This is a genomic window from Vreelandella olivaria (assembly GCF_023507745.1).
Lineage (GTDB): Bacteria > Pseudomonadota > Gammaproteobacteria > Pseudomonadales > Halomonadaceae > Vreelandella > Vreelandella olivaria_A.
The window spans coordinates 1-115,343 of the sequence record NZ_JALPZO010000014.1 but is presented as its reverse complement, the minus strand read 5'-3'; the positions used below and the strand labels follow the sequence as shown (position 1 = coordinate 115,343).

General features: G+C 53.4%; 106 protein-coding genes (1 of these 106 running past the window's edge). 66 read left to right on the top strand and 40 right to left on the bottom strand.

Features of this window, described 5'->3' with window-relative positions:
* Positions 1-801, top strand: the 3' end of a protein-coding gene (gene dinG, locus HP566_RS01375; RefSeq protein WP_249975463.1) for an ATP-dependent DNA helicase DinG. 1,326 nt of this gene lie to the left of the window's left edge; only the last 801 of its 2,127 coding nucleotides appear in the window; its start codon lies beyond the left edge, outside the window; it ends in the stop codon at positions 799-801.
* A gap of 62 nt (positions 802-863) precedes the next feature.
* Here dinG and HP566_RS01370 read toward each other — a convergent pair whose 3' ends face one another.
* Positions 864-1,940 carry a 3-deoxy-7-phosphoheptulonate synthase gene (locus HP566_RS01370; protein WP_249975462.1) on the bottom strand — a complete coding sequence of 359 codons (1,077 nt, stop codon included), beginning with the start codon at positions 1,938-1,940 and terminating at the stop codon, positions 864-866.
* 343 nt (positions 1,941-2,283) lie between these two features.
* Here HP566_RS01370 and rpoE point away from each other — a divergent pair, with 343 nt between their 5' ends.
* From rpoE to acpS, 12 genes are all read left to right on the top strand, one after another.
* Entirely contained in the window at positions 2,284-2,883 is a 600-nt protein-coding gene (gene rpoE, locus HP566_RS01365) for an RNA polymerase sigma factor RpoE (protein WP_249975461.1), read from the top strand.
* A gap of 301 nt (positions 2,884-3,184) precedes the next feature.
* The gene (locus HP566_RS01360; RefSeq protein WP_249975460.1) at positions 3,185-3,913 is read left to right on the top strand and encodes a sigma-E factor negative regulatory protein; all 729 of its coding nucleotides are present in this window, start codon (positions 3,185-3,187) and stop codon (positions 3,911-3,913) included.
* Between the two features lie 60 nt (positions 3,914-3,973).
* Positions 3,974-4,933, top strand: a complete 960-nt coding sequence (locus tag HP566_RS01355; RefSeq protein WP_249975481.1) for a MucB/RseB C-terminal domain-containing protein — start codon at positions 3,974-3,976, stop codon at positions 4,931-4,933.
* A gap of 21 nt (positions 4,934-4,954) precedes the next feature.
* Positions 4,955-5,404, top strand: coding sequence for a SoxR reducing system RseC family protein (locus HP566_RS01350; protein WP_249975459.1), 450 nt, complete (start codon positions 4,955-4,957; stop codon positions 5,402-5,404).
* A gap of 66 nt (positions 5,405-5,470) precedes the next feature.
* Entirely contained in the window at positions 5,471-6,877 is a 1,407-nt protein-coding gene (locus HP566_RS01345; RefSeq protein WP_249975458.1) for a DegQ family serine endoprotease, read from the top strand.
* 193 nt (positions 6,878-7,070) lie between these two features.
* Positions 7,071-8,888: a translation elongation factor 4 gene (gene lepA, locus HP566_RS01340; protein WP_249975457.1), complete on the top strand. Its 1,818-nt coding sequence runs from the start codon at positions 7,071-7,073 to the stop codon at positions 8,886-8,888.
* Between the two features lie 15 nt (positions 8,889-8,903).
* On the top strand, positions 8,904-9,707 hold the full coding sequence (gene lepB / locus HP566_RS01335; RefSeq protein WP_249975456.1) for a signal peptidase I: 804 nt from the start codon (positions 8,904-8,906) through the stop codon (positions 9,705-9,707).
* A 64-nt stretch (positions 9,708-9,771) separates the two neighbouring features.
* A complete protein-coding gene (gene rnc, locus HP566_RS01330; RefSeq protein WP_249975455.1) occupies positions 9,772-10,464 on the top strand; it encodes a ribonuclease III in 693 nt (230 codons plus the stop codon).
* Positions 10,461-11,360 (top strand): GTPase Era, encoded by a 900-nt coding sequence (gene era, locus HP566_RS01325; RefSeq protein WP_249975454.1) that lies wholly within the window; start codon positions 10,461-10,463, stop codon positions 11,358-11,360. Before rnc ends, era begins: the two co-directional genes overlap by 4 nt.
* An 8-nt stretch (positions 11,361-11,368) precedes the next feature.
* Positions 11,369-12,061, top strand: coding sequence for a DNA repair protein RecO (gene recO, locus HP566_RS01320; protein WP_249975453.1), 693 nt, complete (start codon positions 11,369-11,371; stop codon positions 12,059-12,061).
* A 35-nt stretch (positions 12,062-12,096) separates the two neighbouring features.
* Positions 12,097-12,924, top strand: a complete 828-nt coding sequence (gene pdxJ / locus HP566_RS01315) for a pyridoxine 5'-phosphate synthase (RefSeq protein ID WP_249975452.1) — start codon at positions 12,097-12,099, stop codon at positions 12,922-12,924.
* A gap of 3 nt (positions 12,925-12,927) precedes the next feature.
* The gene (gene acpS, locus HP566_RS01310; protein ID WP_249975451.1) at positions 12,928-13,311 is read left to right on the top strand and encodes a holo-ACP synthase; all 384 of its coding nucleotides are present in this window, start codon (positions 12,928-12,930) and stop codon (positions 13,309-13,311) included.
* Here the strand turns inward: acpS and HP566_RS01305 are convergent.
* On the bottom strand, positions 13,308-16,007 hold the full coding sequence (locus HP566_RS01305; protein WP_249975450.1) for an ATP-binding protein: 2,700 nt from the start codon (positions 16,005-16,007) through the stop codon (positions 13,308-13,310). The two genes, acpS and HP566_RS01305, sit on opposite strands and share 4 nt — an antisense overlap.
* Before the next feature lie 93 nt (positions 16,008-16,100).
* Here HP566_RS01305 and cysM point away from each other — a divergent pair, with 93 nt between their 5' ends.
* The 8 genes from cysM (at position 16,101) to HP566_RS01265 (ending at position 26,340) form a co-directional block, all read left to right on the top strand.
* Positions 16,101-16,997: a cysteine synthase CysM gene (cysM, locus tag HP566_RS01300; protein WP_249975449.1), complete on the top strand. Its 897-nt coding sequence runs from the start codon at positions 16,101-16,103 to the stop codon at positions 16,995-16,997.
* Positions 16,998-18,434, top strand: coding sequence for a 23S rRNA (uracil(1939)-C(5))-methyltransferase RlmD (gene rlmD, locus HP566_RS01295; protein ID WP_249975448.1), 1,437 nt, complete (start codon positions 16,998-17,000; stop codon positions 18,432-18,434).
* 70 nt (positions 18,435-18,504) lie between these two features.
* Positions 18,505-20,781 (top strand): GTP diphosphokinase, encoded by a 2,277-nt coding sequence (relA, locus tag HP566_RS01290; protein WP_249975447.1) that lies wholly within the window; start codon positions 18,505-18,507, stop codon positions 20,779-20,781.
* Positions 20,781-21,617, top strand: a complete 837-nt coding sequence (gene mazG, locus HP566_RS01285; protein ID WP_249975446.1) for a nucleoside triphosphate pyrophosphohydrolase — start codon at positions 20,781-20,783, stop codon at positions 21,615-21,617. The genes relA and mazG overlap by 1 nt, the downstream gene beginning before the upstream one ends.
* Before the next feature lie 33 nt (positions 21,618-21,650).
* Complete coding sequence (ppc, locus tag HP566_RS01280) at positions 21,651-24,299, top strand: phosphoenolpyruvate carboxylase (RefSeq protein ID WP_249975445.1); 2,649 nt, start codon at positions 21,651-21,653, stop codon at positions 24,297-24,299.
* Between the two features lie 85 nt (positions 24,300-24,384).
* Positions 24,385-24,930: a DUF924 family protein gene (locus tag HP566_RS01275; protein ID WP_249975444.1), complete on the top strand. Its 546-nt coding sequence runs from the start codon at positions 24,385-24,387 to the stop codon at positions 24,928-24,930.
* A gap of 39 nt (positions 24,931-24,969) precedes the next feature.
* Positions 24,970-26,040 carry a 23S rRNA pseudouridine(2604) synthase RluF gene (rluF, locus tag HP566_RS01270; RefSeq protein WP_249975443.1) on the top strand — a complete coding sequence of 357 codons (1,071 nt, stop codon included), beginning with the start codon at positions 24,970-24,972 and terminating at the stop codon, positions 26,038-26,040.
* Between the two features lie 21 nt (positions 26,041-26,061).
* Positions 26,062-26,340: a DUF1294 domain-containing protein gene (locus HP566_RS01265; RefSeq protein ID WP_284041252.1), complete on the top strand. Its 279-nt coding sequence runs from the start codon at positions 26,062-26,064 to the stop codon at positions 26,338-26,340.
* A gap of 33 nt (positions 26,341-26,373) precedes the next feature.
* Here HP566_RS01265 and HP566_RS01260 read toward each other — a convergent pair whose 3' ends face one another.
* From HP566_RS01260 to HP566_RS01205, 12 genes are all read right to left on the bottom strand, one after another.
* Positions 26,374-27,042 carry an anthranilate synthase component II gene (locus tag HP566_RS01260; RefSeq protein ID WP_249975442.1) on the bottom strand — a complete coding sequence of 223 codons (669 nt, stop codon included), beginning with the start codon at positions 27,040-27,042 and terminating at the stop codon, positions 26,374-26,376.
* Positions 27,039-28,457, bottom strand: a complete 1,419-nt coding sequence (locus HP566_RS01255) for an anthranilate synthase component I family protein (RefSeq protein WP_249975441.1) — start codon at positions 28,455-28,457, stop codon at positions 27,039-27,041. Before HP566_RS01255 ends, HP566_RS01260 begins: the two co-directional genes overlap by 4 nt.
* Positions 28,454-28,720, bottom strand: coding sequence for a Trp family transcriptional regulator (locus HP566_RS01250; RefSeq protein WP_249975440.1), 267 nt, complete (start codon positions 28,718-28,720; stop codon positions 28,454-28,456). Before HP566_RS01250 ends, HP566_RS01255 begins: the two co-directional genes overlap by 4 nt.
* 148 nt (positions 28,721-28,868) lie before the next feature.
* Positions 28,869-29,444: a hypothetical protein gene (locus tag HP566_RS01245; RefSeq protein ID WP_249975439.1), complete on the bottom strand. Its 576-nt coding sequence runs from the start codon at positions 29,442-29,444 to the stop codon at positions 28,869-28,871.
* Between the two features lie 38 nt (positions 29,445-29,482).
* Entirely contained in the window at positions 29,483-30,307 is an 825-nt protein-coding gene (locus HP566_RS01240) for a class I SAM-dependent methyltransferase (protein ID WP_249975438.1), read from the bottom strand.
* Between the two features lie 6 nt (positions 30,308-30,313).
* Positions 30,314-32,017, bottom strand: coding sequence for an AMP-binding protein (locus tag HP566_RS01235; protein ID WP_249975437.1), 1,704 nt, complete (start codon positions 32,015-32,017; stop codon positions 30,314-30,316).
* A gap of 53 nt (positions 32,018-32,070) precedes the next feature.
* Positions 32,071-32,985, bottom strand: coding sequence for a hydroxymethylglutaryl-CoA lyase (locus tag HP566_RS01230; protein WP_249975436.1), 915 nt, complete (start codon positions 32,983-32,985; stop codon positions 32,071-32,073).
* A gap of 15 nt (positions 32,986-33,000) precedes the next feature.
* Positions 33,001-35,040, bottom strand: coding sequence for an acetyl/propionyl/methylcrotonyl-CoA carboxylase subunit alpha (locus HP566_RS01225; protein WP_249975435.1), 2,040 nt, complete (start codon positions 35,038-35,040; stop codon positions 33,001-33,003).
* Positions 35,037-35,870, bottom strand: a complete 834-nt coding sequence (locus HP566_RS01220) for an enoyl-CoA hydratase-related protein (protein ID WP_249975434.1) — start codon at positions 35,868-35,870, stop codon at positions 35,037-35,039. Before HP566_RS01220 ends, HP566_RS01225 begins: the two co-directional genes overlap by 4 nt.
* 44 nt (positions 35,871-35,914) lie before the next feature.
* On the bottom strand, positions 35,915-37,522 hold the full coding sequence (locus tag HP566_RS01215; RefSeq protein WP_249975433.1) for a carboxyl transferase domain-containing protein: 1,608 nt from the start codon (positions 37,520-37,522) through the stop codon (positions 35,915-35,917).
* 10 nt (positions 37,523-37,532) lie between these two features.
* Entirely contained in the window at positions 37,533-38,702 is a 1,170-nt protein-coding gene (locus tag HP566_RS01210; RefSeq protein WP_249975432.1) for an isovaleryl-CoA dehydrogenase, read from the bottom strand.
* Between the two features lie 6 nt (positions 38,703-38,708).
* Complete coding sequence (locus HP566_RS01205; RefSeq protein ID WP_249975431.1) at positions 38,709-39,116, bottom strand: MerR family transcriptional regulator; 408 nt, start codon at positions 39,114-39,116, stop codon at positions 38,709-38,711.
* 335 nt (positions 39,117-39,451) lie between these two features.
* On the opposite strand from HP566_RS01205, the gene HP566_RS01200 reads away from it, so the two are divergent.
* The 13 genes from HP566_RS01200 (at position 39,452) to HP566_RS01140 (ending at position 51,324) form a co-directional block, all read left to right on the top strand.
* On the top strand, positions 39,452-40,240 hold the full coding sequence (locus HP566_RS01200; RefSeq protein ID WP_249975430.1) for an ABC transporter ATP-binding protein: 789 nt from the start codon (positions 39,452-39,454) through the stop codon (positions 40,238-40,240).
* A complete protein-coding gene (locus HP566_RS01195) occupies positions 40,237-40,986 on the top strand; it encodes an ABC transporter ATP-binding protein (RefSeq protein ID WP_249975429.1) in 750 nt (249 codons plus the stop codon). Before HP566_RS01200 ends, HP566_RS01195 begins: the two co-directional genes overlap by 4 nt.
* A 160-nt stretch (positions 40,987-41,146) precedes the next feature.
* Entirely contained in the window at positions 41,147-42,364 is a 1,218-nt protein-coding gene (locus HP566_RS01190) for an ABC transporter substrate-binding protein (protein ID WP_249975428.1), read from the top strand.
* 200 nt (positions 42,365-42,564) lie between these two features.
* Positions 42,565-43,452, top strand: coding sequence for a branched-chain amino acid ABC transporter permease (locus HP566_RS01185; RefSeq protein WP_249975427.1), 888 nt, complete (start codon positions 42,565-42,567; stop codon positions 43,450-43,452).
* Positions 43,453-43,455: 3 nt separating this feature from the next.
* Positions 43,456-44,448, top strand: a complete 993-nt coding sequence (locus HP566_RS01180; RefSeq protein WP_249975426.1) for a branched-chain amino acid ABC transporter permease — start codon at positions 43,456-43,458, stop codon at positions 44,446-44,448.
* A gap of 235 nt (positions 44,449-44,683) precedes the next feature.
* Positions 44,684-45,838, top strand: a complete 1,155-nt coding sequence (locus HP566_RS01175) for an acyl-CoA dehydrogenase family protein (protein WP_249975425.1) — start codon at positions 44,684-44,686, stop codon at positions 45,836-45,838.
* Between the two features lie 27 nt (positions 45,839-45,865).
* Positions 45,866-46,981 (top strand): enoyl-CoA hydratase/isomerase family protein, encoded by a 1,116-nt coding sequence (locus tag HP566_RS01170; protein ID WP_249975424.1) that lies wholly within the window; start codon positions 45,866-45,868, stop codon positions 46,979-46,981.
* A gap of 42 nt (positions 46,982-47,023) precedes the next feature.
* Positions 47,024-47,923, top strand: a complete 900-nt coding sequence (gene mmsB, locus HP566_RS01165) for a 3-hydroxyisobutyrate dehydrogenase (RefSeq protein ID WP_249975423.1) — start codon at positions 47,024-47,026, stop codon at positions 47,921-47,923.
* Positions 47,924-47,999: 76 nt separating this feature from the next.
* The gene (locus tag HP566_RS01160) at positions 48,000-48,626 is read left to right on the top strand and encodes a glutathione S-transferase family protein (RefSeq protein WP_249975422.1); all 627 of its coding nucleotides are present in this window, start codon (positions 48,000-48,002) and stop codon (positions 48,624-48,626) included.
* A gap of 530 nt (positions 48,627-49,156) precedes the next feature.
* Positions 49,157-49,585: an SRPBCC family protein gene (locus HP566_RS01155; protein WP_249975421.1), complete on the top strand. Its 429-nt coding sequence runs from the start codon at positions 49,157-49,159 to the stop codon at positions 49,583-49,585.
* Between the two features lie 2 nt (positions 49,586-49,587).
* On the top strand, positions 49,588-50,181 hold the full coding sequence (locus tag HP566_RS01150; protein WP_340163059.1) for a class I SAM-dependent methyltransferase: 594 nt from the start codon (positions 49,588-49,590) through the stop codon (positions 50,179-50,181).
* Between the two features lie 239 nt (positions 50,182-50,420).
* The gene (locus tag HP566_RS01145) at positions 50,421-50,843 is read left to right on the top strand and encodes a tetratricopeptide repeat protein (protein ID WP_249975419.1); all 423 of its coding nucleotides are present in this window, start codon (positions 50,421-50,423) and stop codon (positions 50,841-50,843) included.
* Positions 50,844-50,853: 10 nt separating this feature from the next.
* On the top strand, positions 50,854-51,324 hold the full coding sequence (locus HP566_RS01140) for a DUF1456 family protein (RefSeq protein WP_249975418.1): 471 nt from the start codon (positions 50,854-50,856) through the stop codon (positions 51,322-51,324).
* Between the two features lie 18 nt (positions 51,325-51,342).
* Here HP566_RS01140 and HP566_RS01135 read toward each other — a convergent pair whose 3' ends face one another.
* The gene (locus tag HP566_RS01135) at positions 51,343-52,086 is read right to left on the bottom strand and encodes a class I SAM-dependent DNA methyltransferase (protein WP_249975417.1); all 744 of its coding nucleotides are present in this window, start codon (positions 52,084-52,086) and stop codon (positions 51,343-51,345) included.
* Positions 52,087-52,258: 172 nt separating this feature from the next.
* Here HP566_RS01135 and HP566_RS01130 point away from each other — a divergent pair, with 172 nt between their 5' ends.
* The 4 genes from HP566_RS01130 (at position 52,259) to HP566_RS01115 (ending at position 55,946) form a co-directional block, all read left to right on the top strand.
* Complete coding sequence (locus HP566_RS01130; protein ID WP_249975416.1) at positions 52,259-52,666, top strand: DUF4019 domain-containing protein; 408 nt, start codon at positions 52,259-52,261, stop codon at positions 52,664-52,666.
* A 218-nt stretch (positions 52,667-52,884) separates the two neighbouring features.
* Entirely contained in the window at positions 52,885-54,246 is a 1,362-nt protein-coding gene (locus HP566_RS01125) for an NfeD family protein (RefSeq protein WP_249975415.1), read from the top strand.
* 27 nt (positions 54,247-54,273) lie between these two features.
* Complete coding sequence (locus HP566_RS01120) at positions 54,274-55,062, top strand: slipin family protein (RefSeq protein WP_249975414.1); 789 nt, start codon at positions 54,274-54,276, stop codon at positions 55,060-55,062.
* 53 nt (positions 55,063-55,115) lie between these two features.
* Complete coding sequence (locus HP566_RS01115; RefSeq protein ID WP_249975413.1) at positions 55,116-55,946, top strand: AraC family transcriptional regulator; 831 nt, start codon at positions 55,116-55,118, stop codon at positions 55,944-55,946.
* Here HP566_RS01115 and HP566_RS01110 read toward each other — a convergent pair.
* Positions 55,935-56,528 carry a LysE family translocator gene (locus HP566_RS01110; protein ID WP_249975412.1) on the bottom strand — a complete coding sequence of 198 codons (594 nt, stop codon included), beginning with the start codon at positions 56,526-56,528 and terminating at the stop codon, positions 55,935-55,937. The genes HP566_RS01115 and HP566_RS01110 overlap by 12 nt on opposite strands.
* 163 nt (positions 56,529-56,691) lie before the next feature.
* Here HP566_RS01110 and HP566_RS01105 point away from each other — a divergent pair, with 163 nt between their 5' ends.
* Positions 56,692-57,546 (top strand): bifunctional transcriptional activator/DNA repair enzyme AdaA, encoded by an 855-nt coding sequence (locus tag HP566_RS01105; protein ID WP_249975411.1) that lies wholly within the window; start codon positions 56,692-56,694, stop codon positions 57,544-57,546.
* A 15-nt stretch (positions 57,547-57,561) separates the two neighbouring features.
* Here the strand turns inward: HP566_RS01105 and HP566_RS01100 are convergent, their stop codons facing one another.
* The 6 genes from HP566_RS01100 to HP566_RS01075 all read right to left on the bottom strand — a co-directional run bounded on the left by HP566_RS01100 (position 57,562) and on the right by HP566_RS01075 (position 63,264).
* Positions 57,562-58,392 (bottom strand): phosphodiesterase, encoded by an 831-nt coding sequence (locus HP566_RS01100; protein ID WP_249975410.1) that lies wholly within the window; start codon positions 58,390-58,392, stop codon positions 57,562-57,564.
* Entirely contained in the window at positions 58,385-59,461 is a 1,077-nt protein-coding gene (locus HP566_RS01095) for an ABC transporter ATP-binding protein (RefSeq protein WP_249975409.1), read from the bottom strand. Before HP566_RS01095 ends, HP566_RS01100 begins: the two co-directional genes overlap by 8 nt.
* A gap of 65 nt (positions 59,462-59,526) precedes the next feature.
* Positions 59,527-60,315: an ABC transporter permease gene (locus tag HP566_RS01090; RefSeq protein ID WP_249975408.1), complete on the bottom strand. Its 789-nt coding sequence runs from the start codon at positions 60,313-60,315 to the stop codon at positions 59,527-59,529.
* On the bottom strand, positions 60,312-61,211 hold the full coding sequence (locus HP566_RS01085) for an ABC transporter permease (protein ID WP_249975407.1): 900 nt from the start codon (positions 61,209-61,211) through the stop codon (positions 60,312-60,314). Before HP566_RS01085 ends, HP566_RS01090 begins: the two co-directional genes overlap by 4 nt.
* Positions 61,212-61,213: 2 nt before the next feature.
* Positions 61,214-62,230, bottom strand: a complete 1,017-nt coding sequence (locus HP566_RS01080) for an ABC transporter substrate-binding protein (protein WP_249975406.1) — start codon at positions 62,228-62,230, stop codon at positions 61,214-61,216.
* An 11-nt stretch (positions 62,231-62,241) separates the two neighbouring features.
* The gene (locus HP566_RS01075; RefSeq protein WP_249975405.1) at positions 62,242-63,264 is read right to left on the bottom strand and encodes a LacI family DNA-binding transcriptional regulator; all 1,023 of its coding nucleotides are present in this window, start codon (positions 63,262-63,264) and stop codon (positions 62,242-62,244) included.
* Positions 63,265-63,554: 290 nt separating this feature from the next.
* On the opposite strand from HP566_RS01075, the gene HP566_RS01070 reads away from it, so the two are divergent.
* Positions 63,555-64,997, top strand: coding sequence for a cobyric acid synthase (locus HP566_RS01070; protein ID WP_249975404.1), 1,443 nt, complete (start codon positions 63,555-63,557; stop codon positions 64,995-64,997).
* A gap of 111 nt (positions 64,998-65,108) precedes the next feature.
* Here HP566_RS01070 and HP566_RS01065 read toward each other — a convergent pair whose 3' ends face one another.
* The gene (locus tag HP566_RS01065; protein ID WP_249975403.1) at positions 65,109-65,498 is read right to left on the bottom strand and encodes a RidA family protein; all 390 of its coding nucleotides are present in this window, start codon (positions 65,496-65,498) and stop codon (positions 65,109-65,111) included.
* A 300-nt stretch (positions 65,499-65,798) separates the two neighbouring features.
* On the opposite strand from HP566_RS01065, the gene HP566_RS01060 reads away from it, so the two are divergent.
* Entirely contained in the window at positions 65,799-66,359 is a 561-nt protein-coding gene (locus HP566_RS01060) for a hypothetical protein (protein WP_249975402.1), read from the top strand.
* 120 nt (positions 66,360-66,479) lie between these two features.
* Positions 66,480-67,007: a cytochrome b gene (locus tag HP566_RS01055; RefSeq protein WP_249975401.1), complete on the top strand. Its 528-nt coding sequence runs from the start codon at positions 66,480-66,482 to the stop codon at positions 67,005-67,007.
* 111 nt (positions 67,008-67,118) lie between these two features.
* Here the strand turns inward: HP566_RS01055 and HP566_RS01050 are convergent, their stop codons facing one another.
* A complete protein-coding gene (locus HP566_RS01050) occupies positions 67,119-68,297 on the bottom strand; it encodes a vWA domain-containing protein (RefSeq protein WP_249975400.1) in 1,179 nt (392 codons plus the stop codon).
* 3 nt (positions 68,298-68,300) lie between these two features.
* Entirely contained in the window at positions 68,301-69,155 is an 855-nt protein-coding gene (locus tag HP566_RS01045) for an AAA family ATPase (protein ID WP_249975399.1), read from the bottom strand.
* Between the two features lie 366 nt (positions 69,156-69,521).
* On the opposite strand from HP566_RS01045, the gene HP566_RS01040 reads away from it, so the two are divergent.
* Positions 69,522-71,150, top strand: a complete 1,629-nt coding sequence (locus HP566_RS01040; RefSeq protein WP_249975398.1) for a diguanylate cyclase — start codon at positions 69,522-69,524, stop codon at positions 71,148-71,150.
* A 480-nt stretch (positions 71,151-71,630) separates the two neighbouring features.
* Entirely contained in the window at positions 71,631-72,251 is a 621-nt protein-coding gene (locus tag HP566_RS01035; protein ID WP_249975397.1) for an OmpW/AlkL family protein, read from the top strand.
* A 75-nt stretch (positions 72,252-72,326) separates the two neighbouring features.
* Here the strand turns inward: HP566_RS01035 and pepQ are convergent, their stop codons facing one another.
* The 7 genes from pepQ to HP566_RS01000 all read right to left on the bottom strand — a co-directional run bounded on the left by pepQ (position 72,327) and on the right by HP566_RS01000 (position 80,386).
* Positions 72,327-73,625: a Xaa-Pro dipeptidase gene (pepQ, locus tag HP566_RS01030; protein WP_249975396.1), complete on the bottom strand. Its 1,299-nt coding sequence runs from the start codon at positions 73,623-73,625 to the stop codon at positions 72,327-72,329.
* A gap of 14 nt (positions 73,626-73,639) precedes the next feature.
* Positions 73,640-74,551, bottom strand: coding sequence for a LysR family transcriptional regulator (locus HP566_RS01025; protein ID WP_249975395.1), 912 nt, complete (start codon positions 74,549-74,551; stop codon positions 73,640-73,642).
* 49 nt (positions 74,552-74,600) lie between these two features.
* Positions 74,601-75,668: an ABC transporter ATP-binding protein gene (locus tag HP566_RS01020; RefSeq protein WP_249975394.1), complete on the bottom strand. Its 1,068-nt coding sequence runs from the start codon at positions 75,666-75,668 to the stop codon at positions 74,601-74,603.
* Entirely contained in the window at positions 75,665-76,681 is a 1,017-nt protein-coding gene (locus tag HP566_RS01015) for an ABC transporter ATP-binding protein (protein ID WP_249975393.1), read from the bottom strand. Before HP566_RS01015 ends, HP566_RS01020 begins: the two co-directional genes overlap by 4 nt.
* 7 nt (positions 76,682-76,688) lie before the next feature.
* Positions 76,689-77,627 carry an ABC transporter permease gene (locus tag HP566_RS01010; RefSeq protein ID WP_249975392.1) on the bottom strand — a complete coding sequence of 313 codons (939 nt, stop codon included), beginning with the start codon at positions 77,625-77,627 and terminating at the stop codon, positions 76,689-76,691.
* Positions 77,624-78,673, bottom strand: coding sequence for an ABC transporter permease (locus HP566_RS01005; protein WP_249975391.1), 1,050 nt, complete (start codon positions 78,671-78,673; stop codon positions 77,624-77,626). Before HP566_RS01005 ends, HP566_RS01010 begins: the two co-directional genes overlap by 4 nt.
* A 141-nt stretch (positions 78,674-78,814) precedes the next feature.
* Entirely contained in the window at positions 78,815-80,386 is a 1,572-nt protein-coding gene (locus HP566_RS01000) for an ABC transporter substrate-binding protein (RefSeq protein WP_249975390.1), read from the bottom strand.
* 300 nt (positions 80,387-80,686) lie between these two features.
* On the opposite strand from HP566_RS01000, the gene HP566_RS00995 reads away from it, so the two are divergent.
* Positions 80,687-81,199, top strand: coding sequence for a hypothetical protein (locus tag HP566_RS00995; protein ID WP_249975389.1), 513 nt, complete (start codon positions 80,687-80,689; stop codon positions 81,197-81,199).
* 48 nt (positions 81,200-81,247) lie between these two features.
* Here the strand turns inward: HP566_RS00995 and HP566_RS00990 are convergent, their stop codons facing one another.
* Positions 81,248-81,634, bottom strand: coding sequence for a glutaredoxin family protein (locus HP566_RS00990; protein ID WP_249975388.1), 387 nt, complete (start codon positions 81,632-81,634; stop codon positions 81,248-81,250).
* Positions 81,635-81,857: 223 nt separating this feature from the next.
* Between HP566_RS00990 and mpl the strand changes: the two genes are divergently transcribed.
* From mpl to HP566_RS00975, 3 genes are read left to right on the top strand one after another with little or no spacing between them, the layout of a single operon-like run.
* Positions 81,858-83,234, top strand: a complete 1,377-nt coding sequence (mpl, locus tag HP566_RS00985) for a UDP-N-acetylmuramate:L-alanyl-gamma-D-glutamyl-meso-diaminopimelate ligase (RefSeq protein ID WP_249975387.1) — start codon at positions 81,858-81,860, stop codon at positions 83,232-83,234.
* A 14-nt stretch (positions 83,235-83,248) separates the two neighbouring features.
* Positions 83,249-83,944 carry a flavin prenyltransferase UbiX gene (locus HP566_RS00980; RefSeq protein ID WP_249975479.1) on the top strand — a complete coding sequence of 232 codons (696 nt, stop codon included), beginning with the start codon at positions 83,249-83,251 and terminating at the stop codon, positions 83,942-83,944.
* A complete protein-coding gene (locus tag HP566_RS00975; protein ID WP_249975386.1) occupies positions 83,941-84,564 on the top strand; it encodes a LysE family translocator in 624 nt (207 codons plus the stop codon). Before HP566_RS00980 ends, HP566_RS00975 begins: the two co-directional genes overlap by 4 nt.
* A gap of 20 nt (positions 84,565-84,584) precedes the next feature.
* Here the strand turns inward: HP566_RS00975 and HP566_RS00970 are convergent, their stop codons facing one another.
* Genes HP566_RS00970 through HP566_RS00960 form a run of 3 tightly spaced genes read right to left on the bottom strand, consistent with a single transcriptional unit; the run spans position 84,585 to position 87,789 of the window.
* Positions 84,585-85,982 carry a bifunctional DedA family/phosphatase PAP2 family protein gene (locus HP566_RS00970; protein ID WP_249975385.1) on the bottom strand — a complete coding sequence of 466 codons (1,398 nt, stop codon included), beginning with the start codon at positions 85,980-85,982 and terminating at the stop codon, positions 84,585-84,587.
* Between the two features lie 23 nt (positions 85,983-86,005).
* Complete coding sequence (locus HP566_RS00965; RefSeq protein WP_249975384.1) at positions 86,006-86,938, bottom strand: diguanylate cyclase domain-containing protein; 933 nt, start codon at positions 86,936-86,938, stop codon at positions 86,006-86,008.
* Positions 86,935-87,789 carry a hypothetical protein gene (locus HP566_RS00960; protein ID WP_249975383.1) on the bottom strand — a complete coding sequence of 285 codons (855 nt, stop codon included), beginning with the start codon at positions 87,787-87,789 and terminating at the stop codon, positions 86,935-86,937. The genes HP566_RS00965 and HP566_RS00960 overlap by 4 nt, the downstream gene beginning before the upstream one ends.
* A gap of 185 nt (positions 87,790-87,974) precedes the next feature.
* Here HP566_RS00960 and HP566_RS00955 point away from each other — a divergent pair, with 185 nt between their 5' ends.
* The 11 genes from HP566_RS00955 to lipB all read left to right on the top strand — a co-directional run bounded on the left by HP566_RS00955 (position 87,975) and on the right by lipB (position 98,441).
* Positions 87,975-89,282: a glutamate-5-semialdehyde dehydrogenase gene (locus HP566_RS00955; RefSeq protein WP_249975382.1), complete on the top strand. Its 1,308-nt coding sequence runs from the start codon at positions 87,975-87,977 to the stop codon at positions 89,280-89,282.
* Positions 89,279-89,938, top strand: a complete 660-nt coding sequence (gene nadD / locus HP566_RS00950; RefSeq protein WP_249975381.1) for a nicotinate-nucleotide adenylyltransferase — start codon at positions 89,279-89,281, stop codon at positions 89,936-89,938. The genes HP566_RS00955 and nadD overlap by 4 nt, the downstream gene beginning before the upstream one ends.
* Before the next feature lie 104 nt (positions 89,939-90,042).
* The gene (gene rsfS, locus HP566_RS00945; protein WP_249975478.1) at positions 90,043-90,429 is read left to right on the top strand and encodes a ribosome silencing factor; all 387 of its coding nucleotides are present in this window, start codon (positions 90,043-90,045) and stop codon (positions 90,427-90,429) included.
* Positions 90,426-90,893 (top strand): 23S rRNA (pseudouridine(1915)-N(3))-methyltransferase RlmH, encoded by a 468-nt coding sequence (rlmH, locus tag HP566_RS00940; protein WP_249975380.1) that lies wholly within the window; start codon positions 90,426-90,428, stop codon positions 90,891-90,893. Before rsfS ends, rlmH begins: the two co-directional genes overlap by 4 nt.
* A gap of 130 nt (positions 90,894-91,023) precedes the next feature.
* Positions 91,024-92,931, top strand: a complete 1,908-nt coding sequence (gene mrdA / locus HP566_RS00935; RefSeq protein ID WP_249975379.1) for a penicillin-binding protein 2 — start codon at positions 91,024-91,026, stop codon at positions 92,929-92,931.
* On the top strand, positions 92,931-94,094 hold the full coding sequence (gene rodA, locus HP566_RS00930; protein WP_249975378.1) for a rod shape-determining protein RodA: 1,164 nt from the start codon (positions 92,931-92,933) through the stop codon (positions 94,092-94,094). The genes mrdA and rodA overlap by 1 nt, the downstream gene beginning before the upstream one ends.
* A 37-nt stretch (positions 94,095-94,131) precedes the next feature.
* A complete protein-coding gene (gene mltB, locus HP566_RS00925) occupies positions 94,132-95,154 on the top strand; it encodes a lytic murein transglycosylase B (RefSeq protein ID WP_249975377.1) in 1,023 nt (340 codons plus the stop codon).
* A complete protein-coding gene (locus tag HP566_RS00920; RefSeq protein ID WP_249975376.1) occupies positions 95,151-96,119 on the top strand; it encodes a septal ring lytic transglycosylase RlpA family protein in 969 nt (322 codons plus the stop codon). The genes mltB and HP566_RS00920 overlap by 4 nt, the downstream gene beginning before the upstream one ends.
* 65 nt (positions 96,120-96,184) lie before the next feature.
* A complete protein-coding gene (locus tag HP566_RS00915) occupies positions 96,185-97,390 on the top strand; it encodes a D-alanyl-D-alanine carboxypeptidase family protein (RefSeq protein ID WP_249975375.1) in 1,206 nt (401 codons plus the stop codon).
* An 86-nt stretch (positions 97,391-97,476) separates the two neighbouring features.
* Positions 97,477-97,788, top strand: a complete 312-nt coding sequence (locus HP566_RS00910; protein WP_249975374.1) for an HP0495 family protein — start codon at positions 97,477-97,479, stop codon at positions 97,786-97,788.
* 2 nt (positions 97,789-97,790) lie between these two features.
* Complete coding sequence (lipB, locus tag HP566_RS00905) at positions 97,791-98,441, top strand: lipoyl(octanoyl) transferase LipB (protein WP_249975373.1); 651 nt, start codon at positions 97,791-97,793, stop codon at positions 98,439-98,441.
* Between the two features lie 84 nt (positions 98,442-98,525).
* Here lipB and lipA read toward each other — a convergent pair whose 3' ends face one another.
* Together lipA and HP566_RS00895 are read right to left on the bottom strand one after the other, a co-directional pair.
* The gene (lipA, locus tag HP566_RS00900) at positions 98,526-99,578 is read right to left on the bottom strand and encodes a lipoyl synthase (RefSeq protein WP_249975372.1); all 1,053 of its coding nucleotides are present in this window, start codon (positions 99,576-99,578) and stop codon (positions 98,526-98,528) included.
* Positions 99,579-99,856: 278 nt separating this feature from the next.
* Positions 99,857-100,843 (bottom strand): LysR family transcriptional regulator, encoded by a 987-nt coding sequence (locus tag HP566_RS00895; RefSeq protein WP_249975371.1) that lies wholly within the window; start codon positions 100,841-100,843, stop codon positions 99,857-99,859.
* Between the two features lie 230 nt (positions 100,844-101,073).
* On the opposite strand from HP566_RS00895, the gene HP566_RS00890 reads away from it, so the two are divergent.
* The 6 genes from HP566_RS00890 (at position 101,074) to HP566_RS00865 (ending at position 108,800) form a co-directional block, all read left to right on the top strand.
* Entirely contained in the window at positions 101,074-103,521 is a 2,448-nt protein-coding gene (locus tag HP566_RS00890) for a DUF3141 domain-containing protein (RefSeq protein ID WP_249975370.1), read from the top strand.
* A gap of 304 nt (positions 103,522-103,825) precedes the next feature.
* Positions 103,826-106,453, top strand: coding sequence for a type I DNA topoisomerase (topA, locus tag HP566_RS00885; protein ID WP_249975369.1), 2,628 nt, complete (start codon positions 103,826-103,828; stop codon positions 106,451-106,453).
* Complete coding sequence (locus HP566_RS00880) at positions 106,450-106,911, top strand: DUF6586 family protein (protein ID WP_249975368.1); 462 nt, start codon at positions 106,450-106,452, stop codon at positions 106,909-106,911. Before topA ends, HP566_RS00880 begins: the two co-directional genes overlap by 4 nt.
* A gap of 152 nt (positions 106,912-107,063) precedes the next feature.
* A complete protein-coding gene (locus HP566_RS00875; RefSeq protein WP_249975367.1) occupies positions 107,064-107,528 on the top strand; it encodes a 2-hydroxyacyl-CoA dehydratase in 465 nt (154 codons plus the stop codon).
* Positions 107,529-107,681: 153 nt separating this feature from the next.
* Positions 107,682-108,311: a L,D-transpeptidase family protein gene (locus tag HP566_RS00870; protein ID WP_249975366.1), complete on the top strand. Its 630-nt coding sequence runs from the start codon at positions 107,682-107,684 to the stop codon at positions 108,309-108,311.
* Positions 108,312-108,536: 225 nt separating this feature from the next.
* Positions 108,537-108,800, top strand: a complete 264-nt coding sequence (locus tag HP566_RS00865) for an Lpp/OprI family alanine-zipper lipoprotein (RefSeq protein ID WP_249975365.1) — start codon at positions 108,537-108,539, stop codon at positions 108,798-108,800.
* A gap of 102 nt (positions 108,801-108,902) precedes the next feature.
* Here HP566_RS00865 and HP566_RS00860 read toward each other — a convergent pair whose 3' ends face one another.
* Both HP566_RS00860 and mfd read right to left on the bottom strand, forming a co-directional pair.
* Positions 108,903-110,030, bottom strand: coding sequence for a L,D-transpeptidase family protein (locus HP566_RS00860; protein ID WP_249975364.1), 1,128 nt, complete (start codon positions 110,028-110,030; stop codon positions 108,903-108,905).
* 105 nt (positions 110,031-110,135) lie between these two features.
* Entirely contained in the window at positions 110,136-113,585 is a 3,450-nt protein-coding gene (gene mfd, locus HP566_RS00855) for a transcription-repair coupling factor (RefSeq protein WP_249975363.1), read from the bottom strand.
* A gap of 266 nt (positions 113,586-113,851) precedes the next feature.
* Between mfd and HP566_RS00850 the strand changes: the two genes are divergently transcribed.
* Positions 113,852-115,315 carry a glyceraldehyde-3-phosphate dehydrogenase gene (locus HP566_RS00850; protein ID WP_249975362.1) on the top strand — a complete coding sequence of 488 codons (1,464 nt, stop codon included), beginning with the start codon at positions 113,852-113,854 and terminating at the stop codon, positions 115,313-115,315.
* Positions 115,316-115,343: the final 28 nt, after the last annotated feature.

Below are 115,343 nucleotides of genomic sequence, written 5' to 3'. Positions count from 1 at the left end.
AGCCGAGTGGCGGGTGAACCTGAGATTGAGTTTTCGGCCAGCCCGGTATCCGCCGCCCATACCCTTGCCAAACACCTATGGGGACGCTGTCACGGCGCTGTTGTCACCTCAGCAACGCTGACGGCACTGGGGCGCTTTGAGCGGATTCAGGAGCGTGCCGGGTTGGCTAATCGTTACCGCTATCAAGCGCTGCCCAGCCCGTTCGACTACACCAACGCTATCCTGAGGGTGCCCAGCGACGCGGCGGATCCCAGTGACCGGGATGCCCATGAAAGTGCCATTGTACGTTTTGTATCGCAACTGGGTGATGAGGAAGCCGTGTTGGTGCTTTTCTCCTCCCGGGCCCAGCTACGTGTTGTAGAGAAAGCCTTACCATCGTCGGTTAAAACAAGGGTGCTTGCTCAGGATGCGCTTCCAAAGCGCGAGCTGATTGAACAGCATCGTGCTGCAGTGGATAGCGGTAAGGGCAGTATTATCTTTGGCTTGGCGAGTTTTGCGGAGGGAATTGACCTGCCCGGTAATTATCTCACCCATGTGGTGATTACCCGGCTTCCCTTCGCCGTACCCGATGACCCGGTGGGGGCAACGTTGGCCGAGTGGATTGAGAGCCAGGGGGGAAATCCATTTATGCGTATCAGCGTGCCGGATGCCTCAATCAAACTGGTGCAGGCGTGTGGAAGATTAATCCGCAAGGAGAGCGACCGGGGAGTGATTACCCTGCTGGATCGCCGTGTTGTTACCCGCCGTTATGGTCAGGCACTGCTGGATGCATTGCCACCGTTCAAGCGTGAAATCTCATAATTAAAAAATCCCCACTATGGTAATGCCATAGTGGGGTGGTTGCACGTGAGTGGCGTAATGCTTTATTGCTCGATGCGCTTGGCAAGTACCGGCGCTAACTTGTCGTTCATACGGGTAAAGGTTTCCACCGTTGTGTCCCAATCGATGCAGGCATCGGTAATTGAGACGCCGTACTGCAACTGGCTTAGGTCGGCAGGTACTTTCTGGTTGCCCCAGCCAATATTGGATTCCACCATAAGGCCGATAATGGATTTGTTGCCTTCCAGTATCTGATTGGTCACATTTTCGAGCACCAGCGGTTGCAACGCGGCATCTTTATTTGAGTTGGCGTGAGAACAGTCGATCATAATATTGGCAGACAGTTCGGCTTTACTGAGTTCTTTTTCGGCCAGAGCGACGCTGACGCTATCATAGTTGGGTTTGCCATTTCCGCCACGCAGCACAACATGCCCGTAGGCGTTACCCCGAGTGCGGATAATCGCCACCTGTCCTGATTGGTTGATGCCCAGGAAGTTGTGTGGATTAGCGACTGATTGCAGGGCGTTGATGGCGACATCCAGGCTGCCATCAGTGCCATTTTTGAATCCGACCGGGCAAGAGAGACCTGAGGCCATCTCACGGTGTGTTTGCGACTCAGTGGTGCGCGCGCCAATCGCTGACCAGCTGATGCAGTCCTGCAGGTACTGCGGTGAAATGGGGTCAAGCGCCTCAGTGGCCAGGGGTAAGCCCAGCTCTGCCAGGTCAACAAGCAGTTTACGGGCAATATGTAACCCCTCGTCAATTTCAAAAGAATCATTAAGATAAGGGTCATTAATCAGGCCTTTCCAGCCCACGGTGGTACGTGGCTTTTCAAAATAAACACGCATCACAATATAGAGGCTATCGCTCACCTGGTCGGCCAGTTGGCGCAGGCGGTGCGCGTAATCCAGCGCTGCCTCAACATCGTGAATAGAGCACGGGCCTACCACCACCAGAAGACGGGGGTCCTTGCCGTCAAGGATGTTCTGGATCGTTTGACGGCCCTCAATAACCGTACGTTCAGCGGCTTCCGTTAATGGAATGGTGTCCTTGAGTGCTTTTGGAGTGGTAAGAACATCCTGGGCAAGGACGTTAAGATTACTAACCTGCTGATCTGACATCTTGCTACCTGTGCGTGCGCGGTGGGCTAAAAGTGGCCCCTACTATGGCGTGTCAGGGGAGTAAAAATCAATTGTTGCGGAACTTGAAAGGAGTATGCAATGTCAGCCTCAGGGTTTTGTGAATGGGGGTAAGCGCTTGATGCGCTGAACAGAACGCGCAACACTACGTACCAGTGAACAGTTACTATCATGGAGAGCAGGTGGCGGGGGTTTGCCATCTGATGTCATCACTATTATTAACCAATGCCCAAGGGACGCTATGCTGCTTGCTGTGAAGGCCCAGATAAAAGGGCGAAAAGACACAAGGCTCTACGTACGCCGTATGAGCTGGAGGAGCGTGTGAATGGGCACTCGTGAAACAGACCAACAGCTTGTTGAACGTGCCCAGAAAGGCGACACACGCGCTTTTGATCTGCTGGTAAAAAAATACCAACACAAAATTATTGGTTTGATTGGGCGTTATGTACATGATCACTCAGAGGTGCAGGATGTAGCGCAGGAAGCATTTATTAAAGCGTATCGGGCGCTGGGTAAATTCCGTGCCGAAAGTGCGTTTTACACCTGGATGTACCGTATTGCGATTAACACCGCTAAAAACCACCTTGTCTCCAGGGGGCGTCGTCCTCCAGGCAGTGATTTGGATATTGTCGATGCAGAAATTCTCGATCAGAGTGGACGCTTGGCGGATGCAGAGTCGCCGGAAGCGGCTATCGCACGGGATCAATTGGAAGCGGCGGTCTTTGAGGCAATTGAAAAGTTACCTGATGATCTACGTACCGCTATTACACTGAGGGAACTTGATGGGCTGGCGTATGAGGATATTGCCCAGGTGATGCAGTGTCCGGTTGGTACCGTACGCTCACGGATTTTTCGCGCTCGTGAGGCCGTTGATGAACATATCCGGCCTTTGGTAACGACTGCACGGAACAGTCGAGACGCGTAGTGGTCGATAGTAAGAGTTGTTTTAATTGTCAGTCACAATAAATTACGTTTTTACTTTTTTTGTGAACTGTCTGGCAAGAGAGACGTCATACAGCCTGACTAGCTTAAATGAAATCGAGGCATTACCAAGTGCAGCAGATGCCTACGGCAAGATACTGGAAACCTAACCTGCTGTTGTCGTAGATACACTGCTGGTGATAATTCGAAAATAGAGTCTTGGCCTGTGGAACTGCTGTGGTGACACGCACTTATTCGCAGTGTTACTACAGGACTTCTTCAAACACAGTGTGAGGGTGTGAAGTATGAGTCAAAACACACGGGAATCGCTTTCGGCACTAATGGATGGCGAAAGTGATGAGCTGGAATTGCGCCGGGTGTTGAAGTCGCTGCCGGAAGATGCTGATGCGGCAGCGACATGGCGGCGCTACCACCTGGCGCGCAGCATGATGCAGCGCGAGCGTGAGGTGGACGTGAGTGTTGATCTCTCGGCAGGCATTATGGCGCGATTGCGTGATGAGCCTGTTCCATCGTTACACGTTGAGCAACCTGCTGCGTCCACTCGAACAGGCGGTATTTCCTTTGCGCGAGGTGCAGGTGTTGCCGCAGCTGTGTCACTTATGGTGATCACTGGGGTGCAGTTCTTCGGGGGCAACGGAGGTGGTGTTGGTCAGGGGCAAGGCGCAGGCGACCTGGTAGAGGCACCTTCTGGTGGTGCGCAGGTGCAGCCGGTTAATCTGGCGGCTTCCATGACGCCTTCTGATATGCCAATGTTTGAGCCCACGCCATTTCGTATCAATAGTGGTCAGGCAGGTAACCGTGGCCTGATGAATGTGAGTGAAGCAGGCTTTGTATCGCCCTCCGAACCCCCGAGTGTAATGGCTCAACAGGGAACCTCCATCGATATTGACCAGATTCGCCTGCTGCAGTCCTACCTGGAGCAGCATGCCCAGGGGGCTGCGAATGGCAATGGTGATAGTTGGATGCCACTTATGCGCTCATCCTCGGTAGTGGAACCGCTGGGGCAGCGTTAATGCTAGAGCCTGGGAACCCGCTGGTTCCCATATCGCTTAGGTGAGGGTCGTGTGACAGGTATGACAGTTCCCTGGGGAAGAGCGTTTGTGTTTGGCATTAGTCTGCTGGGGGCAAACCTGATTACCCTACCTGTAGAAGCAAGTAGTGACAGCGATGCCAGTGCCTCTGATAGCACATGTTCAGATATAGTGGCTCAAAGCGCACCTGATAATGCGCAGCAGTGGCTGGTGCGTAGCATGTATGCAAGCCACTGTTATACGTTTCAGGCAAGAGCTGTATCGATTGATGCGTTAGGGGTTCGCACTCTGGCGCTTTCCCATCGTATTCGGGACGGTATTCGCCAGCAGGTGGTTCAGCACCTGGATGGGCCCTCTATAAGCGTGGAACGGCGCTCTCCCGTAGGCCGGTTGACATGGTTTGAGTCCAGCTCGGATACATCACCCTCAGCACCAGATGCCTGGGCCAGACACATTGCTACCTATTACGATGTCAGCCTGGAACACGAAGAGCGTGTCGCTGGCCGCACAGCTGTTAAAATAAGCTTTTCTCCTAATGACCTCCAACGCTACCAGCATGCATGGTGGATTGATGAGGAGACTGGCCTGTTACTTAAGCATATGTTAAGCGATACCCAGGGGCGAGTGCTTGAAACCTTTCAAATGACGACGCTCCAATCCCCCGAGCCTTATGGCGGTGCGGTCGTTAGTGATCTGCCCATCGACATCACCGATGTTGAGTGGCAGGTGGCGTGGCTTCCGGAAGGGTTTATCGATCAACCTATTGAGCCGGTGGTGTCAGAAATCGAGCAGCGTTTTTTCAGTGACGGTCTGGCGGCAGTGAGTGTTTTTGCGACCCCTGTTGGGGATAGTGCGCTTGATGCCGGAGTTCATCAAATTGGTGTATCCACGGTTGCGGTTGAGTTTCAAACACTGGGCGAACAGCGTTGGCAAGTGGTAGGTATTGGTGAGCTTCCCCCGGCTCAACTGCTGCGCATTGTGCAATCTGTCGAGTTCGAGTAAGAGCCAACCTGGGAATAGCCCATGAAAGACTCATCCTGTCGTTCTCTTATACGCACTGGCACGGTGGCAGGTTATGTGCAGGACGGTATTAGTGTTGATGTATCCACTATGGAAACGTGCCGGCAGTGTGCAGAGGGGCGCGGGTGTGGCCTGGGGTTGGTGGCACGGCGTCAACGCCAGCACATTGTACTCAAACCGGATTGCTCATCTGATCAATATCAAATCCGTTACCCGTTAGGGGAGCCGGTTACATTTATGCTAGCAAAAAATGGCCTTACTTCTGTGGCGCTGTTGGTATATGCGCTACCGCTGATGTTTGCATTGCTTCTCTCAGGAGGGGCTGCATGGTTGGGTGTCAAGGAGTGGTTCAGTGCCGCTATTTTTTTTGGGGCATTGATCAGTAGTGTTGTTGCCCTTAGATATAGGTTGCGCGGGAGGACGGAACGTTTCCGCCCGCGCTTGGTCAGTTAGTGGTCCTGCAGCTTGCTGTGAGCTGCATTTCCTTCGTTCAGTATCTGCTTGACTAGGAGCTGTTGCATGAAGCGCTCGGTTCTCCCTTCCACGTTGTGGTTATGCATTGTTGCGCTATTGATGATGGGCCAAAGTGCCTTTGCGCAAAACCTGCCAGATTTCACTGAATTGGTAGAAGATGCCGCCCCCGGTGTGGTGAATATCTCGACCAGTCGAACGGTACAGCGTAGTAGTGGTTCTGCCGGGCAGTTCGGTGGTCAGGACATTCCTGAGATATTTCGTCATTTCTTTGGCGACAGCTTTCCTATGCCGCCCGGCGGCGGCCAGGGGCGCAGTGAAGAACGACAATCCCTTGGTTCGGGTTTTGTCATCAGCGCCGATGGCTATGTGCTGACAAATGCGCATGTTGTGCAAGACGCTGATGAGATACTGGTACGCTTGAATGATCGCCGTGAGCTGCCTGCCGAACTGATAGGCAGTGATACGCAGACGGATATAGCGCTGCTCAAAATCGATGCCAATGACCTGCCGGTGCTGAATTTAGGCAATTCAGACGAATTGAAAGTAGGCGAGTGGGTGGCTGCGATTGGTTCTCCGTTTGGTTTTGATCACTCTGTGACCGCAGGCATTGTCAGCGCGATTAACCGTACGCTTCCCCGTGATGCTTACGTACCCTTTATTCAAACCGATGTTGCCATTAACCCAGGGAATTCAGGTGGTCCACTGTTTAACCTTCAGGGTGAAGTGGTAGGCATCAACTCACAAATTTTCACCCGTAGTGGCGGCTTTATGGGGCTTTCATTTGCTATCCCTATTAATGTCGCTATGGGCGTGGCTGATCAACTGCGGGAAGAGGGGCATGTGAACCGTGGCTGGCTTGGAGTGATGATTCAGCCGGTTTCCCGGGATCTGGCCGAATCTTTCGGCATGAGTGAGGCTATTGGCGCCTTGGTTGCCGACCTGGATCCTGAGGGGCCAGCAGCCCAGGGTGGCCTTCAAGCGGGTGATGTGATTGTAGAAGTTAATGGTGAAGAAGTGGATCGCTCAAGTACGTTGCCACGCTTGATTGGTCGCGTTGCTCCGGGAAGTGAAGTGGAGCTCACGCTAATGCGTGATGGTGAGCAGGTATCAGAAACCGTCGAGCTTGGTAGCTGGCCTGATGCAGAAGGGGCCAGTGCTTCTGGAAGCAATAATCAGGTGCGCCTTGGTGTGGCAGTCGCCGAAATTGATGAGGCAACCCGTGAGCGCCTGAATATCAGCGGTGGTGTTGAAGTTCGTCAGGTGGAACCGGAGAGCGTAGCGGCTCAGGCAGGCCTACGTCCTGGTGATGTACTGGTGAGCATTGATCACCGTAGTGTTTCGTCTGCTGACGAACTGATGCGGATTGTTGAGGAACTGCCCAGTGATCGCGCTATACCACTGCGTTTATACCGTGATGGCCGTTCACTTTTTGTGGCGTTACGCCTGGAGTAATTCAATTGTCACTTCCCCAGTCCGGCGGTTCTCGCCGGACTGCTGTTCCTATCCTGCGCATATCGCTACAATAGCGGCTATCTTTTGACGAAAATTGGCAATGCGGTCCTACAACAGCGTGCTTTTTAAGCCTGATAGCTTGAAGGGACGGTTGATCAAGCCCCTTGCGTACCAATAAGGCAGAACACACTCGATGTCCCATGACGTTTCCAGCGGAAAACTCAAGCATATTCGAAATTTCTCTATCATCGCTCACATCGACCACGGAAAATCGACACTCTCTGACCGCTTGATTCAGACCTGTGGCGGTTTGACTGAGCGTGAGCTGAAGGAGCAGGTGCTCGACTCCATGGATATTGAGCGGGAGCGTGGCATTACCATTAAGGCTCAGTCGGTAACGCTGGATTATACGGCGGCGGATGGAAATCTTTATCAGCTCAATTTTATTGATACGCCGGGGCACGTGGATTTCTCTTACGAAGTATCACGCTCGCTCTATGCCTGTGAAGGCGCTCTGCTGGTCGTGGATGCCGCCCAGGGGGTAGAGGCACAGTCTGTGGCGAACTGCTATACCGCCATTGAGCAGGGACTGGAAGTGCTGCCGGTACTTAATAAAATTGATTTGCCCCAGGCAGATCCAGACCGTGTTGCCCAGGAAGTTGAGGAGATTATTGGCCTGGATGCCACGGATGCATGTCAGGTATCAGCGAAAAGCGGGATCGGTATTGATGCACTGCTTGAGCGACTGGTGCGTGATATCCCACCCCCCAAGGGTGACCCTGGTGCGCCTTTGCAGGCGCTGATTATAGACTCCTGGTTTGATAACTATTTAGGCGTTGTTTCCCTGGTGCGCTTATTTGATGGCACCTTGCGAAAAGGCGATAAAATTCGTATCAAGTCGACAGGCCGTGATTGGAATGCCACTGAAGTAGGCATTTTTACCCCACTGCGCAAAGAGACCAATATTCTACGTGCAGGTGAAGTGGGCTTTATTGTGGCGGGGATTAAAGAGATTCATGGCGCGCCGGTGGGTGATACCATCACGCATACCAAAACCCCTGATGTGCCACGTCTGCCCGGCTTCCAGAAAGTGAAACCCCAGGTATACGCCGGTATGTTCCCGGTGAGCGCCGATGATTATGAAGATTTCCGTGATGCGCTGGAGAAACTTGCCCTTAACGATGCCTCTCTAGAGTACGAACCGGAAAACTCGGATGCGCTGGGCTTTGGTTTCCGTGTTGGTTTTCTTGGCACACTGCACATGGAAATCATACAAGAGCGTCTCGAACGTGAGTATGATCTGGATCTGCTGACCACTGCACCGACGGTGGTCTACGAACTGGCCATGAAAAATGGCGATATCCAATACGTATCCAACCCATCCAAACTGCCGGATATGGCCGATGTGGAGCAAATGCGTGAACCCATTGTGCGGGCCAGTATCCTGGTGCCGCAGGAGTATGTGGGTAACGTCATTGCCGAGTGTGAGCAGCGGCGCGGAACGCAACTGGATATGCAGTTCCTGGGAAATCAAATTCAGCTAACCTATGAACTGCCGATGTCGGAAGTGGTCATGGACTTCTTCGACCGCTTAAAATCCATTTCACGTGGCTATGCCTCGCTGGAATATAATTTTGAGCGCTTTGAGGCTGCCAAGTTGGTACGTCTGGATGTATTGATTAACGGTGATAAGGTGGATGCTTTGGCGGTAATTATTCACCGTGATCATGCCCATAACCGTGGTCGCCTGTTGGTTGAGAAAATGAAAGAACTGATTCCGCGTCAGATGTTTGATGTGGCGATTCAGGCTGCGATAGGTGGACAGGTCGTAGCACGCTCAACAGTAAAAGCACTACGCAAGAACGTTACCGCAAAGTGTTATGGCGGTGATGTGAGCCGTAAAAAGAAACTGCTTGAGAAACAGAAAGCCGGTAAGAAACGGATGAAACAGGTGGGGCGTGTCGAAATTCCCCAGGATGCATTCCTTGCTGTGCTCAAGGTAAACGACTAGGGATACTAACCCCCCATGGATTTTTCATTATTACTGGTATTGGCGGTAGCCGTTTCCGGGGCTATCTATTTGGTAGATGTGCTCTGGCTGCGTGCTAAACGACGTGAGCGGGTAGCCACAGCAGAGGCAGCGACAACGGAAGGATTGGACGCACCCACGCGGGAAAAACTCCTAAAAGAGCCATGGCCGGTTGATTACTCACGCTCTTTTTTCCCGGTCCTGCTGGTCGTGTTAGTGGTGCGCAGCTTCATTATTGAGCCGTTTCAGATTCCCTCTGGCTCCATGAAGCCCACGCTTGAAGTGGGTGACTTTATTCTGGTGAATAAATTCGCCTACGGCTTGCGCCTACCTGTCGTGCATAACCGCTTTTTGGAGGTGGACGATCCAGAGCGGGGCGATGTCATGGTATTTCGCTTCCCTGAAGAGCCGTCGGTCAACTTTATCAAGCGCGTTGTTGGTCTTCCCGGTGACCGTGTACGTTATGAAGGCAAGCAGCTTTACATTAATGGTGAAGCAGTTTCCAAATCACTGATTGAAGAGGGGCCTGCACTTTCTCCCCAGCAGCTATTATTAGAAGAGCGGCTAGGTAGTGTAAGCCACTATATTTATAACAACCCCCGTGATCCTGGTCCGCAAATGCGTGAAGTTGTCGTTCCTGAAGGTCACTATTTCACCATGGGGGATAACCGTGACCACTCCAACGACAGCCGTTATTGGGGCTTTGTACCGGAGGAGAACATCGTTGGTCGAGCCTTTGCTGTATGGATGCATTGGGATGGCGGTCTACCAAGCTTTACCAGTGTGCGGCGTATTGAATGAAGCTGTTTATATTGCGAACCGTTAGTGTGGTCACCTTAGTTAACGTCAATGACGTAGGAGCATTGTGAGTAATTCCTTAACCGCTTTTTGCCGACGAATCGGCTATACCTTTGGCGACCATTCGCTTCTGGAACTGGCCATGACCCATCGTAGCTACGGTGGTCGTAACAATGAGCGCCTGGAATTTCTAGGTGACTCTATCGTCAACTTTATCATTGCAGAAGCGCTGTTCCAACGCTTTCCCCAGGCCAGAGAAGGCCAGCTATCCCGCTTGCGTGCACGTCTGGTGAAGGGGCAAACCCTGGCGGAGTTGGCTCGTGAGATGGAGTTTGGTGAGTGTCTTCGGCTTGGTTCTGGCGAGATGAAGAGTGGTGGGCATCGCCGCGAATCGATTTTGGCGGATGCTGTCGAAGCTGTGATGGGGGCCATCTATCTGGATGCAGGGATGGATGCTGTACGAGAGCGCGTATTAGCCTGGTATGCCGAACGTCTTGAGAATATTTCACTGCAAGATACCCAGAAAGATCCTAAAACACGCTTACAAGAGTTTTTGCAGTCGCGCCAAGCCGCGTTGCCGCGCTATGAAGTGGTCTCTGTAAAGGGGGAGGCGCATGCCCAGACCTTTACCGTGGAGTGCTATATTGAGCTGTTAAGTGAGCATACTACCGGTAAAGGCCCCAGTCGCCGCCATGCCGAGCAGCAGGCAGCTGAAGAAGCGCTTTCCCATCTTGAAAAACACCCTGGAGACAAATCATGAGCCAAACCTGCGGATTCGTGGCCATCGTTGGTCGGCCCAACGTAGGCAAGTCAACCCTCATGAATCGGATTCTAGGGCAAAAAATTTCCATCACTTCCCGCCGCCCGCAAACTACACGGCACCAGGTGATGGGGATAAAAACAGTTGATGAGACCCAGTTCATCTATGTTGATACGCCGGGCATGCATATCATGTCCAAAGATCGCAATAAGGCGATCAACCGCTTTATGAACCAAGCGGCAACCCAGGCGCTTCGTGATGTGGACTGTGTGGTATTCATTATTGACCGTACCCGCTGGACCGACGAAGACCAGGCGGTCTTAAAACGTCTGGAGCATGTGCAGGCACCGGTTATTCTGGCGGTGAACAAAGTAGACCGCCTAAACGACAAAAGTGACCTGCTGCCATGGCTGGCCGAAGTAGGTGCCCGTCGTGAGTTCGCCGCAGTAGTGCCCATTTCTGCCAAGCACGGTACCCAGGTAGAGACACTGGAAGCAGAAGTGGCAAAACACCTGCCTGAAAGCATTCACTTCTTCCCGGAGGATCAGGTCACCGATAAAAGCCTGCGCTTTATGGCGGCAGAGCTGGTACGTGAAAAAGTCATGCGCCAGTTGGGTGACGAATTGCCTTACCAGATGACCGTGGAAATCGAAGAGTTTCGCGAAACTGAGCGGGTTACCCATATAAGCGCACTGATTCTGGTTGAGCGCCAGGGCCAGAAAGTCATTCTGATTGGTGAAAATGGCGACCGTATCAAGAGTATTGGACGTGAAGCGCGTTTGGATATGGAGCGGGCGCTGGGCACCAAAGTGATGCTGAATCTCTGGGTTAAAGTGAAGCGCGGCTGGTCGGATGATGAGCGTGCGTTAAAAAGCCTGGGTTACGATCTCGATTGAGTGCTGTCATGTCGGCAGAGCCCGCTTTTTTACTGCACCGCAGGCCTTACCGTGAAACCAGTGCCCTGGTCGATCTACTCACGCTGAATCATGGCCGCATCAGGGCGGTTGCTCACGGGGGGCAGCGGCCCGGCTCAAAATCCCGCCAGCGACTTCAACCGTTTACTCCTCTGTTTGTTGCCTGGCGCGGCGAGCGGGAACTCAAACGATTGACGCTGATGGAATCCCGTGGGCAAACGGCACTGCTGGCGGGTGAAGGACTACTGTGTGGTCTTTATGCCAATGAAATTGCCACCCGACTCCTCCCACTGGAACTGAATGCCCAGGATGTATTTGCGTTTTATAGTGCCCTGTTGGGTGCCTTGACAACACCTGCCGAGCGGGCGCTCGCTCTGCGCAGGTTTGAGTGGGCACTGCTTGAAGTACTGGAAGCAACGCCTCTTTTTTGCACCCCCGATGGTGGTGCTCTGGACCCACAGCTGCGCTATCGTTTCGAGTCGTCAAGCCGGGCGTTTATTCCCGCTGAGCAAGGGATAGAAGGGCGCACGCTGCGCTACATTGAGCAGGGCGACTGGCAACCTGATGGATTAGCCAGTGCCTTAAAGGTGGTGATGCGGGCGGCGCTTGCCCCCCTTTTGGGGACAACCACTTTGCGCTCCCGAGAGCTTATGCTGGATTTGGCCCGTCGTCGGCAACGCTAAACTGGCAGGCTGATATTAATTAATGGAGACACGCTATGCACCCCCCGCGCATTCTGTTAGGCGTAAACATTGACCATATTGCGACGTTGCGCCAGGCGCGCGGTACCCGCTATCCAGACCCTGTTCAGGCAGCACTGCTGGCTGAAGAGGCTGGGGCTGATGGTATTACCGTACACTTACGCGAAGACCGTCGCCATATTCAACCCCGGGATGTCCTCCTGTTGGCTGAAGTGCTCAACACGCGGATGAACCTGGAAATGGCGGTAACGGAAGCGATGCTGGTGCTGGCAGAAGAAGTGCGCCCTGCGCACGTCTGCCTGGTGCCGGAAAAACGTGAGGAGCTGACCACAGAAGGTGGCCTGGACGTAGTGGGCAATTTTGATCAGATTGCCAGTGCCTGCCAGCGACTGAAGGCAGCGGGTTGTGATGTATCGCTGTTTATCGACCCGGTAGAAGCGCAAATTGATGCCGCCAGGCGGGCTGGCGCGCCTACTATTGAACTACATACCGGTGCCTACGCAGAAGTAAGGCCAGGCAGTGAGGCGGCTAACGCAGAGTATGGCCGCTTAAGTGCAGCTGCCATTCAGGCGGTTTCATTGGGGTTGGTCGTGAATGCGGGGCATGGGCTTCACTATCACAATGTGGAAGCTGTTGCGGCGCTTCCTGGCGTCAATGAGTTAAACATTGGTCACGCTATTATTGCCCGCGCGCTCTTTGTAGGTTTAAAAGAAGCGGTACAGGAAATGAAGCGCTTAATCATCGCAGGCCAGGAAGCAGGGTTAATGGCGGCATTAGATGCCCATGAGCATGACCACGATCATGAGCATGAGCATGAGCATCACAACGGGTGCTGCGGACATTAACCGATGATAGTGGGGATAGGCTCAGATATAGCGCGGGTTGAGCGGTTCTCACGGGCCGTTCTGCGTCATGGACCGCGCTTTGCCGCGCGTATTCTGGGCAGCGACGAGCAGGAAGTCTGGCGCCAGAAAGGCGAGCCGGTGGCTTATCTGGCAAAACGTTTTGCAGCAAAAGAGGCCTTCGTAAAAGCCCTTGGGCTTGGTCTGCGCAGTGGCATGCAGTGGACGGAGATCCAGGTGGTTAATGATGCACTCGGCAAGCCAAGCCTTCAATTAAGTGGTGAGGCGCTACGCTTATTTCAAGCCAGCGGCGCCACGGCGGTGCATGTAACGCTAAGTGATGAGGCTGATTATGCGCTGGCCTTTGTGGTACTTGAGCGGCAATGCTAACTCACGCTGTCGCGCTGCTCCCGTAGCCGCCTCATTGCTTCATACAGTTCATCAAGCAAGTCTTCTGCATGACGCAGTCTGCCGGTGCGTAAGCGCGTTTCCAGTGTTTCAACAATTAATGCCAGCTCAGGTGCTCCGCAGTAGCGGCTGGCACCATTAAGCCCATGGACGCAATCCAGTAGTGCGGTTAAATCCTGGTCGGCATAGGCCCGGCGCATCTGTTGTTCGCTTTCAGCCAGGCTGTCGATTAAGCGCTTTAACTGCTCTCTGGCCAGTGCTTCTTTACCGCCTGCCAGCCGTGTACCCAGCACAAGATCAATAGCCGGGAGTTTTCCAGGTGGGATACTAATGGGTGGATGTGACGGAGGAGCCTCAATTAATTTTTGCTCCATAGGTGCCATACCCAGGAAACGTTGTAACAGCTGCTGGAGCTGTGCTTCGTTGATGGGTTTGACCAACACATCGTCTAACCCCTCGGTCAGCCACTGCTGCCGCTCGTTGTTCAGAACATGAGCGGTGACAGCGACGATCGGGCAGCGTGCCCAGTTGTTATTGATACGGCGTAGTGCCTGGGTGGTTTGAATGCCATCCATGTCAGGCATGCGGATGTCCATTAACACCAGATCAGCTATCTGTTGGCGAGCATAGTCAAGCGCCTCCTGTCCGCTTGCAGCGAGGACAATATGTATCTGGTCGTTTTCAAGCATCGCCTGTAGCAGTTCGCGGTTGGATGCGTTGTCATCCACAATAAGAACAGTCAGTGCTGATGAGGAGGGAGTGCGGGCTAACTGGGTGTTGCTGCTGCTACCCGGCAGCGTGTGGCTGGGCTGTAACAATCGTTTAAGCGTAGTCACCAGCTGTGCGCGGGTAAAGGGTTTGCACAGCATCTCTCCGCCATTGGGTAAAGTCCATAACGGCAAATCAAAGCTGGTGGTATTGGCCAATATAAGGGTTGGGCAAGGCGTTTGCTCTATAACAGATTGCCAGTAGGTGCGGCGGTCGCCGGTAAAATCCTCATACTCCAGGCCAAGAATCAATAACTCTTCGTGGCCGCCTTCAATAAAGGTCACGGGGTTGGCTCCCCACCTCTCCAGCAGGTGCTCCAGGACGTTGCGCGTTGGTATGTGAGGTTCGTGGAGGCGTATCGTGGGGTTCGCCAGAGTCAGTTCTGGTGGCCGCTCATCGGCCAGATGTGCCAGTAGTGGCAGTGTGAAAGAGAAGGTGGCCCCTTGGCCCAGTTCGCTTTCTACGGAGATTTCTCCCCCCATACGTTGAATTAACTGGCGACAAATTGTCAGACCAAGACCGCTGCCTCCAAATTGGCGCGAGTGACTGGGTTCCGCTTGGGAAAAAGCGCTGAATAATTGTTGTTGATGCTCTTCACTTAGGCCGATACCCGTGTCGCTGACGCTGATATGCAGTACCACGTGTTGCCCTTCCAGGTTATCCAGCATCACGCGCACGATCACCTCGCCCTTGGTGGTAAACTTAAGGGCATTGCCGATGAGATTGTTGAGTACCTGATGGATACGGAGTGGATCACCGCATAGTGGGGTAGGAACATCATCGTAAACCATGGCGACCAGATGGAGCCGTTTGCGTTGTGCTTCGGGAGCGTTAAGCCCGACAATCTCATCTACCAGTGCCACGATATCCACTTCGACTTCTTCGAGGGTGAGCCGGTCGGCTTCAAGCTTTGAAAAATCGAGTACATCATTGACCAGCATTAACAGGTTATCGCATGCCCGGTGCACATGCTCCAGCCACTCCTGCTGGCGTGTATCCAGTGATGAGCGACCCAGCAAACGGCAAAAACCGACAATGCCGTTTAACGGCGTGCGTATTTCATGGCTCATATTGGCCAGGAACTCCGACTTCACTGCGTTGGCTCGCAGGGCACTGCGGTGGGCAAGATCCAGTTTGATATTTTGTTCTTCAATGGTCTCCATGGACTCTTGAAGCTCGCTGGTAGCCTGCTCAATTTGACTCTGCATATCCCGCTGGGCCTGCTGAAAGTGCTCTGCCAAACTATTAATATGCATGGCGAGCTGTTTCAGCTCGGTAGAGCGGTGGGCAGTTAAAAAGAGCCGGTAGTCACCCCGGGACAAGCGGTAAAGTGCTTGATTAGCCTCCTCAATGGGGCGGGTAGCGTAGCGGCTTATGGCAAACGCGACGAGAAACAGCAGAAGCCCCAGCAGCATACCACCCAGGCTTAAGCTGGCTATCAGCTTGTAACGCTCCAAAGTGAGCGCACGAATATCCATTTCAGCCTCCAGCCAGCCAGATTCAGCGCGGCTGATCCCGCTTGCGGAAACGGTACCGAGCGGTACTTGCAGGCGCCATGTGTCCTCTTCCATGGTCACTGATGTGCCATCGGGTGCGTGTAGGCGGGGAGGTGGGAGCATGGAGTGGCCTAACACCAGTAACCGGTTTCCCTGCTCATCAAAAAGTGTCACTGCCCGTAAGCTTCTGTGTTCCAGAAGCTGCCTTGCAATCGTTTCCAGGCGTGGTAAATCGCCATCAGACATCGCTTCCCCCAGGTTTGGGGCCAGCAGTTCTCCAGCGCTTACCAAGCGTTCTTTTAGTGCTTCACGTCCGGTTACGTCGCTTTGCAATACCAATAAGATGGCCATCACGGCATAGACGAGCAGTGGAAAACCAAGTAAGGCAAACAGCAGGCGAGTGTTTAAAGACATGAGAGAAGCTCGTTGATTCAATGAGGTTGCCTGTCCAGCAAAAGGCAGCACCGATATAATGCAGCATAACGGTTACGATAAGGAACGTACGAGATGAATTATCCCACGTTAGAAGATGTGGTCGGCAATACGCCACTAGTGCGCTTAAAGCGGATCACCGCAGGTCGCAACAATACACTGCTTGCCAAGCTGGAAGGTAACAATCCTGCGGGATCGGTCAAGGATCGCCCGGCTCTCTCCATGTTGAACGAGGCTGAAGCCCGTGGCGAAATTACGCCTGGAGATACACTCATCGAAGCCACATCAGGCAATACGGGGATTGCCCTGGCGATGGTTGCTGCCATTAAAGGCTACAAGATGGTACTGGTAATGCCGGAAAATGCCTCTGCCGAGCGGAAACAGGCCATGGCGGCATATGGCGCCACGCTTATTTCCGCCAGTAAAGAGGGGGGAATGGAAGAAGCCCGGGATATTGCTGATGCCATGATTGCCAGAGGCGAAGGCAAGCCATTAAACCAGTTTGCCAACCCGGATAACCCCTTGGCGCACTACCGGACAACCGGGCCTGAAATATGGCGGCAAACTGGTGGTGAAGTGACCCATTTCGTGAGTTCGATGGGCACGACAGGTACCATTATGGGCGTTTCCCGCTATCTTAAAGAGCAAAACGAGGCCATCCGGATAGTGGGTTTGCAGCCTGCTGACGGTGCCAGTATTCCCGGTATCCGCCGTTGGCCACAAGAGTACTTGCCCGCCATTTTTGAAGCGCCCAGGGTGGACGTTACCCTCGATATAGAGCAGCAGGAAGCAGAGGAACATATGCGTCGTTTAGCCAGAGAAGAGGGCATTCTGGCTGGTGTATCCTCTGGTGGTAGCCTGGCAGGTGCACTGCGCATTGCTGAGCAGACCGAGAATGCGGTCATTGTATTTATTGTGTGCGACCGCGGTGATCGCTATCTCTCCACAGGCTTATTTGCCCCGGAGGTATAGATGGCTATGTTGGGTAAGCGGCGGCCACCCCGCCCAGCATCCGGACACTCTGGACTGGCCCGTATCCCTGGTGGGAAAGCGCCTGTTCAGGGGGATGCTGCGGCGCCGCTTGTGATTGAACGCTTAGCCCATGATGGTCGGGGAGTGAGCCATGATGCGATGGGTAAAACCGTATTTGTGGATCAGGCTCTGCCCGGCGAGCGCGTTGAGGTAGGTGTGCATGTGACACGCAAGCGTTTTGATGAGGCTCATATCAAAACGCGGCTGTCTTCCTCTGCTCTACGGGTCACACCGCCCTGTGCACATTTCGCTCAGTGTGGGGGCTGTAACCTTCAGCACCTGGAAATCAATGCCCAGCGTTCCCATAAGCGTGATGTGGTGACAGCGTTAATGGCTCGGCAGGGCATTGAGCTGGGAGCCATCACCGCTCTAAATGGTAGCCAGGAAAACTATCGGCGCCGCGCACGGTTGGGTGTTAAGGTCGATGGTCAAGGTAAAGTGATGCTGGGGTTTCGCGCGCCCCACTCTCATCGTCTGGTGGATATTACCCAGTGCCATGTATTGGTGCCTGAGTTACAGGCGTTAATAATGCCGTTACGCCAGTTGTTAACCGCACTGGAAGCTCCACGCTTGGTGGGCCATATTGAACTTTTGGCCACCACTGATACAACCGTGGTGCTAGTGCGTCAGCTTAAGCATCACGCCCAGGACAGCGCTCGCTGGCAAGCCTTTGCTGAAGCGCAGCAGGTAGCACTGGGGGCGTGGTTAGGGCGTGAGACACCTGCATTGCACTGGTTCAGTGCAGCACCTCAGCTGTATGAGACGCTTGAGCTGAAGGCTTTGGGCATTGGGCAGGCTATTTTTTCAGCAGGCACTAATGCGAAAGCGACCTTAACATTACAGTTTTCACCCGGTGATTTTTTGCAGGTCAATGGTGAGGTCAATCAAAAGATGGTGGCCCAGGTGGTGGCATGGCTAACACCCGAGCCAGGACAGCAGTTACTGGATTTGTTTGCGGGTATAGGCAATTTCAGCCTACCACTGGCAGCTGCCGGTACCCATGTACATGCGGTGGAAGGAAACCCGGCAATGGTTGAGCGCATAATTGCCAATGCCAGCCACAACCATCTGGATGTAAGCGCCCAGCAGGCAGATTTGAGTAATACAGAAACCGTGTATGCATTGTTACAGGAGCGATCGCCGTTGGATGCGCTGGTACTCGACCCGCCGCGCAGCGGCGCGGAAGCCATTTGTCAGGCAATTGGCCGCTATAAAATACCCAGAGTGGTCTATATTTCCTGCGACCCGGCAACCCTTGCTCGAGATGCGGCACACCTTATGCATGCAGGTTACCGCGTCAAGCAGGTAGCAGTGGCAGATATGTTCCTGCACACTGCCCACATGGAAACGCTGATGCTGTTCGAACACGGGGGCTAGTTGGCCCATTGCATCAAGCCTCGGTGGCGACTAAGTGGAGGTTGTCACCCAGAAAGGATGAGTCATTGTCATGGTGAAAGTGCGTGAAGACCAGCCGCTAACTGAAAGCGGAAAGGTGGACATACAACAATGGTTAACGCGCCTTCAGGAAGATGTGCGCCTACGTGAACCTGAGCGTCTGCGACAGGCATGCGAGCTTGCCGAGCAGCTTGAGCGAGAAGCGCCCGGCACCCATCGCGTATGGCTTGCGCCTGGGTCGAGCTTCCGCATGGGGCTTGAAATGGCAGACATTCTTGCTGAACTCAAGCTTGATCAGGCAACGTTGGAAGCTGCTGTGCTCTACCGTGCTGTGCGCGAAGGGTTGATCAGTATAGAGGAAGTGGCCAAGCGTTTTGGTGACGAGGTTGCCAAGCTGATTGATGGCGTTTTACAGATGGCTGCCATCAGCTATCCATTGGCACCCAATCATGGCATGAGCCAGCATAACCAGCAGGAAAATCTGCGTAAGATGCTGGTCAATATGGTGGGTGATGTCCGTGTCGCGCTGATTAAAATCGCCGAACGTACCTGCGCGCTGCGTCAGGTAAAAGATGCCCCGCGGGAAAAATGTTTACAGGTTGCCCGTGAGGTTGCCGATATCTATGCACCGTTGGCACATCGCCTGGGTATTGGGCAAATCAAATGGGAGCTTGAAGATCTTTCGTTTCGCTATTTGCATGAAGACGAATATAAGGCGATTGCCAAGCTACTGGCTGAAAAGCGACTGGATCGCGATCGCTATATCCACGATGTGGTTGAAACGCTGAAAAGCCTGATGGAAGCCCAGCATATCCACCGCTATGACGTTAGTGGGCGGGCAAAGCACATTTACTCCATTTGGCGCAAAATGAAGCGCAAACGGATCGATTTTTCTCAAGTGCACGATGTGCGCGCGGTGCGTATTCTGGTACCCGCGGTGACCGATTGCTATACGGTGCTGGGGATTGTGCACTCGTGCTGGCACCATGTACCAAATGAGTTCGACGACTATATCGCCAACCCGAAGAAAAACGGTTATCAGTCTCTGCACACGGCAGTGATGGGGCCGGAAAATAAAGTGTTGGAGATACAGATCCGTACCTTCGCCATGCACGATGAAGCGGAGCTTGGGGTCTGTGCCCACTGGCGTTATAAAGGTCATGACACCAATGCCAAAAGCCGTAGTTACGAAGAGAAAATCGCCTGGTTGCGCCAAGTGTTGGAGTGGCAGGATGAAGTGGGCGGTTTTGGTGATCTTCGCGAAGGCCTTTCCAGTGATGTAGCGCCTGACCGCATCTATGTTTTCACACCCGACGGCCACGTGATTGACCTGCCGCGTATCGCCACGCCGATCGATTTTGCTTACCGGGTACACACCGAAATTGGCCACCGCTGCCGTGGGGCGAAGGTTAATGGCCGCATCGTACCGTTAACCTATAAATTGAAAACCGGGCAGCAGATCGAAATCCTAACGGCCACTAAAGGCGGGCCCAGTCGTGACTGGTTAAATCCTAGCTTGGGCTATGTGCGTACCTCCCGGGCGCGAGCCAAAATCCAGGCGTGGTTCAAACATCAGGCGAGGGACCAGAACCTTGATGAGGGGCGTGCACTGTTCGAACGGGAAATGCGTCGCCTGGATGTCGAAGGACTGGATCTGGCGAAGCTTGCCCAGGCGGTTAATTACCAAAATGCGGATGATATGTATGCCGCGCTGGGGGCAGGTGACCTGCGTATTGGCCAGGTGCTCCACCAGGCTCAGCAGCTGTTTGGCGAAACTGACGACCAGGAACAACTGGATCGCCTGCTGGCGAAGCCGCGCCGTCAGCCCAGCAAGGCCGCCAAGAGTGATATTACCGTGTTGGGGGTCGGCAACCTGAAAACCAGTATGGCCAATTGTTGCCGTCCTGTACCGGGGGAGCCGATTGTCGGCTTTATTACCCAGGGCCGTGGGGTGACAGTGCACCGCCAGGATTGCAGCAATATTCTCCAATTGCGGATGGAAGAACCCCAGCGCATTATCGAAGTGGAGTGGGGCGAGCGTGCTCATACCCGTTACCCGGTAACCATTGAGATTCAGGCCTGGGACCGTTCGGGGCTGCTGCGGGATGTTACCGGCCTCTTGGGAAATGAAAAGGTCAATGTGCTGGCCGTGAACACACTAACTGACACGGATGAAGGCATCGCCCGGCTGCGTATTACTCTGGAGGTGGATGGCCTGGAGTCACTAGGACGACTTTTCTCGCGTATCCAGCAGCTACCCAACGTGACCGAAGTCCGTCGTCTGCGTAATGCGGCCCCCGAAAAAGGCATCCGCAAGGGAGGCGCCTGATGGGTTATCGCCTGGAAGACTTACTAACGTTAATGACGGTACTGCGCGACCCAGAGCAGGGCTGCCCGTGGGATATCAAACAGGATTGGGACAGCATTGTACCCCACACTTTGGAAGAGGCGTATGAAGTGGCGGATGCCATCGAGCGGCGGGCTTTTGATGAGTTGCCCGGTGAGCTGGGCGATCTGCTGTTTCAGGTGGTGTATTACGCCCAGTTCGGTGCTGAAGAGCAGCGGTTCGACTTCCACGATATTATCGATACGCTTACCGCTAAAATGCTACGTCGTCATCCCCATGTCTTTCCCGATGGCACCCTGGCATCGCGTCGTCCCCCCGGCGTTAGCGCAGAGGAGGTGCAAACCAGGCAGGTGAATTCACGCTGGGAAGCACTTAAAGCAGATGAACGCGCTGAACGTGCCCAAAGTGCGCCTTCGGTACTCGATGATGTGCCGCGCACATTGCCCGCACTGAGCCGTGCGGCCAAGCTATCAAAACGTGCCGCAAGAGTGGGGTTTGACTGGCCGGATGCCCGCGGAGTGATGGATAAAATTCGCGAGGAGCTGGACGAAGTGGAAGAAGCGCTCGCCGCCGGTGATCAGCAGCATGTCCAGGAGGAGGTTGGCGATCTTCTCTTTGCCGTTACCAACCTGGCCCGCACCCTTGGGGCCAACCCCGAGCAGTGCCTGCGCACTACCAATGCGAAATTTGAGCGCCGCTTTCGTTATGTTGAACGTGAGCTTGCCAGCGTCGGGCGACCCTTGGCCGAGGCCTCGCTGGACGAGATGGAAGCCCATTGGCAAGCCGCGAAAGCACAAGAACAACAGACAACTTCTTAACTATCAACGCGATCCTGCAAGGAGGCCATGCCGATGAGTCACGACCTACACGAATCGCTGCGCGATAACGTACGCATTCTGGGCGATAGTCTGGGGCGCACGATTGCCGATGATCTAGGCCAGCCGTTTGTCGATAAAATCGAAACCATTCGTGCCCATGCCAAGCGGGGCCGCCAGGGAGATTCGCTGCAGCAGCGAGCGCTGATTGAGTACCTGCGCCAGCTCCCGGAGCGGGATTTATTGCCGGTAACCCGCGCATTCAACCAGTTTTTAAATCTTGCCAATATTGCCGAACAGCACTACCGGGCACGTTTTCGCCGGGTGGAGGATTATAAACCTGGCTCCCAGCCAGTATTGGGTGAGTTGCTGAGCCGGGCACAGCAGGCGGGAAATTCGCCACGCAAGCTGGTGGAAACGCTGGCTGATATGCGCGTTGAGCTGGTGCTGACCGCCCATCCCACCGAGGTTATTCGACGCACGCTGATTCAAAAGTACGATGCCATTGATGATTGCTTAACAGCGATCGAAAGCTCCGAGGATTACCCGGAACGCGGCGTACGTGCCCAGGGACGCCTGGAGGAGTTGATCAGTCAGGCATGGCACACCGATGAAATTCGCCACGAACGGCCTACCCCTGTGGATGAGGCAAAGTGGGGGTTTGCGGTGATAGAAAACTCCCTGTGGCAGGCTGTGCCGGACTTTCACCGGGATTTGGACAACCTGCTACTGGAGACGGCTGGCGAGCGCCTGCCCTTGGATGCGGCACCGATACGCTATGCCTCCTGGATGGGTGGCGACCGCGATGGTAATCCCAATGTGACGGCGCGGGTGACCCGCGAGGTTTTGTTACTGGGCCGCTGGATGGCCGCGGATCTCTATCTGCGTGATCTTGAACAGCTGAAAACCGAGCTTTCCATGTGGAAAGCCAACAGTGCGCTCAAGGCAGAGGTAGGTGATGTTACCGAGCCATATCGTGAGCTGCTCAAACGTCTGCTGGCTAAAATGGAAGCTACCCGTGACTGGGCCAAAGCCGAGCTGGATGGCCGCAATTACGATGGCGGCCCGATTATCGAGACCCGCGACCAGCTTTACGCACCGCTGCTAGCGTGTTACCGCTCACTGTGTGACGTGGGGTTGGATACTATCGCCAATGGTGCGCTGCTGGACACACTACGCCGCGTGGCAGTGTTTGGCGTTACCCTGACCAAGCTGGATCTTCGTCAGGAGGCCAGCCGCCATGCCCAGGTGATGGAAGAGCTCACCAGCACGCTGGGTCTGGGGCATTACCAGGAGTGGGATGAACAGCAGCGGCAAGCGTTTCTGTTAACAGAGCTAGCTTCACGGCGTCCCTTGATTCCACGCCGCTGGGAGTGCTCTGCTGAGTCTCGCGAGGTGCTTGAAACCTTTAAGGTGATCGCCCAGGAGCATGCGGAAGCACTGGGTACTTATATTATTTCCATGGCCGCTGAGCCATCGGATGTATTAACCGTTGCCCTGTTGATGAAAGAAGTGGGTGGTCAGGTGACGCTGCCTATCGCGCCGTTATTTGAAACCTTAAATGACCTGGACCACGCAGGCGATGTGGTGGATCAGTTGCTGGCACTGCCGGGTTATCGTGCGCTAGCGAAAGACCGGCAGGAGGTCATGATCGGGTACTCAGACTCTGCCAAAGATGCGGGTCAGCTAGCGGCTGCCTGGGCACAGTACCGTGCCCAGGAGGCACTGGTGAATGTGTGTGCAAAACACGGCGTTGACCTGACCCTGTTCCATGGCCGTGGTGGTACGGTGGGCCGTGGAGGCGGCCCGGCACACGCGGCTATCCTCTCCCAGCCCCCCGGCTCAGTCAATGGAAGCCTGCGCGTTACCGAACAGGGGGAGATGATTCGCTTTAAATTCGGGCAGCCGGATATCGCCCTGCGTTCCATGGAAATCTACGCCTGTGCGGTGTTGGAGGCAACGCTACTGCCGCCTCCGGCACCAGAGCCGCACTGGCGTGAGGAAATGGATCAACTGTCCAAAGTGGCTCATGCCGCTTATGTTGGCGTGGTGCGGGAGGACCCCGACTTTGTTCCCTATTTCCGCGCGGTGACCCCTGAAGGCGCTCTGGGCAGATTACCGCTAGGCTCGCGACCCACCAAGCGGCGCCAGGATGGGGGAGTGGAAACCCTGCGCGCCATTCCCTGGATTTTTGCCTGGACACAAATTCGGTTAATGTTGCCTGCCTGGTTAGGTAGCGGTGAGGCGTTTTCAAGGCGATTGGAGCAACCAGATGGTCGCGAAGTGTTGCAGGAGATGCGCACCCAGTGGCCTTTCTTTGGCACCTATCTGGATATGCTTGAGATGCTGTTGGCGAAAGCCGATGTTGCTATCGCCGCTTATTACGAGCACCGGCTGGTCGATGAACCATCACTCAAAGCGCTGGGTAAAAAGCTGCGTGAGCGTTTTGAACGGTTGGAGCATGTGGTGCTGGAGATTTTGCAGCAGGAGAAACTCCTGGAGAATACGCCGTTGATACGTCAGGCCATTGATGTGCGTAACCCCTATATCGACCCACTGCATGGTCTGCAGGCAGAGCTTCTGCAGCGTAACCGCGATGCCGATGGTGCCATCAGCCCGGACTTATCCCGGGCGCTGATGGTAACGATGGCAGGGATTGCGGCAGGGCTGCGTAATACGGGCTAAACCTCTTGTTTGGAGATAAGCGCCGCTACCATAAGTATTAAGTAGCGGCGCTGTTTGGCTTTATCACAGCGCAGGAGGAGTACAAGTGACAACGAGTGCCCAGGCCGTAATAACGTTCTGGTTCAATGAGCTAACGCCAGAGCAATGGTTTAACAAAGATACCGCAATGGATCAGCACATTACTCAGCGGTTCGGTAATGTGCTGGCTCGTGCCGCTGCCTGCGAGTGCTATGAATGGCGGCATACCGCCCATGGCCGGTTGGCTGAAATTATCGTGCTGGATCAGTTCTCTCGCAATATCTACCGGGACGATGCCCGCGCGTTTGCTAACGATGCCCTGGCACTGGCACTTGCCCAGGAAGCGGTGGCGTTAAAAGCCGATGATGCCCTTTCCAGTGTGGAACGCAGCTTTCTTTATATGCCTTACATGCATAGCGAGTCTGCCAAAATCCATGATATTGCAATGAAGTTGTTTGATCAGCCGGGGCTGGAAAGCAACCTGGATTTCGAGATACGCCACAAGGCGATTATTGATCGTTTTGGCCGTTACCCCCACCGTAATGCAGTGCTGGGTAGAGACTCCAGCGAAGAGGAAATTGCTTTCCTGCAGCAACCTGGCTCCTCTTTTTAGGCGAACCACCTTTTACTTCACTTTTGCCCATGGCGTTTTATGTCGTTACGAAAATCTACCCGCATCAATAAGTACATCAGCGAAAGCGGTCTTTGCTCCCGCAGGGAAGCCGACCGTTTTGTTGAGCAAGGCAATGTCTGGATCAATGGCCGCCGGGCAACGACGGGTGATCAGGTAGTGGCAGGAGATCAGGTAAAAGTAAATGGTCAGGAAATTGAGCCCCAGGAAGAGGAGGATCTGGTACTCATTGCGCTCAATAAACCAGTCGGTATTGTAAGTACCACTGAACCCAGCGAAAAAGACAATATCGTTGATTTTGTTAACCATGGTGTGCGTATTTTCCCTATTGGGCGGTTGGATAAAGACTCCCAGGGGCTGATCTTGCTTACCAATAACGGCGATTTGGTTAACAAGATCCTGCGTGCCAACAATCATCATGAGAAAGAGTACGTGGTGACGGTCAATAAGCCGATTAGCGATGAGTTTATTGAGGGTATGCAGGGGGGGGTGCCAATCCTGGGCCAGGTCACCAAAAAGTGTAACGTGCACAAAGAGTCGACGTTTGTGTTCACTATTACGTTGGTGCAGGGGCTTAACCGACAGATCCGCCGCATGTGTGAATATTTCGGCTATGAAGTGACACAACTTGTGCGCACGCGGATTATGAATGTTTCTCTTAAAGGGTTAGCCCTGGGGGACTGGCGGGACCTGAGCCCCAAAGAGATCGATACCATTATTGGATTGACCGAACGTTCGGAAGCTGCGCCGACGAAAAACAAATCCGCCAGACCCAACTATAGCGAGCGCTCAGGCACCGGAAAGGCAAAACAGTCAGCAGCAGGCAAGGGGCGGCGTCATAAGCCTGCCACACCGGGTGCAAAAGTTACGGGTGCCAAATCGCCTCTCAAAGGCAAAAAAACTGCCAGTGGAAAAGTGCGCACTGCTCCTAACGCTGGCGGAGCGGGTAAACCACATCCCAAGGCCAAAGCCTCAGGCACGGGCAAGCCCGGAGCAAAAGGTAAAGCAGGCGCGAAACCGGCGGGTAAAGGGCGTGTTGCTCGTGGTAGTAAACCCGCAGCAGGTGGTAAAGCTTCTACACGGCGCAAGTAACCCCATCTTTCGAGAGTCTCAATGGTGATTCCAGTTATCGCTTATTACGCTGTGATGAGCGTTCTCGCTTATGTTACCTACGCCGTTGATAAAAAGGCTGCTATTCATCGTCGCAGACGGGTAAGGGAGAGGACGCTACATCTGCTTGGAGTGTTAGGGGGATGGCCGGGCGCGCTGCTGGCTCAACAGCAACTGCGGCACAAAACCCGGAAAACCGCTTTCCTGGTTGGTTTTTGGCTATCGGTGGTGCTGAATCTGGCCTGCGTATGGTGGTTAATATTCCAGCTTGGAATTATTTAACCACCAACGCTAGTTTTGATGCCTACCTACCTCTTAATGAGCTGGCGCAAAGAGAAAATTAGCAATCAGCTCTTTGCCGCCCTCGGTGGCGAATGATTCCGGGTGGAACTGAATACCGTGAATCGGATAGTCCCGGTGCTTAACACCCATCAACTCAAATTCACCGACTGACGGCCAACGGTCGCGTTGTGCGAAACTGTCGGCATCCAGGGCGCCCACGGCGGCGGTTACTTCCAGGCAATCCGGTAGTGTTGCGGCCTCGGCAATCAGCGAGTGGTAGCGCATCACTTCAAGCTGGTCGGGCACGCCGTTAAATACCGAGTGATTGTTGTGGTTAACCGGACTGATTTTGCCATGCATGGGTAGTGGGGCTTTCACAACGTTGCCGCCGAATACGTGCACAATGCCTTGCATGCCCAGGCAAACTCCCAGCAACGGCGTGGTTTTTCCCAGCTTCTCAATTACTTCAGCGCATACGCCAAAATAGCGCGGGTCATCCGGTGAGCCGGGGCCGGGGGAGATGATGATGCGATCCGGGGCGATGGCTTCAATCGCTTTGAAATCAATCTGATTATTGCGTTTCACAATAATCTCAAAATGGGGCAATTCACCGCGGTTTTTTTCCGTGGTCAAAATCTCACCAATAAACTGGTACAGGTTATAGGTGAAGGAGTCGTAATTATCGATGATCAGCACCTTCATGCGTGGCTCTCCGTATCCATAAAGGGGGCAAGGGCTTTGCGGGTGCCAGCAAACTTGCGGCGGATCTCTTCGTACTCATCCTCAGCATTACTATCAAACACGTTACCACCGCAGGTTTGTACGTAGGCCCGCTCACCATTCACAAACACCGTACGGATGGGAATCGCAAAGGTGCAGTCGCCGTTAAAGGAGAACTGGCCAACCGCGCCACCATAGGGACCGCGACCATCGGTTTCCAGGTCGTCGATGATTTTCATTGCTTCGATTTTTGGGGCGCCGGTTAGCGTGCCCGCAGGGAAGTTGCTGGCCAGTGCCGTAAACATATCTTCCCCTTCGGCAATAATGCCGACGATCTCACTGGAAATATGCTGGACGTGGCTAAAGCGCTTAATGTCCATCAGGCTACGCACCTTCACGGTACCGAACTGCGCCACACGGCCAATATCATTGCGGTGTAGATCCACAATCATATTGTGTTCGGCGATCTCTTTCGGGTCGTTTAATAGGGCGCGGGCCAACTGGGTATCTTCATGAGGTGTTTGGCCCCGGGTGGTGGTGCCTGCCAAAGGGAAGGTCTCCATCTCCCCCTGGCGTAAGCGGAATAGTAGTTCTGGGCTGGCGCCGATCAGCTTTTGCTCGCCAAATTTGACATAGTACATTTGAGGCGATGGGTTAATCGTCCGCAACTGATCATACAGCGCCAGGGTATCGCCCTGGATACGAAAGCGCTTTTTGAATCCGACTTCGCACTGGAATACCTTGCCGTCGATAATATCCTGCTTCACTTTAGCCACTGCCGCCGCATGCTCCTCCCTGGACATGGTGTCGCCCAGGGCCGTAATGTGCAGTGGTCTTGCAGGTTCATCGTCAGCATCAATCAGCTTTTGTAGAAACTCGTAACGGCTATTGTCGTAATAGAAGTACGTCACTTCCCCTGTCATTTTGTCGAGGATCAGCCCATCCTTGTATAACCCGAAACGGAACGTGTCGAAGTCGTCGCTGGCTTTCAAGGTAAGCGATGGCTCGAAATAGTGCATGGCATCGTAGCCAAGGTAACCGCTCAGCCCACCGGCATACTTACGGGAAATAATGTTTTGTGGTATCAGGCTGCGCAGCAGCTCATAGGGGTTGTCGCTCTGATAGTGCTGGGCACTGCCGTTGCGGTCTTCAATCGTCAGCGTGTCGCCGTTGGCATACAGCGTGTATTCGGGGTCAAAGCCGATGATCGAGTGGCGTGCTATATGGCTGTCCTCACCCAGCGACTCCAGCATGTAACAGGTATCAAACTGCCGCTCAATTTTTTGAAACAGGGCAAAAAAATCGCAGTCCGCTGCCAGTGTTACATAGTGTGGTTTGCGCGGCAGGGTAAAAGGCTGTGGGCCAGGCGCTGAGGCGTGTGTATCAGCAGTTGTCATAGGTGATCATTCCGTGAAGAAGGAAGCGTCATTAACGCGCGTGAACCGCGGGAAACCGTAGCAATACCAACGCCCAGGGTTTCAGCAATTTTGCGGTGGGGCACACCCTCGCGCAGCAGCTTAAAAATCTGCAAACGTTTACTGATCTCTTGATACTCAGCGGGGGTTAGCAGGCTGGCTAATGCTGCATCCATTGCGTCCGCTGAGTCGATAGCGAGTAAATGGCGGACTAGCTCTGCCTGATAGTCGTCGTTTGAGGGCATGGTGCCACCGGATTATTGATGTACTAGCGTACTAGTACATTAACACGATGAAGGGAAACGTCAATGGGTAATTGATAGTGGAACAGGTAGTGAGCTGCCTGATAGCGAATCGTTGGGCAGCGGAATAGAAGTTCCTGGTGCACGCGCTTTAGAAAGGTAAGTGCAGAGAGGCGCTTAGCATATTGAGGTGACTGAGAGTGGGAGCATCAATGCGCTCGTATTCAAGACGGCTTACCAGATGGTTGATAGTCATGGTGGCGCCCAGGCCCTGTAGCCAGGCAGTACCGCCATCGTTTGCATAGGGCTGATCCGTTTCACCGCGCCATTCAGTAAGACCGGATTTCGCATACACGCTAAAAGCCCCCACACGAACACCCGCCACTATGGCGCCACCCACGCTAAGAGTATCCATAATCAAAGGGGTAACGCTTGATGAGATAGGTACTTCTTCACTTTCACGGTAGGCAAGTTCAGCGCCGATATCCAGATGTGGCAACCGCAAGGGGCTAAATCCTGCTGTTAAACGGAAGCCAGTGGTGTAGGTATCCAGGCTGCTCAAATCGCTGCCTTCCAGAATCACGCCATTCTCCAACTGAATGAGTTCACTACTGGGCGTGGCGTAGGCGATAGCAAGCGTACTGTCGTCGGCAAAAACGCTCAGTACAGGGATGGCTGAGCCGACAACACTGCATAGAAGCGTGCTTGCCAAGCGGCTTATAGGCATTCCTCATGTCCTTTGCCATGGGAGATATCCTAATCAGACTAGCAACAGGCGCTGATTTCTACCACATTAATTGCATCATTTGATAAATTTTCCAGCAGGTTGTTGCTCATTTCCACGAAGCGTTCGCCAAATACCCATTGAGGGGAGAGCACGGCTTTAGCGGTGGCCTGTTCTTTTTGCCCTTGGCGCTGACGCCACTCCAGTGCGGTACTGGTCCAGTCTTCACAGTGCAGCAGCTGCAATCCACCCTCTTTAAGTAATTGAAGTAGCATGGCGATATCTAAAAGATGCGAATGCTCTGGAGTGTCCGCCCAGGGAACCGGAAAGCGTAGATTGGCACTTTGGCCACCGCTGATGACTTCGTGCATTACCAGCTTGCCACCTGGGCGCAGTACCCGGTGGCACTCTGCGATGACTTGAGCAGGGTCTGGCATATTCATTAGACTGTGCTGAAACAGTACAGCGTCAAACGAATTGGCGGCAAAAGGTAGTGCACCGGCATTACCGGTTACCCAGCGCTGCGCCGCGCCGTTTTGATGTACGGCTATCTCACTTAGCGCTTTATTTAAGATGTTAAAGCGGTGGGTGATATCCAGCCCCACCATGTGAAACCCTAGTGCAGACCCCTGGCGCATTAGCCCGCCCAGCCCTGAGCCAATATCCAACACCAGGGAATGCTCAGCAACATCAAGCAGATTAAGCAGCCGTGCAGAGGCACTAATGCCGCCGATATGCAATTGATCCAGAGGCGCGAGCTGGTGGAGCTTTGGGCCATCGGGGTAGTGGCTGTATATCCGGGCAAGTACCTCATCAGCGCGCAGGGAGCGCTGATAGTGTTCTGCCAAAAGATGAGAGGTCGGCATGGCCACTTACGACTCCTGATCCAGGCCCAGCTCTTTTATCGAAATCTCGCGCATCTTGAATTTCTGGATTTTGCCGGTCACGGTCATCGGAAACTCATCCACGAACTTAAAGTAGCGCGGGATTTTGAAGTGGGTGATTTTGCCTTTGCAATACTCCCGCAACTCCTCGCCGGTCACCTCTCCCGCGGTGCTGTTCAGTTTCACCCAGGCAATGAGCTCTTCTCCATACCGTTTATCCGGTACACCGGTAACCTGTACATCGGAGATGGCCGGGTGGGTGTAAAGAAACTCCTCTATCTCTTTGGGATAAACGTTCTCGCCGCCGCGAATGACCATATCCTTGATACGGCCAACAATTTGTATGTAGCCCTCTTCATCCATGATGGCCAGGTCGCCGGTATGCATCCAGCCAGCTTCATCAATGGTCTCAGCGGTGGCTTTTGCGTTATTCCAGTACTTGAGCATAACGCTGTAGCCACGGGTACACAGCTCGCCGATTTCACCTCGGGGAAGAATGCCGCCGTTACCAGGGTCGACGATTTTGCTTTCCAGGTGCGGCTGGGTTCGGCCCACGGTGGAGACGCGTTTTTCGATGGTGTCATTGGCGCCGGTTTGGGTTGAAACAGGGCTGGTTTCGGTCATGCCATACGCAATCTGCACGCCCTTCATGTTCATCTTATTAATGACCTGCTTCATAATTTCTGCAGGGCAAATGGAGCCCGCCATAATGCCGGTACGCAGCGATGAAAAATCGGTGCTGGCGAAATCGGGGTGCTCCAGTTCGGCAATAAACATGGTCGGTACGCCATACAGCGCTGTGGCCTTTTGTTCGTGTACTGCCCGCAGCACTTTGCCAGGGTCGAAGCCTTCATCGGGATAAATCATTGTTGCACCATGGGTAACGCAGCCCAGGTTGCCCATAACCATCCCAAAGCAGTGGTAGAGGGGTACCGGAATCACCAGGCGGTCTTCGCTGGTAAAGCCCATGCTTTCGGCAACGAAAAAGCCGTTATTCAGAATATTGTGGTGGGACAGTGTGGCGCCCTTAGGAAAGCCAGTGGTGCCCGAGGTGTATTGAATGTTGATTGGGTCATCAAACTGTAGGGTGGCTTGCAGGTCGTTGACATCGGTTTGGCTGACCTTGTGGCCTTCATTAAGAAAATCAGCCCAGCGCCACATTCCCGGGTATTTCTCGTGGCTTAGGTTAATCACGCACTCTAGTTCGGGCAGTTTTGGTGCCTTCAGTTGACCTTCTGTGCTGGCCTTCAGCTCTGGGGCCAGCTCAAAAAGCATGGCGGTGTAGTCAGAGCTTTTGAACTGATTGGCGGTGATAAGAAAGCGTGCGCCAGACTGGTTAAGGGCATATTCCAGTTCGTGGGTACGGTAGGAGGGGTTGATATTGACCAGGATGGCGCCAATTTTTGCGGTGGCAAACTGGGTCAGTGTCCATTCACTACAGTTGGGTGCCCAAATGCCAACACGGTCGCCTTTGGTGACACCAATCGCCAGCAGGGCGCGGGCGCAGCGATTAACCTCTTCCTGGAGCTGTCGGTAGCTCCAGTGGATATTCTGGTGCAGTGCAATCAACGCGTCATTATCTGGATACTGGGTTACGATTTGATCAAACTTATCGCCAATGGTCATTCCCAATAGTGGTTTATCTGCAGTGCTGCTGGTATAGCTTGGCAAGGTGATAGCAGGTGATGCCATGGTATGTCTCCGATATTTTTTCTTGTCTGAGCGGAAAAGCAGGCAACGATGTTTTATTGTTGGTTACCGCCGCCATTCCTGGCTAATGCGACTTTTGAACTGGGTTTGCGGCCAAGTTGCCGGGTTATCCAATAGCCGGTGTCGATGACGGCCTGGAGATCCACGCCAGTGTCAATGCCCAGCCCTTCTAACAGGTAAAGCACATCTTCAGTGGCTACATTGCCGGATGCGCCCTTGGCATAAGGGCAGCCGCCCAGGCCTGCCGTGGCTGCATCAATGACATGCACGCCTTCTTCCATCACGGCGTAAAGGTTGGCAAGTGCCATGCCATAGGTGTCATGGAAATGGGCGGCCAGCTTCTCAATGGGTACCTGCTGGCGGGTTGCTTCAATCATGCGCTTGGCGGCGAGCGGTGTACCCACCCCAATGGTATCGCCCAGAGAAATTTCATAGCAGCCCATGTCAAACAGGGCTTTTGCCACTTCAGCCACTTTTTTCGGCGCAATATCGCCTTCGTAAGGGCAGCCCAGTACACAGGAAACATAGCCGCGTACCTGTACGCCTGCCTCCTTGGCGCGTGCCAGTACGGGTTCAAAGCGTGCCAGCGATTCGGCTATCGAGCAGTTGATGTTCTGCTGGGAGAATGCTTCCGAGGCTGCGCCAAATACCGCTACTTCCTCAACACCTGCCGCTAGAGCGCCCTCCAACCCTTTAAGGTTTGGGGTCAGAGCGGAGTAAACGACGTCAGGCCGTCGTTTTATACCGCGCATTACCTCGGCTGCATCGCCCATTTGTGGTACCCATTTCGGGGACACGAAGCTGGCGGCCTCTATATGGGTGAGGCCCGCGCTGGCCAGCCGATCAATCAGTTCGATTTTGATGGCGGTGGGTACCAGGGTGCCCGGTTCGTTTTGTAAGCCGTCGCGGGGAGCCATTTCAAACAGCTTAATAGCGCTTGGCAGTGCCATCAGAAGCCTCCTATTCTATTCGCTGGGAGAAAAGTCGAGCAGGACATCGCCCTGGTTGACGGTATCGCCCGCCTGGAAGTGAAAGGTGTCAACGCTGCCATCCACTGGGGCAGTCATTGTGTGCTCCATTTTCATTGCTTCCATCACCATGAGGGGCATGCCTTTCTCAACCGTTACCCCAGGTTCCACCAGTAGTGTTACCACGGTGCCGTGCATTGGGGCGGTTAATGTAGACTCCGCTTCATGGTGGCCGTGGTCGATAGCATCTATGCGCCGCCAGAACAGGCGTGTTTCGCCACTGGGTTCGGTCATCACCACCACGTGGCCATCGCGCCGAGCCTGTAGGCGTCGGCGGTGGCCATCCAGAGTGACCGCCACGGCGTCGCCAGTCAGTGGCTGCAGGCTGGCTGTGAAGGTTTCGCTGCCAATGGTCAGGTTCCAATGAGCGTCGCCGCTGTTGCGCTTGCCTTCTACGGTGACCACCGCTTCATCATTGGCGGCCGCTTGAGCGCTATCCGGGTCGCATAGGGCAATACGGATAGTATGGGGCGCGTTGACACGAAAGCCGTCATGCCGGTCCCAAGGGGAGTCGCTTTCGCACTCCTGGGCCAACTGGTGCAGGCCAATCAAGGCGGCACTGGCGTAAGCTTCCAGACGGTAGGTGCGTGGGGCAAATAGAGTGGCTTCATTGCGCTCAATAAAGCGCGTATCCAGCTCAACGTTTTTAAAGGCAGGGTGGTTAGCCAGTTTCTGAAGAAATGCACGATTAGTCACCACTCCCTGTACATCGAGCGCGGCCAAGGCACGATTAAGCGTGGCGAGGGCTGCCTGCCGATCAGAGCCGTGAACAATCAGCTTTGCCAACATGGGGTCGTAGTGCATGGAAACCGTATCGCCGCTATCGACACCGCTATCCAAACGTACGTGGTCACTATTAAGGCCTGCGCCCTCTAAATCCAGGGCAAAGCGGGTCAGCAGGCCGGTGGCGGGCAGGAAATCCTGGTCCGGGTCTTCCGCGTAGATTCGCGCTTCAAAACTATGGCCGGAAATCGTCAACTCATCCTGGGTACAGGGTAGTGGTTCGCCCATGGCCACTCGCAGTTGCCACTCCACCAGGTCCTGCCCGGTAATCATTTCGGTGACCGGATGTTCTACCTGTAGGCGGGTATTCATCTCCATAAAGTAGAACGAACCGTCGGCATCCAATAGAAACTCAACGGTGCCTGCGCCCACATAGCCGATCTCTTTCGCGGCACGTACAGCAGCCTCGCCCATGGCGGTGCGGAGCGCTGGTGTCATGCCGGGGGCAGGGGCTTCTTCGATCACTTTTTGATGACGGCGCTGAACACTGCAGTCCCGTTCGAAGAGGTACACGCCGTTGCCGTGGTAGTCACAAAACACCTGTACTTCCACATGGCGGGGCTGTACCAGGTACTTTTCGATCAGCATGCGGTTATCGCTAAAGGCTGCCAGAGACTCCCGGCGGCAACCCTCCAGTGCTGCCTGGAAGGCGCTGCCACTTTCCACCACCCGCATACCTTTACCGCCACCACCGGCACTGGCTTTCAGCATTACCGGATAGCCGATGCTATCGGCCTCGGTGCGTAACAGTTCATCACTCTGGTCGTTACCATGGTAGCCCGGTACCAGTGGTACACCCGCGTTCGCCATGCGGGCTTTGGCGGCGGACTTATCCCCCATGGCGGCAATGGCCGAGGCAGGAGGGCCCACAAAGGTAATACCTGCCTGCTCAAGGGCTTTAACGAAATTGCCGTTTTCTGACAGAAAGCCGTAGCCGGGGTGTATGGCGCCGGTACCGGTACGCCGGGCAGCCTTAATCACGGCTTCGACATTAAGATAGCTTTCACGGGTAGTGGCAGGCCCAATACGTACGGCCTCATCAGCTTCGCGCACATGGCGTGCGGTGGCATCCGCATCGGAGTAGACCGCTACGGTCTTTAGGCCCATACGGCGGGCGGTTCGCATGACGCGACAGGCAATTTCACCGCGGTTGGCGACCAGCAGGGTGTCGAATGTATGTAATTCAGAGGTCATGAACGGGGCTCCGCAGCACTGTTTTCTTGTTGAGCCCAAGCCGGGCGGCGTTTATCAAAAAAGCTGGACAGCCCCTCTTGGCCCTCCTGGCTTACCCGCAGCTTGGAAATCACCTGACAGGTGTGCTCACGGGTAGCGTCGCTATCCGGTGCCTGGGCCACACTTGCCAGCAGGGCTTTAGTTGCCCGCTGAGCCTGGGGTGAACCCGTCAGAAGAGTGGTCACCATGGCTTCAACGGCACTGTCCAGCGTCTCGTGTGCCACAATCTTGTGGGCCAGGCCGAGCTTGAGAGCCGTTTGGGCATCCATGATTTCAGCAGTGAGTGCATAACGGCGCGTTTGACGCTCCCCCAGGGCACGCTGCACATAGGGGCTGATGACAGCGGGCGACAAGCCGATTTTTACTTCCGACAGGCAGAATGTTGCCTGTTCGGATGCAATCACCACATCACAGCAGGCAGCCAGACCCACTGCGCCTCCATAAGCTGCGCCCTGAACCCGGCACACAGTGGGGCAGGGCAGCGTATCCAACCCATGCATCAGGGCCGATAGTTTGCGGGAGTCGGCGAGATTACCCTCCAGGTCGTAATCGACCATGCGCTTCATCCAGTTCAGGTCGGCACCGGCAGAAAAACTCTTGCCCTTTGAACCCAGTACCACGGCACGCACTTCTCCTGCTGTTGCACCGTCATGCAAATAGCTGAGGTGGGCGTTTAGCTCTGCGATCAGGCTATCGTCAAAGGCGTTATGTACCTCTGGGCGGTTAAGCAGTAACCAGGCGACGCCGCGCTCGTCGATTCGAAGGTTTGAAAATGCTGTTGTACTTGTCATTCATTAAGCTCCTGTAAAGATGTCGAGCGCAGACGCTTTACAACTTACATCCGGAACACGCCGAAGCGTGTCTCTTCTATGTCGGCATTCATCGCAGCCGCCAGGGAAAGTCCCAAAATATCGCGGGTTTGCAGCGGGTCGATGACGCCGTCATCCCACAATCGGGCGCTGGCGTAGTAAGGGTGCCCCTGGTGCTCATACTGCTCCCGGGTGGGCTGTTTAAACGCTTCCTCATCCTTGGTGGACCATTCGCGCCCCTCGCGGGCATACTGCTCGCGTTTCACCTGGGAAAGTACACCTGCAGCCTGTTCGCCACCCATCACCGAGATGCGTGCGTTGGGCCACATAAACAGTAAGTTGGGATCATAGGCGCGGCCACACATGCCGTAGTTACCTGCTCCGAAGCTGCCACCAATCAGTACGGTGTACTTGGGCACCTTGGCGCAGGCAACCGCGGTCACCAGTTTGGCACCGTGTTTGGCAATGCCTTCATGCTCGTACCTGGAGCCGACCATAAAGCCGGTAATGTTCTGCAGGAATATCAGCGGGATCTTGCGCTGGGCACATAGTTCAATAAAGTGGGCACCTTTCACCGCACTCTCTGAAAACAGCACGCCATTATTGGCTACGATGCCCACTGGATAGCCGTGAATATGGGCAAAGCCGGTCACCAGCGTGTCGCCGTAGTAGCGTTTGAACTCGTCAAATTCAGAACCATCGACAATACGGCCAATGACTTCGCGGACATCGTAGGGCTTCTTCAGGTCGGTACCCACAATACCGTAGAGTTCGGCGGGGTCGAGTTTGGGCGGTTTTGGCGCCTGCATAGCGAGCTTGCCACGCTTTTGCCAGTTCAGTCGGGAGACACAGGCACGTGCTAGTTGTAGGGCGTGGGCATCGTTTTCTGCGTAATGGTCAGCAACACCGCTTATTTTTGCGTGTACATCCGCGCCTCCCAGGTCCTCGGCACTAATGCTTTCGCCAGTAGCGGCTTTCACCAGCGGAGGTCCGCCCAGGAAAATCGTGCCCTGCTGTTTTACGATAATGGATTCATCTGCCATAGCGGGCACATAAGCGCCACCCGCGGTGCAGGAACCCATCACCACGGCAATTTGTGGAATGCCTTCCGCTGACATGGTGGCCTGGTTGTAGAAGATGCGGCCGAAGTGGTCACGGTCTGGGAACACCTCATCCTGGCGGGGTAAAAAGGCGCCGCCAGAGTCCACCAGATAAATGCACGGCAGGCGGTGCTTACGGGCAATCTCTTGGGCGCGAAGGTGTTTTTTTACCGTCAGCGGAAAATAAGTGCCGCCTTTAACGGTGGCATCGTTGGCCACAATGACGCATTCAACGCCTGAAACGCGACCAATGCCGGTTACCACACCCGCCGCCGGTACCTCAGTGTCGTAAACCTGGTGAGCCGCCAGAGAAGAAAACTCTAAAAAAGGCGAGCCTTCATCAATCAGGTGATCAATGCGGTCACGAACAAACAGTTTGCCCCGGCTCTCATGGCGCTCTCGGGCTTTGGGGCCGCCGCCTTGGGCAATCGTGGCGGTGAGTTCACGCAGCTTGCTCACCTCTGCCAGCAGTGATGTTTCGTTGGCCTGGAAGGCATCGCTACGCGGGTTAATCTGAGTAAAGATAGTGCTCATGGCGCGGCCCTTACTTACTTTCGTTGAAGAGTTCGCGGCCAATTAACATGCGGCGAATTTCGCTGGTTCCTGCGCCAATTTCGTAAAGTTTGGCATCCCGCAGCAGGCGTCCTGTGGGGTACTCATTGATATAGCCGTTGCCACCCAACAACTGAATGGCATCCAGTGCTACCTGAGTCGCTTTTTCGGCACAGTAAAGAATCACGCCAGCGGCATCTTTACGAGACGTCTGGCCTCGGTCGCAGGCGCCTGCCACCGCATACAGGTAAGCGCGGCAGGCATTCAGAGTGGTGTACATATCCGCCACCTTGCCCTGTACCAGTTGGAATTCACCAATGGACTGGTTGAACTGTTTACGCTCGTGGATGTAAGGAACTACCACGTCCACAGCGGCTTGCATGATGCCAATAGGGCCTGCGGCCAGCACCGTACGTTCGTAGTCAAGGCCGCTCATCAGCACGCGCACGCCCTTGCCAACGTCACCCAGTATGTTTTCAGCGGGCACTTCGCAGTCCTGGAAAACCAGCTCGCAGGTGTTGGAGCCGCGCATACCCAGCTTGTCGAGCTTTTGGGCAGTGGTGAAGCCGGGCATGCCCTTTTCAATAATGAAGGCAGTGATCCCTTTGGAACCCGCTTCGGGGTCGGTTTTGGCGTAAACCACCAGCACATTGGCATCGGGGCCGTTAGTGATCCACATCTTATTACCGTTCAGAATGTAGCGGTCGCCTGCATGCCTGGCGCGCAGTTGCATGGAGACCACATCAGAGCCGGCGCCTGGCTCTGACATGGCCAGGGCGCCAATATGCTCACCGCTAAGCAGCTTGGGCAGGTACTTGGCTTTCTGCTCGGCAGAGGCATTTATTTTGAGCTGATTCACACACAGGTTGGAGTGTGCGCCATAGGAGAGGGCGACCGAGGCGCTGGCGCGCGAGATCTCTTCCATGGCAATACAGTGGGCAAGATAGCCCATACCGCTGCCACCATTCTCTTCGGGCACTGTAATCCCCAGTAGCCCCATATCACCAAACTTTTTCCATAAGTCGTTGGGGAACTCATTGTTATGGTCGATCTCGGCTGCGCGTGGTGCAATTTCGCTTGCGGCAAAGGCATTGACCTGCTCGCGCAGCATGTTCAACTCGTCGTCGAGCCCGAAATTGAGTTCTGAATAGTGGGAAAACATGCTCAATCACCTTGTCGTTGTTAATGGAGGTTTTTCATTGAGTTCTTCAAGGGCCTGGCGGCAGCGAATCTCAGCGCTCTCAAGTTCCAGCTGCACCATGGTGATATCTTTCATTTGTTGTTCGAGAGCGGCTTTTCGCTCGTTGATCTTGCTCAGCATCAAATGCAGCTGTTTCTCGCTACCACTACGGGTTTCATCCCATAGCTCAAACAGTTCACGGATTTCTGCCAGGGAAAACCCCAGCCGTTTGCCACGCAGGGTCAGCTTTAGCCGTACGCGATCTTTACTGCTGTAAATGCGTGTTTGACCACGACGAGTAGGGTGAAGCAGCTCCTGATCTTCATAAAAGCGGATGCTGCGGGTGGTGACGTCAAATTCGCTGGCCAGTTCACTGATCGAGTAGGTTTTGCTCATGATCTGTTTTCTCGTCAATAGGGTAATGTCCCTATGGAACACTGACCCTGAGGCTAAAACAAGTTTACGTTAACGTAAAGATGATATTGCTTGCTATAGATAAGCATTGAAAATTCTTAATTTATTGATATTTTTGGTTTTTAATTGGATTCAGTGGATTGGCTAGTATAAGCGTAGACCAAAGTTGTAGTTGTAATACCCTATAAGTGATTGCTAGTTTGCACTTACACCTTACGTTCAGGTAAGGGTGCGTTGCCGGCTAATCACTTTTTCGCTCCATAATAAAAGAGGCTGGTTCAACGTCAGCACAAAAACAACAAGAGGTTTACCACTTCATGCGTGCAGACGATGTCCTAAGTGGGCCAGTGCTCGAAACTCGGGGGCTGACCAAGGAGTTTCGCGGCTTTACCGCCGTGGATAACGTGAATCTTCAGGTGCAGGAAGGACACATCCATGCCCTTATCGGCCCTAATGGTGCCGGTAAAACGACAGTATTTAATCTTTTAACCAAGTTTTCACCGCCTACCCGCGGTGAAATTTTGTATCGCGGCAAGCCCATCACCACAATGAAATCCAATGAGATCGCCCGGCTTGGTTTGGTGCGCTCATTTCAGATTTCTGCCGTATTCGCCCATATGACCGCGCTCGAGAATGTTCGCGTGGCACTACAACGTAAGCTGGGCACATCGTTTCATTTTTGGAAATCGGAAAAGTCGCTGGATCCTTTAAACGAGCGCGCCCTGGAACTGTTGGCGGAGGTCGGTTTGAAGGAGTACGCCAATACCCTCACGGTAGAAATGCCCTACGGCCGTAAGCGCGCTCTGGAGGTCGCTACCACTCTGGCGCTTGATCCCAACATGATGCTGCTGGATGAGCCTACCCAGGGTATGGGGGCGGAAGACGTGGATCGGATTGTGGCGCTTATCAAGCGTGTATCACAAGGGCGCACGGTGCTGATGGTCGAACACAATCTGAGTGTCGTCAGCCGCCTGTGTGACCGGATTACCGTGTTGGCGCGCGGTGCGGTATTGGCTGAGGGGGACTACCAGAGTGTTTCCCGCAATCCACTGGTGAGAGAAGCGTATATGGGTAGTGAAGCCGCCGAAGAGGAGGCTGTCGTATGAATATTGCTGAGCCCCATGAGATGGATGAGTCTACCGATACTCAAAACCTGGAAATGTTGCGGGTACAGGATTTACACGCCTTTTATGGTGAGTCGCACATTTTGCACGGTGTGAATTTTAACGTTAAGCGTGGTGAGCTGGTTACCCTGTTGGGCCGCAACGGCGCCGGGCGCAGCACCACCCTAAAGTCCATTATGAATATGGTGGGGCGGCGCACAGGGTCAATCGTGATCAACGGTAATGAAACTCTGTGCATGAAGCCTCACCATATTCCCCGGCTGGGGATCGGTTATTGCCCGGAAGAGCGTGGCATTTTTGCCAGTCTGGATGTGCATGAAAATCTACTGCTCCCGCCCACTGTGCGCTCTGGAGGCATGAGCCTGGATGAAATCTATGCCATGTTCCCCAATCTCTATGAGCGGCGCAAAAGCCAGGGCACACGCTTGTCAGGTGGTGAGCAGCAAATGTTGGCCATGGCGCGCATATTGCGTACCGGTGCCAGGCTGTTACTGCTTGATGAAATTACTGAAGGCCTGGCTCCCGTTATCGTCCAGAAACTGGGTGAGGTCTTGGTGCAGTTAAAAGAGCGCGGCATGACGATCGTGCTGGTGGAGCAGAACTTCCGTTTTGCCGCGCCGCTGGCGGACCGCCACTTCGTCATGGATCACGGCCGGATTGTGGAAGAGATCACCGCCGCTCAATTGCCATCCCGTCGGGAGCACCTCAATACCATGTTGGGAGTATAAGGCACTGATAACGAACTACGGTACCAATGCGCGACCGCACTGACCGTGCACATGTTTTGCTGATAGCACTGCTGACAACACAATAATGACAACCGCTCAACACAATCAACACGCTACGTCGTAACACAACAACAAAGGCCTAAAAGGTCAGGAGACGAACATGACATTTGCGAAAAAAACGCTGACTGCCAGCATCGCCATTGCCGCTGCCATGGCGGTTTCGACCGCTAACGCGGACATTAGTGATGGTGAAGTGCGTATTGGGTATCTGGCCGATATGTCGGGTACCTACCGTGATCTGGCAGGGCCTGGTGGTCAAACCGCGCTGGAAATGGCTGTGGCTGACTTTGGTGGCAGTGTGAATGGCGCGCCGATTGTGGTTTTCAGCGCCGATGATCGTAACAGTGCCGATGTGGGGGCCAATACCGTCCGGGAATGGATCGACCAGCGTAACGTTGACATGGTGGCGGGCCTGGTTGCTTCTTCGGTGACCATTGCAGTTACCCGGGTGCTGGAGGAAAACAATGGCCTGGGGATCGTATCAGGCTCAGCGGCGTCCAGTGTGACCAATGAGCACTGTACACCCAACCACGTCCACTGGGTGTACGACACTTATCCGCTGGCCAATGGTACGGCAAGAGCAGTGGTGGAGCAGGGCGGCGATAGCTGGTTTCTGTTGACCGCAGACTATGCCTTTGGTCATGCCCTGGAAGCGGACGTTATCAAGGTGGTCGAAGAGAATGGTGGCGAAATCGTTGGTAACGTTCGCCACCCATTCCCCACCAGTGACTTCTCCTCTTATATTCTGCAGGCACAAGGCTCAGGGGCACAAATTGTGGGCCTCGCCAACGCAGGTTCGGATACGGTGAATGCCATCACGACGGCCAGCCAGTTTGGCCTTACCCAGAGCGGACAGCAGCTGGCGGGCCTGTTGGTTTTCCTTAATGACATTCACGCCTTGGGGTTGGACGCGACCCAAAACCTGCTGCTCACCACTGGTTGGTATTGGGATATGGATGATGAGTCCCGTGAATGGGCAGAGCGCTATTATGAACAAGTGGGTCGTATGCCCACTATGGTGCAGGCAGGTATCTACTCCAGCACCATGCACTACTTAAAAGCGGTGGAAGCAGCAGGCACCGATGACCCGGAAACCGTACGCGCCAAAATGGCTGAAGAGCCGATCAATGACTTCTTTGCCCGTAATGGTCGCATTCGGGAAGATGGTCGTATGGTCCATGATATGTACCTCGCCCAGGTAAAAAAACCGGAAGCGTCTACCGGTGAATGGGATCTGTACGAAATCCTCAGCACTATTCCCGCCGAAGAGGCGTATCGCCCACTGTCTGAGAGCCAGTGCAAGCTGGTACAGAACTAGGCTATGTCTGAAAACTAGTGGCGCTCGGTCATGTGTTGTCAAAAATCGGCTTAAAGTACTCATTTACAATCCAGTAAACTCCGTCTTTTTGCCGATTTTTGCCCCTGACCTGTGCTCGCTGACTTTTCATGCAAACCCAAAGCCGAATAGAAGCCAAAGATACTGTGTAGAACCGGTTGGCGGGCGAGGAGATTAGCGTTATGACAATGATATTCGGCGTGCCACTGGCTGTGTTCATGGGCCAGTTAACGCTGGGGCTTGTGAACGGAGCCTTTTATGCACTGCTTAGTTTGGGCCTGGCGGTCATCTTCGGCCTACTCAAGATCGTCAACTTTGCCCATGGGGCGCAATATATGCTGGGAGCCTTTGCTGCGCTGCTAGGCTTTCGCTACCTGGGCATTAACTATTGGCTGGCGCTGGTTCTGGTGCCGTTAGTAGTGGGTGGGCTCGGGATGTTGATGGAGCGCTTTTTACTGCGCCGCATTGCTCACCTGGACCATCTTTATGGGCTGCTGTTAACTTTCGGGTTAGCGCTGATTTTTGAAGGGACGCTGGTCAACTTCTTCGGTGTTTCCGGTGCACGTTATGCCACGCCGGAAGTTCTCCAGGGAGGCTTGAATCTGGGCTTTATGTTCCTGCCTACCTATCGCGCCTGGGTACTGGTCGCCGCCTTATCCATGTGTCTGTTCACCTGGTTTATGATTGAGCGCACCCGGCTGGGGGCCTATCTTCGGGCGGGAACGGAAAACTCTCAACTTATGCAGGCCTTCGGGGTAAACGTTCCACTATTAATCACCCTGACCTATGGGTTTGGTGTTGGCCTGGCTGCGTTTGCCGGGGTATTGGCGGCGCCGTTATACCCGGTTTCCCCTACGATGGGGTCAAGCCTGCTGATCGTCGTGTTTGCTGTCGTGGTGATCGGTGGTATGGGGTCGATTCTCGGGGCGATTGTCACTGGCTTGTCGATGGGAGTAATAGAGGGGCTCACCAAGGTGTATTACCCCGAAGCCTCCAATACCGTGATTTTTCTCGTCATGATCCTTGTGCTCATGTTACGCCCCTCTGGGCTGTTCGGTAAGGAGGCATAAACCATGGCAGAATCTCATGCAGTGTTAATACCCAACGCCGTTACCGAACGGCAGCGGCGAGCCAAACTTAGGCGTACGCTGTTCTATATCGCGCTTGTGGCTATCGGTCTGGTCGCTCCGTTTGTTGCCTACCCTGTGTTTTTAATGAAGGTACTCTGTTTTGCGCTGTTTGCCTGTGCGTTTAATCTCCTGCTGGGGTATGCGGGGCTGCTGTCGTTTGGACATGCCGCTTTTTTGGCAACCGGGGGCTATATAACGGGTTATTTACTGGCCAGTTACCCAGGCCTCACTCCCGAGTTGGGCATTATTGGCGGAACACTGATGGCCACCTTGCTGGGAGCGTTGTTTGGTGTGCTGGCCATTCGCCGCCAAGGCATCTACTTTGCCATGGTAACGCTGGCGTTGGCTCAGTTGGTTTACTTCCTGTTTATTCAGGCGCCGTTTACCGGTGGTGAAGATGGCCTGCATGGCGTACCACGCGGTGCGCTGTTTGGCATGATTAGTCTGCGCAGCAACCTGGCGATGTACTACTTCGTGTTTGCGATCTTCCTGTTTGGCTTTGCGCTGATTCAGCGCACTGTACATTCGCCTTTTGGGCAGGTGCTAAAAGCGATTCGTGAGAATGAGCCGCGCGCCATTTCGCTTGGCTATAACGTGGATGCCTACAAGTTGCTGGCTTTCGTACTTTCCGCTGCCCTGGCAGGCCTGGCGGGTTCCACCAAAACAGTGGTGTTTCAGTTGGCCTCGCTGACCGATGCCCATTGGCATATGTCTGGGGAAGTCATCCTGATGACGCTGTTGGGAGGCGTCGGCACTCTATTAGGCCCGGTAATGGGGGCGGGGATAGTGGTCAGCCTGCAACATATCCTTGCGCAATCGCCCCTGGGCAACTGGGTCAATGTGATTCTGGGCATTATCTTTGTTGTGTGTGTGCTTAGCTTCCGCAGTGGGATCGTGGGCGAGTTCACCAAAATGTATCGGAAAAACTTTAAATAGATGGATTGGGGCGGTTTTGACGACAGTGCTTGTCCGTGTGGGCGCCCAGTGGCGCCCTTTTTTCGTCTGATGGCGTGTGTACACCAAAGGTCGTGGGGGGTAAGCGGTTGCGCTGGGTAGGGGAAAAATATAAGTTAACGTAAACGTCAACATTGATAATAATGACAACAGCTAATGTATGGTCCGGCCAAGGTATTTTGTACCTGCGTGGCTATACGTTTTGCGGAGATTCGCCATGAACTTTGAGTTAAGTGAAGACCAGGTTGCCTTTGCCGATATGGCGCGGGCCTTTGCCCAAAACGAGTTAGAGCCTCACGCCGCCCGGTGGGATGCCGAGGCATTTTTCCCTGTGGATGTAATCCGTAAAGCGGGTGAACTGGGCTTCTGCTCTCTGTACGCTCCAGAGAGCGTGGGTGGCCTTGGGCTTTCCCGGCTGGATGCCAGCATTATTTTCGAACAGCTCTCCATGGGCTGCACCTCGACCACTGCCTATCTCACCATTCACAACATGGTGACCTGGATGCTGGCGAACTTCGGTACTGCCGAGGCGGTAGAACAGTGGGGTGCCAAGTTGGCTACCGGCGAGCTGTTGGGTTCTTATTGCCTGACCGAACCGAACGCAGGTTCCGATGCGGCATCACTTAAAACCACCGCCAAGTTCGATGGCGATGACTACCTGCTCAATGGTAGCAAGATGTTTATTTCCGGTGCAGGCAGTACCGATTTTCTGGTTGTCATGGCGCGTACCGGTGGTGAGGGGCCAGGCGGTGTATCTGCCTTTGCCATAGATGCCAAGGCTGCCGGCATCAGTTATGGGCGCAAAGAGGACAAAATGGGCTGGAACAGTCAGCCTACCCGGATGATCACTTTCGAAGATGTACGCATACCGGCCAGCCATTTGCTGGGCCGCGAGGGTGAAGGTTTTAAAATTGCCATGAAGGGGCTGGACGGGGGGCGCATCAATATTGCTACCTGCTCGATTGGTACCGCTCAGAAGGCGATCAACAAAGCCCGCGAGTACATGCTGGAGCGCAAGCAGTTTGGTAAGCGTCTGGCGGATTTTCAGGCGTTGCAATTCCGTTTGGCTGATATGGTGACTGAGTTGGTTGCCGCCCGCCAACTGGTACGAATGGCCGCTACCAAGTTGGATGCAGGTCATCCGGATGCTACCGCCTACTGCGCCATGGCCAAGCGCTTTGCCACCGATGTGGGATTCAAAGTATGCGATGAAGCCCTCCAGCTATACGGTGGTAACGGCTACATTAAGGAGTACCCCATGGAACGCTATGTGCGCGACACACGTGTACACCGTATTCTGGAAGGTACCAATGAGATTATGCGTTTGATTATTTCCCGTCGTGTACTGGCGGATGGTGCTGGCGAACTTTGAGCTATAGCAAACCACAAGGATATTGGAATGAGTAGCGTACTTTTTGCAGAATACGCCACCCAGGATGGCCACTTGATCGGCGAGATTAGCCTGAACGCCGAGCGTTCACTCAATGCGCTGACGCTGGAAATGATTGAACTCATGCTGCCCCAGCTACAGGCCTGGCAAACAGATGAACGGGTAGTGGCCATCCTGCTGGACAGTGCCGGAGAAAAAGCCTTTTGTGCTGGAGGAGATGTCGTCAATCTCTATAAAGCCATCACCGGTGATGGTGATCCTGACTTCCCACAACGCTTTTTCGATACCGAATACCGCCTGGATTATCTATTACATACCTATCCCAAACCGGTGGTCTGCTGGGGCAGTGGTATCGTCATGGGCGGCGGCATGGGCCTGCTGAGTGGCAGCAGCCACCGGATTGTCACCGAGACCTCCCGTCTTGCCATGCCGGAAGTCACTATTGGTTTATATCCCGATGTTGGTGCCAGCTGGTTTTTAAACCGTCTTCCCAATGGCACCGGGCGCTTTCTTGCCATGACGGGCAGCCAGATTAATGCGCTGGATGCAGTTCACCTGGGGCTGGCGGATCGTGCCATTGCCACTCATCATCGCACTACGTTGACGCAAAAATTACTGAATGCTATCTGGGGGGAGGGCAAGCGTACCGATGCCAATGGTGTCGTGAACAGTATATTGCGTGAGTTGGAGCAGCAGTCCGAAAGCGTGTTTGCTGAACTGGATAGCCCGGTTTGCAAGTCAGCGGCCCTGATTCGTGGGCTAATGGATCATGACACTGTGGAGCAGGTAGTCGCCGCTATTTTGGCAGTGGAAAGCGAAGATAGATGGTTCAAGAAAGCGCAGCAAACGCTGGCCCATGGCAGCCCGGTCTCCGTTACGTTAATTGATGAGCAGCTAAAGCGTGCCAGGCATATGTCCCTCGCTGAAGTATTTCAATCCGAGCTGGCACTGTCCGTGCAGTGCTGTCGTCACCGCGAGTTTCCGGAAGGCGTGCGGGCCCTGTTGGTGGATAAAGATGGCCAGCCTGCCTGGAGCTATCCCGATGTTGCCTCGGTGGCGCCTGCTTTTATCAATGAGTTATTAGCATCGCCGTGGGAGGAAAACCCTCTGGCGGATCTTCGCTAACCTGCTTTTTAACGATGTACGACATAATAAGGATAAACAAAGATGACTACCGTTGCGTTTATTGGTCTAGGCAATATGGGTGGCCCAATGGCGGCCAACCTGTCGAAAGCTGGCTTTAATGTTCGTGCCTTTGATCTCTCCTCCCAGGCATTGGAGGCCGCCAAATCACACGGCTGCGAAGTAGCAGCTTCCGCCCAGGCAGCGGCAGCTGATGCCGACTTTATTATTTCAATGCTGCCTGCTGGCAAGCATGTGCGCGGGTTATATGTAGATGGCGAAGCGCCGTTGTTTGATGTGATCAAGCAGAGCGCACTGGTAATCGACTGCTCAACTATCGATGCAGATACCGCTCGAAGCGTGGCCGCTTCAGGTGCCGAAAAAGGTGTAGGCTTTGTGGATGCCCCTGTTTCTGGTGGAGTTGGTGGCGCGCAGGCGGGCACACTGACCTTTATTGTAGGCGGCAGTGACGCACAATTTGAGCAGGCCAAACCGGTATTGGAAGTGATGGGTAAGAATATCTTCCATGCAGGAAATCATGGTGCAGGGCAGGTAGCTAAGGTGTGCAACAATATGTTGCTATCCATCCTGATGGCGGGCACCTGTGAAGCAATTAATATGGGGGTTAAAAACGGCCTGGACCCGGCAGTACTATCGGAAATTATGAAACAAAGTTCCGGTGGTAACTGGGCACTGAACGTTTATAACCCTTACCCAGGCGTCATGGAAAATGCTCCCGCCTCCAAAAGCTATCAAGGTGGTTTCCAGGTCGATTTGATGATTAAAGACCTTGGCCTTGCCATGGATGTCAGCCAACAGAGTGCTTCCGCAGTGCCCATGGGCTCTGCGGCCCGTGCACTGTTCACCCTTCATAAAGCCAAAGGCAATGGTAAACTCGATTTCTCAAGCCTTATGCAGTTCTATCAGGATAAAGAGGGTGCATAAATCTGGCTTGGCATGCCATCCAAATCCGTGAGAGGCAACTTGACTGCCTCTCCATGCTCAAACAAAAAGGATTGCCATGATTACGCTTTGGGGCCGCAACAACTCCACTAACGTCAAAAAAGTGCTGTGGGTGCTGGAAGAGCTGGAACTGCCCTTTGAACAGATCCAGGCTGGCTTGCAGCACGGCGTCAACAATACCCCGGAATATCTGGCGATGAATCCCACCGGGTTGGTGCCTCTACTCAAAGACGACGCCACCAATAGCGTGCTGTGGGAATCCAACGCCATTATCCGCTATCTGGCTGCCCAATATGGTGAGAGCAAACTTTGGATTGCAGAGCCTGCCAGGCGTGCTCAGATGGAAAAGTGGATGGAGTGGGCCAACAGCACGCTGACACCCAGCCATCGCAAAATATTAATGGGCTATGTAAGAACACCGATAGAAAAACGCGATAACACCGCCATTGAAGCAGCGGAGAAAGAGTGTGAGGCGCTATTCGCCATTATGGATAACGCGCTGGCAAATCAGCGCTGGTTTTCTGGTGACGCTTTTGGCCTGGGTGATATCGCCATCGCGCCCTTTGTGTACAACCTGCTCAATAGTGGCTTAACCTGGCAATCCCGCACGCATCTGCAACGCTGGACAGAGCAACTCGAAGAACGGCCCGCCTACCGCAAAGTAGTGATGATCCCTGTTACGTGATGCTTCAATCTGAATGCTGTTATGCAGCAGAACATTATTGAACGCACAGGCACGATCATTCAATATCAGAGTGCGCGATCTAATACCCATTACTGTCTAGAGGGATAAATGCACAATTTGAAAGGCTCGTACCTTATTCTACAGTCTTCGTTATGTGGCTTAAGAACTTAGGCTACCCACTAGATACGATGGAGCGTCAGTATGTTTGACTACTCAATAGTCCATTGGATGACGTTTCTATCTGCGGCGGTTCTTCTAAATCTTTCTCCAGGCCCAGATATCGCCTTCACCCTGGGGCAGACACTACGTAGCGGTCGTCGAGACGGGGTTGCTGCGATGCTTAGGACTACATGCTGGAAGAATAGTCCTCAAGCGTTGTTGGCGGTGGAATCTGCTATAAACAGGGCCAAGCAAAGCCTGTAGTTGCTTACACTCATATAGTAAGGCGGTTGCTATGGAAAATTTACTCGCTACGCTCCTGGTTTTCCGGTGAGTTTGGCGTTAGCCGAGAACAAAAAGCGGGCATATTTATGGCAAATATTGAACATATCCAGTATGTGAACGCATCCGCATCAAAAGTCTATGAGGTGTTGACGACTGCTAATGGGCTGTCTGAGATATGGACACAAGAGCTTGTTTTTACGGCGCAGTTAGGTGCGCTCAATGAATTTTCGTTCGGTGATGAGAAGCCAACGAAAATGGAAATTGAAGACTTGATTCCAAACAGAAAAATGGTCTGGCACTGTGTCGACTCAGACCCGGAGTGGGTCGGGACAAAAATAAGCTTTGATATTGAAGAAGAAGGTGGCAAGACATCTGTAGTGCTTCGGCATACGGGCTGGCGGGAAGTGACTGATTTTTATCGCTTCTGTAATTATAATTGGGCGATTTTTCTGCTGAGCTTAAAGCAGTATTGTGAGGAAGGGGTTGGCATTCCTTTCCAGGTGCGCAAGTTTTAACCATGCATAACCAAACCTATTACGATCGATCCATGAACGTTGAGGTATACCCTCATCTTAACATGGCCCTTGAATGGTTAGATGATTCGCTACCCCGCACGGCAGTGGATGTAGGCTGTGGTGCTGGGCGTGATGCTATGTTTTTAATTGAGCAAGGCTTCACAGTGCATGCATTTGATAACAATGACGAAGCCATTGCTCGTTTGAGGGCGTTGGCAAAGCAGCACCTTAAGGTATCGCTGCTTCCTCAGGTAAGTAGCTTTGAACAATATGACTACCCTGATGCAGCCTTAATCACAGCATGCTCTAGCCTGTTTTTTTGCCATCCAGATTTGTTCCCGGCAGTATGGGCAAAGGTAACGCAGTCGCTGCTCAGTGGTGGAATTTTTTGTGGTCATTTTATGGGACCAAATGACTCCTGGGCCAGGATGGGGTGGGGTGATTTGTCCGTGCATACTCATACCCAGCTTACAGCGCTTTTTGAGCAAGATTATCGCGTTCTCGATATCTATGAGCACGAGGCAGATGGCGCCACGTTATTGGGTAGGGAAAAACACTGGCATACTTACTCCGTTCTAGCTCAGAAAGTGACTTAACCCGTGCGTTATATTAAGTGCGAATAGGCTTCCCTCCATACATCCCGGCGTTGAGCGCTGCTTGGTAGAGCTAGCAAGTGCCACCATACGTTCCCACCAGCACTACCAAAATGATCCCCCGTACCTGCGTCCCCAAAGGGTATAATGGCGCTATCAACCTGGGGTGGCAAAGTCACGAATGTTTATTTTTCACCAGTTTTATACTTGTCCTGTTTTTTATTAGAGAAGGTAAGTTGTTCATGATTAACACCAAAATATATAAGGCAGTTTACGAACTGGCCGAAAAGCTGATGAAGGCCGCTGCCAAAGATGATCGAGAAACATTTGAAGCCCTGTATGCCCAGCTACAGGCGATTTGTACCGAACACGAAAACACTGATAAAGACCATCCGGAGCAGTGGGAAACCCTGGCGGACTTTACCGAAGAACTGGAAGACACGCTGCCGATTTACCAAAAGGCACTCGATAAGGCCATTGCGAAAAGTTCGAAAGACCATATGGCCTCCATTGGTGTCTCCATGGCGACGCTGCAAGTGGAGCTGGGCCGAACTGATGATGCGATCAAAAGCTTGCAGCATGCTCAAGCCAGCGCCCAGAACATTGAAGATGATGATCTGAAAGCAGAAATCGATGAGCAGCTTGCAACGCTAACCAACGGCTAGGAACCCTATTTTGACCAATAATGATATTTTTCGCCGCATTCGTTACACCTTTGATTTAAAAGACAGCATTATCGTGGATATCTTCGCCCTGGCAGAGGTCAGCGTGACCCAGGAGCAGGTAACTGCCTGGTTGAAAAAGGACGAAGATGATGCTTTTGTCACGATGAAGAACAAAGAGTTGGCGGCATTTTTGAATGGGTTTATCAGCTTTAAACGTGGCAAGCGTGAAGGACCGCAGCCCGCTCCAGAAGCGCAGCTGAACAACAATATGGTGTTCCAAAAGTTGCGCATTGCACTGAATTTAAAAGCTGAGGATATTTTAGAGGTGTTTGAGCTGGTTGGCTTACCATTAAGCCCTCATGAACTCAGTGCCTTTTTCCGTAAGCCAAGCCATAAGAATTATCGTGAGTGTAAGGATCAAATGCTGCGTAATTTCTTGCTTGGTATTCAGCGCCAGCTGCGCCCCGGCACTGACAGCTAGTGCTCTTTAATGTAGCCGCTAGCGCTTCACACACACGAAAATCGCGTTGCCTGAGACGTTATCCCAGGGGGTAATGGTCTCGTAGTTGTGCTCAAACACGTGCACCTCGAAGTAAGGCTCCAGCAGGGCGGTGAGTTCACCAAAACTGACCGCCACCATGGAGTGTTCGTCGTTCCATACCTGGGTGGTATTTGCATTGGCTTTCTCAATGCTCAACCTGAGTGACTGCTTCTCACCCTGGCCGCTGTAGTGCCACCCTGAGCGGAATGTAAAGGTGTCCTCAGCCTGCCTGGCGGTATGCTTGACGAATAGGTCGTTATTGATCCTCTGTTTATCCACTACATTAAAGTAGAAAACGCCACATGCTTTCAAAGCTTTATGAGCGCTGGCAATGCAGGCGCTCAGTTTTGCAATACTATCGTTATAGTGGATGGAGTACAGAAAACAGGTGATTAAATCCAGCGGTTCGCTGACCTCGAAGGTACTCATGTCCTGCAGTGAGAAGTGCGCTTCCGGGCAGCGGTTAGCGGCGATATCCAGCATTGGTTGGTTGATGTCCAGTCCGCTGCTTGTGTAGCCAAAATCAATAAAGTGGCGCACATGGGGGCCGGTGCCACAGGCTAAATCCAGATGGGTGGTACCCCCGTTGCCGAAGATCTGATGCAGTCGGTGGATGGCGTTACTTTGAGCTTGGTAGTTAATGTCTACGCACATCAAATCGTAGTAGCCGGAAAGGTCGGTATAGAGTGCGTTGACGGACATAGTAGCCTAGCGGTGGGAGCTGAAATTAGTGGGTGGCGCATAGTAAACGAGCCGGTGGGATTTGAGAAGCAGGTACTGTGCCGGGCGGTTAAGTACCCGCTAAAGAAATTTACCTATCTTCCGATAGTTACTTAAGATGTACGATTACTCCTGACTGCCATAAGAGCCTGCCATGCCCAAACCACTTATTCTTCTGCTTGCCGTCACCCTGCTGATGTTTTCCACTCACGTTAAGGCCTCGGTTCAGGCTGCGGAAGCGGCGGCGCTGGCGTGGCTGGAAGCAATTGATAACGGTGAATATGAGCAAGCCTGGGAAGCCTCATCACCACTTCTACAACGGCCGCTTTCGCCATCCATGCTAAGGCGTACCATTGCATTGGCACGCCAGGAACTCGGCCCGGTACAGTCGCGGCAGCGAGTAAGCGTCAACCGCCAGCGATCCATGCCGGGCGCGCCAGATGGTGATTATATTGTGTTCACTTTTCATACTCGCTTTGAAAATAAGGCGCGCGCCATCGAAACCATCACTCCCCACTTTGAAGCAGGTACGTGGCGCGTCAGCGGCTACTACGTGCAGTAGTATATGCAAATTTATAAAGAGTTAGACAGGCAGGGGTATTGCTTTGCTAAAAGGGTACGGCGATAGCCAGTTGTCCATTCTTTGTACAAAATATAAGAGTTGTGAAACAAGATGGCGCTATGATGGTCTCTATTAACAAGAGTGGAATAGGGGGCGTGGCGATGTTTGCCAAAGTGAGCTAGACAGTGACATGAAGGCGCAAAGCGCGGGGAGTCGTTATGAAAGCTCTTGCCCACAAATACTGTTGGCTTTGGATATTCATTGTTGGTGTCTTCATGGCCGCTCTTTCGTTCACTTGGCAAGCGTTGGCGCAGAGTAGTGCTGGAAACGTGGTAGTACTAAGCGTTGAGGGCGCCATTGGCCCAGCAACTAAGGATTATTTTGAACGAGGGTTGCGTCATGCTCGTGACCAGGATAGTGAGCTGGTTATTGTTGAACTAAATACGCCGGGTGGGTTGGTAGATACGACGCGTGACATGGTTCAAACCATGCTGAATGCCGATATACCCGTGGTTATATATGTGTCGCCCAGTGGAGCAAGGGCGGCAAGCGCAGGCACCTACCTGCTATACGGCAGCCATGTGGCTGCCATGGCACCTTCGACACATTTGGGCTCTGCAACGCCCATCCAAATGGGAGGAGGCGGACTGACGAACAGAGATGCTGAAGAGAGCGAGGAAGCTACCGATAGGCCGGGCCGTGAAGGCAGTGCCATGGAACGTAAAGTGATGGAAGATGCGGTGAGTTTTATTCGCAGCTTGGCTGAGCGCCACGGCCGTAACGCTGATTGGGCTGAAGAGGCGGTTCGAGATGCCGTAAATCTCACTGCTAGCCGTGCATTGGAGCAAAACGTGATCAATGTAGTGGCGCGCGACATTAATGATCTGCTGGTGCAAATAGACGGCATGGCGGTTGTGATGGAGCGCGGTGAGTACATGCTTGCAACAGCAGATCTTACTATTGAACGCTTCGAGCCTGATTGGCGAACCCAACTGCTATCGCTGATTACCAACCCCAATATTGCCTATTTCTTAATGATTATTGGCGTTTACGGGATAATTTTCGAACTTTCCAGTCCTGGGAGTCTGTTCCCTGGCACTATTGGAGTCATTTGTCTGCTACTGGCGCTTTTTGCCTTCCAGGTATTGCCCATCAATTATGCGGGACTGGCACTCGTGTTGGTAGGGCTAGCGTTAATGGTGGGAGAAGCACTACTACCTAGTTTTGGCATATTAGGAGGGGGTGGCATTGTCGCCTTTGTACTTGGTTCGGTGATGCTAATGGACGCAGAATACCTGGCTATATCGCTACCACTCATTGGCGGAGTGGCGTTGGTGTCAGGCTGCTTAATGTTGTGGACATTGACACGCTTTTCAGCGCTGCGCAGGCGCCCCATACATAGTGGTGCAGAACAGCTGATTGGTGCAGAGGCAATTGCATTAGAAGACTTCCACACCCAGGGCCATGTTCGCCTGCATGGTGAGCGCTGGAACGCGGTGTGTGATGTGCCTGTTAAGCGGGGTGATGCCTTAAAGGTAGTGCGACTTGATGGGTTAACTGTGCATGTGCTCCCCGAGTAACGAAAAACCAACTGCTAGAGGTGTGCCATGATGCTGTCATATTTTGTCCCTGTCGTGTTGGTAGTGATGCTATTCGCTGCCTCTATTCGCATTTTGCCTGAGTATAAGCGTGGGGTAGTGTTTTTCCTTGGACGGTTTCAGATGGTGAAAGGGCCGGGGCTTGTGATCGTGATTCCTGGGATTCAGAAGATGGAAGTGGTGGATTTACGAGTCATCACTATGGATGTGCCGGAACAAGATGTGATTTCTCAGGATAACGTGACGGTTAAAGTGAATGCGGTACTTTACTTCCGTGTGGTAGACCCTGAAAAGGCGATTATTCAGGTGGAGAACTTTACACAAGCAACCAGCCAGCTGGCGCAAACCACCTTGCGTTCAGTGTTAGGTAAGCATGACCTGGATGAAATGCTTTCCGAGCGAGACAAGCTTAATGATGACATTCAAGAAATTATCGATACCCAGACCGAGGCATGGGGAATCAAGGTCGCGAATGTTGAAATTAAGCACGTTGATTTAGACGAGAGCATGATCCGGGCCATCGCGCGTCAAGCGGAAGCTGAACGTGAACGCCGTGCCAAGGTTATTCACGCAGAGGGTGAGCTTCAGGCTTCGAGAAAGCTGGTTGAAGCAGCGAATGTGATGCAGGAAAACTCTGCCGCACTGCAGCTGCGTTATCTGCAAACTATGAGTGATATGAGCAATAAGAATGCTTCGACCATTGTTTTTCCGCTACCAATCGACATTATGGAAGCTTTCAGAGATATGAAAGCTGGACATATACCGCCCACACCAGACACCGACAAACCTGAAGAGTGATCTTTCAATTAAAATGTTTGTATGCTCATCTTATTTAAGAGTGTTCTAGTGTCATGACTGCTTTCACTAAACCTATTTTTTGGCGTGATGCGCGTATGCCTTACGTGGAGCTACGCAAAATTAGTGATGCTCGGCACGTGAGCTATGCGCCCCATAGCCATATGCAGTGGTCGTTTGGGACAGTAACCGCAGGGCGCAGCACGTTTTTCTATCGCGATACTGCTTACCAGGTCCGTGCTGGTGATTTGGTTATGATGAACCCTTATTGGGTGCATGCATGTAATCCCATTGAGAAGCAGCCCTGGGCTTATATGATGCTCTATATCGATGCCCAGTGGATAAGCGCGTTACGCTATCGGCTCGGGCTGCTGGATACGCCTGATTGGCAGGATATCGCTACCGCCGTTATGACTCAGCCGGGCCTTTTTGCCCAGTATTGTGACTTGGCAACCTGTTTGTTGGATAAACAGCAAGAGATCACGAACAAGCAACAGGCGCTTATTAAGTATCTATCCCGTGTTATGGAGTGGCTAGCTAACGAGACCTCTACGGAGCGCCCTCATACACCAGACCTATTAGAGCAAGTTGCTACTTATTTACGTGCGAATTGCGCTGCCGATATTTCGCTTCAAAGCCTTTGCCTGCAAACTGGATATAGCGCTGGCCACCTTATTCGTGCCTTCAAACAGCATTTTGGGTTAACACCCCATGCCTATCTAATTAATCAAAGAATCCTACAGGGGCAGATGGCACTGAAACAAGGACACTCTATCGTTGAGGCAGCCTTAAACGCAGGTTTTAATGATCAGCCTCATTTTCAAAGAACGTTTAAGCGGCTGGTGGCGGCGACACCGAACCAGTACCGTTACCCACTACTCAAATAACAGAAACAGCGCGCTTGCAGATAGGCAAACAGCCAACGTGCGGTTAATGCTAAGCAGGATGAGTGGGCGGTGAATATAACGTTTGAGAAATACACCTGCGTATACCCAACTGGCCAGTGACAACCAACAAATAGGCAAGTAGAGAGCGGCAAATAACCATAGCAGGTGGGGCTCATTGCCGCTGGTGTAAGCGCCAATGCCAGCGGCAGACGCCAGCCACGCTTTAGGGTTTAACCACTGCATCATGGCACCCGTCATAAACCCTGGCGGTTTACTGGCGCTCGGGCCATGAATAGAACCGTCATGGCGAAAGAGTTGATAACTTAAATAGAGTAGGAACAGTATACCTGCCCAGCGTAATGCGTCTTCCAGTATCGGGATTACCAGTAGCAGTGAATAAAGCCCCGCCCCGATTGCCAGGAAAAGTGCCAGAAACCCCAATGTCGCACCAGTCACAAAGATAAGCCCTTTCGCGATAGGGTAGTGGGTGCCACTACTCAGGCAGACAATGTTGACTGGGCCCGGGGAAATAGACGCGGCCAGTGCAAATGCAGACATCGGTAACAGCAGAGAAACGCTCATTATCATCCTCCTGAACAGAGTCGGCAGTATGGAATGACGTGTAAAAAGTGTATTGAACAAAATTGAGATGCTGCGTTGTTGCGCAAGATTCGGGTAGGCCAGATAGTGTTGGCTGGTTAAGCTGAAGCTATTCATTGCCCTGAGTAGCCATGAGAACTGATGTATGAATGATTACGCCCGTATCGAAAAAGCGATGGCCTACATGGTGGCCAATGCCTCTAGCCAGCCACGTTTGGAAGCGGTGGCGGCGCAGGTGCATTTAAGCGCATACCATTTTCAGCGATTGTTTTGCCGTTACGCCGGGGTTAGCCCCAAGCGTTTCTTACAGGCGTTAACCATTGAGCGGGGCAAACAGCTGATAGCCTCCTCTCAGACACTGACGGACACCACCGATGCCCTTGGGTTGAGTAGTGGTTCACGGCTTTACGACCACTTTGTGCAGCTTGAAGCCGTCACTCCAGGGGAGTATCAACGCCAGGGGGAGGGTGTTGATATTGCCTATGGCGTTCACTCTACGCCTTTCGGTGATCTGCTAGTGGCGGTTACGCCCAGGGGCATTTGCCGGATGGGGTTTATCGCAGCGACTGATGAGCAGGAAATCCTGGCACTACTGGCAAAGGAGTGGCCGCGAAGCACGCTGCGTCATCAGTCGGAGGCAACCCGCTTTGCGGTGGATGCACTGTTTGAAAGGCCTCTGGCAAGATCAAAACCCACCACCTTATCGCTGCATGTCACCGGCACCAATTTCCAGGTGGCTGTGTGGCGAGCCTTATTGACAATCCCAGAGGGTCAGCTAGCCAGCTACTCCCATATCGCCCAGGTGTTGGGAACCCCGAAATCTTCTCGTGCGGTGGGTAACGCTGTGGGCGCTAACCCGATTGCATTATGGATTCCCTGCCATCGGGTCATTCAGCAAAGCGGCGCGTTAGGTGGCTACCGTTGGGGAGTTGATAAGAAGCGGATGGTGCAAGCCTGGGAGGTGGCGCAGATTGAAGCCGAGTGCCTGACGGCTTCATGACGGCCACCTGCTGCCTTAATCAATTAACCCATTGGTGTCAAAGAACGGAAAGGGGCCTGGGTAGTGTTTGATAAACCCCTGGTGAGTCACCATGCCGTTAATTGATGACCACTGGTGCAGGAGGTAACCGGGGGGCTCAAGCTGAAAGCTGGAAGGACCGTTGGGGGTTAGGTCCAGGCTGACCTGATGGGAAAGGCCGGGGCAACTGATGGCCAGGGTGCCCCCAACGCAGGCCTGTATGGTTCGGTGAAGGTGTCCACAAATAACCCGCTCGACCTGGGAATGTCTGGTCAGCACCTCGGCCAGGCGGTGGGCTTCCCTTAAAGGCTGTCGATCCATATGGTCAATGCCACTGACAAACGGGTGATGATGCAGCATGACCAAGGTGGGCAGATCAGGCCTGGTTACCAGGGTGGCATCCAACCAGTCCAGGCTTGCTTGGCTTAGCTCACCATGAGGGGCGCCAGGTACTGATGAATCCAGCCCAATAATACGCACCGGAAAGTCATCCACTACCCATTGCACCACCTCGGCGTGCTGGAAGAGATAGCGGTGTTCGGGAAAAGAGGCTCGCAAATGGTCGCGATTGTCATGATTGCCCGGTATCAGATAGACAGGGAGGCGCAGATCCTCCAGTAAACGTTTGAATGTCACGTATTCCTGGGGCTGGCCGAAGTCAACCAGATCACCGCTGATCAGCACCAGGTCCGGCTGTGGTGATAATTGATTAAGCGTGCTGACTGCTTGACGCAGAGCATTTGCTGTATCGACGCGCCGATAGGAGAGTCGGCCATCGGCTTTAATGTGGGGGTCGCTGATGTGTGCGATCAGGCATTGCTCAGCCATGTGTCTGCTCCTGATAACTGACGGTCGCTGAACGCTCGGGATGAAAAAGCATATTCGACGGCAGCGATAAGCCGATGATGGAGCCCGCTGGCCAGTACTGGCGCGATGGCACCACCACTTGCAGAGGTGTCTTTCCGCCGGTGTCGACCATCAGTTGTTGGGTCTGGCCAAGAAAAGTGCTCTGTATGACGGAACCTTGCACTTGGGCGTGGGGCAACGCTACTACTAGAACATCTTCTGGGCGGCAGTAAATATGGCTCATACCCTTTAGATGGGGAGCATCCAGTTCGCCTCCGTGGACCGCAAATCGCCCCGATGTGCCAGGTCCGGTCACTTCCAGACAATTGACTGCACCGATAAAGTCTGCGACGAAGACGTTGGCAGGCTGGTGATAAATCTCCTTGGGTGTGCCTAATTGTACGATGCGCCCAGCCTGCATAACCGCAACACGGTCTCCCAATGCCATGGCTTCATCCTGGTCGTGGGTGACGTAAACAGCAGTAATGCCCAACTCGCGCAGCAATTGACCAATTTCCAGCCGCAGCCGGTGGCGTAGTTTGGCATCCAGAGCGGCCAGCGGTTCATCGAAAAGCAGCACTTTGGGGCGCACCGCGATGGCTCGGGCCAGGGCTACGCGCTGTTTCTGTCCTCCTGACAGTGCTTCGATACGTCGGCCGCCCAACCCCTCCAGGTCAACCATGCGCATCACATCGATAAGCCGTTGTTCAATCTCGGTACGCGGCAGGCGCTGTAGCTTGAGGCCGTAAGCGATATTTTCGGCAACACTCATGTTGGGAAACAGGGCATAGTTTTGAAAGACCATGCCAACATTGCGTTGCTCTATGGGTAGAGCCGTTACGTCCCGGTCACCAAACAGAACGCGCCCGCCATAGTCTGGGGTTTCAAGGCCGCTGATGATGCGTAACGTGGTGGTTTTACCGCAGCCGGAAGGGCCCAGTAAGACGAGGGTTTCGCCTGCATGGATATGCAGGTCGAGAGGATGGAGTGCTGTATTGCCCTTGGTAAATGTTCGGCTGCACTGGGTAAGTGTAATGCTGACTGAATTCATGGAAATCTCGTCATTGGCGCGTTAAAAAATTGACGGGTAAGAAGGTGTCGGGGGGCTTTGGTAGCTCAGCGGGCTGGCCCGGTGAGTCGCCCTGCCCATTGGATGGCGACAAGTAGCGGTACAACCATCAGCAGGAAGATCAATGTATAGGCTGAGCCAATTTCGAGCCGCATGGAGGCGTAGCTGTCGGCGAGCCCCACCGGCAGGGTTTTGGTCATCGGGGTATGCAGCATCCAGGTAATATTGAATTCGCCAATAGACAGGGTGACGACCATCAGCGCACCTGCCAGAATTCCATTGATGCAGTTGGGCACTACCACGGCAAAGAAACGCTGACGGAAATTGGCACCCAGGCTTGCGGCTGCCTCTTCCAGTTGGGGCAGGCGGGCGGTTTGCATAACGGAAAGCACAGCACGAACCATAAAAGGAAGCGTGAACAGCACATGCCCCACAAGAATGAATAACCAACTCCCCCGGAAATCTCGGTAACTGCCGTAGGCAAGTAGTAAGGCCAGAGCGGTGGCGAGGCCTGGTACGGCCACCGGTAGCAATAGCAGCTCTTCAATGGCATTTGCCCAACGGCGGCGGCTGCGCAGTAATCCATAAGCGGCAGGTACGCCGATCAATGTGGTAATGGCCAGGCAGGCAAGTGCCAGTTTGATTGAGAGCCAGATGGTTTCAGCGTAGAGCTGCCACACTTCCTTTACCCATCGCAGGGTTAAGCCGCTTTCCAGACCAATAAAATAGTTATTGGTCAATCCGGCCAATACGGACATGACTACAGGGGTGATCATGAACAGGCACACCAATAGAGTGAAGCCCAGTTGCAAGGCAAATCGGAGTCGATGGCTCATGTGGCTGCTCCCAGGTCGCCGCCCGCTAACTTACGCGCCAGGCTTAAGGCAATCCAGGTAATCACCCCCAATACCACAGATAGCGCGGCTGCCATGGTGAAGTTGGCGTAATTGGTGAATTCGCCGTAGATATTGAGGGGCAGAATGCTAAGACGCGTGCCCAGGGTAAAAGCGGTACCAAATGCCCCCATGCTGGTGGCGAAGCAGATGGCTCCGGTAGACAGGAGGGCGGGTGCAATACCCGGTACGATCACATCCTTGGTTACCTGCCATGTATTGGCGCCCAGAGAGCGGGCCGCCTCTTCAATACTTCTGTCCAGATTGTCACATGCGGCCATTACTGTGGTGATCACGCGGGGGATGGAAAAGTAGAGATAGCCGATAAACAGTCCGACCAGTGAATAGGCAAACATCCAGCGTTCGCCGAATAGTGTGAGACTTAATTGTGCCAGTGCACCTTGACGCCCTCCCAGCATGATTACCAGAAACCCAACGACGACCCCAGGAAAGGCAAGTGGGAAGGTTAAAATGGAGATCAATACCGCTTTGCCAGGAAAACGGTGTCGGGCCAGAAAAAAGCCGGTGATGCCTGCGATAACGACAGCCGTCACTGAAACAGCCACTGAAAGGCTGACGGTGGTCGCCAGGCTGATCAGATACTGGCGGTGGGTAAGGATTGTGAGGTATGCACTGATTCCACTGCTGCGATCTGCTTCGGCCCCAAGCAAAATCAGACGGGAGAAAGGTAGTAGCCAGAAAGCAAAAAAGATGGCTAGTGTGGGTGCTAGCGCTAAGGCGGCTATGTGTTGCTGTCTCCGCGCTGGCGCTAACGGGTTAGCTTTATGGCTTAGTCGTGAAACGGCAGCCCCTAAGGGCTGCCTGGATAACACTGGCATGGTTAACGTACCTCCGACAGGTACCGCTCTGAAAAACGTCGTTGAGCACTGGCCATGGTGTCGTAGTCCACGGTGACGGCACGGGCGTAATCGCTTTCAGGTAGAAAGACGCTGCGCGCTTCGGCTGAAATGGCGCTTTCGCGTACGGGCCGCAGATAGGCGTCGGCCCACACCGCCTGCCCCTGGTCGGATAAAACAAAGTCAAGCACTTGGCGGCCATTTTCGGGATTGGGGCCATCCTTGACCAAACTCATGACGTAGGGCACAACCACGCTACCCTCTTCGGGGATAGCGAATTCAACGTTGGCACCATCGCTATGGCGTGCTCGGTACGCATTAAAGTCATAATCCAGTAGGATCGGAATTTCACCAGAGAGGAGGCGGGCGTAGCTGGTTTGCTTGGGCACAATGGGATCATTGGCAGCGAGCCGGTTGAAGTAGTCGATCGCCGGTGTGAAGTCTTCGAGATCACCGCCCATCGCAAGGTTTACCGCGACCGCGCTGACATAACCAACGAATGCGCTGGCCGGGTCGAGGTATCCCACCATGCCTCGGTACTCTGGTTTCAGCAGATCTTCCCAGGAAGTGGGTACAGGGGCACCATCCAAGGCATCAACGTTGACCATAAAGCCAAGGGTGCCGGAGTGAATGGCAAACCAGTTCCCTTCGGGATCTTTTAGGCCATCTGGTATCTCCTCCCAGTATTGCGGCTGGTAGGGGGTGATGACTCCTTCTTCCTGGGCCTGAATACCAAATGTCACTCCGTAATACACGACATCTGCAACCGGACTGCTCGCTTCTGCGACCAACTGTGCCAGCGACTGCCCTGAGTTCTTGTTGTCTTGAGGTACGCGAATGCCGGTTTGTTGTTCGATAAGGCGCAGTTGAGTACCCCAGTCTGCCCACTCTGGCGGACAGTTGTAGCAAATGGCATTCGCGCTACCTTGTGCCATGGCACTGCTTGATAAACCTACAAGGGTGGTTGCCAACAGTGCGTGATATAGGCGCTGACGTTTCATGCTCGTTTCCTCTATGGTGTGATGGACAGGGACGGAGTGATGGCTGGAGCGCCGACACTTTCACCACTACGCAAAACGTGTGGCAGGGGGGCCGGGTTTGGCATTTCCCCATTGATCATGGAAAGCAGGGTATGAATGGCCGCCTGCCCAATAGCGGCACGGGGCTGTTCAATGGTGCAAAGGGAGGGGTAGAGATGACGACCTAAGGCAATGCCATCAAACCCCATAACGGATAAGTCGTTGGGAACTGCGAAGCCTGCCCGCTGAAGCTCACCGATCAGGCTGATAGCAAGCAAGTCGTTGGTGCAGATTACGGCACTTGGATGGTATTCCCCCTCCAGTTCGGGGGTCAGGCAGGCCAGGTTGGCTTGGGTGTGGCGCGGCATTTCCACTAAAGGACGAGGAATCAGGTCATGGGCTGCCATGGCCTGGCAATAGCCGGCATAACGCTGACGAGCACGGTCTGACTGAAGAAGAGGGCCTGCCACCATACTGATCCGCGTGTGTCCCTGCTCAATCAGGTGATGTGTTGCATCAGCACCTGCTGCGAGATTGTCTACGCCGATGGAGGGAAAGCCACTTTGTCCAGGTGGGTTATATACCAGCAGGCAGGGGGGGTGTTCATATAGGAGCTTGTTAAGCACCGCACTGTTATCTGCATCAGCAACAGTGAGTACCAGTCCGTCAACACGCTGCCGAAGCATTTCCTCAACAATCTCACTTTCCTGACTGGCATCGTACTCACTGGTGGTAACAATAAGGGAGTAGCCCGAAGCTCTAGCGGTCACTTCCATGGCTTGCAGCTGCTCGGCAAACACTGGGTTATCCAGGCTGGGCACCATGACGCCAATCATCTGTGTAGACTGTGAACGCAGCTGTTGAGCGACTTTGTTCGGTCTAAAGGAGAGCTGTTCAGCTGCTTTCAGCACCTTTTCCCGGGTCAGGGCGCGAACAAGTTCAGGGTTTGAAAATGCTCTTGCTGCCGTTGCTCGTGACACACCTGCCAGCTTGGCTACGCTAAGTAAATCTGCCATATGCCTGCCTATCCTGTTGTAATGAGATCGATCTCATTCGACAGATATCAGCCTAGGCCCGTGATATGACAGAGGAGTGGCACTAATGTGTATTTTTGACGTGACTTACATGACAGTAAGGTACAAGGCGCTGGGCTAATGCTAATGCCCAAAGACTGACCAGCCAGCACGCTGGACGAATATTTTCTATACCGGTGCGCCCAGGAGGAACACTCATGGGGCAAGGGGCCTGTGTTGCACACCCCGCCAGTGCCCGATAAAGTTCAGCTTTTTTAGCAGAGCAACCACAGATGGCCACATTGATGATTCAAGGCACCACCTCGGATGCGGGTAAAAGCACCGTGGTGGCAGGGCTTTGCCGTGTATTGAAACGCCGTGGTATAGCGGTGGCCCCGTTCAAACCACAGAATATGGCGCTGAATAGCGCGGTCACCAGCGATGGTGGTGAGATCGGTCGCTCGACGGCGTTACAGGCTCAGGCGGCTGGCGTTGTTCCCCATAGCGATATGAATCCCGTGTTGTTAAAGCCTGAAACTGACCGTGGTGCCCAAGTCATCTTGCGTGGCAAGGTCCATGGCCATATGGATGCCCTGGATTATCATGCTTTTAAGCGTACCGCCAAAGAGAGCGTAATGGCAGCGTGGCAGGCACTGGAAAGCCGCTTCGATGTGATGATTGCGGAAGGCGCAGGCAGCCCCGCTGAGATTAATCTGCGCAAAGGCGATATCGCCAATATGGGCTTTGCCGAAGCTGTTGACTGCCCGGTACTGCTGGTGGGGGATATTGACCGCGGCGGTGTGTTTGCTCAGTTGGTAGGTACGCTGGCGCTGTTAAGTGAAAGCGAACAGGCGCGTACGAAAGGATTCATCATTAATCGCTTTCGTGGCGATATTGCGCTGCTGAACCCAGGACTTGAGTGGCTGGAAGCGCGTACTGCCAAGCCAGTGCTGGGGACGCTTCCGTATCTGCAGGGGTTACTGCTGGATGCCGAAGACAGCATTGGCTTAACCCACGCCCAAAAAGAAGCACAGACCCTTAAAGTGGTGGTTCCGGCACTGCCCCGCATCAGTAATCATACAGATTTCGACCCACTGCGCCTGCATCCGCAGGTAACGCTCACCTTTATTGGCCCTGGCAGTCCCATCCCTCCGGCGGATGTGATTATTCTGCCCGGCAGTAAGAGCACCGCCAGTGACTTGGCTTGGTTGAAACGCCAGGGCTGGGAAGAGGGCATTAACCGCCATTTACGTTATGGCGGAAAGGTATTGGGTATTTGCGGTGGTTTTCAAATGCTGGGGGAGTGGGTGGATGACCCGGAGGGGCTTGAAGGTAAACCCGGCAAAATAGCGGGGCTTGGGTTGTTGCCGCTCACCACTCGTATGGTCTCTGGCAAACAGTTGCGTAATGTTAGCGGTGTAATGGTTCCAGATGGAACCCAGGTTATCGGCTATGAAATTCATAACGGCGTTAGTGAGGGCGCTGCCCTAAGCCAACCACTATTTAATTTAGGTTCTCACCAGGATGGCGCAGTCAGTGGCGATGGCCGCGTGATGGGTACCTACCTGCATGGGCTGTTTGACCACCCTGATGCCTGCCACTCGCTGCTAACCCGGCTAGGATTAACAGAAGCGGCCACGGTTGATTATCGCGCCCACCGCGAACGCGAAATCGATCGCCTGGCAGATACATTAGAAGCACATATGGATATTGATGCGGTTATGAAGCTACTTTAAAAAGCGATATAAAGCGTTGTCATCACACGCCTGTATTCGCACTCCACGCCTACGTTATCTGTGATAGGAGTATTAGACTCTACCTGAGCGATGAGCGATGAGCGATGTGCTTTAAGAACGCTGGCACTTAGCCATTAGCGTAATCTCAATATTACTGCCACCACACAGGTTGGGTGATTCTGTGCAGGTTCGGGCGGGATAGCGGCCATGCTCGAAAAACTCTGCATATACACTGTCTACTTTATTAATATCCTGCAGATTGGTCAGGTGTATATCCACCCGAACCACATCGGCAAGACTACTGCCTTCCTGCTCCAACATCCGCTCAAGCTCGCGCATAATCCAACGTGTCTCTTCGCATATATCACCACGCACGGAATCACCATTGGAAAGATCCGCAACGGTCAGGCCTGAAATAAACGCATAGTGACCGTCGACGACCATATGGCTTCCTGGGAAGCTAGGCTTGGGAAGAGTCGGGTCGTTGATAAACTGAGTCATGTGCGTTCCTTGGCAATAGAATTTATTATTAGTTTAGACTCTAATTAATCAGTGTTGTTCATTGTTAACTAACCGGACAGCTGTTCGCCAGAACGTCGAGCAGGAATCTGGCGTGTGGTATGTATTGGTTGGCTGGAGTCGGACTGATTTTCTGCTTTGACAGGTTTGAGCACAGATGGCCCAGCAAAACACTGCACGGGTTAGTGCGAAATCGACCGGTTAGACTGGTGTCATCACGAACTATGCTCTACGCTGGCGAGCGTTTAAGGCTCGCCAGTTTTGGCGCAACGAGAGAGCGTAATGAAGGTAGTGCATATTAGTCAGAGTGCCCCGCGCGACGCGTGTTTGGCAAAATTATGTGCCGAAGTATATGGGCAGCAGGCGGGGTTAACGCCGCTGGTGGTGTTTACCGGCACCCAAAACGTTTTGTTTGGACAAGAGGCCGCACGTCTGTTGGCGGGTGTGGATGGTAATGGCAAGCCCCTGGCGTTAGCGTTGCTGGTGTTGGATGAAGCTGGGCAGGGGATGACCGTAACTCACGCTTGCGAATTTATTGAGGGAGCCAAAGCGCGTCTAATACACGAGTTAAGCCTGAAAGCACCGTTGCGTTTGGAAGTCAATAACGCCCAGGATGAAGCGTTTTACCAGCAGTGTGGCATTAAGCGTTGGTTTAACGGAGCAGGTAACTGGCGTATTGGCTTGGCTGCACGTCATCCTGCTAAGAGTATCGACGAGCTGTCACCAACAGTCGTGCTAGACGATAACTTGATTCTCCGCCGTTTTAAACATGATCCCAAAGCATTCACTGAAGCGAAAGAGGCGTTTATATTAGGCCTGAATAACTTTCCTGAGTCTCTCTAGTATACCAGGAACGCGGCGTTCCTTTTTTGGCAACTAAATTGCACTCTGTTGTCATGATGTTATTAATGTGCCCCGATATAATAGTGTCATTGCTTACCAATTATGATGAGGAGAAAGTGTATGGCATTAGCAATGATGGATACCAAAACGCAGTACGGTATTGTCAGCCGTGTACTTCACTGGGGAATGGCACTACTGTTTGCATGGCAGTTTAGTGGTGCGGTTTTCAGAGTGTTTTTTGAAGATACGGCTCTGGAGGCCTTCCTTTGGGGAACGCATCGAACGGTGGGTGTCATATTAATGGCCTTGATTCTGCTGCGTGTGGTATGGGCGCTGTTTAGTGCGTCTCGCCGCCCTGAGTCTGTGGGGGTCATGGCTAAACTGGGCCACATTGCACTATATGCACTGATGTTGGCTGTACCCGGCATTGCCCTTATTCGCCAATATGGTTCAGGGCGGGCGCTGGATGTTTTCGGTGTTAATCTCATGTCGGGGGGCGGCGAGCGTGTCGACTGGATGGTTAATCTGGGGGGGCTGCTGCACGGTGAGCTTGGTTGGGCGTTGCTGGCGCTCATTGCGGGTCATATCATCATGGCTTTTGTACATAGAAGATCGCCCAGCCAGGATGTGTTGTCGCGGATGGTGTAAGCACCGGTTAGTGGTTTAATTAGTGGTTTAAATCGTACCCAAAAAAGGCGGCCCGCTTTTCTATTCTATGCGGGCCGCCTTTTCAATGATGATTATCGATTTCCGTGTAAGCTACTTGGCCAGTTGGCGCATAGCGGTTTCTAATCCTTCCATGGTCATGGGGTACATGCGGTCCGCGATGATTTCCTTAATCAACTGGGTTGAGTATGTGTACTCCCAGGAGCGAGGGGGCATGGGGTTGAGCCATGCCAAGTGGGGAAACGCCTCAGCCAGCCTCTTAAGCCATACACCGCCGGGCTCATCATTGAAGTGTTCAACGCTACCACCAGAGTGGGTGATCTCGTAAGGTGACATGGCGGCATCGCCAACGATCACCACTTGGTAATCTGCTCCGTAGGTGTGCAACACTTCCATCGTCGGTATACGTTCGCTGCCACGCCGTGCATTGTTGCGCCATACGCCTTCATAAAGGCAGTTGTGAAAGTAGTAGTGTTCCAGGTGCTTAAACTCCGAGCGGGCGGCGGAGAATAGCTCTTCGCAGATGCGAATGTGGTCATCCATTGACCCACCTACATCCAGAAATAGCAATATTTTCACAGCGTTATGGCGCTCAGGGCGCATTTGAATATTGAGCAGCCCCGCATTTTTTGCAGTTTCACGAATGGTGCTACCGACATCGAACTCTTCGGCAGCGCCTTGGCGAGCAAACTTGCGCAGGCGGCGTAACGCCATTTTGATATTACGGGTGCCAAGCTCCAGGTTATCGTCATAATCACGAAAGCGCCGTTCGTCCCATACCTTCACCGCACGACGATGGCGTGATCCCTCCTGCCCGATGCGAATGCCCTCCGGGTTATAGCCGTAGGCGCCAAATGGGCTGGTGCCTCCTGTCCCCACCCATTTGTTGCCCCCCGCGTGGCGTTTCTGCTGCTCTTGCAAACGCTTTTTGAAGGTGTCGATCAACTGCTCAAGGCCGCCTAACGATTTGATCTGGGCTTTCTCTTCATCGGAGAGTTGTTTTTCAAACTCACGGCGTAACCAGTCCTCTGGTATCAAGGCTTCAATGGCAGCATCCATGTCTTCAATCCCTGTGACCCAGGCGGCAAAGGCCTGGTCGAAGCGGTCAAAGTAGCGTTCGTCTTTCACCATCACAGTACGTGCCACCTGATAGAATGCTTCCATATCGGCAAATACCACGCCCCGCTCCACGGCAGCATGTAGATCCAGCAGTTCACGCAGGGAAACGGGGACACCTGCCCGTTTCAGAGTTTCAAACAGGCCAATAAACATGGTCTAACGCCCCGTCCCTTTTTGGCGGCGGAGCATAAAGGCTAAACGTTCCAGCAATTGGGTATCCTGCTCGTTTTTGACTAACGCGCCAGCCATTGGGGGCAGGGCTTTTACTGGGTCTCGATGGTAGAGCGCTTCCTGGGCAAGCTCGTCGGACATCAGTAGTATTAGCCAATCCACCAGTTCCGATGTGGAGGGTTTTTTCTTAAGGCCGGGGGAGCTGCGCAATTCAAAAAATACTTCCAAGGCTTCACTGACTAGGCGTGGCGCAATATCCGGAAAGTGCACATCAATAATTGCCTGCATTGTTTCCCGGTCAGGGAATTCGATGTAGTGGAAAAAGCAGCGGCGTAGAAAGGCATCGGGTAGCTCTTTTTCATTATTGGAAGTGATGACAATAATAGGCCGTTGCTCAGCGCGAATGGTTTCCCCAGTCTCATAGACATGGAACTCCATGCGATCCAGTTCCTGAAGCAGATCGTTGGGGAACTCAATATCCGCTTTATCGATTTCATCAATCAGCAGTACCACGCGCTCACTAGCGGTAAACGCCTCCCACAGTTTGCCCGGCTTGATGTAGTTGGCGACATTTTCAACACCCTCCACACCCAGTTGTGAGTCGCGGAGGCGGCTAACCGCATCGTACTCATAGAGCCCCTGGGCCGCTTTGGTGCTGGATTTGATATGCCAGGTAATTAGCCGGGTGCCAAGTGATTCGGCCAGCTCTTCGGCCAGCAGGGTTTTGCCGGTGCCGGGCTCACCTTTGATCAGCAGAGGGCGCTCAAGTAAAACAGCTGCGTTCACAGCCTGCTTGAGCGCATCGGTTGCAATGTAAGAAGAGGTGGATTCAAACGCCATGGGGAAGTTGCCTCAGCTTGTCAAAAGCGTGTTCAAACGGATTCAAACAAGTGTACGTGAGGCTAAACGCCAAGGCCAATTAGCGGGAGGGCTATTTTTTATTAGCCATGCCCGATGACGTGTATAAGCTTTTGTGAGATATCCAGGTACGCTATCAGCCAGTCGGGGTGGCGCAGGGGGAAGGCATATTGTTAAGAATACGTAAGTAGTTGTGATCAGTAAGGCGCATTACTGTTAACGACAATAGTCACATTCATGCATACACGTTAACCTATCGTAAAAGCACCGTGGCTCCGCCCAGCTTATGATTGGCTGTAGTTACATCATTGAGTATGGCGCCATGGTAGAGGGAGCAGGTGTGTGATAATGAGTCATGAAGATACCTTGGAACAAAATCTGGCATCAGGGAGAAAAGAGTACCGCCTGTCTTTGCAAAAAGAGCTGGCGTCACTGTGTTATGCGATAGAAGAGCTCTTCCAATCCAGCCCTTTTATGGATGATGAAATATTGGCGGATGTGTGGAACGATATTTACCAGCGGCTTCGCAAGATGGCGGAGCCTGCGGATACCTTTGGGTTCACTAGCGTTGGCGAGGAGGCACGCCATCTCGCATCTATTGTAAGGCGTTCACTTGAAGGTGGTGGTTGGCCAGATACACAGGCACAAGCCACGATGCTTACTAAACTATACTCCCTGCAGGCTGCATTAACGGTTGCCCAGCAATGGACTCAGGCGCCACTCAGTGTGGATCAGTGCGATGGCCCCCTGCCTGCCGCCAAAATATGGTTAATCGAGGAAGATGCGCTACTGGGCAGGCAAATTTCAGAGCAGCTAGCCAATTTTGGCTACGAGGTGCGATCCTTCACTTCCTGTACGCAGGCTTGTACAGCGGCTAGTAGTGAAATCCCAGACATTATCATTGTGGATGCGATGTTGGAGTTTGGGCACTTGGCGCCTTGTCGGGCATTAACATGTCCGCGCCTGTTTATCAGCGATCAGGATACCTTTGATGCCCGAATAAAAGCGGCACAGCACAATGCCAAGGGCTATTTCTTAAAACCATTGAATATTCCCCAGTTGGTTAATCGTTTGGAGCAACTGTTACAGGAGCGTCATCCTCCTCCGGCTCGTATTCTGGTGGTTGATGATGGTCAGCAGTTGGCTGACTACTATCGGCGGGTGCTTGAAACCTCTGGTATGGAGGTTCGTGTACTGGAGAATCCACGCCGTATCATGGAAGAACTGTCGACGTTTAGGCCTGAATTGCTGCTTATGGATGTCAATATGCCGAATTATAAGGGGCCGGACCTGGCCTCTGTGGTACGGCAGTACGATGAGTGGAGCAGTTTGCCAATTGTGTTTCTCTCTGCTGAAACCGATTTGGTTAAACAGGTAGATGCGTTAAGCCATGGTGCTGACGATTTTCTGACCAAACCCATCTCCGCTGCCCAGTTGGTTGCTTCTGTCCGGGTGCGTATTGCACGTTCAAGAACGTTATCCACCCTGCTCAATAAAGATAGCCTTACCGGGCTGTTAAAACACGCCAGCATTAAAAGTGCGGCCATTGATGAAATTAATCGTGCTTACCGCCATCACTATCCGGTCACCGTCGCCATGGTGGATCTTGACCATTTTAAACGGGTTAACGACACCTACGGCCATGCAGTCGGTGATGTGGTCATCGCCTCTGTGGCTACGCTACTTAGGCAGCGGTTGCGTAAAATAGATATGATTGGCCGTTATGGAGGGGAGGAGTTTCTGGTCGTGCTGCCCCACTGTACTGCAGAGAATGGCTGGAAAAGGCTCGAAGATATCCGTGAATATTTTTCCCGGCTGCGTTTCAACCATGCAGGGCAGGAATTTGCGTGTACTCTCTCGGCTGGGATGGTTTGCAGCATTGATGTGGCAGAGGATGCACGTGACCGACTATTAGTATTGGCAGATGAAGCGCTTTATCGCGCGAAACGCGGTGGCCGTAATCAGGTTTGTCAGTAGTGTGAGCGGATACCCAGGTAAGTTGATACGTTGTGATGCATCTCAGGAGCAAAATGCGCAGTGCTGGTGCACTTTATTTGCTGCGATGCGTTATAGGCAGAAGTGAAATTATTTATTTTTATTTATGATATTGTTTTATATGTTTTTTTTAGAATCTGGCACGCAGTTCGCTATATATAGGCAAGCAGCAAATGAATAGAGTCATCAGCAGTATAAACAAGCAGATGCTTTCCCTTCTTTGCTAGATCGCTGTAAAGGCCCATGGCCGTTATGCGATACACCGAGTGAGCTGGCGTGCTCCACCTGGGTCCCCTTCGGGGGACTTTTTTTATGTCTGGCGTTTGGCAAATCAATGCATCAAGTAGCAAAAACCTATAACAAAATTTCACATAAAATTTGGAAACACTGTTCGCATGGTATATCTTGTATAGGTAAGCCGGGTTTTCCGGCACCAAAAGCAAGCAGTAAGAGGATACCCTGATGAGCAACATTAAATTAATCACTGCTGCCGTTATCTCTGCTGGCGCGGTTATGGCTAGTCAGGCGGCGCTCGCTTATGAAGCTGGTGATGCCTTTGTGCGGGGTGGTGTCGCCCAAACGAATACTGGCTCAGGTAATGGTCATGTCGATGGCGCGGACTTGAATGTACGAAGTGAGCGGGGCTTTACCTTCGGTGCTGGCTATCTCTTCACCGATAAGGTCGGTATTGAATTGAACAGCTCTGAAAAATTCGAGCACGACCTTACTGTCGCGGGCACCGGTGGTATTGGTAGTGTCGATCGTCTACCCATCAACCTACTGGTCAACTACTACCCCTTGGGTGGACTGGACTCTCGCGTACAGCCTTACGTTGGTGCCGGCCTGAACTACACTCGTTTCTCGGGTGAAGATACTTCTGCCGATGTTAACGTTGACAGCAGCTACGGCATTATTGGTCAAGCGGGTGTTGATCTGGCCGTTACTGAGAACGTGATGCTTAACGGTTTTGTAAGCTACGCCGACGTCGATGCTGATATTAACAGCAATGCAACGGGGGCTACGGTAGGACAGGTTGATATCGAACCGATGACTATTGGTGGCGGTGTCACGTTCCGTTTCTAATGGGTTTCGGTAATATCTGTCTCAGCGCCCGGCCATGTGCCGGGCGTTTTAGTCTATGGTGGGGGATTCACAGTCTTAGGGTGTTAAGTTGTCAAATCCGTTTTCGGTAATTGCCACATTGTCCTCAATACGAATTCCCCCGCAGGGGGTCAATGCATCGATCAATGGCCAATTAAGTGGCAGTGACATTTCCCGCAACGGCGCTAATAACATGGGAATAAAGTAGAGGCCTGGTTCAATGGTCACTACCATGCCTGGTTTGAGCGTTCGGGTTAAACGCAGCGCGGGATGTAACTCAGGTGCGGGGGCTGGGGAGGCATCAGGATGACGTAGGCCAGCCACATCATGTACTTGAAGGCCCAGAGAATGTCCGAGGCCGTGGGGGCAAAAAGCTCGCGTTACACCTGTATTAACCGCTTCATCACTACTTCCTTTGAACAAATTATGAGCGATCAAAATTTCGCCCAGGCGGAGATGCATCTGCTCGTGAAGGGCAATAAATTTAACCCCTGGTGATACGCTCTGAACCAACTCATCTTTCAAACCATGCATTGCCGTAATCAGGCTACTAAAGGCGCTCGGAGCATCCGGGCCTGCATAGGTACGGGTAATATCCGCGCAGTATCCCCGAAAGCGACGCCCTGCATCCACCAGTAAGCTATGGCGTTGCTTGGGCGTTTGCAAATCATAGTGTTGATAATGTAACACCCCGGCATGATCATTTAGGCCAATGATGTTCTGGTAAGGCACATTGGATTCACGCTGCCGACTGGCGCCCAGGTAGGCTAACTGAATATCCAGCTCTCCTGAGGCGCCAATAAATGCTGCTTGGGCAGCCTGATGCCCGGCAATCGCAAGGCGGTTTGCTTCGCGCAGGCAGGCAATCTCATAGGGTGTCTTGAACATGCGAAGTTCATCCAGCGCATTCACCAATGCGCCTGGCTGGTGCTCCGCTGCAACTGCTTGCTGTGTACCTGTGGTAAGCCGCTGAATATCACCAATCATCGCAGCGCGTCCTGGCAGCGGCGGGGTGATTTTATGGCTGCTCAGCTGTACATCAAATTCGGCCACCCAGGGTTCTTCAGGCAAGTGTGTGGGCAGGTGCCAGAAGTCAGCCGGTGCGTAGAGATAAAGCTGTGGGCGTTTGCCTGGCTGAATAACCAGCCAGCTGTGCTGAACATCAGCTAGTCCCACCCAATGCATAAAGTGGCCGTAGGTTTGGAACGTGGGTGATTGGTCGTCAGCAAAGTGGGGAAGCGCATGGCCACTGTAGATGGCCAGACTATCAAACCCATGGTCGGTCAATATATCCGAGTACGCTCGCTGCAGGTGAGCCAAGTGCTCACGCTGTAGGTTAAATAGGGTGGTCGACATACTTAGCTATCCTTTCAAGTACGTGGTGGAGTGAGTTGGCTCCAGAGCTCATCCAGTTCAGCGTGATACTGATTCTGATGGCGGTAGAGGCGTAGCTCCATGGGTACATCCCAGCGACTATCCCCCGCTCTTACCAAAGAGCCCCTGGCAAGCTCCGCGGCCACATTGCGTTCCGGCAACCAGCTCATCCCATAGCCCAGGAGCACCAGTTCTTTAATTCCTGCCGCATAGAGGCTTTCGCTTTGTGCGGTTAAATGGGTGCTTTGTGGCAGGCGGGCAAGATGGGCCTTTACCGCTGACCCCAACAGGCCACGTTTGGGGTAGGTGAGCCAGGGCACTGGATGTTGCCGCGTACCGGGCAGTAGCGCACAGGGCTGGCCCTGGCTATTCAGTCCGGTTACCGGAATTAAACGCTCGTGGCCAATCACCCGATAGGTGCTGGCCGAGGTGTCAATATCCAGGTCACAGCGCCCAATTGGCCAATAGCAAATAGCCAGGTCGCACTCTGCACGTGCCAGTGCCTGGAAATAGTCACTGGCAACCCAACTGGTGGCGCGCAGATAGGGCTGCACCCGCTCATGCCACCCGGTGCTGGCCAGCCACTCGGGCAAAAAATGCGCCAACAGGCTTTGAGGGGCAGCCAACATAATACGCCGTTGTTGCCCGGCGCTAATTTCTCGAACGCGGTCACGGGTTAAACGCACGCGGTCAGTCACCTGTTCGCACAGCGTCAGAAACTCTTCTCCAGCTGGCGTCAGGGAGAGCGGTAGCGTTTGTCGATTGATCAGCGTGACACCCATCTCCTCTTCCAGCAGTTTTATCCGCCGTGAAAAGGTAGGTTGTGTCACATGCTGTTCATCCGCTGCACGGGAGAAGTGTCGCGTTCTGGCCAGGGCAATGAAATCTTCTAGCCAGCGAATTTCCATGCCTTACCTCGCAGTGCTATCAGGCGCGTTGCTGTGTTAAGGTCCGCCTTCATAGGCGGCCCTCCTCAACAGCGTGACACGCGACACGGGTGCCATCATCCTGAGTCTGCAAAGCGGGTATCTCCTGTTTGCAACGGGCATTGGCATAAGGGCACCGGCCATGGAAAACGCAGCCGCTTGGTAAGTTGACCGGTGTGGGCACTTCCCCTGAAAGGCGGATGTGTTGCGGCCGGTCATCTTCCAGGCGTGGAATAGCGGACAGCAGCGCCTGGGTATAGGGATGACGTGGTTTGTCAAAGAGGGTTGCCGTAGTGGCTACCTCACAGACTGTTCCCAAGTACATGACTGCAACACGTGTACCGAAGTGCTCTACAACCGCCAGATCGTGCGTAATGAACAGGTAGGTGAGGTGACGGTCACGTTGTGCATCCATCAGCAGGTTTAATACCTGTGCCTGAATTGAGACATCCAGGGCAGAAATGGGTTCGTCGGCGACAATAAATTCTGGGTCTACCGCCAGGGCCCGGGCAATGGCAATACGCTGGCGCTGGCCGCCAGAGAATTCATGACCAAACCGTTTACCCCAGTCAGGGTCGATGCCTACCGAGCGCATCACCTCTTCGACTTTGTCGATAATCTGCTGTCGGTTCCAATTCGGGTGATGCAAACGCAGCGGCTCTTCCAGTGTCTGCTGAATGGTCATACGCGGGTTCAGTGACGCATAAGGGTTCTGGAAGATCATCTGCATACGTTTTCGGTAGGGCAGCAGCTGGCGCGAGCTTAGGTTGTCGATACGCTGACCATCGTAGCGAATCTCACCTTCAGATGGCGCGATCAGCCCCATCACGGTACGTGCCACGGTGGATTTTCCGCACCCCGATTCACCTACCACACAGAGTGCTTCACCCCGTTTGATATCGAGGTTTACCCCATTGATGGCATGCACATGCTCCTGATGGCGTACCAGTTTTCCACCTTTGAAGCGCAGTTGATCCAGAAAGTCACCTGAAAGTGAAAAGCGCTTTTTAAGCCCGCGAATTTGCAACAGGGACTCACTACTCTCTTCGTTCTGAGTAGGCATGCGGTTAGCCGCAAGAGTTTCTGCCTGTGCACTCATGAGGTTTCCTCCTTCAGGCGGCGGTCTTCAATCAGTTCGGCCACCATATGGCAGGCAACCCGGCAGTTTCCTGACGTTACAAACTCAGGGACCTGCTCGGTACATGCAGGTCGGGGCTGACCATTGGTGCGATTGATAAAGTCACAGCGTGGGTGGAAAGCACAGCCACTGGGTAAGTTGGAAAGTGACGGCATACTGCCACGGATCTGATTAAGCTTTTCGCCGGGCGTTGCCATCTGTGGCAGGGCGTTGATCAACCCCTGGGTATATGGGTGCTGCGGGTCATTAATGATTTCCCGTGTTGGGCCTTCCTCAATGACGCGGCCTGCATACATTACCAGCATGCGCTGGGTCACCTGGCTAACCACCCCCAGGTCGTGGGTAATGAGAATAAGCCCCACATTGTGCTGCTCACACAGCTCCAGCAGCAGTGCCATAATCTCTGCCTGGATGGTGACATCCAGTGCGGTGGTGGGTTCGTCAGCAATGATGATATCTGGATCGAGCAATAGTGCGATGGCAATAATAATGCGCTGTCGCATACCGCCGGAAAGCTCGTGAGGGTATTGATCCAGGCGTTTTTCCGGCGATGGAATCTGCACTTGGCGCAGCTTGTCCAGTGCGATGGCACGGGCTGCTTTGGTTGAGATACGACGGTGTGCTTTTAAGCACTCCACCATTTGTTCACCAATGGAAAGCACCGGGTTCAGTGTCATCATCGGGTCTTGGAAGATCATCGATATACGGTTGCCGCGTACTTTGCGCAGGCCGCGCTCCGACATGGTGTTGAGCGCTTTGCCCTCGAACTTAATACTCCCCCCGGCAATAAAGCCAGGTTTGGCAATTAAGTTTAGCAGCGAAAAGGCCGCAACCGATTTACCCGCACCGGACTCACCGACGATTCCCAAGCGCTCGCCACGCTCCAGGGTAAAATTAACACCGCGCAGCGCACGCACTTCGCCCTGGCGTAATGCAAAGCGTACATCGAGTTGGGAGACTTCAAGTAGTGCCATGGTGTCCTCAGCCTTTGTAGAGTCGTGGGTTCATGACATCACGTAGCCAGTCACCCAATAGATTGATGGACAGCACCAGCACTACCAGTACCGCACCAGGAATCAGCGTGATCCACCAGGAGCCTGACTGAATATAGTCAAAGCCTGCCTTGATCAACGACCCCAGGGAGGGGTGGGTTTCCGGCATTCCCAAGCCTAAAAACGACAGTGCCGCTTCGGAGATAATCGCGTTGGCGATTTGAACCGTGGAGATTACAAAGATAGGTGAAAGTGTATTGGGCAGTACGTGGCGGAACATAATGCGCTTGCTGCGCAACCCCATCACCCTGGCGGCATCCACGTACTCTTTGTTTTTTTCTGCCAGTACGGAGGCGCGCACGGTACGAGCATACTGTGGCCACTCGGCCAAGCCGATAATCAGTATCAGCATAAGCACCGCGTACTGGCTATAGAATGCGCTCCCCATTGTGGCTTTCACCACTGCACCTACCACAATAGCCACCATCAAGGTGGAGAAAGAGAGCTGAATATCGGCCAGACGCATCAGGAAAGCATCTACGCGACCACCCAAATAACCGGCCATCAGGCCAAAGGTGACACCCAGCAGTGCCTGCAACATGACAGCGCCGAAGCCGATCAGCAGTGATACACGGGTGCCGTACAGCACGATTGACCACAAGTCGCGACCCTGGGCGTCAGTGCCTAAGGCGTAACGTTCGTCAGCGCCATCAATCCAGAAGGGGGGGAGTTCGGAATCAAGAATATCGATCTGGCGAAGATCATAAGGGTCCGTTGGTGCCAGTAAGGGGGATGCGAACGCTGCGATGACCATACATATAAAGACAGCCAGGCAGAGCTGAGCGGTGCGGTCGCGCTTAAAGCTATACCACAGGAAAGAGTCGCGCAGACGCTCCCAGCGGCTGGGGGTAGAGGTCGTCGTTGTCATGCGGGCTTACCAGTCAGTTTTACGGTGGGGTTAACGAAGCCGTAGATCAAATCCACAATAGTGTTCGTCACCACGAAAATGACGCCGACAATCATCAAGTAGGTAACAATCAGCGGAATATCGGCCCTGTTAATGGCATCAAGGAACATCAGTCCCATGCCCGGCCATTGGAAAACAGTTTCTGTCAGAATGGTGTAGGCGACCATCGTGCCGATCTGCACCCCGCCCACGGTAATAACAGGCAACATGGTGTTTTTAAGGGCGTGGACAAAGTAAACACGGCGCATGGAAATACCCTTGGCCCGTGCGTACTTCACATACTCCGATTGAAGCACTTCCATCATTTCTGCACGGATCAGACGGATAAACAGTGGCAGCATAATAGAGGCAAGGGAGACCGCCGGGAGCACCAGGTGCTTTAAACCATCCCAGGTAGCCAGGTTTGTATCCCAATGGCCCATCACGTGTACAAGGTCATAGCCGCGGCCAAAAGAAGGCATATTACCCTGGGTGGAGAGGGCGCTGTTCAGCCATGCTCCCCAGGCGGTTCCCTCGGGGAACAGCGTGACGGTCATCCCGATAGAGAAAATTTGAATCAATACGATAGCGGTTAAAAATACGGGTATTGAAATACCAATGATGGACGCGCCCATGAAAAATCTTGAAAAAGGCGAGCGTGGTTTTATAGCGCTGTAAACGCCAATCGGTACGGAAAGCAGCACAATGATGAGGGTGGCAGCAAAGACCAGCTCAAGTGTGGCAGGCAAATGCCGGGCAATGACTTCCAGCGCAGGCTCGCGGTAAAAGTAGGAGTAGCCAAAGTCGCCTTGCACTGCATTCTTGGCAAAGCGCGCATATTGGACCAGGAAGGGATCATTTAAGCCCAAACGGTCGCGCAGTGCTGCGCGTTCGCTTTCGGGGACCGACTGTCCGACCATCTGCTGTACAGGGTCACCCAGGTTATCCTGGATGGCGAAGGCCAGTACACTGATGACAAACATCACCAATATAGCGTGCATCAGCCGCTTGATTAGAAAAGCAATCATGGCGTACGCCACCTATGTCATAGGTTTAACAAAAAGTAAGGTCGGTCTCGTAGGGGTAATTATTCATATATAACACTTCGCCCCCCAGTTGCCTGGGGAGCGAAGCATCCTTGCAAAGTAACGCTACGAGACGAGAAGGGTTTAGCGGTTGATTACCAGGTCACCCAGGTATGGGAAGTCAGTGGCGTTCACTACCGGTTCGATGTCAACACCGTCTGCTGCTGCATAGGCCAGGTTCTGCCAGTGGAGCATGACAAAGCCAACGTCTTCGTAAAGCATGGCTTCCGCTTCACGCAACATTTCATTGCGTTTTTCCAGATCGGTTTCGCTATCCGCCTCGGTTACAAGGGCATCAATCTCTTCGTTGCAGTAATTACCATAATTATATTGGCCTGCACCTGTCTCTTCATTAATACAGAATGATAGGTACTGGAAGAAGTTGGCGCTGTCTTCGGTATCCGAGTGCCAGCCGATCATCGCAATATCAGAAGCGCGGGTATCGTACTCCGGCCAGTACTGGGCCAGCGGCATGGTGCGCAAATTAACATTGATATTGATGCGAGAGAGCATGTTGGCAACCGCCTGAGCGATCTGCGCATCATTCACATAGCGGTTGTTTGGCGCGATCATCTCAACGCTGAAGCCATCTTCATAGCCCGCTTCAGCCATTAGCTCCTGGGCGCGCTCCAGGTCGTAACGCGGAACGAGATCCGGGTTGTAGCCTGAATAACCCTCTGGTGAGAACTGGCCTGCTGGGGTGGCAAAGCCACGCATCAGACGGTCAGCGATACCTTCTTGGTTGATCGCCAGATCAACAGCCTGACGAACACGGGGATCCTGGAAGGCTTCAACACGTTCTTCATTGAGCTGGAAGCCGATGATACGCGTGCCGGGAATTTCAACCAGATTGGAACCCTGGGCATCACGAACACGATCCAGGTCATTGGGTGGTACGGCATCAATAAAGTCAACTCCGCCAGATAGCAGAGCTGCCACGCGAGACGCGTTTTCGGCAATGGGGGTTAGTACGATACGTGAGACATTACCTTCGCTGTCTGTATCCCAGTAATCTTCAAAGCGCTCAAAATCAACGCGGACGCCCTGGCGACGATCAGTCACAATGAACGGGCCGGTACCCGACACATTGCGGGAAGCAAAAGTGTTGCCTGCCTTGACGATTTCCGCTTTATCATTGCCATCATCAGTTTCACCGGTATAGAACTCGCTATCCATCGGGAAAATGTAAGTAGCCAGATTGAGCAGCAGTGGGTACGGCTCTGTGGTGGTAATCTCAACGGTGTAATCGTCAACTGCTTCAACACTTGCGATGGGTTCAAAGATAGCGCGGTAGTCTGGGCTCTCTTTTAAACGCTCAATGGTCCATACCACATCGTCTGCGGTGAATTCATTACCTGAATGGAAGGTAACTCCTTCACGCAATGTCATGCGCATATGAGTGTCGTCTACTTGTTCCCACTCAGTAGCCAGACGTGGCTCGAACTGGAAGTCTTTGGTCCAGCGTACCAGCGGGTCAAATGCCAAGTGAGAAAAACGCAGCACACCGCCAGACAGCTGTTCATGAAGGTCAAGGGTTTCAGGGTCGGCAGAGTAACCAATGCGTAGCGTTTCAGCGCTTGCTGCCAGCGGCAGCATAGCGGTACCCGCAACCGTTGCACCAATGACAGAGGCCAGCAGAGTTTTCTTGAGCGTCATAATTGTTCCCATGATTGATTATTTTTTGTTCGTTTTACTCGCAATAGACCCGTATGCCGCAGAATGTCGGCAATGGGAGGCCAGTAAAACAGACACGGTCAGCTCGTAAGCTATGCTGCTAACATAGAGAGTGCTTGTTGCGTCATACAATCGAAATAATGACAAGCACTATTCATCTGCTGAATGACATGGCTGAGTACGGCAGGTTGTCGACCGAAAATTAGACGAAAGTCGATAGTTGAAAATGGGTAAATGTTAGGCAAATAGCGCTATGCGGAGGTATCGCGCTGGGGAGGGTGTATGCAAAAGCACGTCATTATCACCACCATAAGCGGCCTGTTGCTGTGTAGCGTGTTGACAGCCAGTTCGGCAGAGTCGGCTGATATGACGGGCAGTTTAGATGGTGAGTTTCGGGAGTGGTATGTATTAAGTCAGGGCAGCGATTCCAATGCGTCATTTGTAGAAGTGGGCGATCGGTTACAGATTGATATTACCGGGTTTGCCGATCCGTATACCTGGGATGCCCGTGAAGCCTTGGCGATGAGCTTTATTATTGAGCATGATGCGCTGATGGATGCAGAAGTGGTGCATTTAATCAGTAGTACTGCGATACCCCCGCTCTACACGTCCGATGGGGGCGATGTTACGGTTTCCCTTAGCCATATCGAGCGGAATGGGCCTCTTATCCATATCATGGGGCGCATCGAAGGCGATCTGGTGCTTCAGGAGAAACTTGGCGCAGCGCCCAACCCAGAGGAGGGAATAAGCCTGGATATTCAGTTCGATGTTGAAGCGCGAAAAGTGGAGTTTTAACCAACCACGATTTGGCAGGCCGCAGGGCCTGCCAAATAGCCGCATTGTTTAGCCAAAGTGCTGGTGTAGCCAGCGATTGATATCATCCGATTCGTAAAGCCACTCTTGCTGCCCATCCTCATGGGTAATCAGCAGGCAGGGGACTTTGACTTTACCACCCCCCTCCAGCAGGGCTTTTTTATGCTCAGGGTCCAGTTGAGCGTCCCTTAATTCAATCGGTAGCCCCAGCCGGGCGATCTCTTTGCGGACCTTGATGCAAAAAGGGCAGGAACGAAACTGATAAAGAGCCAGCGTTTGGCAGGCCTGATCGACCCTGGCCTGTTCTTCCGGCGTACGCGTTACGGCTGCTGGCGTAGACAGCTTTTCCGAGATAAGCATGACGGGGGCTAATACAAGACGTACTCCCCTGAAAAAATAGCGAATCAAAACACGCATCGTAAGTTCCCCTCGCCAACCTGGTGGTTGGTCGAACATGGTGAGTGGTTAATCGAAAGAGTGGGCGCATCCTGCAACAATACGTTGAATTTGTCACTTTCTGTTCCCGTGAAGTGACATCGCAATGGAACAGGGTGAGCAACTGGGTCTGGCGTGCTAATCTCAGTGGCTATTTTCTTTATGTGGCGCCGGTTTAGCTGGCAAGGGGAAGGGAGCTTAACCCATGCATCTCCATATTATCGGTATCTGTGGCACCTTTATGGGTAGCTTAGCGTTGCTCGCGCGGGAGTTGGGGCATCAGGTAAGCGGCTCTGATGCCAATGTTTACCCTCCCATGAGTACCCAGCTTGCGGAGGCAGGCATTACCCTGATGGAGGGGTATCGGGCGGGAAACCTTTCAGGTGCTGTTGATCTGGTGATAGTGGGAAATGCGCTTTCCCGTGGTAATCCCGAGGTTGAAGCGTTACTGGATAGCGGTATGCGTTATACCTCAGGAGCGCAATGGCTGGCCGACCATGTACTGCCTGGACGTAAGGTCATTGCCGTTGCTGGTACTCACGGTAAAACCACCACCGCAAGCCTTTTGGCATGGCTGTTGGAGAGCGCCGGTCACTCCCCCGGGTTTTTAATCGGCGGTGTGCCACGTAATTTCGGGGTTTCTGCCCGATTAGGAGACTCGGAAAGCCCATTTGTCGTGGAGGCCGATGAATACGACACGGCTTTTTTTGATAAGCGCTCAAAGTTTGTTCATTACCGTCCGACTATCGCAGTGCTGAACAACCTTGAATTTGATCACGCGGATATTTTTCCTGATCTGGCCGCCATAGAACGCCAGTTTCACCACCTTGTACGCACGGTGCCCAGCCAGGGGCGATTGCTGGTAGCAGATCAACAGCCTGCTCTGGAGCGCGTTCTGGGCATGGGTGTTTGGTCGCCGATCGAGCATTTTGGCAGCTTGGATGCCAGTCATTGGCAACTGCGTCTGGAACGGCCGGATGGCAGTCGGTTCCAGGTAGTACACCATGGCGATGAGCACACAGAGGATGGCGTGGTCGAGTGGACGTTAACCGGTGAGCACAATGCACGTAATGCACTGGCGGCGTTGGCGGCTGCCCACCATTGTGGGGTCGATTTGCCACGAGCCTGTGCGTCGCTATCCCGTTTTCAAACGCCCAGGCGTCGCCAGGAAGTGCGTGGTGAAGTGAGGGGGGTACAGGTCATTGACGATTTCGCCCATCATCCAACCGCTATTGCCGCTACTCTGCAAGGCTTGCGGGCGGCCACGACCAAGGGTCGGTTGTTGGCTGTCATCGAGCCGCGCTCCAACACGATGCGCCTTGGCGCGTTACGTGAGCGTTTAAATAAGAGTGTGGCCGAAGCGGATGCGGTGTTCTGGTTCCAGCCAGCAGGCCTTGACTGGTCGATGGAGTCGTTAGTGGCAGAGCAGGAGGGGCAGGCGCAGCTATTTAACAATATTGATGCGTTAGTGGAGGCTGTCATTGACCAGGCATCCCCACAGGACCGAATTGTTGTGATGTCCAATGGTGGTTTTGAAGGTGTGCACGAGCGTTTGCTAAACGCACTAACCGCGAAGGAGTAAGGTACGTGGCAGAGATGCTAAGTTCAGGCAGCGCTGATGCGATATTCAAGCCACCCATTACGGTGGCAATAACAGGGGCTTCTGGTGCCCAGTATGGTTTGCGGTTAATTGACGTTCTGGTAGCTGCAGGTCACGAAGTTTGGGTGATGATTTCCAAAGCGGCCCATATGGTGATTGCCACCGAGACGGATGCATCACTGCCTGCCCAGCCGAAGCGTTTGGAAGAGGCATTGGTTCTGCGTAGCGGTGCCCAGGCTGGTCAAATCCGCTGTTTTGGTCGCGAGGACTGGATGGCTCCGGTTGCCTCGGGATCTGGTGCCCCGTCTGCCATGGTGATATGCCCTTGCTCCACTGGAACGCTATCCGCCGTGGCAACGGGAGCGAGTAATAATTTGATCGAGCGTGCGGCAGATGTTGCAATTAAAGAGCGTCGTACGTTGGTGCTGGTTCCCCGTGAAACTCCTTTATCGCCTATCCATTTGGAGCATATGCTGGCGCTGAGCCGTTTGGGGGTGGTGATTTTACCTGCTGCACCAGGGTTTTATCATCGACCACAGCGCTTGGAGGATGTCATCGATTTTATTGTTGCGCGTATTCTTAACCAACTAGGCATTGCGCATACTCTGGTGCCGCGCTGGGGGGAAGAAGAAGCGACAGGCAAAAGTGCCATAGCGGATGGTACCGCCACTACCAGGGATAATGAGCCATGATGTCATGGGCCACACTGTCGGTATTTGTACCAACGTTTTTGTTTGTTTCACTAACGCCAGGCATGTGTATGACCCTTGCCATGGTGTTGGGCATGACGCAGGGTGTTAAACGCACGTTATGGATGATGGTGGGCGAGTTAATTGGTGTCGGTTTTGTCGCAGCGGCGGCTGGTGCCGGTGTGGCGGCACTGATGCTTCGTCAGCCTGAACTCTTTATAGCCTTCAAATGGATTGGCGGCGCCTATTTGGCGTACCTGGGCATTATGATGTGGCGCTCACGTGGGCGCATGGCAATCCCTGACACCCTTGATGCAGGCCCTGCTGCGGGGCGCTTACAGCTGGCGGTTCAGGGCCTGGTGACAGCAGTGGCTAACCCTAAAGGATGGGCATTTTTCATGGTACTGCTACCCCCATTTTTAGATAGTAGCCGCCCTCTTGCGCAACAGCTTAGCCTGCTGATTGCGGTTATCCTAACCATCGAGTTTGCCAGCATGCTGGTATATGCCACTGGTGGTAAAACCCTGCGCAAAGTGCTGGGGAAGAGTGGCAACGTACGTTTGCTCAACCGCATTGCGGGCACCTTGATGATAGGCGTAGGGTTTTGGCTGGCATTAGGGTAGCGTGTTGGCACTGCCGCCCGTTAAACGGGTGGCAAAAGTGCAATACGCATACTCACCAGGGCCAGCGACGCTGTGGTTAATAATACCCATGGGCAGGGTGGTAAAGGTGGTCGGTAGCGGCGCTGCCAGTTAAGTTGAACAAGCGCGCACACCACCAGGCCTAACAGTGCGCCACCTATTAAATCACTTAACCAATGGACGCCGATCACCAGGCGGGATAGCGCCATCGGTGTGGCCAAGGCAATGGCCAACCAGTAAATCCAAAAGCGCCGCTTGCGTGGAAGGCCATTGGCCAGAAAGGCGGCACCCAGCCCCAATACCACTACTGTAACGGAAGTGTGGGCACTGGGGTAGGAGAGCGAACCGGTCAAATAATCAGGCGTATCAGGCCGTTCACGCCCGAAAATTGCTTTACCCAGTGTGTTTAACAGTGCGATACCGCCTACTGCGGCCCCCCAGTGATATAGAGCATCCAGGCGTTTACTGGCCAGAAACCACAGTCCCCAGGGAAGAAGGAGCGCGGCAATACCGAGCTGGTCGCCTATTTTTGCCAATACATGACTGACAGCCATTAAAGGGGCATTGCCAAGCCAGTTAAACAGCCGCTGTGCCTGAAGGTCCATAAGCAACGGGCCATGCTGTTGGATGACCAGAAGCGTCCAGGCAGAAACGCTTGCCAAGGAGATCACAAGCAGTAGTAGCGACGCTAAAGGCACCTCGCCTGACTGGCTCATTGCCAGCCAGGGGCGGCGCATAAAAGGGATACGTCTTATGGTGCGCGCAACCAACAGGTATAGCCAACCGTGGCGCCCAACCTGCTCTCTGCCCCAAGAGAACACAATCGCCAGTATCACCAGGCTGGTGGCCATCATAATCACGGCCATTTCTACATTGGGCGGTAAGTTGAGATGTTGTTGCCAGGTATGCCCCAGCAGGTAGCCGGGCAATACATAGGCGGGAGCCCATAACGTCGCTGAAGTAACATTGGCCCATAAAAATGTGCGTGGCGGCATACGCATCATGCCAGCAATCAGCGGAATGATAGGACGGACCGGGCCCACAAAACGGCCGATAAATACCGAATATATGCCATAGCGTTCAAAAAAGCGGGTGCCTCTCTCCAGCCACTCTGGGTGCATCACCAATGGCCAGCGGCTGATAACCTGTCCGCGGTGATGATAACCGAGCTTATAACTGATCCCATCCCCTAAAATGGCTCCTATTAACGCCGCGCCTACCAGCCAGGGAAGATCGAGTGCCTGATGGCCTGCTACAGAGGCCGCTGCGGTTATCAGTACAACACCAGGTACCAGTAGCCCTACCAGCGCCAATGATTCCACCAGCGATATCAGTAGTACCAGTAAAAGCAGCATGGATGGCGATAGCGACAGAGCAAAAAGTGAATCAACAAAGGACACAGACAGCTCCAGCAGTAAAGGGGTTAGGCGTCAGATAATGCCTTTGAGCGTGCTTCCAGGCGCTGTACATAACGTTTAAAACTCTCTTTTCTGCGCGGCAGGCATAGGGTGATGCGTGTATCCAATTGTCCGGTTTCAACCAAAACACGCCGTGACAGGGCGCGCTGTAGTCGTTCACGCACCAGCAGAGCACCACTTTCACTGGTGTCAGGGAGCACCAGCCAAAACGTGGCGTTGTTCGCCCTCCCCAGGAGATCATGATCGCGACACCGGCTGTTGACTTCGCTACAGAGCGCACTCAGCAAGGCAATCTGGGCGCGATGTCCAAACTGTTCTTCAGCCATATCCAACTGAGGTAAATGTAGCACTAGAACCGCCAATCGCTTGTTGAGCATCGCCGCGCGTTGGAACTCATTGTGCAGCCGCTCTTTCAGAGTGTCGATATGGTAAGCATTACACTCGCTGTCGTTGGGGTCTGTTGCTCTCAGCAAGGCGCGGCGGCGGGCATGCTCCCAAGGCGGAAGAGCAAGTAGCAGGACGAGTGCGAGCATGCCGAGTGTAAAGGAGAGAGTCGAGCCTTCCGGGCTGGGAAGCACCCACCAGAGTGGTGCAATGAATATATTTAAGCAAAGGGCGCCCCATAGTGGCAGTAATAAGAAGGCAGCCGCTATGGGCAGGCCCAGCCATAGGGTTGATGAGGTAGGCTGGTAATACATCGCTGTAAGCACCACTGCGTAGGTGCTCATCAGCAGGATGGCGCGCGGCAAATAAGGTTTCAGGCCCTGGGCGTGGTGAATCAATAGCGCTGTTAGCAGCAGAAGGGTCATAAACATGGGGACCAGCAGGTCGCCATAATGCCCCATGGCATAAAGCCATAATGTGTAAGTGGTCATGATGGCTAAGCTGGCGCTATAGACCAGTGTCATCAGTCGCTTCGGGAGTCGGTGTTCCGTCATGCAGCCTCCGCTAACGGCCTTGAGGGAAGTTGGCATAACGTTTCCAATGATAGCGTTGATAGTTCCAGATCCATCAGTGGTATGTGTTGGTATAGCGCTGTGTCTGGCAAGGCTGCGTACAGCTGTTTACGGCGCTGGGTCCCCACTTTAACGGTGCGCGACAGAAACAGTATGGCCAAAGTATGGTTATTTAAGCGGTACACATTTTCAAATGCGTAAGTGAGTTCACATAGCTTTTGTGCCGAAGGCCACAGCTGGTGACGTTTTACTTGAATAACGATAACCTCCGCATGGATAGCTTCTCGCTCAGAACGTGTCTGCTCGCGGGCCAGGTCACGTAGTAGTTGCTCTCCCGCCCATAAATTAAGCCCTGGGATTAGCCTGAGACGTTGACGAATAGCACCATTCATATTGATGAGCTGACGTGTTTGTGAAAAGGCCAGAACTCCCAGGGTGGTGAGGATTAACAGCAGTAACAGCGATTCGGGAGTGCTGAGGAGCGGGGCGACCAGCAGCCAGCTAAGTAGTGCGGCACTGGCGTTAAAGGTCGCCGCCCAACGGCTTTGGGGCAGCATGAATACCGCTGCCCAAACCCAGATCAGGATGCTGTGCCGCTCTGGGGCAGCGGCAATCAAGAACAGTAGCAGTCCCCCAGCAAGCACTTGCCAGGGTTGACCCTGGGCTCTGCGGTGGCTGAAATCGAGCTGCAGTGCCGTGATAAACAGCCAAGCCACCACAAGCCATAATGCCACTGTAGCGCCAGGCGGGGCGGCGAAGCTCCAAAGCGCCAGAACAACCGATGCTGCAAATAAGTTGGCTTTCAGCAGGCGTATTTTGTACTTGCTTTGCATGGTAGCTTACTATTCACCTTTAATTACGTGGTTATTCCTGGCGCTGCTTGATAAACCTGCAATGCCAGTATCGGTTATTTGGCACCCCAGTATAACGCCCAAATGACGTAACATACTTTTAAGCTGCGGTTCCACCATTACACAATGTACTCAATCAGGCATATGCCACGACACAGGGAGACAGTATGAGCGGTACTAACACGTTCCAGGATGAAGCCCAACGCCACTTGGCCGCTGGGGATGTGCCCGCTTATATGCTGGCGCTCGGGCAGGGCGCCCGCGCCGCCGCCGGTGAACTGCGCCGTGCGGATACGGGATTGAAAAACCGTGCCCTTGTCGCGATGGCATCGCGTCTGGCAGCATCCAGAGGCTTGATTTTGGAGGCTAATGCGCTTGATATGCAGCGCGGCGAGGATAATGGCCTGGACAGTGCATTGCTGGATCGTCTGGCACTGACCGATAGCCGCATTGATGCGATGATTGATGGGTTACATCAGGTTGCAGCGCTGCCTGATCCAGTGGGTGAAATTGATGAAATGAATTATCGCCCCAGTGGTATCCAGGTGGGCAAAATGCGCGTCCCGTTGGGCGTTATCGGTATCATTTACGAGTCGCGTCCTAATGTCACGTTAGAGGCGGCCAGCCTTTGTCTTAAATCGGGTAATGCCTGTTTACTGCGGGGTGGTTCTGAAGCCAACGCATCCAACGCCGCGATTAGTAGCTGCATTCAGGATGGGCTTGCAGATGTCGGCCTGCCTGCTGGGGCAGTGCAAGTCGTTTCCACCACTGACCGTGCAGCCGTGGGCACCATGATCAGTATGCCTGACTATGTTGATGTCATTATTCCCAGGGGGGGCAAATCGCTGATTGAGCGCATTTCCCGCGAGGCTAAGGTGCCGGTTATCAAGCACCTTGATGGGGTATGTCATGTCTATATCGACACTACAGCAGATCCTGCCAAGGCGTTGGCAATAGCCGTGAATGCAAAAACACATCGTTACGGCACCTGCAATACCATGGAAACGTTGTTGGTGGATGCGCCGATAGCTGACATTCTGCTGCCGGAGTTAGCCCATGCTTACGCTGAGCATCAGGTGGAGCTGCGTGGTTGCGAGCGTACGCGGGCCCTGTTGCCTCAATCCGTTGAGGCAACAGAAGAAGATTGGGGGGCTGAGTATCTGGCACCGGTACTGGCCATCAAGATTGTCGATGGAATGGATGAGGCAATTCGCCATATTGAGCAGTATGGCTCCCATCATACCGATGCCATCGTTACCCAGGACTATTCGCTGGCACGGCGTTTTATGGCAGAGGTGGATTCCAGCTCGGTCATTGTGAATGCATCCACACGTTTTGCGGATGGCTTTGAGTATGGGTTAGGGGCAGAAATTGGTATCTCCACCGATAAGCTGCATGCCAGAGGGCCGGTTGGGCTGCATGGACTCACTACCCAAAAATACATCGTATTTGGGGATGGTCAGGTCCGGCAATGAGCGTAGCGAAGTTGAAAGTGGGTATGCTGGGAGGCACCTTTGACCCAGTGCACTTTGGCCACTTGCGCAGTGCTATTGAAGTGCGCGAAGCGTTGGGGCTGGACCGTTTACATATGATTCCGGCTCCCCAGCCACCTTTGCGAGAATCGCCGCAGATATCCGCTGAGCAGCGCTTTGAGCTGTTGAAAATTGGCATAGGGGATACGCCGGGACTATTGGCGGATGGTCGTGAGCTGCTCCGTGACGGGCCTTCTTATAGTGTGGATACCCTCGCGGAGCTGCGTCGTGAATATGGCAGTGATGTGCCGTTAATAATGATTATTGGCTTCGATGCTTTTTTGCGCTTGGCACAATGGCATCGTGCTGACACGATCTTTACCTTGGCCCATGTTGTGGTGATTGCCCGTCCGGGTTACCAGACGGCTTGGCCGGATGCCTTAAGGGAACTAGTAGGTGATCGGGAAGTCGACAGTAACTCGACACTTATGCAGAGTCCCAGCGGTAGGCTGCTAACGCTCACACTGCCGTCCATGATGGCAATTTCGGCTACCTACATAAGAGAGCGCTTAAGCAGAGGTGAAAGCGTTCGTTATTTATTGCCGGAAGCGGTAGAAAAGGCCATTTTGCAGTATGGCTTCTATCAAACCAGCGAATAGCGCTGGCAGTCACCAAAGAAGCCGTTACAATGGCCGGCTTATTAGCCGATTACCACTTAGCTTATTACCACGCTTATTACCACAAGGGGTTGCCTTCAGGAGTCATGCACATCGATACACTTAAAAACCTAGCGATTGGCGCGCTAGAAGAGCTTAAAGCACGCGATATCACCCAACTGGATGTTTCTAAACTAACCGAAGTCACTGATCTTATGGTGATCGCCAGCGGCACTTCCACGCGCCATGTTGCTGCCCTGGCGGAAAATATTGTGGAGAAAGCGAAAGCGTCCGGCCTTCGGCCCCGTGGTGTTGAAGGCGGTGTGAATGCTGACTGGGTGCTGGTTGACTTGGGCGATATCGTGGTTCACATCATGTTGCCCGAAGCACGTGCGCTATACGATTTGGAGCGCCTATGGGCTGACTTGCCGAGCGATGCGGGAGCAATCGGTGATTCGTTAAAACGCCTGGAAGAGCGAGTCACGATGTCATGAGGATACGGCTGTTGGCGGTGGGTACGAAAATGCCCGCTTGGGTTGAAGAGGGTGTAGAAACCTACCGCAAACGGCTACCCAGGGATTTCAATTTAGAAATTGAAGAAATTCCCCTTGGCCAACGCGGCAAAAATGCCGACGTTGCCAAGGCTCGTGCTCAGGAGGCACAGCGTATTCGTGACAAACTGCGTGGCGATGAGTACATCGTTGCGTTAGAGGTGAAAGGCAAACCCTGGAGCACTGAGCAGCTGGCCCAGGAAGCTGGTAACTGGCGCATGGAAGGACGGGATATCGTGCTGTTGATAGGTGGTCCTGATGGTTTAGAACCCAGCCTTTCCTCCATGGCTGATAAAGCATGGTCGCTATCTCCGCTCACACTGCCGCACCCATTGGTTCGAATTATGCTTGCTGAACAGTTATACCGGGCATGGACCTTATTAGTGGGCCACCCTTATCACCGTTAGGTGTACTGAGGTTAAGCCCCGTCTGGTCAACATTATATAGCCATATGCCATGACTACGAGTTAGGTAAATATTGGTAGGTCAATGGTCATTAGTTGCATCAATTGTCAGCTTTGAGAGTCGCCTGTTGCCATGCCCCAGCGCCAAGATACGCTTAAAAATTCCGAGCAAGAGCTGCGTATTTTCCGTGTAAGGGCGCTGCTTGCTGTCTTGGTTGTTATCGTATTGACCAGTTTGCTTACCGGACGCTTGGCCTACCTGCAAATTGTTCAGCATGACATATATAGCACCCGTTCAGAAAAAAACCGAGTGCGCGTAGAGCCCTTGCCCCCCAATCGGGGACTTATCTACGACCGCAATGGTGTGCTGCTGGCTGAAAACCGACCTACCTATAACCTGACCCTTGTTCGTGAGCGCGTTGATAACCTGGAGGAAACGCTTGCCCTGCTGGTCGAGTTACTCGAACTGCCAGAAGAGGACATTGAGGCTTTTAATGTTCGTTCCCGTCAGCGTCAGAGGCCTTTTCAACCAGCGCTTTTGATGAGTGACCTGAGCGAAAACCAGATTGCACGGCTTGCCGTTAACCGCCACCGTCTACCCGGTGTGGAAGTAGAGGCACAACTGCTTCGCTATTACCCGGACGCGGAAGTGATGGCCCACGCGCTTGGGTATGTGGGGCGGATCAATGCGGAAGAGTTGCAGACCCTGGATGCTGGTCGTTACGCAGGCACACACTTTATTGGTAAAACCGGTGTGGAGCGCTTTTACGAGGACCAGTTGCATGGGCAGGCTGGGCTTCGCAAGGTGGAGACCAATGCCCGAGGTCGTGTATTAAGAGAACTGGGACGTACTGACCCGGTGCCGGGCGAAAACCTCACGCTGACGATTGATAGGTCCCTGCAAATGCTGGCATACGAGCTGCTGGATGGCAGGCGCGGCTCTATTGTTGCGATTCAGCCGGATACCGGGGAAATACTCGCAATGGTTTCCACCCCCGGGTTTGATAGTAACCAGTTTGTTACCGGTATTGATGTTGCTTCATACCGGGCGCTTCAGGAAGATATTGATCTGCCACTGTTTAACCGTGCCATTCGTGGTCACTATCCTCCCGGCTCTACCATTAAGCCATTTCTTGCTCTTGCGGGGCTGGTAGAGGGGGCAATTACGCCTGACACTACGATCAATGACCCCGGGTTTTATCAGTTGCCCAATGATTCGCGCCGCTACCGGAACTGGCTGCGTTGGGGGCATGGACGGGTCGATATGGAGCGTTCTATAGCTGTTTCCAATAACACCTATTACTACTCCCTTGCCCATGACCTGGGTATCGATAAGTTGCATGAACAAATGAGTAACTTCGGCTTTGGGCAGCGGGTTGCACACGATGTTCAGGGCGAAAGTACAGGACTCATGCCATCAAGAGAGTGGAAACGGGCACGCTTTAACCAGCCCTGGTATCCCGGAGAAACGCTTTCTGTGGGCATCGGCCAAGGGTATTGGCAGGTGACCCCATTGCAATTAGCCAGTGCCACTGCGGCGTTAGCCAATCGTGGTCACTGGGTAAAACCCCGCATCGCTCTGGAAATAGGGAGTGAGCCGGTACCCCGTGACCTTCCGGATACTCTCCCGGATATCCAGCTCGATAACGAGGGTTGGTGGACGCGAGTCTTTAGCGGCATGGAAAAAGTGCTCAGCGGCCATGAAGGAACCGCACGCCGTACCGGAGTAGGGCTTGAGTACCGAATGGGTGGCAAGTCGGGCACCGCACAGGTGTTCTCTTTAGGACAGGATCAGCGTTATAACGCGGAAGAGTTGGAGGAACGTCTCCGGGACCATGCGCTATTTGTGGCTTTTGCACCATTGGAGGATCCGCAAATTGCAGTCTCGGTTATCGTCGAAAATGCGGGAGGGGGGAGCACACATGCTGCACACTTGGCGCGGGCTATGACGGATGCGTGGCTGCTTAATGGTGAATCACCAGACGTCGACGAACTCCGAGAGGCGCTGGAAGAAGACACCGCCAATGTGGAGGGCAACTAATGAATCCCTGGCTGGCGTTTCCCCGCTCATTACGACGCTACCCGGTGCGCCCACCAGACAGTGGCATTGCCCGTCGCAAAAGTATTTGGGAACGCATTCACCTTGACCCATGGCTGCTTGGGTTGCTTCTGGTACTTATGGGGGCTGGATTAATCGTCTTGTATAGTGCCTCAGGGCAACGTATCGAAGTTGTTATTGCTCAGGCGGTTCGGTTCGGTATCGCTTTAGTCGGCATGGTATTCATTGCGCAGTTATCACCGTCTACCTTTCTACGCTGGGCGCCCCTGGCTTACGGCGTGGGCCTGGCGATGCTGTTGGCTGTGGAAATTGCCGGTGACATTGGCATGGGGGCGAAAAGGTGGCTGGAAATTCCAGGTGTTATTCGCTTTCAGCCCTCTGAAATGATGAAGTTGGCCGTTCCGCTGATGGTGGCAGCCTATTTAAATCGGTGTCAGCTACCGCCCAGGCTGCGGGATATTGCCGTATGCGCTGTCATTATTGGGGTACCGGTTGTCTTAACCGCAATGCAGCCGGATCTGGGAACCTCGCTCTTGATGGCAGGAGCTGCGGTCATTGTGGTATTGCTGGCAGGGCTATCCTGGCGCCTGATTGGTTTTGTAGGGGCTTTGATGGCGGCGGGGCTACCCGTGTTATGGATGAATATGCACAACTATCAGCGCCAGCGGGTACTGACTTTTCTCGACCCTGAAAGCGATCCCTTAGGTGCCGGCTGGAATATTATCCAATCCACTACGGCTATTGGTAGCGGTGGCTTATGGGGTAAAGGATGGCTGGATGGCACTCAGTCCCAGCTTGAATTTCTTCCTGAGCGCCATACCGATTTTATTATCGCCGTACTGGGGGAAGAGTTTGGCCTCGTAGGCATGCTTTTTCTGTTAGCGCTTTATGTGATGATTGTTGGCCGTGGACTATGGTTGGCCACCTCATCTCAGGATACTTTTGGGCGTCTCTGCGCTGGCAGCATTATCCTGACGTTTTTCATTTATGTGTTTGTTAATGTCGGTATGGTCAGTGGCATTCTTCCGGTGGTAGGTGTGCCACTTCCGCTGATGAGTTATGGCGGCACCTCCAGCGTGACCTTATTGGCCGGGTTCGGTATTCTCATGTCGATTCATGCCCATCGTCGCTTGTTACCGCGCTGATGGTCTAAGTATGCGTTTTCACAGGAGTGACTAGTTAATGAACAGGGCCCGGAATAGAGCAGGCGGTTATTTAATGACTGCCCTAATGGCATGTTCAATCTCTGCCGTATGGGCAGATGAGCGGGCGCATTTTGATCCACAGCAGCATGAACGTACCCAGCAGTTAGTGGATGAGCTGGTAGCAGAAGGGCTACCGGAAGAGTGGTTGACCGAAACGTTTAATCAGGCCGCCTTTAGCCAAGGCGTTCTGGATGCGATGGAAGGGGCGGCTGAGCGACGTTTACGTTGGTATGAGTACCGCGATATTTTTATGACTCAGCAGCGTATTGACGAGGGTGCTGCATTCATTGATGAGTATGCCGATACACTTGCACGTGCCGAAGAGGTCTATGGTGTCCCGCGTGAGGTCATTACCGCCATTATTGGTGTGGAAACCTACTATGGGCGCCACAAAGGTCAGCACCGGGTACTTGATTCATTGGCGACGTTGGCATTTCACCATCCAGTACGCGGCGACTTTTTCCGTGGTGAGTTGGCGGCTTTCTTGAAAATTGCTTATGAGCAGGGAGTTGAACCTACTGAACTTTACGGCTCCTACGCAGGAGCCATGGGTTATCCGCAATTTATACCTACCAGCTACCAAGCGTACGCGGTGGATTTTGATGACGATGGTATCCGTGACTTGTGGGAAAATCCGGTTGATGCCATTGGCAGTGTTGCCAATTACTTCGCTGTGCATGGGTGGCAGCGTGATAGCGCTATCTATCATGAGGCGAATGGTCCGGATATACCGCCTGAGAGCTTAACGTTCAATCAGACCAGTGCACCTACTGTAACCGTGTCAGCTGTAAGAGAAGCAGGAATTGAGCCACAACATGTACTTGACCCAACGCTACCCGTGGTGCCGTTAATGCTGGAACTCTCTGATGATAGCGTCCGCTATCGGTTGGGGGAGTATAATTTCTATGTTATTACCCGCTACAACCATAGCCATCTTTATGCGATGGCAGTGGCGGAGTTATCAGAAGCCATTGAGCAGCAGGTTGAGGGTGAAAGATGAAAACATGGCTGTCAGATGCTCGGGGGGTAGGCGGGGTGATGGCTATCGTGGCTTTGGTAAGTGGCTGTGCCAGCCAAGAGGTTCAGCAACCTGGTGCCGATCCTGATCCTGCGCCCAGTGCATCAATTCCCAGTAGTGGTGGTATCAGTACGGATGGGCGCTATGCAATGTCGGGGGATGCTTACCCCCTTGAGCCACCGGACGTCAGCAAAGTCCCGGATGCAGAGCCTCGGGTGGAGCCGCTGTCCCGCGCAGGAAACCGTTCAACCTACGAAGTGTGGGGTAAAACCTATCATGTACTGCCGGATGCCAAAGGGTATGCCCGCCAGGGAACGGCTTCGTGGTATGGTGAGAAATTCCATGGCTACGCGACATCCAACGGTGAAATTTACGACATGTATAAAATGTCGGCTGCCCACCGCTCATTGCCGCTGCCCACCTTTGCTCGGGTTACCAGTTTAAACAGCGGCCAATCGGTCATTGTTCGGGTAAATGATCGGGGGCCGTTCCACAGTGATCGCGAGATTGATCTTTCCTATGCAGCGGCGGCCCGCTTGGGAATTCTGGATCACGGTACGGGGCCAGTGCGTGTTGAGGCTATTGACCCTGCACAGTGGCTTGCCGAGCGAGGCCGAGGGGAGGGTGCCACTGAGGCAAATCCGGCTGCTGTGACTCAGGCTGCGGCGCCATCCGTTGCTTCTCCGCGCCAACCAGCGGCGCAATCAACAGAAGAGCGTGATATGGGCGATGGTGCTATCTATCTGCAAATTGCCGCGCTGGGCAGCGTTGAAGGGGCTCAGCAGTTACAGCGGCGCCTGGAAGGTGAATTGGCGCATTCGGTACGCGTGATGAGTGATGCAGAGGTTCACCGGGTTCAGGTGGGGCCGGTAATGCCAGCCCAGGAAACACAGGCGCGTGATGAATTGCGTCAAGCGGGTTTTCCGCAAGTGTTTGTAGTGAGATAAGTTATCCTATTATTTACCCTGATGGCGGTTAGCCCCGCCACTTTTTCGTAAGTGAGAAGTTAGTGATGAATATACTATTATCGGTTCGCCGCTCTGCTCAGCTCTGTTTGTTTGCGGCGATGACCTTTGGGGCAATGTCTACCTCTGCCCAGCCGGTTCCTCAGCCACAGCCTCAGACCATTATCCCGGCGGCGCCTCAGCTTGCGGCGAGTTCATGGATTTTGATGGACGCCGATAGTGGTCGTGTGCTTGCCGAGCATAATCCGGATGAACGGCTGCCGCCAGCGAGCCTGACAAAATTGATGACCGCCTATCTGGTAGAGCGCGAGCTGGATCGCGGGACGATCAACCTGACAGACATGATCAATATCAGCGAGAACGCATGGCGTACAGGCGGCTCCAAGATGTTTATTGAGGTAGGTGATCGCGTTTCGGTTGATGACTTACTGCATGGCATTATCATTGTGTCAGGTAATGATGCGAGCGTTGCTATAGCTGAGCATCTCGCCGGTGGTGAAGCCCCCTTCGCTGATCTGATGAATCAGCATGCGACGCGCTTGGGTATGCACAATACGAATTTCCAAAATGCCACCGGGTTGCCTGGAGATAATCATTATTCCAGCGCACGGGATATGGCTTTATTGTCGCAATATATTATCAATGATTACCCAGAGCATTACGCTATTTACTCCCAGCGTACGTTTTCCTTTGGTGGAATTGACCAGCCAAACCGGAATCGCCTGCTATGGAGAGATCCCACGGTTGATGGGCTAAAAACTGGCTGGACGACAGAAGCGGGATATGGCTTGGTCGCATCAGCAAAGCGTGACGGCATGCGGTTAATTTCTGTGGTGATGGGCACAAGTTCTGAAGAAGCCCGTGCACAAGAGACCCAAAAACTGCTCAGCTATGGGTTTCGATTTTACGAGACCATGAAACTGTATGACCGTGGTGCAGTGTTGTCGACCCCACGTGTCTGGGGGGGAGAGATCAATGAACTGCGGGTCGGAGTGGATGAAGAGGTATTTATGACACTGCCCCGCAATCGCAATGAAGAGCTTCGCGCGCGCCTTAATCTTGATGCTGATCTTCAGGCCCCTGTAGCCGTGGGCGATGAGGTGGGCACATTAGAGGTATACCTGGGTGATGAAATGGTGGGCGAGCGTCAACTGGTGGCGCTTGAAAACATAGAAGAGGGGGGGCTGTTTAAACGTCTTTTTGATCAGGTCAGGCGTTTCTTCAGCGGATTGGTCAGTAATTTCACCAGTTAACTTCACATGAACTGGTTGATCAGGCCTTACCACCGCAGTAGGTGAGGTCTGAGCCAGATGCTTGATTGAGTTGCCAAAGGCTAATTATGAAACAGGATGCGAAAAAAGGGCTCCGCGATTTGCGCCAGCCAATAGCCGATCCTCCCGCTCAAATTACGTTCCCGTGTGATTATCCCTTGAAGGTGGTGGGTGATGCTGCTGACGATTTTGCCGCGTGTGTATGTGGCATTATCAACAAGCACGCTCCGGGCGTTGATGAAACCGCCATACAGGTCGTGGATAGCCGTAACGGTCGCTTTCAATCGGTACGCGTCACCATCAGAGCGACGGGAGAAGAGCAGCTTCGCCAGCTTTTTGAAGAGTTAAAAGCCACTGGCCGCGTACATATGGTGGTATAAGCATGAATACACATGCGCCAATTGAGCTACACCATTTGGGGCGCCAGGCCTATTTGTCTGTGTGGGAATCAATGCGCGCGCTAACTGATCAGAGGGATGCAACAACACCCGATCAGTTCTGGTTGGTAGAGCATGATCCTGTGTTCACCCAAGGACAGGCGGGCAAACCTGAACACCTCCTGATGCCGGGGGATATTCCGGTCGTTCAGACGGATCGGGGGGGGCAGGTGACTTACCATGGTCCAGGCCAGGTGGTGCTGTACCCTCTGTTAGATATCAGGCGTGGCAAAATTGGTGTGCGTGATTTAGTGACCGCGCTTGAAAATGCAGTGATTGCAGTGCTGGAGAGCTATGGTATCAGTGCCCGTGCAAGAGCGGATGCGCCAGGTGTCTATGTCGACACCCGCCAGGGAGAGGCCAAAATTGCGTCTTTGGGGCTGCGTATTCGGCGAGGGGCAAGTTATCACGGAGTCGCACTGAATGTAGACGCGGACTTAGCGCCCTTTGGGCGTATTAATCCGTGTGGGTATGCTGGTATGCAGGTGGCGCGTTTAGCTGATTTAGCCCCGTTGCAGGCATCTCATCAAGTGGGAAATCAGTTAGCCCAAGCTCTCGCTACAGAACTAAAACGCGAACTGATGGTGCTCAACTAATACCTGGGGAACTGAAAGGCCTATGCCGCGCTAGCACCGGAAAAGTACTTCCGGCGCTAGCGCGGTATTTTGCTAGTGCATTGCCTAGCCCACGTTTAGAGCAGGAATGCGGTTGGTATCTGCCTTCTGTCCAGGAACTGCGGCAGGGGAGGCAAGACCCAGGTTGTTTTTCTCAAACACGCGGTCGGCACGATAGCTGGAACGAACCAGTGGCCCCGAAGGCACTTCCATAAAGCCTTTTTCAAGGCCTAGAGCCCGGTAACGGTCAAACTCTTCAGGGCTTACCCAGCGCTCAACAGGGAGGTGGTTTTTGGTTGGGCGTAAATACTGCCCTAGGGTTACAATATCAACACCGATTTCACGCAAGTCATCGAATGTTTGCAGTATCTCTTCATCCGTTTCACCCAATCCCAGCATCAGGCTGGTTTTGGTAATAATATCAGGTCGGTATTGCTTGGCATGGGCAAGTACATTCAGGGTTTTACGATAGCCAGCGCGTGGGTCGCGTACCCGCTGAGTCAGTCGTTCAACCGTTTCAACATTCTGGGCAAATACCTCCAACCCGGAATCGACGACCCGTTCAATAGCCTCAAGCTTGCCATCGAAGTCTGGGGTCAGCGCTTCAACCACAACATCAGGTGTGCGTGCCTTGATTGCCTGAATACAGTTGGCATAATGGGTAGCACCACCATCATCCAGGTCATCACGGTCAACGGATGTGAGTACGATATAGCGTAGCCCCATTAGCTCTACTGATTTGGCAGTGTTTTCAGGCTCTTCATGATCAAGCCATCCCTTGGGATTGCCGGTATCAACCGCACAAAAGCGACAAGCGCGGGTACATACTGAGCCCATCAGCATAATCGTGGCCGTGCCGTTGCTCCAGCACTCGCCCATATTCGGGCAGTGGGATTCTGAGCACACCGTGCTGAGGCGGTGGGTGGAGACATTCTTCTTTACGGCCTCAAACCGTTCGCCGCCAGGAATTTGAGCGCGTAACCATTTAGGTTTGCGCTCAAGAGAAGGGGCATCCACCTGCGCTTTGCGCTGCTTCATGCCATCCTTGATCACCGTCATGCCGTATTCGTTGCGGAATTTTTCACCGCTGGGCACACGCTGTGAGGGGTTATTGCTCATAGAAGAGAGCCTCTCTACTGTGCGACAGACAATGTTATAGAAGCCAAAACCTGGCAGCCCGAATTCTTTTATCAACCATGATTGCCGCTAGCGCCATAAGCTATGCCACTCGGCTGTGTTGACTGATTTTGGCCACAGAGGCTTACCGCTTCAGAGAACATTGTTGCTGCGCTAAAACATGCCAAACCCTGAGTACGCTAAATGATACGTAGGTAGTAGGGTAATGTAACATATCTCAAGGCTAACAAGACACCGTAGACAACGCTCTTGTACCGTTCTTAGGCGGGTTGCATAGGCAGGCAGGAAACACCATGACTGGGTAGCGGGCTGGCGGGTGTTTGGAAGTAGCGTTGATATTCAGGCAGGCGTTCCCGGGTGAAGCGTAGGAACAGCTCTGCGACAGGGGTAGGAAAGTGATCCCGCCGGTGAACGGCGCACCAGGCACGGCGAATAGGAAAGCTGGGAAGAGTCAGTGCCGCTAATAACCCCTGTTCAAGCTCTAGCTGTACGGCCATGCGTGGCAGTACGGCAACACCCAAATGAGCCATTACACCCTGTTTGATCGCCTCATTGGTGCCAAGCTCAATCCGGTGGGGTAACCCTACTTCCTGATCCGCTGCGAGCTGTTCAAAAGCATTGCGAACACCAGAGCCAGGCTCACGCATTAACACGTAGTGACGAGCGAAGTCAGCCAGGGTGGGGGTTGGCGTATGGAGTAACGGGTGATCGGGCCATACGACGGCAATCAGCTCGTTATCAAGGATTGGCATAACGACTAAACCATCATTATTGGGCACCATTGCCATAATCACTACATCGTCCTGCTGCTCAGCCAACCTTTCCAGCGCCTGGCTGCGGTTACACACTTTCAAGCGCATGTGAACATCCGGGTAGTGGGCGCGAAAGCGGGCGAGTAGATAAGGTACGACATATTGAGCTGAAGAAACGGCAGCGATATTCAGTTCACCGCTGATTTTGCCGTTAATATTGGAAAGGTTCATCTGCAACCGGGAAAGTTGCCCGATGATTTCTCTGGTGGAAAGTGCCAAGGTATCCGCTGCTGGTAGAACATGCAGGGTTTTACCTGCATATTTAAATAGTGGCTGGCCAAGTGCCTGTTCAAGCTGGCGGATCTGGGCACTAACAGCAGGTTGAGTCAACCCTAATTGCTCAGCGGCCCGTGAATAAGAGCGCTGGCGATGTACGGCCTGAAATACTTGGAGCTGGCGAAACGTTAAGCGGTTTAGCAGCGTGGGGGATGACATAACAACCTCTCGGTAACACCCTCCGTTGACGGGTAGCACGTCGGGAAGATGGAAACTTCAGCGTCGGATTGGAATGCTATCACTGATTACGTTCAGTCGTCTGCAACGTATCTGTGGGTGAATTGGGTTAGGTAGCCATCGACGTGATGCATGGAGTGGCCTAAACTATATTGCAATGCAGCATCATTGCTTCGGGATTGACGCCCTGCATCAACCCAATGGGAGAATCTATGAACCTTCTCGCTAATCCTTTGCTGCCTGGCAATCTGCTGAATAGCAGCTGGTCAGGAACGTCCGATGATTCCGCAGTGCTGCCCGGCGAAGAAGTCTTCGCCAGCATGTTGGACCCCTTCGGGTTCGGGCGGGCTGCGGTGGACTACTGGCGCGATAGTATGGAGCGCAGCATCCTCTATTGGGATGTGATGCGGGAGCGTGGCAACCAATACCTTGAGCACATGGAGCAAACCAAACCTAATGTGCTCGGCTTTGAAACCGAGGTGTTGGTTGACGGACGAACGCTGCCCAACCCAACCAATTATGAACTACTCCGTGTTTTACCTCCTGAAAGCACGCAGATTGATCCTGATAAGCGTCCTTTTGTTGTGGTTGATCCCCGTGCCGGGCATGGCCCTGGCATTGGTGGGTTTAAACCAGACAGTGAGCTGGGGGTAGCGCTTAAAGCAGGGCACCCTTGCTACTTCATCGGCTTTTTACCATTCCCCGAGCCGGGGCAAACGGTAGAAGATGTTGTTGAAGCGGAAATTACGTTTATACGCCATATCATTGAGCTGCACCCTGAGACCACTGAAAGGCCGATGGTGGTGGGCAACTGTCAGGCAGGCTGGCAGATCATGATGGCCGCTGCACTGGAGCCGGACGTGTTTGGCCCTATTCTAATTGCGGGTGCGCCACTTTCCTATTGGGCAGGAGAGCATGGTAAAGCGCCAATGCGTTATACCGGAGGCATGACCGGCGGCAGTTGGATCACCGCTTTGACCAGTGACCTTGGCAATGGTCTTTTTGATGGTGCCTGGCTGGTACAAAACTTTGAACGGCTCAACCCGGCCAATACCTATTGGAAAAAGCAGTACCACCTTTATGCCAATATCGATACAGAGACAAAGCGATATCTGGAATTTGAGCGGTGGTGGGGAGGGCACGTTGTGCTGGGCGGAGAGGAGATACAGTACATTGTTGATAATCTTTTTGTAGGCAATCGCCTTTCCACGGCCCAATTGGTTACCCGGGACGGCAGGCGCATCGACCTGCGTAATGTGCGCTCTCCGGTAGTGGTTTTTTGTTCACGGGGAGACGACATTACGCCGCCACCTCAGGCACTGGGCTGGATACGTGATTTGTACGAAGGCGAAGAGGATATTATTGCCAACGAACAAACCATTGTGTACTGCCTTCACGATACGACAGGGCACCTGGGCATTTTTGTTTCCGGCAGTGTTTCCCGTAAGGAGCATTCGGAGTTTACTGCCAATATGGATTACATCGATGTCATGCCACCAGGGCTTTATAAGACCACGGTATCCCATGCAAGCGAACGACATGATGCCGAGTTGATTGAGCGGGACTACCTATTGGAATTTACGCCCCGTGACTTTGCTGAGTTAGACCAGGACGTGATGCATGATCCTGAAGATGATCGACGCTTTGCTACCGTCGCGCGTATTTCGGAGATCAATCTTGGTTTTTATCGCCTCTACGTTCAGCCATGGATGCAGGCCGTTATGACGCCTGAGGCGGCGCGTTGGGTGCGCCGTATGCATCCTATCCGGTTAGGTTACAAGTTACTTTCAGACCGTAATCCTCTGACAGTACCGCTTCCCGTGATGGCTGAAACTGTCCGCGGTAATCGGCAGCCAGTGGGGCGGGACAACTTATTTAAAGCACTTGAAACCATGTGCTCTGACCAGATTGTCGCTGCACTCAATGCATGGCGTGATCTACGGGACAGTTCAACCGAGCGGTTGTTTATGGATATTTATGGTCAGCCGCTTCTACAGGCTGCGGTTGGTTTATATGGGGATGCCCATGTGCATCGCCGACGCCCCGGTGCTGAGCCGGAACATCGCCGCTTTATTGAGCGTCGCCAGGATGAGCTGCGTGAGAAAATAGCTCAGGGTGGTTCGCATGAGGCTGTTATGCGTTCGGTGATTTACGTGCTGGGCGGTGCACCCTCCACGGATGAGCGTAATTTCAAGCGGCTGCGTGCCTCCCGAGCCGAGTTGGAGCCAGGTGCCCGGCTGAGCGAGTTCAAGCGTCTGGTTCGAGAGCAGTTTTTCATTTTGAAAATGGATCGGGAGCAGGCGCTCAATACGCTGCCAGTGCTCCTTAAAGGACAGAGTGATGAGGAGATTGATGAGCATATTGAACACCTGGAACATGTGTTTGCTGCCAGCGGAGAGCTTTCAGAGCATGCTGCGGAGCGCTTTGAGCAAGTGAAAACATTGTTCGACGAAGCGCGTCCTCCTAAAGCGATTGTCAGCAAGGTTGCGGTGAAGACCTCCGCTGAAAACAGAGTGACTGAAGGCAGTGTAAAGAAAGTCGCTGATGATGGTGATAAAGACGGAGAGGGCAAGCAGAGTGATGCTGTAACAACAGAGCGTAAAGTGGCTGAGAAGCCAAAAACCTCAACCCCACGCCGCAAAACGCCCCGCAAGCATTAAATTAGGGTTATACCTTCCTGGCGCCCCTGCTAAAAAGCAGGGGCGCTTTATTTGTTTCCGCTGATTAGGGTTGCCGTGAGGGAAGTGGCAGTCTAGTGTCTAGCTACTTTAAAGGGTAAAAGTGGATAGGCCCGACGCGGCACTGTTCAATATAAGCATGGCTTCTACCCTTCAGTTGCACTGGCGCTTAGAGAAGGGCTGGGGTAGGGTAGGCGCATTTTTCTCATGGTCGCTAATGTTAATTCATGCGGCATCGTATCAGAGCATGGGCTGGATAGCCTGAGCATTAGGAAAGTGGAGCACTATGGGCAAGTCACTGGTCATCGTCGAATCGCCAGCGAAAGCGAAGACGATAAATAAGTACCTCGGCAACGATTTCATCGTAAAGTCGAGCGTGGGTCATATCCGTGACCTGCCGACCAGCGGCTCAGGCAAGGCAGCCTCCGACCCTAAGGAGCGCGCCCGCCAGGCTGCGGCAACTCGTAAGATGTCTGCGGATGAAAAGGCGGATTATAAAAAGCGCAAAGCACAGGATCAGTTGATACGGCGAATGGGCATTGACCCGGATAATGGGTGGGAAGCGCATTACGAAGTATTACCCGGCAAAGAAAAGGTAGTTGCCGAGCTAAAAAAACTCGCAGAAAAGGCCGATGCTGTGTATCTCGCAACGGATTTGGATCGCGAAGGGGAAGCCATTGCCTGGCACCTGCGTGAAACGATTGGTGGTGATGACAGCCGCTACAAGCGTGTGGTGTTTAACGAGATCACTAAAAATGCGATTCAGGATGCCTTTAAAGCACCTGGCGCGTTGAATATCCCACGCGTTGAAGCACAGCAGGCAAGGCGCTTTCTGGACCGTGTGGTGGGCTTTATGCTGTCACCGTTGCTATGGGCCAAAATCGCACGCGGCCTTTCTGCGGGCCGCGTACAGTCGGTTGCAGTACGCCTGATAGTTGAGCGTGAACGCGAAATCCGTGCCTTTATTCCTGAAGAGTTTTGGGATGTTCATGCGGACTTGGTCTCACCAGATGGCGAGTTGGTTCGCTTCGCGCTGGTGCGTCAGGATGGCAAGCCTTTTCGTCCAACGTCTGAGAAAGACACGCTGGAGCGCATCGAGCAACTGCGTAAAGCCAGGCTTTCCATCACTTCACGGGAAGATAAGCCCACCAGTTCCAAGCCCACTGCGCCCTTTATTACCTCGACACTTCAGCAGGCTGCCAGTGGCCGGTTAGGGTTTTCAGTCAAAAAAACCATGACCATGGCCCAGCGTCTCTATGAGGCTGGCTATATCACTTATATGCGTACCGACTCCACCAATCTGTCAAAAGATGCCGTGGAAAGCGTGCGTACCTTTATTGGTGATGAATACGGCTCCCGTTACCTGCCGGAGACACCCAACCGCTATAGCAGTAAAGAGAGCGCACAGGAAGCCCATGAAGCGATACGTCCTTCCAGCGTTGAGCGTAAAGCGACCGATTTGGTGGGTATGGAGCGTGATGCCGAACGCCTTTACGAGCTTATCTGGCGCCAGTTTGTAGCGTGCCAGATGACACCTGCCAAGTATCTCTCCAGTACACTAAGCGTTGACGTTGATGGTTACGATTTGCGCGCCAAGGGGCGTGTGCTGAAGTTTGACGGTTACACCAGGGTGATGAAGCCAACCGGTAAACATGAAGATCAGAGTCTGCCTGATTTACCCAAAGGCACGGCTATGGAGCTTGAGAAGCTTGATCCCCAGCAGCACTTCACCAAGCCTGCCCCTCGCTATACCGAAGCCAGTCTGGTAAAGGAGCTGGAAAAGCAGGGGATTGGCCGCCCGTCTACCTATGCGTCCATTATCTCCACGATTCAGGATCGTGGTTACGTGAAGCTGGAAAATCGCCGTTTTTATGCAGAAAAGCTGGGCGATGTTGTCACCGAGCGTTTGAAAGAATCATTCCCTGACTTAATGGATTACTCCTTCACTGCACGTATGGAAGATAGTCTGGATGAAGTCGCAGAAGGTGAGCGCAACTGGCGGGTACTGCTGGATGCCTTCTACGAAGAGTTCCGCACTGAGTTAAGCAAAGCGGAAAGTGAAGGAGGTATGCGCCCCAATCAGCCGGTGCCCACCGATATCGATTGCCCCAGTTGTGGCCGTAAAATGCAGATTCGTACCGCATCGACAGGTGTTTTCCTGGGATGTAGCGGCTATAACCTGCCCCCTAAAGAGCGTTGTAAAACCACCATTGACCTGATCCCGGGTGAAGAGGCCGTTGCCGAAGACGCTGGTGAAGAAGCCGAAACCAATGCATTGCGTGCCAAACGCCGCTGCCCCAAATGTGGCACGGCAATGGATAATTATCTGATTGACGAGACTCGCAAGTTACATATCTGCGGTAATAGCCCGGATTGCGGTGGTTATGAGGTCGAGGCTGGCAAGTTCAAAATTAAGGGTTATGACGGACCTGTTATCGAATGCGATAAGTGTGGTTCGGAGATGCAGCTCAAGTCAGGCCGCTTTGGCAAGTACTTTGGCTGCACTAATAGTGAGTGTAAAAACACGCGCAAACTTTTACGAAGCGGAGAGGTGGCTCCGCCCAAAATGGACCCAATCCCCATGCCGGAACTGGGCTGCCAAAAGGTGGATGATCACTATGTCCTGCGCGATGGAGCCAGTGGCCTGTTCCTGGCAGCCAGCAAGTTCCCTAAAAACAGAGAAACCCGCCCGCCATTGGTTAAGGAGTTACAGGCACATGCCAATGAGCTGCCGGAGAAGTATCACTTCATCCTCAGTGCGCCCAGTGAAGACCCGGATGGACGGCCTGCGCAGATTCGTTACTCACGTAAAAATAAAGAGCAGTACGTGATGACGGATGAAGAGGGCAAAGCGACTGGGTGGAAGGCAACCTATGACGGCGGTAAGTGGCACGTGGAGGATAAGCGCAAGTGAGTCCCCGTTCCCGTACCAACCAGTTATTGTACCAGACAGAGCTACTGATGGGCTTGCCGACAGGGAGTGATGAGCACGCCCCGGCGCGACAGTTGGCAATCGAGGAGAGCGCCCTGGCGCTCTTCGAACTGGCGCTTAACTCGCTGCTTAAAGAGGTTTCGCAACATGCACGCCTGGAAACCCATGACTGGCACCAGCTACTTGCCAGTGATGGACCCGCCATCGCTGAGCTACAGCGCCTGCGTGATATAATGTGCCAGCCGGATAGCTGGCTGTGTTGGCTGGTCGCACAACTTGAGCGGTTACATAGCGATGAAGGCGCTGCCAGGCGCAGCGTACAAAACCCTGCCATGATTGCCTTGGGTGGACAGGGATCATTGGCCGAGCAGTTGCTGAATAACTTACAGGCTGCCAAACAGGAAATAGCAAACCTGCGTGAAACCAGCCAGGAATGGTAAAACCCCGGCTGTTGCATCAATACCTGATCAAATCCACTGCGACCCCCAGTGGAACTATTTAAGTCCACTCAACTCTAGACCATATGTGTAACATCAATCAGTAATCAGTTCGATGCAACATTGATGCAAAATGACATGGGAAGGAGACACGGATGCGCTACAACCAGGTCAAGGATCTCATCGAGTGGGCGGCAGGATACCATGCACGGATGGCCCGACAATATAGTGTCGCCGCAGAGCAAACGGATAGCCAGCGCCTCACAATGGCGTTGACATATCTCGCCTCTAGCGAGTTAAAAATGAAGTCGGGGCTCGAAGCGCTTTTCCATGATGGCTCCAGTCATCGTGAAGTGCTTGAGACATGGTTCGACGACTCAGGTGATTTCCCCCAGCCGCCCCAACTGGAAGCAATTGCAGAGTGCTCTATAGCGGGTTCAATTGACGCGATAACAGCGCTGGCTGAAGAATCCCACCGTCATTTGCAGGCGCTTTATGCACATAGAGCATCGCGGGCAAAAATTGAGCCTGAGGAAGAGTTCTTTACCTCACTTGCGCAGGGTCACAATGCTGAGGCCCGCAAGCTGGTGGCCAGCATGCAGGAGTTTGAAGGCATTTAGTAGCGTTGAAAATTAGTCGAATAAAAACCAATAAGCCAGAAAATGCAGTTTTGTTCAGTGAAACCACTGTCAGTGGTGGTGCGAATAAGGTATAAAAGTCAGCATAATGCCTTATTTGGCAAGCATTGAAAGCCTGTATTGAGAGCGATAACGATGCCTTTGAACCGCCGTCGATTTTTGGCGTTAGCGATGGGTTGGCCGGCTGTTGCCAGCGCAACTGCTACCAGCCCAGTGAATGATTATCAGCCGACTGATCTTGTTGAGACACTCCTTGCGCGTGCTGCTGTTCCCCGTCATAGCAACGAACTGTGGTTGCTGATTGATGATAAAGCGTCCACGTTAAGCGTGTTTCGTGGTGATGAAGTACTGGAGCATATTGGCCCAATTTCATTGGGCCGGGCTGGTGCCAAGACCCAGCGGGTACGTGGTGATAACGTCACGCCGCTGGGGGAATTCCGCGTCAATCGATTTAATTACGAAAGCCAGTGGCATATCTTCATCGGTATAGATTATCCTACGCCACCTCATGCGCGAATGGCGCTTGAGAAAGGCATCTACTCTCAAGCAGATTACGAAGCCTACTTTGATTACTATCGTCGCCACGGCTATCCGCCGCAAACGACGGTGCTGGGTGGAGCCATCGGGATTCATGGCATTGGTGTTGGTGACCCCGATATTCATGGACGCTTTCACTGGACCCAAGGGTGTGTGGCAGTGACCAATGAAGAGATTGAGCGAGTGGCATCATTAGTAAGTGTTGGCACTCGCGTGGTGATCCGCTAGGCTTATGTTGTTGAAGGAAGTTCGCGGTTTTAAGCACGTGACTATAGACAACCGCTGTGGTCTATTATAAAACAGCGTTTGACTTGTGTGCCCTGGTACGATTTCAAGGCACAGGTCGCTGTAAAAGAACCTGCACCGCAGGTAGACAAATTTAAGCTAACACTTTAGCCTTATCTTTTGTCATACCCTTAACGTTGTACCCAAGGAAGATTCAAGGAGAACACTATGACTCTTAAGACTGCTCTGAAGATGACTGCCGCTGCCGCTTCTCTGGCAATTCTGGCTGGCTGTGCTTCTACCAGCGCCCTGGAAGAAGTTCGTCTGACTGCTGAATCTGCACAGGCTGACGCAGCAGAAGCACGCAGCATGGCTTCACAAGCGCTGAACACTGCAAACCAGGCTCAGCGCGATGCGCAAGCCGCTCTGCAGCTGTCTGAGCAAAACCGTGAAGAAATGAACCGCATGTTCCAGCGTTCCATGCAGAAGTAATTTTGCCTGGACCACTGAGCATCGGTTAGGTTCAGCGGTTGCTGTGGATATAAAAAACCCCGCTTCGGCGGGGTTTTTTATGGTTATCAGTTATCAGTCTTGCTATGCATCACCTTCAATGTGTAGAGCCGCAGCGCTTACTTCCAGCTCCTCAAGCAAGCTTTTGGGCTGAGCGGTATCTTCCACGGGCGCTGCGTCTGCCTGTGGGCCGTAAAGGGCGATAAAGCGGCCGTTGGGCTCTGCAATTGCCTGCTCGACTTGTTCCTGCTCAATCTCAATCTGGTCTTCTATGAGTGTGTTAAGGCGTTCCAGGGCGTCCAGCAGGGGTTCTGAACCTTCTACGTTTTCTTCAAGCTGCGGGTAGGACTGAACAAATAGAGTGCCATCTGCCGCCCAACCTGCTTTGAAAGGGGCATCCATCAAATTAACCTGGGTGCCACTGGGCAAGCGGTCGTAGAGGGACTCGATATCTTCAGGGTACATACGGATACAGCCGCGGCTGGCACGCATGCCAACGCCATCGGGGCGGTTCGTACCATGAATCAGGTAGCTGGGCATTGCCAGGAGAATAGCGTGACGACCAAGCGGGTTATCCGGGCCAGGCGGCACGATGGCCGGAGCAGGCTCGCCGCGCTCTGCGGCTTCACGGCGCATTGACGCAGGGGGAGACCAGGCGGGGTCTTTCACCCTCACCGTAGTACGGGTAATACCAACAGGGGTGGCGAAGCCATCCCGGCCGACACTGACCGGATAGGTTTCTACAATGTCAGGGTTATCGGCCGGGTAGTAGTAAAGGCGTAGTTCAGAAAGGTTGATGACCACGCCTTCCCGGGGGGCTGGGGGGAGAATGTACTGTGCTGGGATGACCACCTCGGTACCTTCTCCGGGTACCCACAGGCTAACATCCGGGTTAGCCATGCGAATCTCTTCGAAACCGATGTTGTGCCGACGTGCGATATCGATCAGTGTCTCTTCGGGGTCTTCCACGGTCACGGTGTAGTACTCACCGATAATGTCACCTGTTTCTGGTAAGTGAAAATGGCCGCGGGGAAGCTCACGGTGTGATGCTACCTGCTCGGCTCCGGCAACAGCGTCTTCGGCAACGACTGCCTGGTTATTCTCCACCTGTTCGGAGGATGATTGCGCATAAACAGGCCCAGCAAGGCTGGCCGCCAGCAATACTGCAAGGCTGGTGGGGCCCCAAAGGTTAAAAAGATGGCGAGTGTTCATGTTCGTTCCTAATAGTTAATTGCTAATGCGCGTCGTGATAAGCCAGCGCGCTAAGCCTTGTTTGAGAGGCTGTTGTGCTGCTTACGTCCAAGTTTGCCCCAAGGTTTACGCCGCCGCTACTTTTTGATTCAGGGTGGTCAACAGGTTTTCAACCTTTTCAAAACGCTGTTCGACTGTTTCCATTGAGAATTCAAACCGTAAGGTGTCTGAACCGTCCAGCCGGTAGTGCTGTGGTGACTGCTGAATAAGTGTAACCAGTGTTAGTGGATCGACCTGGGTGGCATTGCTGAACAGGATCCTGCCGCGACTGTCGCCTGCCTCAATCCGGGCCACACCGAGCTGCTCGGCACGCTGGCGAAGTTTGGTTTGGCGTATCAGATTTTTTAATGGTGAGGGCAGCAATCCGAAGCGGTCAATCAACTCAACCTGAAGCTCTTTCAGTTCAGCTTCACTCTGCGTATTGGCAATACGCTTATACATTACCAGCCGTTGCTGTACATCATGGATATAGGTATCAGGAATCAGTGCCGGTAAGTTTAGGCTGATTTCCACGCCAGTATTGAATGGCGCATCGATATTCGGTGTTTTTCCGGCGCGAATGGCTTTTACCGCACGGTCCAGCATTTCCATATAAAGCGTGTAGCCAATGGTTTCCATCTGGCCGCTCTGCTCGTCGCCCAACAGCTCACCTGCACCACGGATTTCCATATCATGGCTGGCAAGCGTAAAGCCTGCGCCCAGGTCATCTGAAGCGCTGATTGCCTCCAGACGTTTGACGGCATCCCGGGTCATGGCTTTAGGCGGCGGGGTTAACAGGTAGGCGTAGGCCTGATGGTGGCTGCGCCCTACGCGGCCGCGCAACTGGTGTAACTGGGCCAGGCCAAATTTATCCGCTCGCTCAATCAAAATCGTATTGGCGCTGGGAACATCAATGCCTGTCTCAATGATGGTTGAGCACACCAGTACATTAAAACGACGATGATAAAAGTTGGACATGACGCGCTCAAGGCTGCGTTCCGGCAATTGCCCATGCGCGACGGCAACCCGGGCTTCGGGGACAAGTTCACGAATCTGCTCTGCCGCATGTTCGATGGACTTCACCTCATTATGAAGGAAGTAAACCTGTCCGCCGCGTAGAATCTCCCGTAGTAGCGCTTCCTTGATAATACTACTGTCGCGTTGTTGTACAAATGTTTTAACCGACAAGCGTCGGGCGGGAGGAGTGGCAATAATGGAGAGATCCCGAATGCCGCTCATTGCCATATTCAAGGTGCGGGGGATCGGGGTCGCAGTCAGGGTTAGGATATCTATTTCGGCGCGTAACGCCTTTAGCTTCTCTTTTTGGGCAACGCCAAAGCGGTGTTCCTCGTCGATGATCAAGAGCCCCATTTTAGGCAGCTCCACGCTGTTTGAAAGCAGCTTATGCGTGCCAATCACGATATCAGTTTGGCCCATTTTGATACTTTCCAGCGTTTGAGACATCTCTTTGCCGCCGGTAAAGCGTGAGATCAGGGCAATGTTAACTGCTGTGTCGGCGAAACGGTCACGGAAGTTCTCGAAGTGCTGACGGGCAAGCAGGGTAGTCGGTACCAGCACAACCACCTGTCGGCCTGACTGCACTGCCAAAAAGGCAGCCCGCATGGCAACTTCAGTTTTTCCAAATCCCACGTCACCGCATACCACGCGGTCCATGGGCTGGGGTGATGTCATGTCGCGAATAACCGCTTCAATGGCGGCCTGCTGGTCTGGTGTTTCCTCAAATGGGAAGCTGGCAGCAAAGCGTGTGTACTCCTCGCCCGGGGAGTCATAGATCACCCCCTGCTGGGCTTCCCGGCGTGCATACACATCCAGTAATTCGGCAGCGGTATCGCGAATTTTCTCGGCAGCTTTACGCCGGGCTTTTTCCCATTGGTCTGAGCCAAGTTTGTGCAGAGGGGCCAATTCATCATCAGCGCCGCTGTAACGTGAAATCAGGTGCAGGCTGTCGACAGGGACGTAAAGTTTGGCGCCATCAGCGTAGGAGAGGGCCAGGAACTCATTGGCCTGACCACCCGCTTCCAGGGTTTCGAGACCCAGGTAGCGGCCAACGCCGTGGGCCTGGTGAACCACGGGTGCACCTTCGCGCAATTCGGATAGATGGCGAACAGCCAGTTCGTTATCGTCGGTGGCTTTTTCCCTGCGACGGCTCTGGCGGACCACATCCCCAAACAGCTCAGTTTCGCTAATCACCGCCACATTAGGCTGGGTCAGCCAGAGACCACTGCTGACAATGCTTTCGGTAATGGCGAAACGCTGAGTGCTGTTTAGAAAGTCGTGAAAACCCTCGATATGGGGCAGTTTAAGATTCAGGGGGGTAAGCAGCTCTTCCAAGGCTTCTCTGCGGCCCCTGGATTCGGCTACAAGCAATATTCGGGTATTGGTTTGCGCTTCAATAAACCCAGCCAGTTCACTGAGTGGCTGCTTTGCCCGCGCATTAATGGCAAGCGTTGGGAGGGCCTGAGCTTCTGGTGCCAGTGCATGGCGCTGGGCGTCATCTTCAGTAAGCTCAATGCGTGGGCGAGCTTTAATGGCTGAGAACACCTCGCTGACGGGAAAGAACGCTCGGTGGGGCGGCAGCAGTGGGCGTGTTGGGTCAACCCCAAGGTTCGTGTAACGTGATTCAATCGATTGCCAATGCTGCTCTGCCGCGTGGAAAACACCGGGTAGCAGTGCCACGCGGGTGTCGTCGGTAACGTGCTCAAACAGAGAGGCGGTTTGCTCGAAAAACAGGGGTAGGTAGTGCTCCAGTCCTGGAGAAGGAATCGCCTTTAGCGCATCATTGTAAAGTGGGCATTGGCGTGGATCGACATCAAACAGGGTTTCAAACTGCTCTCGGAAGCAGGCAATGGCGCTTCTGCTGAGCGAGTACTCATGGGCAGGCAGCAGCTCAAGCGTATCTACCTGATGGGTAGAACGCTGGTTGCCTGGATCGAAGTGACGCAGAGTCTCGATTTCATCATCAAACAGATCAATCCGGATTGGCTCGTCCATGCCCATGGCAAACAGGTCGATGATGGCGCCGCGCATGGCGTATTCACCTGGCTCATACACCGTCTCAACCGCACGATAGCCTGCCCGGGAGAGCGATTCGCGAAATGTTTCACGGTTAAGGGTGGCACCGGTTTTTAGCGTCATTACCCTGCCAGCAATATATGCCACTGGCGGTAGGCGTTGCATAAGCGTGTTGATCGGCACCAGCACAATCCCGCGGACGCCATCCTGTAATTGTCGCAGGGTGCGAAGGCGGGCGGAAATAATATCCTGGTGAGGAGAAAAGCTGTCATAGGGCAGCGTTTCCCAATCAGGAAAGGGCAGCACCGGCACATGGCTGTAAAACGACAGGTCTTGCTCCAAGCGTTGCGCGCTTGCTGTGCTGGGGGTAATAACCAGCAGGGGAGCGCTACTGGCGACCTGAGCCAGCGCCAGGGCAGTCGCACTGCCCGGCGGCGCTGTCAGGTAAAGCGTATCGCGAGTCCCTTGGGGCTGGGGCGGTTCGAGCAGAGAGAAAGATGGCATAGTCACGGTATCGTTGTTGCGCTAAAACGGAGGTATGGATCATACACGATCAACACTTTCAGTTAGAGGTCTACCGTCCACGACTTGAGTAGCTTCCACCGGGTGGGATGTTTTACCTTCGTCTACATACTATTTGCGGCTTGTAGTCAAACCCGCGTTTATGTAATCCCCCTACATCTTGTGCGACTATCCTTTCATTGCGACGTCCCTCCAAGCTCAGGATAATGCTCGGCGAAAACCCTTTTCACTACCCAATGAGGCCGCACGTGAGTCAGCAAGCTCTCGAAAACGTTTTTGAGGAATGGCAAAGCAACGAAGCCTTGGCTGAGCAAATGATCCCGTTAGTGGGGCAGCTTTATCGTCAGAACAACGTTGTTGCCACCATGTTCGGACGTTCGCTGATCAAACGGTCGGTAATTCGCATTCTTAAAGATCATCGCTTTGTGCGTAAGATTGAAGGTACTGAACTCTCGGTTGAAGATACGTTCCCTATCGTTAAAGTGATGAGTGAACTGAATCTGGGGCCTGCCCATGTTGATGTAGGTAAGCTGGCAGTAGCCTTCAAGCGCCAGGGGGGCGGTGACCTTGAGGCTTTCCTGCATAAAGAGCTAAGCGATATTATTGATGGCTATCAGCCGGGCGCCAGCACGGGCGAGCCGCAGGATGTAGTGCTTTATGGCTTCGGTCGTATCGGCCGTTTGTTGGCGCGTGTGCTGGTAGAAAAAGCAGGTGGCGGTAACCTGTTGCGTTTGCGGGCTATCGTGGTGCGTGGGCGTGGCGATGTGGCGAAGGACCTGGAAAAGCGTGCCAGCCTGTTACGCCGCGACTCTGTGCATGGCCCCTTTGATGGCACCATCTCAGTAGATGCTGAGGCTCGTACGCTTACCGTTAACGGTAATGTGGTGCAGGTGATTTATGCTGATTCACCCAGCGAAATTGATTATACCGCATACGGCATCAACAACGCTGTGGTGGTTGATAATACCGGTATTTGGCGTGATGAGGCGGGTCTGGGGCAGCACCTTGAGTGCAAAGGGGCAGCAAAAGCACTGCTAACCGCGCCGGGTAAAGGTGATATTAAAAACATCGTGTTTGGTATTAACCACGACACTATTGGCGAAGGCGACCGTATCGTTTCCGCTGCTTCCTGTACCACCAACGCGATTGTGCCCGTCCTGAAAGTGCTCAATGATGAGTACGGGGTAGTAACCGGTCATGTGGAAACCGTGCATGCCTATACCAATGACCAGAACTTGATCGACAACTACCATAAGGGTGATCGTCGCGGTCGTAGTGCGGCGCTTAACATGGTGTTGACCGAGACGGGGGCTGCCAAGGCAGTTGCCAAAGCCCTGCCCGAGCTTGCAGGCAAGTTAACCGGTAATGCCATTCGCGTGCCGACCCCCAACGTTTCCATGGCGATTCTTAATCTGACGCTGGAAAAGGGTACCGATGCGGCTGCGTTAAATGATTATCTACGTCGCATGTCGATTGATTCTGCTTACCAGAAGCAAATTGATTACGTGGATTCAGCGGAAGTGGTGTCGTCCGACTTTGTTGGTAACCGCCATGCCGGTATCGTAGATGCCAAGGCCACGATTGCAAACGGCAATCATGCAGTAGTTTATGTCTGGTATGACAATGAATTTGGCTATAGCTGCCAGGTGATTCGCATCCTTCAGCAGATGTCGAATGTGCAATTTCTGAAACTGCCGCGCCAAGCCAGTTAAAGGAAGATGTCTCACAGAAAGGGCTAAT

Coding starts and splice junctions, on each gene's coding strand:
- HP566_RS01370 (WP_249975462.1), bottom strand. CDS start 1,940: ATGTCAGATCAGCAGGTTAGTAATCTTAACGTCCTTGCCCAGGATGTT.
- rpoE (WP_249975461.1), top strand. CDS start 2,284: ATGGGCACTCGTGAAACAGACCAACAGCTTGTTGAACGTGCCCAGAAA.
- HP566_RS01360 (WP_249975460.1), top strand. CDS start 3,185: ATGAGTCAAAACACACGGGAATCGCTTTCGGCACTAATGGATGGCGAA.
- HP566_RS01355 (WP_249975481.1), top strand. CDS start 3,974: ATGACAGTTCCCTGGGGAAGAGCGTTTGTGTTTGGCATTAGTCTGCTG.
- HP566_RS01350 (WP_249975459.1), top strand. CDS start 4,955: ATGAAAGACTCATCCTGTCGTTCTCTTATACGCACTGGCACGGTGGCA.
- HP566_RS01345 (WP_249975458.1), top strand. CDS start 5,471: ATGAAGCGCTCGGTTCTCCCTTCCACGTTGTGGTTATGCATTGTTGCG.
- lepA (WP_249975457.1), top strand. CDS start 7,071: ATGTCCCATGACGTTTCCAGCGGAAAACTCAAGCATATTCGAAATTTC.
- lepB (WP_249975456.1), top strand. CDS start 8,904: ATGGATTTTTCATTATTACTGGTATTGGCGGTAGCCGTTTCCGGGGCT.
- era (WP_249975454.1), top strand. CDS start 10,461: ATGAGCCAAACCTGCGGATTCGTGGCCATCGTTGGTCGGCCCAACGTA.
- recO (WP_249975453.1), top strand. CDS start 11,369: ATGTCGGCAGAGCCCGCTTTTTTACTGCACCGCAGGCCTTACCGTGAA.
- pdxJ (WP_249975452.1), top strand. CDS start 12,097: ATGCACCCCCCGCGCATTCTGTTAGGCGTAAACATTGACCATATTGCG.
- acpS (WP_249975451.1), top strand. CDS start 12,928: ATGATAGTGGGGATAGGCTCAGATATAGCGCGGGTTGAGCGGTTCTCA.
- HP566_RS01305 (WP_249975450.1), bottom strand. CDS start 16,007: ATGTCTTTAAACACTCGCCTGCTGTTTGCCTTACTTGGTTTTCCACTG.
- cysM (WP_249975449.1), top strand. CDS start 16,101: ATGAATTATCCCACGTTAGAAGATGTGGTCGGCAATACGCCACTAGTG.
- rlmD (WP_249975448.1), top strand. CDS start 16,998: ATGGCTATGTTGGGTAAGCGGCGGCCACCCCGCCCAGCATCCGGACAC.
- relA (WP_249975447.1), top strand. CDS start 18,505: ATGGTGAAAGTGCGTGAAGACCAGCCGCTAACTGAAAGCGGAAAGGTG.
- mazG (WP_249975446.1), top strand. CDS start 20,781: ATGGGTTATCGCCTGGAAGACTTACTAACGTTAATGACGGTACTGCGC.
- ppc (WP_249975445.1), top strand. CDS start 21,651: ATGAGTCACGACCTACACGAATCGCTGCGCGATAACGTACGCATTCTG.
- rluF (WP_249975443.1), top strand. CDS start 24,970: ATGTCGTTACGAAAATCTACCCGCATCAATAAGTACATCAGCGAAAGC.
- HP566_RS01265 (WP_284041252.1), top strand. CDS start 26,062: ATGGTGATTCCAGTTATCGCTTATTACGCTGTGATGAGCGTTCTCGCT.
- HP566_RS01260 (WP_249975442.1), bottom strand. CDS start 27,042: ATGAAGGTGCTGATCATCGATAATTACGACTCCTTCACCTATAACCTG.
- HP566_RS01255 (WP_249975441.1), bottom strand. CDS start 28,457: ATGACAACTGCTGATACACACGCCTCAGCGCCTGGCCCACAGCCTTTT.
- HP566_RS01250 (WP_249975440.1), bottom strand. CDS start 28,720: ATGCCCTCAAACGACGACTATCAGGCAGAGCTAGTCCGCCATTTACTC.
- HP566_RS01245 (WP_249975439.1), bottom strand. CDS start 29,444: ATGCCTATAAGCCGCTTGGCAAGCACGCTTCTATGCAGTGTTGTCGGC.
- HP566_RS01240 (WP_249975438.1), bottom strand. CDS start 30,307: ATGCCGACCTCTCATCTTTTGGCAGAACACTATCAGCGCTCCCTGCGC.
- HP566_RS01235 (WP_249975437.1), bottom strand. CDS start 32,017: ATGGCATCACCTGCTATCACCTTGCCAAGCTATACCAGCAGCACTGCA.
- HP566_RS01230 (WP_249975436.1), bottom strand. CDS start 32,985: ATGGCACTGCCAAGCGCTATTAAGCTGTTTGAAATGGCTCCCCGCGAC.
- HP566_RS01225 (WP_249975435.1), bottom strand. CDS start 35,040: ATGACCTCTGAATTACATACATTCGACACCCTGCTGGTCGCCAACCGC.
- HP566_RS01220 (WP_249975434.1), bottom strand. CDS start 35,870: ATGACAAGTACAACAGCATTTTCAAACCTTCGAATCGACGAGCGCGGC.
- HP566_RS01215 (WP_249975433.1), bottom strand. CDS start 37,522: ATGAGCACTATCTTTACTCAGATTAACCCGCGTAGCGATGCCTTCCAG.
- HP566_RS01210 (WP_249975432.1), bottom strand. CDS start 38,702: ATGTTTTCCCACTATTCAGAACTCAATTTCGGGCTCGACGACGAGTTG.
- HP566_RS01205 (WP_249975431.1), bottom strand. CDS start 39,116: ATGAGCAAAACCTACTCGATCAGTGAACTGGCCAGCGAATTTGACGTC.
- HP566_RS01200 (WP_249975430.1), top strand. CDS start 39,452: ATGCGTGCAGACGATGTCCTAAGTGGGCCAGTGCTCGAAACTCGGGGG.
- HP566_RS01195 (WP_249975429.1), top strand. CDS start 40,237: ATGAATATTGCTGAGCCCCATGAGATGGATGAGTCTACCGATACTCAA.
- HP566_RS01190 (WP_249975428.1), top strand. CDS start 41,147: ATGACATTTGCGAAAAAAACGCTGACTGCCAGCATCGCCATTGCCGCT.
- HP566_RS01185 (WP_249975427.1), top strand. CDS start 42,565: ATGACAATGATATTCGGCGTGCCACTGGCTGTGTTCATGGGCCAGTTA.
- HP566_RS01180 (WP_249975426.1), top strand. CDS start 43,456: ATGGCAGAATCTCATGCAGTGTTAATACCCAACGCCGTTACCGAACGG.
- HP566_RS01175 (WP_249975425.1), top strand. CDS start 44,684: ATGAACTTTGAGTTAAGTGAAGACCAGGTTGCCTTTGCCGATATGGCG.
- HP566_RS01170 (WP_249975424.1), top strand. CDS start 45,866: ATGAGTAGCGTACTTTTTGCAGAATACGCCACCCAGGATGGCCACTTG.
- mmsB (WP_249975423.1), top strand. CDS start 47,024: ATGACTACCGTTGCGTTTATTGGTCTAGGCAATATGGGTGGCCCAATG.
- HP566_RS01160 (WP_249975422.1), top strand. CDS start 48,000: ATGATTACGCTTTGGGGCCGCAACAACTCCACTAACGTCAAAAAAGTG.
- HP566_RS01155 (WP_249975421.1), top strand. CDS start 49,157: ATGGCAAATATTGAACATATCCAGTATGTGAACGCATCCGCATCAAAA.
- HP566_RS01150 (WP_340163059.1), top strand. CDS start 49,588: ATGCATAACCAAACCTATTACGATCGATCCATGAACGTTGAGGTATAC.
- HP566_RS01145 (WP_249975419.1), top strand. CDS start 50,421: ATGATTAACACCAAAATATATAAGGCAGTTTACGAACTGGCCGAAAAG.
- HP566_RS01135 (WP_249975417.1), bottom strand. CDS start 52,086: ATGTCCGTCAACGCACTCTATACCGACCTTTCCGGCTACTACGATTTG.
- HP566_RS01130 (WP_249975416.1), top strand. CDS start 52,259: ATGCCCAAACCACTTATTCTTCTGCTTGCCGTCACCCTGCTGATGTTT.
- HP566_RS01125 (WP_249975415.1), top strand. CDS start 52,885: ATGAAAGCTCTTGCCCACAAATACTGTTGGCTTTGGATATTCATTGTT.
- HP566_RS01120 (WP_249975414.1), top strand. CDS start 54,274: ATGATGCTGTCATATTTTGTCCCTGTCGTGTTGGTAGTGATGCTATTC.
- HP566_RS01115 (WP_249975413.1), top strand. CDS start 55,116: ATGACTGCTTTCACTAAACCTATTTTTTGGCGTGATGCGCGTATGCCT.
- HP566_RS01110 (WP_249975412.1), bottom strand. CDS start 56,528: ATGAGCGTTTCTCTGCTGTTACCGATGTCTGCATTTGCACTGGCCGCG.
- HP566_RS01105 (WP_249975411.1), top strand. CDS start 56,692: ATGAATGATTACGCCCGTATCGAAAAAGCGATGGCCTACATGGTGGCC.
- HP566_RS01100 (WP_249975410.1), bottom strand. CDS start 58,392: ATGGCTGAGCAATGCCTGATCGCACACATCAGCGACCCCCACATTAAA.
- HP566_RS01095 (WP_249975409.1), bottom strand. CDS start 59,461: ATGAATTCAGTCAGCATTACACTTACCCAGTGCAGCCGAACATTTACC.
- HP566_RS01090 (WP_249975408.1), bottom strand. CDS start 60,315: ATGAGCCATCGACTCCGATTTGCCTTGCAACTGGGCTTCACTCTATTG.
- HP566_RS01085 (WP_249975407.1), bottom strand. CDS start 61,211: ATGCCAGTGTTATCCAGGCAGCCCTTAGGGGCTGCCGTTTCACGACTA.
- HP566_RS01080 (WP_249975406.1), bottom strand. CDS start 62,230: ATGAAACGTCAGCGCCTATATCACGCACTGTTGGCAACCACCCTTGTA.
- HP566_RS01075 (WP_249975405.1), bottom strand. CDS start 63,264: ATGGCAGATTTACTTAGCGTAGCCAAGCTGGCAGGTGTGTCACGAGCA.
- HP566_RS01070 (WP_249975404.1), top strand. CDS start 63,555: ATGGCCACATTGATGATTCAAGGCACCACCTCGGATGCGGGTAAAAGC.
- HP566_RS01065 (WP_249975403.1), bottom strand. CDS start 65,498: ATGACTCAGTTTATCAACGACCCGACTCTTCCCAAGCCTAGCTTCCCA.
- HP566_RS01060 (WP_249975402.1), top strand. CDS start 65,799: ATGAAGGTAGTGCATATTAGTCAGAGTGCCCCGCGCGACGCGTGTTTG.
- HP566_RS01055 (WP_249975401.1), top strand. CDS start 66,480: ATGGCATTAGCAATGATGGATACCAAAACGCAGTACGGTATTGTCAGC.
- HP566_RS01050 (WP_249975400.1), bottom strand. CDS start 68,297: ATGTTTATTGGCCTGTTTGAAACTCTGAAACGGGCAGGTGTCCCCGTT.
- HP566_RS01045 (WP_249975399.1), bottom strand. CDS start 69,155: ATGGCGTTTGAATCCACCTCTTCTTACATTGCAACCGATGCGCTCAAG.
- HP566_RS01040 (WP_249975398.1), top strand. CDS start 69,522: ATGAGTCATGAAGATACCTTGGAACAAAATCTGGCATCAGGGAGAAAA.
- HP566_RS01035 (WP_249975397.1), top strand. CDS start 71,631: ATGAGCAACATTAAATTAATCACTGCTGCCGTTATCTCTGCTGGCGCG.
- pepQ (WP_249975396.1), bottom strand. CDS start 73,625: ATGTCGACCACCCTATTTAACCTACAGCGTGAGCACTTGGCTCACCTG.
- HP566_RS01025 (WP_249975395.1), bottom strand. CDS start 74,551: ATGGAAATTCGCTGGCTAGAAGATTTCATTGCCCTGGCCAGAACGCGA.
- HP566_RS01020 (WP_249975394.1), bottom strand. CDS start 75,668: ATGAGTGCACAGGCAGAAACTCTTGCGGCTAACCGCATGCCTACTCAG.
- HP566_RS01015 (WP_249975393.1), bottom strand. CDS start 76,681: ATGGCACTACTTGAAGTCTCCCAACTCGATGTACGCTTTGCATTACGC.
- HP566_RS01010 (WP_249975392.1), bottom strand. CDS start 77,627: ATGACAACGACGACCTCTACCCCCAGCCGCTGGGAGCGTCTGCGCGAC.
- HP566_RS01005 (WP_249975391.1), bottom strand. CDS start 78,673: ATGATTGCTTTTCTAATCAAGCGGCTGATGCACGCTATATTGGTGATG.
- HP566_RS01000 (WP_249975390.1), bottom strand. CDS start 80,386: ATGACGCTCAAGAAAACTCTGCTGGCCTCTGTCATTGGTGCAACGGTT.
- HP566_RS00995 (WP_249975389.1), top strand. CDS start 80,687: ATGCAAAAGCACGTCATTATCACCACCATAAGCGGCCTGTTGCTGTGT.
- HP566_RS00990 (WP_249975388.1), bottom strand. CDS start 81,634: ATGCGTGTTTTGATTCGCTATTTTTTCAGGGGAGTACGTCTTGTATTA.
- mpl (WP_249975387.1), top strand. CDS start 81,858: ATGCATCTCCATATTATCGGTATCTGTGGCACCTTTATGGGTAGCTTA.
- HP566_RS00980 (WP_249975479.1), top strand. CDS start 83,249: ATGCTAAGTTCAGGCAGCGCTGATGCGATATTCAAGCCACCCATTACG.
- HP566_RS00975 (WP_249975386.1), top strand. CDS start 83,941: ATGATGTCATGGGCCACACTGTCGGTATTTGTACCAACGTTTTTGTTT.
- HP566_RS00965 (WP_249975384.1), bottom strand. CDS start 86,938: ATGACGGAACACCGACTCCCGAAGCGACTGATGACACTGGTCTATAGC.
- HP566_RS00960 (WP_249975383.1), bottom strand. CDS start 87,789: ATGCAAAGCAAGTACAAAATACGCCTGCTGAAAGCCAACTTATTTGCA.
- HP566_RS00955 (WP_249975382.1), top strand. CDS start 87,975: ATGAGCGGTACTAACACGTTCCAGGATGAAGCCCAACGCCACTTGGCC.
- nadD (WP_249975381.1), top strand. CDS start 89,279: ATGAGCGTAGCGAAGTTGAAAGTGGGTATGCTGGGAGGCACCTTTGAC.
- rsfS (WP_249975478.1), top strand. CDS start 90,043: ATGCACATCGATACACTTAAAAACCTAGCGATTGGCGCGCTAGAAGAG.
- rlmH (WP_249975380.1), top strand. CDS start 90,426: ATGAGGATACGGCTGTTGGCGGTGGGTACGAAAATGCCCGCTTGGGTT.
- mrdA (WP_249975379.1), top strand. CDS start 91,024: ATGCCCCAGCGCCAAGATACGCTTAAAAATTCCGAGCAAGAGCTGCGT.
- rodA (WP_249975378.1), top strand. CDS start 92,931: ATGAATCCCTGGCTGGCGTTTCCCCGCTCATTACGACGCTACCCGGTG.
- mltB (WP_249975377.1), top strand. CDS start 94,132: ATGAACAGGGCCCGGAATAGAGCAGGCGGTTATTTAATGACTGCCCTA.
- HP566_RS00920 (WP_249975376.1), top strand. CDS start 95,151: ATGAAAACATGGCTGTCAGATGCTCGGGGGGTAGGCGGGGTGATGGCT.
- HP566_RS00915 (WP_249975375.1), top strand. CDS start 96,185: ATGAATATACTATTATCGGTTCGCCGCTCTGCTCAGCTCTGTTTGTTT.
- HP566_RS00910 (WP_249975374.1), top strand. CDS start 97,477: ATGAAACAGGATGCGAAAAAAGGGCTCCGCGATTTGCGCCAGCCAATA.
- lipB (WP_249975373.1), top strand. CDS start 97,791: ATGAATACACATGCGCCAATTGAGCTACACCATTTGGGGCGCCAGGCC.
- lipA (WP_249975372.1), bottom strand. CDS start 99,578: ATGAGCAATAACCCCTCACAGCGTGTGCCCAGCGGTGAAAAATTCCGC.
- HP566_RS00895 (WP_249975371.1), bottom strand. CDS start 100,843: ATGTCATCCCCCACGCTGCTAAACCGCTTAACGTTTCGCCAGCTCCAA.
- HP566_RS00890 (WP_249975370.1), top strand. CDS start 101,074: ATGAACCTTCTCGCTAATCCTTTGCTGCCTGGCAATCTGCTGAATAGC.
- topA (WP_249975369.1), top strand. CDS start 103,826: ATGGGCAAGTCACTGGTCATCGTCGAATCGCCAGCGAAAGCGAAGACG.
- HP566_RS00875 (WP_249975367.1), top strand. CDS start 107,064: ATGCGCTACAACCAGGTCAAGGATCTCATCGAGTGGGCGGCAGGATAC.
- HP566_RS00870 (WP_249975366.1), top strand. CDS start 107,682: ATGCCTTTGAACCGCCGTCGATTTTTGGCGTTAGCGATGGGTTGGCCG.
- HP566_RS00865 (WP_249975365.1), top strand. CDS start 108,537: ATGACTCTTAAGACTGCTCTGAAGATGACTGCCGCTGCCGCTTCTCTG.
- HP566_RS00860 (WP_249975364.1), bottom strand. CDS start 110,030: ATGAACACTCGCCATCTTTTTAACCTTTGGGGCCCCACCAGCCTTGCA.
- mfd (WP_249975363.1), bottom strand. CDS start 113,585: ATGCCATCTTTCTCTCTGCTCGAACCGCCCCAGCCCCAAGGGACTCGC.